Here is a 114015-nt window from a genome sequence, read left to right as displayed (position 1 = left end):
TGGATGCGCCGCCTGGGCACGCTTCCGCTGATGCACCAGCCCGGCGAGCGGTGGCTGTACAACGTCAGCGACGACGTGCTCGGGGTGCTGGTGGCCAGGGTCACCGGCCGGTCCTTCGAGGCGTTCCTGCGCGAGCGCATCTTCGACCCGCTGGGGATGAAGGACACCGGATTCCACGTGCCCGCCCACAAGGCGGACCGGCTGCCGCCGCTGTACGCCCCCGATCCGCAGACCGGGGAGTTCGCCGTGGCGGACCCCGCCGAAGGAGGGCAGCACAGCAAGCCTCCGGCGTTCCAGTCGGGCGGCGGCGGACTCGACTCCACCGTCGACGACTACCACGCGTACTTCCGGATGCTGCTCGACCACGGGAAGCACGGCGGCGAACGGATTCTGTCCAGGCGGGCCGTCGAGCTGATGACCACCAACCGACTCACGCCCGATCAGACGGCCGCCCTGCAGGCCTGGGCGCGCAGCGTCGTGCACCTGTCGCACGGTCAGGGGCAGACCGGCGGCTGGGGTTTCGGGATGATGGTGCGCACCTACCGGGGCGACTACGCGCCCATCGGCCAGTTCGGCTGGGACGGCGGAGCCGGCACCACGGCCTACGCCGACCCGGAGAACCGGCTCGTCGGCATCCTGCTCACCCAGACCGGAATGTCGACTCCGGACTCGGCACGGGCCATGCAGGACTTCTGGACCACCCTCTACCAGGCGATCGACGACTGATCCGGCCTGGTCGGTCGAGTGATCCGGCCTGGTCGGTCGAGATGGATTGGCTGGGCTGTGCGGCAGGGCTGTGCAGGGGCGCGGGGTTGGTCCAGGCTCTGGGTGTCGGGGTGGCGTCCGGGTTGCCTGGGGAGGGGCCTTGAGCACGGGGATGGTTGCGTTGTTGGTGGCCGCGGTGGGGGTGGCGGGGACCCTGCTCGCGCCGCTCACCACCGCGTGGGTCGGCGCGCGAAGTCGGCTTCAGGAGTTCGAGCTTCAGCAGCGGGTCGAGGCGGCGCGGCGGCAGGAGGAGGCCCTGGCCGCCGATCTGGAGCGCAGACGGCAGGCGTACCTCGCGCTGAACAGCAGCGCCAGGCTGTGGCGGATCCTGCTGATGGAGGACGTACGGGCCCTGCGGGCCGGGGGCAGCGGCCACGCGCAGGCGACGGAGGAGGCGCGCAGCGCATTTCACGGCGACTTCGCGCAGGCCCAGATGCTCGTTCCGGACGACGTCCTCGACGCGGCCACGCGCGTGCGCATCGCGCTGGCCGACGCGCGCAAGCGGCTCGATCTCCTCGGGGAGGGCGGGGCAGGCGGTGCGGGGGTGGGTGCGGGTGCGAGTGGTGGGAGTGGTGGGAGTGGTGGGAGTGAGGAGGCGTGGGAGGAGCTGTACGACCGGGTGATGCGCATCTGGGACGTGATCACGACCATGCAGGCGGCCATGCGCAAGGACCTCGGGGTCGGGTCGGGGGTGCCGGTGCCCGCCGAACGGCCCGAGCAGTACCGGCAGCGCGAGCGGGAGTACCGGGAGGGCGAGCGGGAGTACCGGGAGGGCGAGCGGGAGTACCGGGAGGGCGAGCGGGAGTACCGGGAGGGCGGTGCGGGGCACGGCGCCCCCGTAACCCCGACGCCGTGACCCAGGTTCCGTAACCCAGGCTCCGTAACCCCGACGCCGTGACCCCCGTCAGCGGCGGCCGCCAGTGAGGCGGGCCGCCGAGGCGATCGTCGTGCGGGCCTCGTGCTCCGTCAGGCCCGTGTGGCGCGCCGCCTCGGTGAGGGCGTCCGCCAGGGCCTCGCCGATGCCGTTCTCGTACGCGCGGCAGGCCGCCCAGAACAGGCGCGTGTTGCGCTGCCCCTCGTGCGCGGCGAGGACGAAGTGGACCAGGCCCTGACCCTTGTCGGGGTGCTCGGACGGGTGCCCTGAAGGGTTCCCGGAGGCGTGCCGGGCCGTGCCGTGGCCCGGATGCGGGGCGCGCGGGGGTGGTGCGATGAGGCGCAGGAGCGCGCGAGGGCAGGGCGCCGGGGCCAGCTCGGCCGTACCGGGCGCCAGGCGGTACGCGCCGTGGCCGGTGACCGAGCCGGGCCCGACCAGATAGCCGCCCGCGCCCCTGACGTCGATGCCGGGGGCGATGCGGCTCGCGGAGTTGGGGACCACGACGGTGGAAGGGCCGGCCAGCCAGAGGTGGCGGCCGCCGCTCGGGGTCAGCACCGTGACCGTCTCCGGGATCGTGAACAGGTGCTGGAACGCCAGGTGCTGGAGGGCGGCCGAGGCGTCCGTACCGGGCTTGGTGTCGAGGTCGATGCCGATCAGGTGGTGCGGCGGACGGCCGCAGGCGATGCCGTAGCCGGTGGCCCAGGGCGCCGCGGCGAACAGGGCGCGTACCGCCGCGGGATCGGTCGTGGCGTCGTGCACGCCGTGTCCGGGCAGCCCGCACTCGCCCCGGCACAGGGCCGGTTCACGGCTGTCGTGGTGCGGGGAGCGCAGCGCGGGGAGCTTGGTGGGGGACAGCGGAATCACGGGGAGCCCGCGCTCGGCGGCGGAGAGCGCATGGGCGAGGGCCAGGGTGGCGGTGTGCCGGTCGGAGGTGGCCATGCCTCCATGTTCGTACGAATGTTCGAGAAAGGGAAGCGGGAGGGGACGGGGAGGGGCGGAGGTGCGGGAAGGATTGGCGGAAAATGTGCCGTAACGCTTTTCCTCTTGTGGGGTGGGGGTTGGCGGGCGGAAACGGCCGTGAACTGGGGGCTTCCCGGGGATGTTCGGGGGCCGTTCGGGGTTTGGCCTGGGTTACTCATACTTGCGGGGGAATAAGGGACTCCGGGGTGGTTCGCCGGGGATTCGGTGGGCAAATCTGGAGTCGCGACGTCGACAAAACGACCGGGGCGGTCGGCCAACTGCCTTGGAACAAGCCGTACTTCTGGTTCCTGGAGGAATAGACATGGCAAGCATCCGTACCGCCCGCGTCATCGCCGCCGTCTCCGCGCTCCCGCTGGCCGCCGCCCTGTTCACGGGAGTTGCCGCGGCCGACAACGGCGCCTTCGCGGGCAACGGATCGAACGCCGGGGTGGCGACGATCAGCGGCAGCGGCGTCGGCGGGGACAACTTCGGCAACTCGGCCACGACGCAGCAGCAGGCCGTCGGCTCCGGCGCCTCGAACCAGAGCAACACCGCGCAGGTGAACGGCTCTGCCTTCACGGTGATCGATCAGGCCAACGTCAATACCACGGTGAACTTCTCCCAGCTCTGGTAGGACGCGGCCCGACGGGGGTCCGGTTCATGGGGTGACCGGCTGCCTGCGCGACGGTGTTTCGACGCCGACGCGCAGGCAGTTCGCGTATGCGCGGGCGCTCGTCGCCCGTTGTGCGTTGCCGGTGTTCTTGACAGGTCCAGGTATCTGACGGACAGTCAGAAACCCCTGTCAGGTGGTCCCGTACGCACGGAAGGCCGTCCGCTGTGCACCTCGCCCCCACCGAACGGCAGCGTGAGCTGCGCGCCGAACTCCGCTCTTACTTCCGTGAGGTGATGGCCCCGGAGGGCGGGTCGCCAAGCGATCGCGAGGACCCCGCCGCCCAGCGTCGGCTGCTGCGCCGCATCGGCGCGGACGGCATGCTCGGGCTCGGCTGGCCCGTGGAGTACGGCGGCCAGGGGCGCGGGGCCGACGAACAGTTCGTGTTCTTCGACGAGGCGTACCGCGCGGGCGCGCCCGTCTCGATGGTCACGCTCAACACGGTCGGGCCGACGCTGATGAAGTACGGCACCGACGAGCAGAAGCGCGCTTTCCTGCCGAAGATCCTCAGCGGGGACGCCGTCTTCGCCATCGGCTACAGCGAGCCCGACGCGGGGACCGACCTGGCGTCGCTGCGCACCCGCGCGGTGCGCGACGCGGCGGGCCGCTGGGTGGTCAACGGCCAGAAGGTCTTCACCAGCAACGCCCAGCACGCCGACTGGATCTGGCTCGCCTGCCGTACGGACCCCGGGGCGCCGAAGCACCGCGGCATCTCGATCCTGCTCGTGCCGACGGACGCGCCCGGCTTCTCCTGGACCCCGATCGAGACCGTCGGCGGGCAGATCACGACCGCGACGTACTTCGACGACGTCACGGTGCCCGCGGGCAACCTCGTCGGCGAGGAGGACGGCGGCTGGGGCCTGATCACCAACCAGCTGAACCACGAGCGGGTGGCGCTGGCCGCGATCGGCATGCAGGCCGAGGACTTCTACGCGGCGGCCCTCGACCACGCCCGTACACCCGATCCGGTGACGGGGCGGCGTCCGATTGACTCGGCTTGGGTGCGCTCCAGGCTGGCCGAGGCGCATGCGCTGCTGGCGGCAACGCGCCTGCTCAACTGGCGTTTGGTGGGGGCCGTGGGGGCGGGCTCGCTGGCGCCGGGCGACGCGAGCGGCGTGAAGTTCATGGGAACCGAATCGGCGGTCGAGGTGTATCGAATGTGCCAGCAGGTCGTCGGGGACGCGGGGCTGATGCGCGAGGGGCGGTTCGGCGAGCTGGAGCGGATGAACCGCGCGGCACAGATCAACACCTTCGGGGGAGGGGTGAGCGAAGTGCAGAAGGAGATCGTCGCGACGATGCGACTGGGCATGCCGCGCACGTCGCGGCACGGGGGGCGGCCGTGAGCGGGGCCGGGGACCCGGTGGGGTTCCAGGAGCGGCTGAAGACGTTCGAGGGGCGGGCCGCCGCCTCGGCGGGCGTCGGGAAGGACCTGGTCAACGAGGCGATGATCAGGCACTGGTGCGAGGCGATGGGGGACGCCAACCCGGCGTACGCCGGGCCGGACGCGATCGCCCCGCCGACGATGCTCCAGGCGTGGACGATGGGCGGGCTCTCCGGGCACACGGACAGGTCCGGCGCGTACGAGGAGCTGTTCGCGCTGCTCGACGGCGCGGGGTACACCTCGGTGGTCGCGACCGACTGCGAGCAGGAGTACCTGCGCCCGCTGCGCCCCGGGGACCGGATCACCTTCGACGCGGTGATCGAGGGGATATCGGAGCGCAAGACGACGAAGCTGGGGACGGGGCACTTCGTCACGACGCGGATGGACGTGCGCGCGAACGGGGAGCCGGCGGGCACGCACCGCTTCAGGATCCTCAAGTACGCGCCGGTAGGGGCGCGGAGGGGCGGGGGCGCGGAGAGGGACGCGGACGCGGGGAAGAGCGCGGACGCGGAGAAGGGCGCGGCCCGTGCGGTGCGGCCCCGGCCGGTGGTCAACCGGGACAACGCCGGTTTCTGGGAGGGCGTCGCGGAGCACCGGCTGCTGATCCAGAGGTGCGGCGGGTGCGGGACGCCGCGCTTCCCCTGGCTGCCGGGGTGCAACGCGTGCGGTTCCGACGCGTGGGAGGCCGTCGAGGCGAGTGGCGAGGGCACGGTCTTCTCGTACGTGGTGATGCACCACCCGCCCTTCCCCGCCTTCGATCCGCCCTACGCGGTGGGGCTGATCGAGCTGGCGGAGGGCGTGCGGATCGTCAGCAACGTCGTGGGGGTCGAGCCCGAGAAGGTGCGGATCGGGATGGCGGTGCGGCTGGAGTTCCTGCGGGTGGACGGGGAGCTGGAGATACCGGTCTTCCGGGGGAGCGAGGGCTGAGCCATGGACTTCACGCCCACGGACGAGCAGACGGCGGCGCGGGACCTCGCCGCGCGGATCTTCGGCGACCTGTCGACGCCGGAGCGGCTGGCGGCGGCGGGCCGGGAGACGGACGGCGAGCTGTGGAAGGCGCTGGGCGGCTCGGGGCTGGCGGCGGCGGTCGAGGAGCTGGGGCTGCTGGGCCTGGTCCTGCTGCTGGAGGAGCAGGGACGGAGGACGGCGCAGGTGCCGTTCGCGGCGAGCTGTGTGTACGGGGTGCTGGCGGTCGCCGAGCACGGCACGGACGAGCAGCGGGAGCGGCTGCTGCCGGGGCTGCGGGACGGGACGTCCGTCGCCACGGGGGCGTTCCCGGGGCGGAGCGGGGGCGTACGGGGCTGGGGCGTACGGGGCGAGGGCGGTGCGGTCAGGGACGGCTCGGGCAGGGGTGGGTTGAGCGGGGTGGTGGCCTGGGTGCCCTGGCTGCGGGACGCGACCCACGTGCTGGTGCCGGACGAGGACCGGGCGCTGTGGCTCGTACGGACGGACGTACCCGGGGTGTCCGTCGAGCCGGTCGAGCTGACCGCTCCCTGGTCGGCGGGGCGGCTGGTGCTCGACGGGGCGCCCGGGGAGCGTCTCGGAGGCCCGGGGGCGTACGGGGCGGTGCTGGCGGCCGCGCGGATCGCGTTCGCCGGGGTGCAGGCAGGGGTGTGCGCGGGCTCGCTGGACAGGGCCGTGGAACACACCACCGTACGGGAGCAGTTCGGGCGGCCGCTCTCCGCCAAGCAGGCGGTGCTGCTGCGGGCGGCCGAGGCGCACATGGACGTCGAGGCGATACGGGTGACGGGCTACGAGGCGGCGTGGCGCCGCGACCAGGGGCTGCCGTACGCCACGCACGCGCTGACGGCCGCCTGGTGGGCGTCGGAGGCGGGCAAGCGCGTGGTGCACGCGGGACAGCACCTGCACGGAGGTGCGGGCGCGGACGTCGGGCATCCGGTGCACCGGCACTTCCTGTGGGGGCGGCAGCTGGACGCCTACCTGGGGTGCGGGAGCGAAGTGCTGGAGGAACTGGGCGGGTTGCTGGCCGAGGAGGAGGCGGTATGAGGGTCGGCGAGGCGCTTCCCGCGCTGGAGGTCCCGGTGACCAGGACGCTGATCGTGGCGGGCGCCATCGCGTCGCGCGACTACCAGGACGTGCACCACGACGCGGAGCTGGCGCGGGAGAAGGGCTCCCCCGACGTCTTCATGAACATCCTGACGACCAACGGCCTGGTCGGCAGGTACGTCACCGACCACTTCGGTCCCGGCTGGGCGCTGCGGAAGGTGGCGATACGGCTCGGGGCACCCAACTATCCGGGGGACACGATGGTGTTGACCGGCGAGGTGGTCGCGGTGGAGGGCGACGCGGCGGAGGTGCGGGTGGTCGGCGCCAACGGGATCGGCAGGCACGTCACGGGGACGGTCGTCGTCGAGCGGGCGGGAGGGCCGGCGGGAGGGCCCGCGGGAGGGCCGACGGGAGAGTCTGCGGGAACGGGAAGGGGGGCGGAGGCGTGAGCGTACGGAGGCGGGACGCGCTCGGCGGCCGGGCGGCCGTCGTGGGGATCGGCGCGACGGAGTTCTCCAAGGACTCGGGGCGCAGCGAGCTGAAGCTGGCCGTCGAGGCGGTCGGGGCCGCGCTCGACGACGCCGGGCTCGCCCCGGCCGACGTGGACGGCATGGTCACCTTCAGCATGGACACGAGCCCGGAGATCACCGTCGCCCAGGCGGCCGGGATCGGCGAGCTCTCCTTCTTCTCGCGGATCCACTACGGGGGCGGCGCGGCGTGCGCGACCGTGCAGCAGGCGGCGCTCGCCGTCGCCGCGGGAGTCGCCGAAGTCGTCGTCTGCTACCGGGCGTTCAACGAGCGGTCAGGGCGCAGGTTCGGCTCGGGGGTGCAGCGCAGGGAGCCGTCGGCCGAGGGGGTCGCACTGGGCTGGGCGCTGCCGTTCGGACTGCTCACGCCCGCCTCGTGGGTGGCGATGGCGGCCCAGCGGTACCTCCACGCGTACGGCCTGACGCCCGACGCGTTCGGGCACGTGGCCGTCACCGACCGCCGCCACGCGGCCCGCAACCCCGCCGCGTACTTCTACGGCAGGCCGATCACCCTCGCCGACCACGCCGCGTCCCGCTGGATCGTGGAGCCGCTGCGGCTGCTCGACTGCTGCCAGGAGACCGACGGGGGCCAGGCGGTGGTGGTGACCAGCGCCGAGCGCGCCAGGGACCTGGCGAAACCGCCCGCGGTGATCGTCGCGGCGGCGCAGGGCGCGGGGCGCGACCAGGAGGCGATGACCAGCTTCTACCGCGACGACCTGACCGGGCTGCCCGAGACGGGGGTGGTCGCGCGACAGCTGTGGCGGACGTCGGGGCTGGCGCCCGCGGACATCGACGTGGGGATCCTGTACGACCACTTCACGCCGTTCGTCCTGATGCAGCTGGAGGAGTTCGGCTTCTGCGGGAGGGGCGAGGCGGCCGGGTTCGTGGCGGAGGACGCGCTGCCGCTGAACACCCACGGAGGGCAGCTCGGCGAGGCGTACCTGCACGGGATGAACGGGATAGCCGAGGCGGTGCGGCAGGTGCGGGGGACCTCGGTGAACCAGGTGCCGGGGGCGGCGCGGGCGCTGGTCACGGCGGGCACGGGCGTTCCTACGTCAGGGTTGATCCTGGGCGCGGACGGCTGAGGCGTCGGCATGGTGCGCGGACGGGCCGGGGGCGGGCCCTTTCACTCACCGTATGGAACGTCCTGCCCGCGCTGTCCGGGTCGCCCGCACCACACGTGCCTTCCGCGTCGCTTTCGTCGCCGTCCTGGCGGGGGCGCTGCTCGGCACGGCCCCCGGCGCGGCCCCGACCCGTACGGACGCCGCTCCCACCCGTACCGACGCAGCCCGTACGGACGCCGCCCGTACTGGTGCTTCCCGTGCCGGTGCCGCCGCGCCGGGTCCTTCGGCAGGGGCCTCCCTGGGGGCCGGGCCGCCGCGCGTGCACTTCAGGGGCTGGGCCTTCGACACCTGCGAGACCCCGCCACTCGCGACCATGCGGGCCTGGCGCGCGTCCAAGTACCGGGCCGTCGGCGTCTACTACGCGGGCCGCGGCCGGGGCTGCCCCGTGCAGCGGCACCTCGACCGGCGCTGGGTGAAGGCCGTGCACCGGATGGGGTGGCGGATCATCCCGGTCTACGTCGGGTCGCAGTCGCCCTGCGTCTACGCCCGGCACAAGCGCGGCGCCCGCGTCGGCCCCCGCCCCTGGAGCCAGGGCGAGCGGGAGGCGCGGCACGCCGTGCGCGAGGCCCGTGCGCTCGGCCTCGGCCGGGGCAGCGCGCTCTACCTGGACATCGAGGCGTACGAGCACCGCAACGCCCGCTGCGCCACCGAGACCCTGCGCTACGTCCGGGGCTGGAACCGCGAGCTGCGCGCCCTCGGCTTCGAGCCCGGCTACTACAGCAGCGCCGAGTCGGGCGTGCGGCACATGGAGCGGGCCCGCAAGGCGCGGATCGCCGACCTGCCGACGGTGATGTGGTTCGCGCGCTGGCACATCGGCCCCTCGGTGCACCGCGAGCCCGCCCTGCACCCGACGGCCTGGCAGCCGCGCCGCCGCATCCACCAGTACGCGGGCAACGTCGCGGAGAGGCACGGCGGGCGCAGGCTCGTCATCGACCGGAACAGGGTGGACGCCATCGTGGCCCGCGTGGGGCGCTGAACGACGAAAGATGGGGAAGCGGATGAGGGTGACCCTGACATGGTCTCCACCTGTAGGAGGTGAGGCCAGCCCCACCCCTACAACCTGAGGCGGATCCCGCTTCGGGACCTGGGGCCGATCCGCGATGGTACGACCCGCTCCTAGCGTGGACCCATGACCACGCCTGTCTGCACGAGCGCCGCCACGCCGGCCGCGTACGCGACCCGCGCCCAGCGAGCACCGCACGCGTACCCGTCGTTCTCCAGCTACGTGCGCGCTCGGGGCCCGGTCCTGCTGCGCACCGCGCGCTCGCTCACGGCCAACCCGAGCGACGCGGAAGACCTGCTGCAGACGGCGCTGACCAAGACGTACGTCGCCTGGGACCGCATCGAGGACCACCGGGCGCTGGACGGCTACGTCCGCCGGGCCCTGCTCAACACCCGCACCTCGCAGTGGCGCAAGCGCAAGGTCGACGAGTTCTCCTGCGAGGAACTGCCGGAGCCGGACGTCGTGCCCGAGCCCGACCCGGCGGAGCGGCAGGTGCTGCACGACGCGATGTGGCGCGCGGTGATGAAGCTCCCGGACCGCCAGCGGGCCATGGTCGTCCTGCGGTACTACGAGGACCTCAGCGAGGCCCAGACCGCCGAAGTGCTCGGAGTGTCGATAGGCACGGTCAAGAGCGCGGTGTCCCGGGCGCTCGGCAAACTGCGGGAGGACCCGGAGCTGTCGCCCGTACGCTGATTTCTACTCCCGGGTAGTGACATGCCTCCTGGTACGTGCGCAGAATCGAGCACCTTACTGCCGCGTAGCGCCCACCGGGAGGACGCCGTGCTCAGCACCATGCAGGACGTACCACTGACAGTGACCCGCATCCTGCGCCACGGGATGACCGTCCACGGGACGTCGCACGTCACGACGTGGACCGGTGAGGCCGAGCCGGAGCGGCGCTCCTACGCCGAGATCGGCGCCCGCGCCACGCAGCTCGCGAACGCACTCCGCGACGAGCTGGGCGTCGAGGCCGACGAACGGGTCGGCACCCTCATGTGGAACAACAGCGCCCACGTCGAGGCCTACCTCGCGGTCCCCGCCATGGGCGCGGTCCTGCACACGCTCAACCTCCGCCTCCCGGCCGAGCAGCTGATCTGGGTCGTCAACCACGCGGCCGACCGCGTGATCATCGCCAACGGCTCGCTGCTCCCGCTCCTCGCGCCGATCCTGCCCCACCTCCCGACGATCGAGCACGTCGTCGTGGCGGGCCCCGGCGACCGCTCCCTGCTCGACGAGGCCGGGGCCGAGGTCCAGGTGCACGAGTACGAGGCGCTGCTCGCGGACCGGCCCACCACCTTCGACTGGCCCGAGCTGGACGAACGCCGGGCCGCCGCCATGTGCTACACCTCCGGCACCACCGGCGACCCCAAGGGCGTCGTCTACTCGCACCGTTCGATCTATCTGCACTCCATGCAGATCAACATGGCGCAGTCGATGGGCCTCACCGACCGGGACACCAGCCTCGTGGTCGTCCCGCAGTTCCACGTGAACGCCTGGGGCCTGCCGCACGCCGCGTTCATGTCGGGCGTCAACATGCTGATGCCGGACCGCTTCCTCCAGCCCGCGCCGCTCGCCGAGATGGTCGAGCGCGAGAAGCCCACCCACGCGGCGGCCGTCCCCACCATCTGGCAGGGTCTCCTCGCCGAGGTCACCGCCCGCCCCCGGGACATCTCCTCGATGGCCCGCGTCACCATCGGCGGCGCCGCCTGTCCGCCCGCGCTCATGGAGGCGTACGACCGGCTCGGCGTCCGGCTCTGCCACGCCTGGGGCATGACCGAGACCTCCCCGCTCGGCACCATGGCGCACCCGCCCGCCGGGCTGAGTGCCGAGGAGGAGTGGCCCTACCGGATCTCCCAGGGCCGGTTCCCCGCGGGCGTGGAGGCCCGTCTCGTCGGCCCGTCCGGCGAGCACCTCCCCTGGGACGGCGCGTCTGCCGGTGAGCTGGAGGTGCGCGGCCCGTGGATCGCGGCCGCCTACTACGGCGGCTCGGACAGCGAGCCGCTGCGGCCCGAGGACAAGTTCAGCGCGGACGGCTGGCTGAAGACCGGCGACGTCGGCGTGATCAACGTGGAGGGCTTCCTGACCCTCACCGACCGCGCCAAGGACGTCATCAAGTCCGGCGGCGAGTGGATCTCCTCGGTCGAGCTGGAGAACGCGCTGATGGCGCACCCCGAGGTCGCGGAGGCCGCGGTCGTCGCCGTCCCCGACGAGAAGTGGGGTGAGCGCCCGCTGGCGACCGTGGTCCTCAAGGAGGGCGCCACGGCCGACTACACGGCGCTCAGGGACTTCCTCGCCGGGACGATCGCCAAGTGGCAGCTGCCCGAGCGCTGGGCGCTGGTTCCCGCGGTGCCGAAGACGAGCGTCGGCAAGTTCGACAAGAAGGTGATCCGCAGGCAGTACGCGGACGGGGAGCTGGACGTCACCCAGCTCTGACGAGCCGTACGGGGGCGGCCGTTCCACGATGTTTCACGTGAAACGGCCGCCCTCGTGTTTCACGTGAAACATCGTCCCGCGTACGACAGTTGGCGGGCCGTCAGTTGGTGCCGATCTTGGCGAGCAGATCGACGATCCGCGACTGCACCTCGCTGCTGGTCGAGCGTTCGGCCAGGAACAGCACCGTCTCGCCCGAGGTGAGCTTCGGCAGCTCCGCCTGGTTGATGCCCGCGGAGGTGTAGACGACCAGCGGCGTGTGGTTCAACTGCCCGTTCGCGCGCAGCCAGTCGATGATCCCGGCCCGGCGGCGGCGCACCTGGAGCAGGTCCATCACCACGAGGTTCGGCCGCAGCTGCGCGGCGATCGTCACCGCTTCGCTGTCGCTGGCCGCCCGCTCCACCTGCATGCCGCGCCGCTCCAGCGTCGCGGTCAGCGCGAAGGCGATCTCCTCGTGCTCCTCGATCAGCAGGACCCGGGCGGGGTGCTGCTCGCTGTCGCGCGGCGCGAGCGCCTTGAGGAGCACGGCGGGGTCGGCGCCGTACGCCGCCTCCCGCGTCGCCTGCCCGAGGCCCGCCGTCACCAGCACCGGCACGTCGGCGGCCACCGCCGCCTGGCGCAGCGACTGGAGGGCGGTCTTGGTGATCGGCCCGGTCAGCGGATCGACGAAGAGCGCGGCGGGGAACGCGGCGATCTGCGCGTCGACCTCCTCGCGGGAGTTCACGATCACCGGGCGGTAGCCGCGGTCGCTCAGCGCCTGCTGGGTGGAGACGTCGGGCGCGGGCCACACCAGCAGCCTGCGCGGGTTGTCCAGCGGCTCGGGGGGCAGTTCGTCGTCGACGGGCCGCGGCTGCGGCTGGTTGGCCACCTCGACCGCGCCACCGGGGCCGTCGAGCGGCTCGGGGCCCTCGGCGGCGTTCTCGTCGGGTGCGTCTATCGAGTACGCACGCCCTTCGGGAAGCCGTCCCGCCGGGGGCGAGAGCAGCCCGGAGTGCTGCTGGGTCGCCGCGGCGGGCGGCGCGGGCTGCGGCGGTACGGGCTGCGCGGAGTTCGGCGGTACGGCGGGGGCGCCGGGCTCGGGGCGCTCGCTCTCCTGGGGCGTCGAGAGCTTGCGACGACGACCGCCGGGGGCGGCGGCGCCGGGCGGCTGGTTCTGCTGCGGCGCGAGGTGCTGGGCGAAGGGCACGCCCTGGCCCAGCGTGCGCACGCTGAAGGCCCGCCCCTGAGTGGAGTCCGCGGGCATCGGCTCGGCGGGCGGCAGCGGCTGACGGCCGGCCGTCGCCGTGGCGGGATCCACGGGCGGGGCCGTGGGCAGGGGAGCCTGCGCGGCAGCGGGCGGCAGCGGTACGGAACCGGTGTCACCGCTCCGTACGGGCTCCGGCGCCTCCGTGGGCGCGGGCGGCGCGAGCGTGGCACCGGGCGCGGGCTGTGCGTCGGCGGCCCCCGCGGGGCCCGCGTTGCTGTTCGTGATGTTGGCGAGCGCGGACTGGGCCTGCGCGGAAGCCCGAGCCGTCGCCGCGCGCTCGGCCGAACTCTGCACGCCCTGCGCACCGTCCGGTCCCTGACCGCCCTGCGGGCTCTGCCCGGCGTTCGGTGCGTCCGGCGCGTTCGGCGCGGGTGCCGCCTGGGCGCGCCTGCGGCCCGTGGGCAGCGGATGCGGCAGCGGCGGGGTGTGGTCGGCGGTCGGGTCGGTCCGCACCGCGTCGTGGCGCCCCTGCACCGCGTCGGACGGGGCGCGGTCGGCGTCGGCGGGCGGCAGCGCGAACGCGCTCCGCGCACCGCCGTCACCCGTGCCCTGCGCCGCTTCGGTCGGAGCGGACGCCAGCGCCCGCCGGGCCCTGCGCCCCGTCCCCGTGGCCTGCGCGGGCAGCGCACCGCCGGGCAGCGCGGCGGTACCGGCGGCGGGCACCGGGGAGTCGGCGGGCACGCCCTGCGGCGGCACCGTCTCACCGAGCGCGGGGCGCCCGGACCCGTGCTCGGCCGCGGTCACCACGGACCCCTCGGCGGGCCTGCTCGGCGCGGGCAGCGCCAGGGCCTCGCGCTCCGGACCCTGCTCCGCCGGGCTCGGCCTGCCCCGGCGGCGCCCGGTCGGCGGCCGCTCGGTGTCCCGTACGGCCTCGGCCGCGCCCACGGGGTCCAGGAAGGAGTCCGTGGAGTTGGGCGAAGCGGCACGCCTGGCACGCCGCCGTCCGCCGCCCGACGTGCCGTCCTGCTGCGCGGGCAGCGAGGCGACACCCGGGCCGGAGGACGCCCCGCCCAGCGTGTCGTCAGGACCGGCCGCACCCGCACCGGAGTCCGTACCGGCTCCCGGGCCGGCTTCCATTCCCACCGGGTCCGCGGTCACCGCGCCCGCTCCCGCGCCGAGCGGCAGCTCCACCACGTACGCGCTGCCGCTCATGCCGGGCACCTCGTGCGTCTGGAGCACACCGCCGTGCGCCCGCACGATGCCCCGCACGATCGGCTCGTGCACCGGGTCGCCCCCGGCGAACGGCCCGCGCACCTCGATCCGTACGACATCGCCGCGCTGCGCCGACGCCACCACCACGGTCGAGTCGACGTAGCCGCCGCCGGGCACCAGACGGGCCCGGCCGGTCGAGTCGACCCCGGCCACGTCCGCGATGAGGTGGGCGAGCGCGGTCGCGAACCGCACCGAGTCGATCTCGGCCTCTATGGGCGGCGTGTGCACCGCGAACTGCACCCGGCCGGGGCCGATCAGCTCGACCGCGGCGTCGATGCCCGCCGCGACGACCGCGTCGACCAGCACCTTCTCCTTGGCGAGCGCCTCGTGCCCGCTGTCGAGCCGCTGGTAGCCGAGGACGCTGTCCACCAGCGTGCTCATCCGCGCGTATCCGGCGGCCAGGTGGTGCAGCATCTGGTTGGCCTCGGGCCACAGCTGCCCCGCCGGGTCGTCCGCGAGCTTCCGCAGCTCGCCGTAGAGCTCGACCATGGGTCCGCGCAGCGCGTCGCCGAGCACGGCCGTCAGCTGGGTGTGCTGGGCGGTGAGCCGGGCGAGCCGCTCGTCCCGCTCCTCGATCTCGGCGCTGTAGCGCTCGCTGCGGTCGGCCAGTTCGGCGGCGTGCCGCTCGTCCCGCTCGGCGAGCTCGGCCGCGTGCCGCTCGTCCCGCTCGGCCGCCTCGGTCTTCTGCCGCGCGACCAGTTCCTCGTACGGGCGGCGGTCGGTGAACGTCATCACCGCGCCGACCAGTTGGTCCCCGTCCCGGACCGGAGCCGTCGTCAGGTCGACCGGCACCGGCTTGCCGCTCTTGGACCACAGCACCTGCCCGCGCACCCGGTGCTTGCGGCCGGAGCGCAGCGTGTCGGCGAGCGGCGACTCGTCGTACGAGAAGGGCTCGCCGTCGCCGCGCGAGTGCAGCACCAGCGGGTGCAGCTCCTGGCCGCCGAGGTCGCTGGCGCGGTAGCCGAGGATCTGGGCGGCGGCCGGGTTCACGAGGACGACGCGGCCGTCCGTGTCGGTGCCGACGACGCCCTCGGCGGCGGCCCGCAGGATCATCTCGGTCTGCCGCTGCGAGCGGGCCAGCTCGGCCTCGGTGTCGACGGTCCCCGAGAGGTCGCGCACGACCAGCATCAACAGCTCGTCGCCGGTGAAGTGGCCGCCGCCCTGGGAGGCGTAGGCGTCTCGGCCGTCCGCGAGGTTGGCGCTGGTAACCTCGACCGGGTACTCGCTGCGGTCGGTGCGCCGGGCGATCATCCGGGTCGGCTTGGTGCGGCCCCGCTCGTCGGCGTTCTCGGGCCGCCGCATCGATCCGGGGATCAGCCGGGAGTCGAATTCCGGCAGCAGGTCGAGCAGCCCGCGCCCGACGAGGCCGGTGCCCGGGGACTCGAACATCTCCAGGGCGATGGTGTTGGCGTTGACGACCGTGCCGTTGCAGTTGACGAGCAGCAGCCCGTCAGGGAGGGCGTCAAGTATGGCCGCGAGGCGAGCAGCGCCTCGGGATGGCTGCCTGCTCACGACGACGCTTCCTCCCTGGTTACCGCACCTTGCCGACAGTCCGTCCCGGCCCCGATGAACCGCCCCTCGGGCCGTACGGGCCGGACACTGTCACCCAAGGAGTCTAAAGGCAGGAGTTGCGCGCGCGACGGCGGATGAGGGGGAGCTCTCATCGATCCTCTGTGACCAGGGCGTACGCCCCGGTCCCACGCGGGTCGTCCGTCGGGCCGGGGCCGGGGCGCCGTGGAGGATCAGATTCCGTCGGCCGGGAGCAGCGGGGTGAGCTTCTTCCAGCGCGCGATCTCGCATCCGTCGACCCGGCGGAAGTCCGCGTCGACGGGCCGCCCGGCCCAGACGCCCTCGACGTGGGCGGTGGCGGGACCGCCGTACTGCATGGTGCACATCGTGTTCGGCGGGACGGGCGCGAAGGGGTCGGTGCCCCAGACGGTCACCTCGTCCAGCCCGTCGCAGGCGGCCTGCGGGCTGGGGTGGTCGCCGCCCGCGGGGTGGCACAGGAGCTCGTACGTCCCGTTGAGCCCGGGGTCGGCGGCATGGGCGACGGTGACGGTGAGGTGGTCGCCGGGGGGCGGGAAGGACGGCGGGTAGGGGTCGACGGGGGTCTCGTCGACCGGAGGGGTGTCGATCGGGGGCACGTCGGCCGGCAGCAGGTCGGCCGGGACGGTGCCGACGGGCAGGGTGCCGATCGGGGCGGGGCGGGTCAGGACGGGCCCGGGAAGGTCGGGCCGGGACGGATTGGGCCTGACCAGGTCGGTACCGGACAGCCCCGTGTCGGACAGGCCCGTGCGGGACAGCCCCGTGCGGGACAGATCGGCGTCGGACAGGGTGGGCCCGGTCAGGTCGGGGCCCGGGAGCACGGACGCGGCCCGTGCGGGGGCGTTCCCCGGCAGACCCGCGCCGGGCAGGGCGGCGGCGGGCACGGCGGCCGCGCCGATGGCGGCGGCGGTCGCGGTGGTGGCGAGGAGGAGACGGCGCAGCATGGTGGGTACTCCTGGAGGGTGATCGACCGGGGGGCAGGGTGACGCCCCGGGATCTCTAACGCCGCAGAGCCCGAGGCGTTGCGCGCTGCCGCCGCCGCACCGGTGTGCGGACCCGCCCGCGTCCGGGCGGCCGCACTCCCGGCACCCCCGCCGCCCCGCCCGGAGAATGCTTTGCCCTCGCGGCCGCCTGCCTAGTACCGTGGGAGGCGATTGGTGACAGCGCACATGGCTGTGTCATCATCTGCACGCACCACTCGCGTTCGCGCGTGGGGGGTGTACGAGTTGGAGGCGTCGCCTAGTCCGGTCTATGGCGCCGCACTGCTAATGCGGTTTGGGTCTTAAAGCCCATCGAGGGTTCAAATCCCTCCGCCTCCGCTTACGACATCGGAGCCCCGGTCCACACGGACCGGGGCTCCGATGCGTTTGGGGCGAGCGAGTCCACGCGGGACGGCCCGCAGGCCCCCGACCTGGACCTTCTCCGCCCCGCGAGTGAACGGCGGAACCAGGCCCGGACGGCGGCAGAGATGGCGTTTCCGCAGGTCAGAGCCGTTCCGGCTAATGGATTTCGCGTCACGGCGCAGGTCATGTAATGTTGTTCTCGCAACGCCGACGGGGCAGAAAAAACCCCGGAAGCACAAGCACTCGTAGCTTAACGGATAGAGCATCTGACTACGGATCAGAAGGTTGCAGGTTCGAATCCTGCCGAGTGCACAGCAGCCAAGAGGCCCCGGAGAAATCCGGGGCCTCTGGCGTTTTCGTGTGTCTACGCGTTCTCCGTGGTCTTCCCGGCTCTCCCGGTTCTCTCGGTTCTCCCGGCCCTCCCGGCTCTCCGGGGGCGGTGTGCGGGTTCGTGGGCTCAAGGTGGATGGTGTCGGGGGCCGGGGTGGTCCGCGGGGAAGGTGTGGGCGTGGAGTGGTGGTGTGCGGGGGGCGGGTGGATCGACGGGCGGGCCGTGCTGCGGTGGCGCGGGGGGCGGGTGAGTTCCCTCGCCTACGGGAAGCCGCTCGCCTTTCGGGTCGTCGGGGAGCGGCGGTGCGTCGGGGCGCGGGGGAATCCCTGTCCGCACGGCGGGGCGCCGGGGGACGGCGGGCCGCGCGGGGCCGTTGTGGCGGGGCGGGCTTCGCAGGCTCGGTGCCCGGAGTGCGCGCGGCTCGATCGGGCGTTCTCCGTCGCGGCCGACGGAGTGCCCGACGACCCCCGTACGTACCGGGTGTACCTCGCCTGGTTCGGGCCCGGCCTGGTCAAGGTCGGGATCACCGCCGAGGAGCGCGGCGCCGTCCGGCTGCTTGAGCAGGGGGCCGTGGCGTACGGCTGGCTGGGGCGCGGGCCGTTGATGGCCGCGCGGCGCACGGAGGAACTGCTGCGCGCCGCGCTCGGAGTGCCGGACCGCGTCCCGTACGAGAAGAAGCGCGTCGCGCGCGGCGCCCTGCCGCCCTGGCCCGAGCGCGCCGCCGAGCTCGCCGCGCTGCACGGGCGGGCCGTGGCGCTGGACGGCTGGGCGGAGACGCTGGAGCCGCTGGAGTTCGCGGCCGTCGACCACTCGGAGCCGTTCGGCCTGGAGCGGGTGCGGGAGGCCGGGGTGCGGGGCGTCGTGGAGCAGCTGGTGGACGGCGGGGTCGTGGCGGGGCGGGTCGTCGCCGCCGCGGGGCCCGATCTGCACCTGGGGTCGCTCGTCGTCGACACGCGGCTGCTCGTCGGGTGGCAGCTGGTCGCGGACGGCGGGGAGGGCGGGACGACCGTGCCCGTACGGGAGCCCAGGGGCGAGCGGGAGGCGCCCGGGGCCCAGGAGGGGCTTTTCTGACCGGAAGGTCAAGGCTTGGATCCCTTACACCCATGAGGGTGGACAGCCAGTCGATCTTCGGCGGAGGCTGTCCGTCATGAGCATTCGACCTGTTCCCGCCTTCGAACCGCCCTACTACACCGTGGTCTTCACCTCCGTCATGCGGGAGGACGCCGAGGAATTCGAGGAGTACGGGCCGACCGCCGAGCGGATGGCCGAGCTGGTGAAGGAGATCCCCGGCTTCCTCGGCTACGAGTCCGCGCGCGGCGCCAACGGCCTCGGGATCACCGTGGGTTACTTCAAGGACGAGGCGTCCATCGAGGCGTGGCGCCGCGACGTCGAGCACCAGGCGGCGCAGCGGCGGGGCATCAAGCAGTGGTACGGGAGCTACTCGCTGCACGTCGCCAAGGTGGAGCGGAGCCACAGCTTCGAGCACGGGGCGTGACGTGAGCGGGGCCGCGGACGCACGGGGGTTCTGGGCCGCCCTCGGGCTGCCCGGGATCGTCGACGTCCACACGCACTTCATGCCCGAGCGCGTGCTGCGCAAGGTGTGGGCCTACTTCGACTCCGAGGGGCCGCTCGTCGGGCGCTCCTGGCCCATCGCCTACCGGCACGACGAGGACGAACGGGTACGGATCCTCAGGGAGTTCGGGGTCATCGCCTTCACTTCCATGATCTACCCGCACAAGCCCGGCATGGCCGACTGGCTCAACGCGTGGGCGGCCCGGTTCGCGGCCCGGGTGCCCGAGTGCCTGCGCACCGCCACGCTCTACCCGGAGGACGGCGCCGCCGCGTACGTGAAGGCGGCCGTCGCGTCCGGCGCGCGGATCTTCAAGGCGCACCCCCAGGTCGGCGACTACGACCCGGGCGACCCGCTGCTCGACGAGGCCTGGGGCGTGCTGGCCGACGCGGGGGTGCCGGTGGTGGTGCACTGCGGCTCGGGCCCCGTGCCGGGCCGGTTCACCGGGCCCGCGCCCATGGCGCGGCTGCTCGCCCGCCACCCGCGGCTGCGGGTGGTCGTGGCGCACATGGGGATGCCGGAGTACGCGGAGTTCCTGACGCTCGCGGAGCGGTACGAGGGCGTGCTGCTCGACACGACCATGGCGTTCACGGACTTCAGCGAGGAGACGGCGCCCTTCGACCGGCGCGAGCTCGGGCGGCTGAAGGACCTGGGGGAGCGGGTGCTGCTCGGCACCGACTTCCCGAACATCCCCTACCCGTACGCGCACCAACTCCACTGTCTCGAACGGCTGGAGCTGGGCGATGAGTGGTTGCGCGGGGTCTGCCACGGGAACGCGGTGCGGGAGTTCGGACTGGACGACCGGGAGGCCGGACTGGAGGGTCGGGAGGTCGGACCGGAGGGTCGGGAGGTCGGACCGGGCGGCGGGGGACCGTTTTCTCAGGGAATTCACAGGGAGCCGTAAGAGGCGTTTCAGGTGCCCCCGGGACCGTTTCCCCATGCCTACGACGCGTACCGAACTGCACAGGCCCGACGGCAGCCCCGTCCGGGTCCTCGTCGTGGACGACGAGGCGCCGCTCTCCGAGCTGCTGTCCATGGCCCTGCGTTACGAGGGCTGGCAGGTCCGCAGCGCGCGCGACGGCGCGGGGGCCGTCAGGGCCGCGCGGGACTTCAGGCCCGACGCGGTCGTCCTGGACGTGATGCTGCCCGACATGGACGGGCTCTCCGTCCTGGGCAGGCTGCGCGCGGACGACGCCGGGGTGCCGGTGCTGTTCCTCACCGCGAAGGACGCGGTCGAGGACCGCATCGCCGGGCTCACCGCGGGCGGCGACGACTACGTCACCAAGCCGTTCAGCCTGGAGGAGGTCGTCGCACGGCTGCGCGGGCTCATCAGGCGCTCGGGCGGCGCGGGCCCGCGCGCGAGCGGGTCGCGGCTGGCCGTCGGCGACCTGGTGCTCGACGAGGACAGCCACGAGGTCAGCAGGGACGGCCGACACATCCACCTCACCGCGACCGAGTTCGAGCTGCTGCGGTTCCTGATGCGCAATCCGCGCCGGGTGCTGAGCAAGGCGCAGATCCTCGACCGGGTCTGGTCGTACGACTTCGGCGGCCAGGCCAACGTCGTCGAGCTGTACGTGTCGTACCTGCGCAAGAAGATCGACGCGGGCCGCAGCCCCATGATCCACACCCGGCGCGGGGCCGGGTACCTGATCAAACCCGGTGAGTAGGGCCCGTACGGGCGCCCGGGTGCGCGGGACCGGCACGGGCGCAGGCGGGCGGCGGCGGTGGTCGCTGCGCGCCCGGCTGGTGCTCTCCGCCGTGCTGCTGATCGGCATCGTCGCCGGGGTGATCGGCTCGGTCACCGCCATCGCGTACCGGAGCTATCTGTACGGGAAGCTGGACGACCAGCTGCGGGCCGTGGCCGAGCGGGGCCGGCGCCCGCCGGGGCCCGTGCCGCCGGGGTCCGTGCCGCCTGGGCTGCCCGAGCCCCTCGATCCGCTGCGGTTCGTCGGCGGCGGCGGGCAGCCGCTCGCCACCTTCGGCGTGCTGGTGCGCGACGGGCGGGCCGTCACCTCCAAGATCGTGGACGAGACGGGCGACGGTACCTCGCGCGTCGTGCGCACCGCGCTCCCGCTGACCGACGAGCAGCTGCGGGTGGCCGTGACGGCGGTCGGCGACACGTCGGTGCGCGGCATGGACCTGCCGGGGCTCGGCGCCTACCGGGTGACCTCCGTCGAGCTGTTCGAGGGAGGCACCGCCGTCGTGGGCATGCCGGCGGCCGAGGCGCGCGGCGCGCTCTCCACGCTGGTCGTCGTCGAGGTGTGCGTCACCGCCGCCGGGCTGGTGGCCGCCGGGCTCGCGGGCTGGGCGATCATCGGGGTGGCGCTGCGGCCGCTGCGCCGGGTCGCCGCGACGGCCACCAGGGTCGCCGAACTCCCGCTGCACAGCGGCGAGGTGGCCCCGCTGGAGCGCGTCCCCGACACCGAGGCGGACGGCAGGACCGAGGTCGGGCAGGTCGGCGCCGCGCTCAACCGCATGCTGGACCACGTCGGTTCGGCGCTCGCGGCCCGGCAGGAGAGCGAGACCCGGGTGCGCCGCTTCGTCGCGGACGCCAGCCACGAACTGCGCACGCCGCTCGCCTCGATCCGCGGCTACGCCGAACTGACCCGGCGCGGCGACGAGCCCGTGGGCCCCGACACCCGGCACGCCGTCGGGCGGATCGAGTCCGAGGCGATCAGGATGACCGGGCTCGTCGAGGACCTGCTGCTGCTCGCCCGGCTCGACGCGGGGGCAGCAGGCGGGGGTGGGGGCGGAGGCGCAGATGGGGTGCCGGGGGCCGGTGGGGTGGCGTGGGCCGGTGGGGTGGCGGGGGCCGCGCGGCCCCCGCTCTCGTACGAGAGCACCGATCTCTCGCCCCTCGTCGTCGACTCCGTGAGCGACGCCCGCGCGGCGGAACGCGGGCGGGGCGAGGGCCGCCACTGGCGCCTCGACCTGCCGGACGAGCCGGCGACCGTACGCGGCCACCCGCGCCGCCTCCAGCAGATCCTGGTGAACCTGCTGGCCAACGCCCGTACGCACACCCCGCCCGGTACGACCGTCACCACGCGCGTGCGGCGCGAGGGCGGCCTGATCGTCCTGGAGGTCGCCGACGACGGCCCCGGCATCCCGGCCGAGCTGCTGCCGCACGTCTTCGAGCGGTTCGCGCGCGGCGACGCCTCGCGCACGCGCAGGGCGGACGCGGCGCGCAGGGCGGACTCGTGGGGCACCGCCCATTCCACGGGTCTCGGGCTCGCCATCGTGCAGGCGCTGGCCACCGCCCACGGCGGGCGGGCCGAGGCGCGCTCCGAGCCGCGCGGCGGCGCGGTGTTCACCGTACGACTGCCCGCGCATCCCGTTTCACAGCCGACGGACAGGCTCACCACACGGCCGTGACAGGCCGGTTGACGAGTGTCGGCCCCATGCCAACCGAGACCGACGGCGAGGCCGGTACGGGTACCGCGTCGCCCACCCTTCCCAGCCGGGCCCCCGTCCCCGTGACCGCGGCCCCGGCCCCCGTCCTGGACGTCGTCCTCCCCGTCTACAACGAGGAGAAGGACCTGGAGCCCGGCGTGCTGCGGCTCCACGACCACCTCACGCGCACCTTCCCGTACCCCTTCCGCATCACCGTCGCCGACAACGCGTCCACCGACGGCACCCCGGAGATCGCCGCCCGCCTCGCCGCGACGCTCGACGGCGTGCGGTCGGTCCGGCTGGCGGAGAAGGGGCGCGGCCGGGCCCTGCGCGCCGCCTGGTCCGCGTCCGACGCGCCCGTCCTCGCCTACATGGACGTCGACCTCTCGACCGACCTCAACGCCCTGCTCCCGCTGGTCGCCCCGCTGCTCTCCGGCCACTCCGACCTGGCGATCGGCTCCCGGCTCAAGCGCACGTCGCGCGTGGTGCGCGGGCCCAAGCGCGAGTTCGTCTCCCGGGCCTACGCACTGATCCTGCGCTCCTCGCTGGCCGCCGGGTTCAGCGACGCGCAGTGCGGGTTCAAGGCGATCAGGCGGGACGTGGCCGAGCGGCTGCTGCCGCTGGTCGAGGACACCGGCTGGTTCTTCGACACCGAGCTGCTGGTCCTCGCCGAGCGGGCGGGCCTGCGCATCCACGAGGTGCCCGTCGACTGGATCGACGACCCGAACAGCCACGTCCGCATCGTGCGCACCGCGCTGGAGGACCTCAGGGGCGTGTGGCGGGTGGGCCGGGCGCTCGCGGTGGGCGCGCTGCCGCTCGACCGCCTCGCGCGCCCCTTCGGCGACGACCCGCGCGACCGGGTCCTGACCGGAGTGCCGCGCGGACTGGCCCGCCAACTGCTGGGCTTCTGCGCGGTCGGCGCGTTCTCGACGCTGTTCTACCTGCTGCTGTACTCGCTCTTCCGTACGGGTACGGGCGCCCAGGCCGCCAACGCCGCCGCCCTGCTGGTGTCGGCCCTCGCGAACACGGCGGCCAACCGGCGCCTCACCTTCGGGGTGCGGGGCAGGGAGCGCGCGCTGCGCCACCAGGCGCAGGGGCTGCTGGTCTTCGCGATCGGCCTCGCGCTCACCAGCGGCTCGCTCGCCGCGCTGGAACGGGCGTCCGCCGAGCCCGCGCACTCCGTGGAGCTCGCGGTGCTGATCGCGGCGAACCTCGCGGCGACGGTGCTGCGCTTCCTGCTGCTGCGGGCCTGGGTCTTTCCCGACCGCCGCGCGAGCGCCCCCGCGGCGCGCCTCTCAGCCCCCGCGGCCCGCTCCTCCGCCCCCGCGGCCCGCTCCTCCGCCCCCGCGGAGCCGCCCGCGCCCGCCGCGCCCACAGCCCCCGCCGCGCCCTCCGCCACCCACGACGGGACCGACGCCCGATGATCACGCTCACCACCACCGCCGCGGCCCCGGGCCCCGGCCGGGCCGCCCGCCACCGCGTCGCCCGCCGCGTCGCCCGCCGCGCCGCCGCCCTCTGGCGCGGCAGGCCCGACGACGCCCCCTGGGTCAGGCCCGCGCTGCTCGCGCTCCTCGCCGCGACCGGGCTGCTCTACCTCTACGACCTGGGCGCGTCCGGCTACGCCAACTCCTTCTACTCCGCCGCCGCGCAGGCGGGCGGCCAGAGCTGGAAGGCATTCTTCTTCGGCTCGCTCGACCCGGCCAACGCCATCACCGTCGACAAGCCGCCCGCCGCGCTGTGGCCGATGGCCCTGTCCGTACGGCTCTTCGGGCTCGGCTCCTGGCAGATCCTGGTGCCGCAGGCGCTGATGGGCACGGCCACGGTCGCGGTGCTGTACGCGGCGGTACGGCTCCGCTTCTCGGCCGCCGCCGGGCTGCTCGCGGGCGCGGTGCTCGCGCTGACGCCGGTCGCCGCGCTGATGTTCCGCTTCAACAACCCGGACGCGCTGCTCACGCTGCTGCTGACCGCGGCCGTGTACTTCGTGCTGCGGGCGCTCGCCGACGCGCGGACGAAGTGGCTGGTGGGGGCGGGGGCCGTGCTGGGCCTCGCGTTCCTGGCCAAGACGCTCCAGGCGTTCGTGGTGCTGCCGCCGCTGGCGCTGGTGTACGCGGTGTGCGGGCCGACCACGCTGCGCGGGAGGCTCGGCCGGCTCGCGGCGGGCACGGGCGCGATGGTCGTGGCGGGCGGCTGGTGGGTGGCGGCCGTCGAGCTGTGGCCGAAGTCCTCGCGCCCGTACGTCGGCGGCTCGCAGCACAACTCCTTCCTTGAGCTGACCTTCGGCTACAACGGCCTGGGGCGGCTCAACGGCGACGAGACGGGCAGCGTGGGCGGCGGCGGGCGCGGCGGCGCCGGGATGCCCGAGCCGCCCGCCGGGGCCGAGGGCCAGGTCTTCCAGGGCGGTGGCGGTGGCGGTCGCGGTGGCGGCTGGGGCGAGACCGGCGTCGGGCGGATGTTCGACGACAGCGTCGGCGGCCAGATCTCCTGGCTGCTGCCCGCCGCGCTGCTCCTGCTGGTCGCGGGGCTGGTGGTGACCCGCCGCGCGGCGCGCACGGACACCGCGCGCGCCGCGTTCCTGGTGTGGGGCGGCGTGCTGCTGACGACCCTCGCGGTCTTCAGCTTCATGGCCGGGATCTTCCACGAGTACTACACGGTCGCGCTGGCCCCGCCGATCGCGGCGCTGGTCGGCACGGGCGCCACAGTCCTCTGGGAGGAGCGCAGGACGTGGGCGGCCTCGGCCGCTCTGGCGGGCGCGGTCGCGGTGAGCGCGGTGTGGGCGTACGAACTGCTGGGCCGCACCCCGGACTTCGTGCCGTGGCTGCGGTGGGCCGTGCTGGTCGCGGGCGGTGCGGCGGCGCTCGGGCTGCTGTTCGCGGGGCGCGTCGACCGGCGGCTGGCGCTGGGCGCCGCGGGGCTCGGACTGGCGGCGTCGCTGGCGGGACCGGTCGCGTACGTGGCGTACACGGTGGACGAGGGGCACGCGGGGTCGATCGTGACGGCGGGGCCGCGTGCGGCGGGCGGGGGACCCGGGGGGATGCGCGTGGTGCGGTTCACCGGGGACGGCGGTGACGGTGGTGACGGCGGGCCGGGCGGCGGCGGAGGCGCAGGCCGGGGGCAGCGGCCGCCGCAGGGCGGTCCCGGCGGGCAGGGCTTCCCGGGCGGCGGTCCCGGCGGGCAGGGCGGTCGTCCCGGAGGCGTCGGCGCGCCTTCCGGAGCGCGCGGCCCGAGCACGTACACCACGGGCATCGGCGGCCTGGGCGGCCTCCTCGGCGGCGCGGCCGTGGGCGACGGGGCCCGCGCCAGGATCGCGGCGGACGCGGACGCGTACACCTGGGCGGCGGCGACCGTCGGCGCGCAGAACGCCGCGAGCTACCAGCTCGCGACCGGGGAGCCGGTGATGGCGATCGGCGGCTTCAACGGGAGCGACCCGTCCCCGACGCTCGCGCGGTTCAAGGAGTACGTCGCCGAGGGCCGCATCCACTACTTCATCGGCTCGGGCGGCGGCGGCCGCGAGACCGGTCCCCAAGGCGGGCCCGGAGGCCCCGGTGGCGGCACCTCCGGGGCCATCTCCAGCTGGGTCGCCGAGCACTTCACCGCACTCACCGTGGACGGCGCCACGTTCTACGACCTGACGGCCCCGAAGGCGTAGCGGAAAAGTCCTTTACAGCGTACGAGAGTCTCTTCTACGGTGTACGACGCACGTTCCCGTACACCGTAGAAGAGATCTGGAGACCGCAGCATGACGGCGACGACCGCCGAGAAGAACGACCTCACCCCGCAAGGTCACCCGCAGCGCTGGCTGATCCTCGGTGTCATCTGCCTCGCCCAGCTCACCGTGCTGCTCGACAACACCGTCCTGAACGTCGCGATCCCCTCCCTCACCGAGGAACTGGACGCGTCGGGCTCCGACATCCAGTGGATGATCAACGCGTACTCGCTGGTCCAGTCCGGGCTGCTGCTCACCGCGGGCAGCGCGGCCGACCGCTACGGCCGCAAGAAGATGCTGGCCGCCGGACTCGTCCTGTTCGGCGTCGGCTCGCTCGTCGCGGGCCTCGCCGACTCCTCCGCACAGCTCATCGCGGCGCGCGCGGGCATGGGCGTCGGCGGCGCGCTGCTGATGACCACCACGCTCGCGGTCGTCGTGCAGATCTTCTCCGACGAGGAGCGGGTCAAGGCGATCGGCCTCTGGGCGACCGTCAACTCCCTGGGATTCGCCGCCGGTCCGCTGATCGGCGGGGTCATGCTCGACCACTTCTGGTGGGGCGCGATCTTCCTGATCAACATCCCGGTCGCGATCATCGGCCTGGTGGCCGTGCTCTCCCTGGTCCCCGAGTCCAAGAACCCGCAGGGCGACCGCCCCGACCTGCTCGGCGCGCTGCTCTCCACCATCGGCATGGCGGGCGTGGTGTTCGCGATCATCTCCGGTCCCGAGCACGGCTGGCTCTCCGGGCGGGTGCTGGCCTCGGCGGGCGTCGGCGCGGTGGCCCTCGCCGCCTTCGCGCTGTGGGAGCTGAAGATCCCGTACCCGATGCTGGACATGCACTTCTTCCGCAACCAGCGCTTCGTCGGGGCCGTCGCGGGCTCGATCCTCGTCGCCTTCGGCATGGGCGGCTCGCTCTACCTGCTCACCCAGCACCTCCAGTTCGTGCTCGGGTACGGGCCGCTGGACGCGGGGCTGCGCACGGCGCCGCTCGCGCTCACGGTGGTGGCGCTCAACCTCACGGGCGTCGGCGCGCGGATCCTGCCCAAGCTGGGCACGCCCGGCACCATCGCGTCCGGCATGACCCTGCTGTCGGGCGGCCTCGTCGCCATCGCGGTGCTCGGCAGGGACTCGTACTCCGGGATGCTGCTCGGCCTGGTCGTGATGGGCGCGGGCATCGCGGTGGCGATGCCCGCGATGGCCAACGCCATCATGAGCGCGATCCCGCCGGAGAAGGCGGGCGTGGGCGCCGGCGTCAACGGCACCCTCGCGGAGTTCGGCAACGGCCTGGGCGTCGCGGTGCTCGGCGCGGTCCTCAACTCCCGCTTCGCCGCGCTGATCCCGGGCGCGGTGAGCGCGGCCTCGCTGCCCGCCGCGCTGGCCGCCGCGGACTCGCCGGACGCCGAGCGGGAGATCACCGACGCGTTCGCGTCGGGCCTGGAGACCAGTCAGCTGGTGGGCGCCGCCGCGGTGCTCGCGGGCGGACTGCTGGCGGCGATGCTCCTTCGGCGCGCGGAGCGGGCAGACTCACCCGTAGCAGCGGCTTAGCATCGTAGGAGGGGCGTAGCGGAACCTTCGGGTCCGGTACGCCCCTCTCGAAGACCCGAAGGAGCGCGTCATGGTGTCCGCGGCCGACCGCGTGAAGAAGTCCGCACGGATGAGCGTGTGGCTGAGCGGCAAGACGATGCGGGCCCGAAGGCCGTCGGACCCGGGGCACCCGGCGGGCCTCGACCGCGAGCGGATCATCGCCGCGTCCGTGCGGCTGCTCGACGCGGAGGGCCTGGCGAAGTTCTCGATGCGGCGGCTGGCCGCCGAGCTGAACGTCACGGCGATGTCCGTCTACTGGTACGTCGACACCAAGGACGACCTCCTGGAGCTGGCGCTCGACTCGGTCTTCGACGAGCTGGAGGTGCACGACGAGTCGGCGGACTGGCGCGACCGCCTGCGCGCGACGGCGACGGCCTACCGGGGGCTGCTGGTGCGGCACACCTGGATGTCGGCGCTGCTCGGCACGTTCCTGAACATCGGCCCGCACTCGATGCGGTTCTCGATGGCGGTGCAGGACATCGTCCGCGCCTCGGGCCTCTCGCCGCGCGGCCAGATGGGCGGCCTCGCCGCGGTCTTCCAGTTCGTCTACGGGTTCGGCACGATCGAGGGCCACTTCGTGCAGCGGTGCGCGTCGGCGGGGATGACCCAGGACGAGTACTTCCAGGAGGCGATGGGCACGATCGCGGCGAACCCCGAGGCCAGGGAGGTGCTCGCGAAGTCCACGAAGCTGATGGAGGCGAGGGCCGGGGACACGGTCGCCGAGATGCGGGAGCGGGACTTCGAGTTCGCGCTGGACATCCTGGTGGCGGGCATCGAGACGATGACCCGCAGGGAGGCCGGCGAAGCGGCCCGATAATCCGGCGCGCGCCGGGCCGCGGTCCCGTACAGTTCGGGGCACCCGGTGCGCAGGCCACGGCTACTTCACCTCCAAAGTGAGCAACGCGGGTTCGAATCCCGTCGCCGACGAGAGTCGGTGTCGTCCAGCGGCCCAGGACGCTACGTCGCCGTCGCCGCCCTTGACCTCGGGTACTCCAACGCCTCCCCTCCGCAGCAGCGGACGGGAGGCGTTTCCATGCGTGGAGTGCGGTGCGTGATGCGTGGTGTGTATGGGGGAGGCGGGCCGTCCCCTGCCCGCCTCCCCGGTGTCGGGCGCCTCCGCTCGAAAGCGCCCGAGTCCGTGGGTCCCGCGTTACGCGCCCTCGGCGCTCGCGGGAGCCGCGCCCTGCTCCGCGCCCTCCTTCGGCGCCGCGTTCGACTTGAGCGCGACCTCCTTGATGAACAGCGTGACCAGGAAGGCGAGCAGCGCGGCCGGGGCCGAGTAGAGGAAGACGTCGCCGACGGCGTGCCCGTACGCGGCCTCCATGACCGTGCGCAGCGGGGCGGGCAGCTTGTCCAGGTCGGGGATGCCCCCGCCGCCCGTACCGCCGTGGCCGAACGCCGCGCCCTGCGGGCCCAGCTCGGCCAGGCCGTCCTTGACGTAGTGCGTGACCCGGTTCGCCATGACCGCGCCCAGCGCGGAGACGCCGATCGCGCCGCCCAGCGAGCGGAAGAAGGTGACGACGGACGAGGCCGCGCCGAGGTCCTCGGGGGAGACCTGGTTCTGGGTGCAGAGCACGAGGTTCTGCATCATCATGCCGATGCCCAGGCCCATGACGGCCATGTAGATCGCGAGGTGCCAGTACGGGGTGTCGTACCGCATGGTGCCCAGCAGCCCGAGGCCGGCGGTCACCAGCACGCCGCCCGAGACCAGCCACGCCTTCCACCGGCCGGTCTTGGTGATGACCTGGCCCGAGACGGTCGACGAGACGAAGAGGCCCGCGATCATCGGGATGGTCATCACGCCGGACATCGTCGGCGACTTGCCGCGCGCCAGCTGGAAGTACTGGCTGAAGAAGACCGTGCCTGCGAACATCGCGACGCCGACGAAGAGCGAGGCCAGCGAGGCCAGCGTGATGGTGCGGTTGCGGAAGAGCCGCAGCGGGATGATCGGCTCGCTCGCCCTGGACTCGACGTAGACGAAGAGCGCGGCGAGCAGCAGGGAGCCGCCGACCATCGCGTACGTCTGCCAGGAGATCCAGTCGTACTTGTCACCGGCGAAGGTGACCCAGACGAGCAGCAGCGAGACGGCCGCGCTGACCAGGAACGCGCCGGTCCAGTCGACCTTCACGTCGCGCTTGACCACGGGGAGCTTCAGGGTCTTCTGGAGCACGACCAGCGCGATGACCGCGAAGGGCACGCCGACGTAGAAGCACCAGCGCCAGCCGAGCCAGGAGGTGTCGGTGATGACGCCGCCGAGCAGCGGGCCGCCGACGGTGGCGACGGCGAAGGTCGCGCCGAGGTAGCCGGAGTAGCGGCCGCGCTCGCGCGGCGAGATCATCGCGGCCATCACGATCTGCGCGAGGGCGGAGAGGCCGCCGACGCCGACGCCCTGGACGACGCGGCAGGCGATCAGCGTCCCGGCGTTCTGCGAGAGACCGGCGACGACCGAGCCCAGGACGTAGATGACCAGGGCTATCTGGACCAGCAGCTTCTTGCTGAAGAGGTCGGCGAGCTTGCCCCACAGCGGGGTGGTCGCGGTCATCGCGAGCAGCGAGGCCGTCACGACCCAGGTGTAGGCGGACTGGCCGCCGCCGAGGTCGCTGATGATCTCGGGGAGGGCGTTGGAGACGACCGTCGACGACAGGATCGCGACGAACATGCCGAGCAGCAGCCCGGTCAGCGCCTCCATGATCTGCCGGTGAGTCATCGGCGTACCGTCGCCGGAGGAGCCGTGGGGGTGCCCTCCGTGCTCGGCGTGGCCGCCCCGCACACCGGACGGTGTGGTCGTAGCCATGGATTTCCTTCTCTGTTGCTTCGTTGCGCGGGTGTACGGGTTATTCGGGCTGTTCGGGTTGTTCGGGTCGCGTCCGGCAGTCCCCGAAGCTGTCGCGGAGCCGGGCGAGCAGCGCGTTCAGCTGCCCGACCTCGTCGTCGCTCCAGTCGTCCAGCCGGTCGGCGAAGACCTCGGCGGTGCGCCGCCCCAGCTCGTCGAGGAGTTCCTTGCCCTGCGGGGTGATCCGCAGGATCCGGGAGCGCTTGTCGGCCGGGTCGGGGGACCGCTCGATCCACCCGCGCTCGGCGACGTGGGCGACGTGGCGGCTCGTCACCGAGATGTCGACCGCGAGCAGTTCGGCCATCCTGCTCATCCGCATCTCGCCGTAGCGGTCGAGCAGCGTGAGCACGGCGGCCGAGCCGCTCGGGCAGTCGGCGGGCAGGACGCGGGAGAGCCCGCGCTTGACGGCCCCGATGGCGCTGAGCTGCCGGGCCAGCTCCTCGTACTGGCTCCGTGCGGCCATGGGCACCCCCGGGTTGCGGTGGTGCGGCGCGTTCTGTCGCCGCATCTTGTTGCTTAGGGCAACGATAGAAGTTGTTGGTTGCCACAGGCAAACGAAAACGGGCCCGGCGGGGTAAAGGAACCCAAAAGGCTTCGCATGTGCGGAGTCAATGCGGGGCCCGTGGGGCCAGTGGGCCGTACGGGCGGGCCCGGGGTTGGGCGGAACCCGGGTGTTCGCTAGGGTCGGGCCCCATGGCACACAACCCCCACGCCCCGCAGAACCAGGGCCCCGAGGGCCAGTACGACCCCGCGGGCAGCACCCAGATGTTCCGCGCCTTCGTCGACGAGGGAGCGCCCCAGCAGAGCGGGCGGCAGCCCGCCCCGCAGCAGTCGGGCCCGAAGGTGGGGCTGATCGTCGGCGTCGTCGCCGTGCTCGTCGTCCTCGCGGGCGTCGCCTGGCTGGCGCTCGGCTGACGGGTTCTCAGCCGCCGGGTTCTCTGCCGGGAGCGACCCTCACGTCCACTCGACGGTGACGGCGCGCGTCTCCACGTGCATGCCCAGCGGCACCCGCCAGGCCTCCACGCAGACGGTGTACGTCTTCCTCGCCGTACCGCCCGCGGCGATCGGCGCCGGCAGCGGCTGAGCGGTCCGCACGGTCGCCCAGTCGGTGCCGAGCAGCCCGATGACGTGCGTCGCGAACGTCGCCGTGCCCGAACGCACCGGCGTGCCCCCGGCGTTGCGGAAGGTCACCGTGACCTTCTCGCACCAGCGCCGGTCGGCCTCGGCCCGCTCGGGCGCGCCGACCACCTTCAGCAGGGCGGGCGACGGCGGGTCCACGGGCGGGTGCGAAGGCTCCGGGGGCTTCGGGGGCTTCGGGGGCTTCGGCGGGCGGGTCGGGTCGGGCGGGTCCGGCGGGTTCACGGGTGGCCTCGGCCTGCCCGGACCGTTCGCGCCGCCCGGACCGTTCGGGCGTGGAGCGCCGCCGGGCTCCGCGTGTCCTGAGCCTGCACCGGGACCGCCGGTGGGCCGCGTCGCGGGCGGGCGCGGGGCGTCCGACGCCGTACCCGACGCCGTGCCCGCGGGGCCGGGGGCGCCGCTCTTCCCGTTGCCCGCGCTCCCCGGCGTACCGCTCCTGCCGCCCTTGCCGCCGCTGCCGCCCGCCGCGGGCGTCCCGGTCCCGTCCAGCGGCACCAGCAGCACCTCGCCCCGTGGCGCCGTACCGCTCGGGGCGCCGCCCTGTCCCGCAGCGCCGACCGCCGCGTACCCGTCCTCGCCCGAGCCGCCCCCGCAGCCGGTCAGCAGCCCGCTGCCCAGCCCCAGGCACAGCGCGGCCGCCGACGCGGCGGTGAGGCCTCGACGGCGGCCGACGGTGCGTTCCTCGCGTCGCATCGCGCCAGTGTCACTGACGGACCGTCAAGAAGGAACCCCGCTGCGCCTGTTGGCGAAACGCTTCGATCGGTACTGAGCCTGCCGGGACGCACCCCGGGTTCAGTCGGAGATGAGCCCCGCCCGCAGCGTCGCGAGCGTGCGCGTCAGCAGCCGCGAGACGTGCATCTGCGAGATGCCGACCTCCTCGCCGATCTGCGACTGCGTCATGTTCGCGAAGAAGCGCAGCATGATGATCTGGCGCTCGCGCGGCGGGAGTTTGGCCAGCAGCGGCTTGAGGGACTCGCGGTACTCCACGCCCTCCAGCGCCGAGTCCTCGTACCCCAGCCGGTCCGCAAGCGAGCCCTCGCCGCCGTCGTCCTCGGGGGACGGCGAGTCGAGCGACGACGCGGTGTAGGCGTTGCCCACCGCCAGGCCGTCGACGACGTCCTCCTCGGAGACGCCGAGCACCCGCGCCAGCTCCGGCACGGTCGGCGACCTGTCCAGCTGCTGCGCCAGCTCGTCGCTCGCCTTCGTGAGCGCGAGCCGCAGCTCCTGGAGGCGGCGCGGCACCCGCACCGACCAACTGGTGTCCCGGAAGAAGCGCTTGATCTCGCCCACGACCGTCGGCATCGCGAACGTCGGGAACTCCACGCCGCGTTCGCAGTCGAAACGGTCGATCGCCTTGATCAGACCGATCGTTCCGACCTGGACGATGTCCTCCATCGGTTCGTTGCGCGAGCGGAACCTGGCCGCCGCGTAACGCACCAGCGGGAGGTTGAGCTCGATCAGTGTGTCCCGTACGTACGCGCGCTCGGGGCTGTCCTTGTCGAGGGCGGCGAGCCGCAGGAACAGAGAGCGGGACAGAGTGCGGGTGTCGATGGCTTCCGAGCCGGTGCGCACGACGGGTGCTTCTTTGACGAGCACCTTCGAGCTGCCCTGTTCTGCGGACATGCCACCCCCTTGAGGTCGCGGACGGTCGCGGAGGGCCACGACCATCTGAGGAACGCAGCCTCCACCTGAATACCGGAGGCGGGGCCGCGGCAAACGCTCTTCCAGCAGAATGTCACATGTCGGCAACGCGCTGTAGTGACATGTCGACAAGTATGTGGCGAATCCGCGCAGGAAACAGGGGTTGTGGGGGTTTTCGGCCCGGATCGGGGATCACCCGATCAGGTCACGCCTCGATACGATTTGCGGATCTCAGCCGCGCGAAGCTCCGGGCCAGCAAACGCGAAACGTGCATCTGCGAAACGCCCAGCTCCTGGCTGATCTGGGACTGCGTCAGATTGCTGTAGTAACGGAGCATCAGGATCCGCTGCTCGCGCTCGGGCAGCTGCACCAGCAGGTGCCGTACGAGGTCGCGGTGTTCGACCCCGGCGAGCGCCGGGTCCTCGTAGCCGAGGCGGTCGAGCAGGCCCGGCAGCCCGTCGCCCTCCTGGGCGGCCTCCAGGGACGTCGCGTGGTACGACCGGCCCGCCTCGATGCAGGCCAGCACCTCTTCCTCGGAGATCTTCAGGCGCTCGGCGATCTCGGCGGTCGTGGGGGAGCGGCCGTGCAGCGTCGTCAGGTCCTCGGTGGCGCCGTTGACCTGCACCCACAGCTCGTGGAGGCGGCGCGGGACGTGCACGGTCCGCACGTTGTCCCGGAAGTACCGCTTGATCTCGCCGACGACGGTCGGCATCGCGAACGTCGGGAACTGCACGCCCCGGTCGGGGTCGAACCGGTCGATGGCGTTGATCAGGCCGATCGTGCCGACCTGGACGACGTCCTCCATCGGCTCGTTGCGGGAGCGGAACCGGGCGGCGGCGTAGCGGACGAGGGGGAGGTTCGCCTCGATCAGGGCCGCGCGGACCCTGCGGTGCTCGTCGGTGCCCGGGACGAGGCCCTTGAGCTCGCCGAAGAGGACCTGGGTGAGCGCCCTGGTGTCGGCGCCGCGCCGCTGTGCGGCCGTACGCGGCTCGGGGGCGGCCCCGGCGAGGGGTTCGGCGGGCGGCGGGGCGGGCGGCTCGTGCTCGGGCGCCTGGGGAGGCACTTGCTGCGGTGCGGTACTGGCCGGCACGGTCACGCCACCCCTTCACGGTCAACGCTTCACGGTCAACAACGGTCAACTCATCCGTCAAAAGCGGTCATAGCATCACAAGACATGTCCACTGTGTGCAAGCACCGTATAACGCCGTGTTGACGGCAAGTTGGGCGGAACGTGTGCGGGAAGCGCCCCGGAAAGCGGAAAGGCCCCCCGCCACAGGGGCGGGGGGCCGGGCGAGCCGTCGGCTCAGAACTCGTAGTCGGCGATCACCCAAGTGGCGAACTCGCGCCACTGTCCCGCGGCCGCCTGGTGGGCCGGGTGCTCGATGTAGCGCTTCAGCGCATCGCGGTCCGCGACGGCGGAGTTGATGGCGAAGTCGTAGGCGATGGGCCGGTCCGTGATGTTCCAGGCGCACTCCCAGAACTCCAGCTCGGGCACCAGCCCGTCGAGCTCCTGGAAGGCCTTCACGCCGGCGGCGACGCGGGGCTCGTCCCGCTCCACGCCGTCGTTGAGCTTGAAGAGGACCAGATGGCGGATCAAGGGCACTCCTACTTGATGAGTTCGGTCATGAACTCGCCGATGCCGTTGGCGGCGTCCGAGATGCCCTCGAACCCTACTTGGACCAGATCCGCGGCCCTGGCCGGGGAGGTGATGATCGTGTACAGCACGAAGACGACAACTATGTAGAGCGCGATCTTCTTCGTTTGCACCATCAGTCCCTGCCTCCCCGACGTCCCCTGTGCGCGCAGTCGAGTGAGTCTATCCCCGATCACTGATCCGGGCTTTAAGGACCAAGGACCCGCCGATGAGGGCCCTTCGCCGGACCGCACGGGGCGCGTACGGGAGCAGGATGGATGCCAAGCCCGGCGGATCTGGCAGGAATCCCACCGGGCGAGGAACGGACCTCACTGCGGGGTCCACGGCGCGGGCTTCCCCCCCCTGATCGCGGCGTGGACTACGAGGAGCCGTTCTCATCGGGGGGAGCGGCTTGTCCCCCCGATGCCGCTCCCCCCGTCCAAAACGCGAAGCCCCGGCCCACTCCCCCCTGTGGCCGGGGCTTCCGCACGTCCTGAAGGGGCCACAAACGCCTCGGCGGCACGGCGGCAGCACGACAAGGGCCCCGGTGCCGAAGCACCGGGGCCCTTGTATCAAGAGCGGTAGCGGAGGGATTTGAACCCTCGGTGAGTTTCCCCACACTCGCTTTCGAGGCGAGCTCCTTCGGCCGCTCGGACACGCTACCGAGAGAGAGCTTAGCCCAAGGTGGGCCGTGCTCTGAAATCGGTATCGGAAAACGTCCTCAGCGGGTCCTGAAGAAGGCCGTGAGCCGGTCCGAGCACTCCGCCTCCAGCACCCCCGCGATCACCTCGGGGCGGTGGTTCAGCCTGCGGTCCCGTACGAGGTCCCAGAGCGAACCCGCCGCCCCGGCCTTCTCGTCGCGGGCGCCGTAGACGACCCGCCGCACCCGGGACTGCACCAGCGCGCCCGCGCACATCACGCACGGCTCCAGGGTCACGACGAGCGTGCAGCCGGTCAGCCGCCACTCGCCCAGCTTCGCCGCCGCCCTGCGCAGCGCCAGCACCTCCGCGTGCGCCGTCGGGTCGCCGGTCGCCTCGCGTTCGTTGTGCCCCGCGGCCAGGACCGCGCCCGCGGGGTCCAGCAGCAGGGCGCCGACCGGCACGTCGCCGGCCGACGCCGCGTGCGCCGCCTCGTCCAGGGCGAGCCGCATCGCGGCCCGCCAGGGATCTCGTACGGGGTCGTGCTCGTGCTCCACTAGCGCACTGCCTCCAGCAGCTCCGACGCCCCCAGGGTGTCGGCGATGTCGGTCAGCGCGTCGGTGTTGTCGAGGGCGAGCAGGTCCTTCTCGGAGACCCCGAGGTCGGCGAGGACCTCGCGGTCGCCCAGCGGGCCCGCCGGCAGGGCGGAGTGGGCCCCGGGCGCGCTCGCGCCCTCGTCGTCGTCCAGGTCGCCGTCCGGTGCGGCGCCTTCGTCGTCCGGTTCCTCGGTGCCGTCGAGGTCCAGGGCGTCCAGGTCGTCGAGTTCGCTTTCGGGGTCGTCGTCTCCGCCCGTCAGTTCGTTGGTGAGGATCTCTCCGTACGAGGAGCGGGCGGCGGCGAGCGCGTCCGAGACGTAGATGCGCGGATCGTCCTCGCCGTCCACGCGGACGACGCCGAACCAGGCGTCCTCCTGCTCGATGAGGACCAGCACGGTGTCCTCGTCGATCGCGGCCTCACGGGCCAGGTCCGTCAGGTCGGACAGGGTCTCCACGTCGTCGAGCTCCGTGTCGCTCGCTTCCCACCCGTCTTCGGTGCGCGCGAGCAGTGCGGCGAAATACACCGTGACTCTCCCACTGGTCATAGGTGTGTCGGTCCGACGGGAGGACAGCCACATCGGCTGTCTGTACCCCGCCCACTCGGAATCGTGGCAGAAACGAGGCGTTCGCGAGAGGTCTTCCGCGGTTGCGTCGTCCATCAGTTCTGACGCGGGCCTGGTGAGCGGGGTGCCGTACCCGCCCGAACCGCCCTCGGCGCACCGCGCGCACTACCAGCGGAAGGTCCGCATCCGCATGGCCTGGCGCATTCTCGCGGCGCGCGCCCGACGCGGCTGGACGCGCTCGCGCAGCGCCTTGGCCTCGTTCAGCTCCCGGAGGAACTGGGCACGCCGCCTGCGGCGCTCGGCATCGCTCTCCGAGTCGCTCGGCGGCGCCGAGTGCTCGGGCTGTTCCGGGTCTGGCATCGGTGAACCACCCCAGGGCTAGGGTTCCGTCCCGTACGTCCCCCCTGCATACGTCCACTGTCCCCCACCTTCCCTCGGGGCGGCACGTTGATGCCGGCCGGGGATACTGTGGTGACATGCGGATCCACGTCGTCGACCACCCCTTGGTGGCGCACAAGCTCACCACGCTGCGCGACCAGCGCACCGATTCCCCGACCTTCCGGCGCCTCGCCGACGAACTGGTCACCCTGCTCGCCTACGAGGCCACCAGGGACGTGCGCACCGAGCAGGTCGACATCGTGACCCCGGTCACGCCCACCACGGGCGTCCGGCTCTCGCACCCGCGCCCGCTGGTCGTGCCGATCCTGCGCGCCGGGCTCGGCATGCTCGACGGCATGGTGCGGCTGCTGCCGACCGCCGAGGTGGGCTTCCTCGGCATGATCCGCAACGAGGAGACGCTCCAGGCGGAGACGTACGCGACGCGGATGCCCGAGGACCTGTCCGGGCGCCAGGTGTACGTCCTGGACCCGATGCTCGCGACCGGCGGGACGCTGGTGGCGGCGATCCAGGAGCTGATCAAGCGCGGTGCGGACGACGTCACGGCGGTCGTCCTGCTCGCGGCGCCCGAGGGCGTCGAGGTCATGGAGCGCGAGCTGGCGGGGACGCCGGTGACGGTGGTGACGGCTTCGGTCGACGAGCGCCTCAACGAGAACGGGTACATCGTCCCCGGGCTCGGCGACGCGGGCGACCGCATGTACGGCACGGCGGAGTAGCCCTCACCGGGAAGGCGCGGCACGGCTCGCGGCGGTACGGCTCCCGGGGGAGGCGTACCGCCTGCGGCGGGCGGCACCCCACCCCGCCCCTTCCCGGAACCGGGGCAGGGCTTCGGGAACGCCTCCCGCCCCTACTTCTTCGCGCAGCCCGCTCCCGCCGCGCTCTTCGGGTGCGCGAGCGCCACCAGCTCGGCGTCGGCGGCCTTCTTCGGCGTGAGCGCCTTGTACGCCGTACCCAGGATCAGGTCCACGTCCGGCGTCCTGCGCGCGTCCGTCTTCTGCTGCGCGCCCTTCAGCTGCGTGGCGAGCACCGCGAACGGCCCCTTCGCCGCGCTGGGCGCGCCCAGCAGCACTCCGGGCCCGGGGACCTTCTTGTCGTACGCGGCGGGGGCGTTGCCGAAGGTCTTCACGGCGAATCCGCGCTTCTTGAGCTCGTCGGCCACCGACTTGGCGAGCCCCGAGCGCGGCGTCGCGTTGTAGACGTTGACGGAGATCTGCCCGGGTCCGGGCAGGGTCACGGCCTTGGGCTTCGCCACGGGCGCGGCCGCGACCGCCTTGCAGTCCGTGCCGCGTCCCGCCGCCTCCGCCTTCTCGCCGTCGCCCGTGAAGACGTCGATGAGCTGCAGCGTTCCCCAGCCGGCCAGGCCGAGGGCCACCACCGCGGCGACGACCGCGAGCACGATCCTGCGACGGTTGCCGGGGCGCCGCATGCGCGGATATTTGTCACCCGTGATGCGGTACTTTCCGCCCATACCAGGGGGAGTGAGCATGCTCATGGGCGCAGCGTAGTGCCGCCCGATGGCGATTCCTATTAAGTGATCAACGGGTTGTGCCCGTGTGCGGCCCAAATGGCCCTAAAGGCGTAGGGGCCCGAGGGCGCGGGGAGCGGAGCGGGCGTCAGCTCAGTTCGACGGGGCCGAAGGTCGCGGCGTCGAGCTCCAGCACGCGCGCGTGCAGCACCTGCCGCTGCTGGAGCGCGGCGCGCACCGCGCGGTGCAGTCCGTCCTCCAGATACAGATCGCCCTGCCACTTCACGACGTGCGCGAAGAGGTCGCCGTAGAAGGTGGAGTCCTCCGCGAGGAGGGTCTCCAGGTCCAGCTGGCCCTTGGTGGTGACGAGCTGATCGAGGCGGACCGGTCGCGGTGCTACGTCCGCCCACTGGCGGGTGCTTTCCCGGCCGTGGTCGGGGTACGGCCGTCCGTTTCCGATGCGCTTGAAGATCACACGGAAAGCCTACCGGGCAAGCGCCTCCGGGCGCAGCCATGGAGACGTACTGCGATGCTGGGGCAATCTGCCGCAGACCTTGAAAAAAGGGGCCGTCGTGACTCAGCCGCAGCAGTCGCCGCCGCAGCCGTCGCAGGACATCGCCGCCGGGTACGCCTTCGAGGGCCCCGCCCTCGAACTCGGGGCGCTGCTCTGGGACGGCGCCTGCCTCCCCGAGGCGCGGATCCGCGTCCCGCTGGGGATGCTCAACCGGCACGGGCTGGTCGCGGGCGCCACGGGCACGGGCAAGACCAAGACCCTGCAACTGCTGGCCGAGCAGCTGTCCGCGAACGGCGTGCCGGTCTTCCTCGCGGACGTGAAGGGCGACGTCTCGGGCATCTCGGCGCCCGGCGCCGACGGCGAGAAGGTGCGTGAACGCGCAGGTCAGGTGGGTCAGGAGTGGGAAGCGCAGGGCTTTCCCAGCGAGTTCTACGCGCTCGGCGGCCTCGGCCACGGCATCCCGCTGCGGGCGACGGTCACCAGCTTCGGGCCCGTCCTGCTGTCGAAGGTCCTCCAGCTGAACCCGACGCAGGAGCAGTCGCTCGGGCTGATCTTCCACTACGCCGACGGCAAGGGCCTCGAACTGATCGACCTGAAGGACCTGCGGGCCGTGGTCGCCCATCTGGTGTCGGACACCGGGAAGGCCGAACTCAAGGGGATCGGCGGGCTCTCCACGGTCACCGCAGGGGTGATCCTGCGGTCCATCACCGCCTTCGAGCAGCAGGGGGCGGGGGAGTTCTTCGGGGAGCCGGAGTTCGACACGGGCGAGCTGCTGCGGCAGGGCCCGGACGGGCGCGGGATCGTGTCGGTCCTGGAACTGCCCGCCGTACAGGACAAGCCGCAGCTCTTCTCGACGTTCCTGATGTGGCTGCTGGCGGACCTGTTCAACGACCTTCCCGAGGTCGGGGACGTGGAGCGGCCCAAGCTGGTCTTCTTCTTCGACGAGGCGCACCTGCTCTTCAAGGGCGCGTCGAAGCCGTTCCTGGAGTCGATCACCCAGACGGTCCGGCTGATTCGCTCGAAAGGGGTCGGGGTGTTCTTCGTGACGCAGACGCCGAAGGACGTGCCCGCCGATGTGCTCGCCCAGCTCGGCAACCGCGTGCAGCACGCGCTGCGGGCCTTCACGCCCGACGACGCGAAGGCGCTGAAGGCGACCGTGCGGACGTTCCCCAACTCCCCGTACGACCTGGAGGAGGTGCTCACCCGGCTCGGCACGGGCGAGGCGGTGATCACCGTGCTGAGCGAGACGGGCGCGCCCACCCCGGTCGCCGCGACCCGGCTGCGGGCGCCCGTGTCGCTGATGGGGCCGATCGGGGAGGCGGCGCTCGACGGCGCGGTGCGGGCCTCGCCGCTGTACGCGCGCTACGCCGACGCCGTCGACCGGGAGTCGGCGTACGAGAAGCTGACGGCCGAGCAGGCGGCGGCGGAGCAGGCCGCGCTGCGGGCCGCCGCGGAGGCCGCCGACGCGGCGGAGGCGGTGAAGGCCGAGAAGGCGGCGAAGGCCGCGGCTCGGGACAGGCCCGCGCCGGATCCCTCGCTCGCCGAGCAGGTGATGGACAGCGGGATGTTCAAGTCGCTGCTCAGGTCGGCGGGGACGCAGATCGGGCGGGAGATCACCCGGTCCCTCTTCGGTACGGCGCGCCGCAGGCGTTGAGGCCCGCGGCGCGCCGCGCCCGGCCGGGAGCGTCTAGGAACGGACGCCGTCGTGGGCGTGGTCGCCGTGCAGCCCGCCGCCTCCGGTGTCGCCGCCCACGGTGGGCTTGGAGACGACCGGCTTGGTCAGCGAGGACAGGTCGTGGGCGTAGGTGCCCACGGCGTTGGCTATGACGTCGACGTTGACGTCGAACGCCTTCATGTTGATGTTCCCGAGGTCGTCGCACTTGGCGTGGTAGCACTTGTCGTACGCCACCCCGGCCTGCCCGCCGAACTTCTCGGCCTGGGCCGCCGTCATGATGCCCTCGGCGCCGGTGAAGGTGCCGCCGGAGGGTATGCCGACCTCGATGAACGGGCCGTAGTCGGAGCGGCCGCTGAAGTCGGTGCCCTCGTGTGGCTGCTTCCTGGAGTCCAGGAAGGTGTTGATGTCCCGCTCCAGCTGGGCCGAGCCCTCGGGGCCAGGACCCGCGCCCGTGCCGTCGGAGTCGTCGCCGTCGTAGACGAACTGGCCGTAGTTCGGCGAGGCGATCATGTCGAAGTTCAGATAGAGCTTGACGTCCTTGCGCTGTGCCTCGGTGAGCTGCGCGACGTAGTGCTCGGAGCCGAGCAGGCCCAGCTCTTCGGCGGACCACCAGGCGAAGCGGACCTTGTTCGCGGGCTTGGCCTTGGACTTGGCGAGCTCCTGGGCGACTTCGAGGAGACCGGCCGAGCCGGAGCCGTTGTCGTTGATGCCGGGGCCCGCGGTCACCGAGTCGAGGTGGGAGCCGAGCATGACGGTCCGGTCGGACCGGCCGCCCTTGGTCTCGGCGATGACGTTGCGCGTGGTGCGCAGCTCCTGGAGCTGGCGGATCTCCAGGTTGAGCTTCACCTCGCCCTGGGCGGCCTCGGCGACGAGGGCCTCGCCGTCGGCGAGGGTGATGCCGCCGGTCGGGAGCTTTCCGGCCTCGGGGGAGCCGAGGGTGCCGTTGAGCGCCCCGGGGACGTTGTTGTAGATCACCGCGCCGACCGCGCCGGCGGCGGCGGCCGTGGCCTGCTTGAGGGCGAAGTCGCAGCCGCCGCGCTTGATGAGCGCGATCTTGCCGGTGAAGGTGCCCGAGGCGTAGTCGGACGCCTCGCAGCCGGTGGTGGCGTCGGCCGGGACGACCGCGAGGGAGGCGTTGATGCCGCCGGTCGGCGTGGACTTGGTGTACGACATGGCGCGCACGGTCAGGTCGCGCGGGGTGCCCGAGGTGACCCGCAGCTTCTCGGCGAGCGTCTCGATGTAGGTGAACTGGAAGGTCTGGTACGAGACGTCGTACCCGGCCTTCTTCAGCACGCTGTACACGTACGCGGCGGAGGCGTCGTGGCCCAGGGAGCCAGCCGAGCGGTGGCCGCCCGCGGAGTCGGCTATCGCCTGGAACCGCCTCAGGTGCTTGTACGCGTCCTCGGCTTTCGCGCCCTTGACCAGCTGCCGCGCCAGTTTGGCCGCTTCCTTGGCGGGGTCCTTTCCTGCTGCGGTCGGGTGCTGGGCCGACGCGGGGGCCGCTGCGAGCAGGAGCGGGGTGGCCAGTGCGGCGGCTGCGGCGAGAGCTGTGGCTCTGCGGCGAGTTGCGTTCACAGGAGTCCGTCGTCCTTCCGGTGCGAGCGTGCGGGTGAACAGGGTGAGCCGAACGTAGCGACTTGGGTTCCTCCTGTGAATGGATGTGTCGCAAGTAAGGGCTTCCTGTGCTCGACTGGCGGGTATGGGTCATGACCACGGGCCGAGCACGGCGTCCGTCGCGGCGGGCAGCGGGACGCTGAGCGGTTCGTTCCGCAAGCGGCTGGTGCTGACGATCGCCATCAGCGGAACGATCACCGTCATCCAGGTCGTGGGCGGTCTGCTGTCGGGGAGCCTGGCGCTGCTCGCGGACGCGGCGCACAGCCTCACGGACGCGGTCGGGGTGTCACTGGCGCTGGGCGCGGTGACGCTGGCGCAGCGGGCGCCGACGCCCCGGCGGACCTTCGGCTTCTACCGGGTGGAGATCTTCTCCGCCGTGCTGAACGCGCTGCTGCTGCTCGGGATCTTCGTCTGGGTCCTTTGGTCGGCGATCGGGCGCTTCCGGAATCCGGTGGAGGTCGAGGGCGGGCTGATGTTCGCGGTCGCGGTGGGCGGGCTGCTCGCGAACCTGGTGGGGCTGTGGCTGCTGCGGGACGCCAAGGACCAGAGCCTGAATCTGCGCGGGGCGTATCTTGAGGTCCTGGGGGACGCGCTGGGGTCGGTCGCGGTGATCGTGGGCGGGCTGGTGATCCTGTTCACGGGGTGGCAGGCGGCGGACCCGGTCGCCTCGATCGTGATCGGCCTGTTGATCGTGCCCCGGTCGTACGGGCTGCTGCGGGACGCGGTGCACGTCCTGTTGGAGGCGACGCCGCAGGACATGGACCTCGGGGAGGTGCGGGGGCACCTGCTGGCGGAGCGGGGGGTGGTGGACGTGCACGATCTGCACGCGTGGACGGTGACGTCGGGGATGCCGGTCCTGACGGCGCACGTGGTGGTGGACGAGGCGGTCGTGCGGGAGGAGGGGCTGGGGGTGGTCCTGGGGCGGTTGCAGGGGTGTGTGGGGGAGCACTTCGACGTGGCGCACTCCACGGTGCAGGTGGAGCCCGTGGGGCACGTGGAGGGCGCGGTGCACGAGTAGAGGGGCGGGGGTGGGGCGCCGGCTTTTCGCGGGGTCCGGTGCGCGGGGGCTTCGCGGGGTCCCGTCGCGCGGGGTGGGTGCGTGCGGCGTGTGCCGTGCTCCCGTGCTCCCGGGCGGTTCCCCGCGCCGCTGTCGGGGCGCGGGGAAGGCCCGGGGCCCCTGTCAGCCGACGTACTCGCGGAGGTGGTGGGCCGTCAGCGTGTCGCCCCGGTCCACCAACTGCCTCGGCGTTCCCGTGAAGACGATTTCGCCGCCGTCGTGGCCGCCGGACGGGCCGAGGTCTATGAGCCAGTCCGCGTGGGCCATCACGGCCTGGTGGTGCTCGATCACCACCACCGTGTTGCCGTCGTCCACCAGTCGGTCCAACAGCGCCAGGAGTTTGTCGACGTCCGCCATGTGGAGGCCCGTCGTCGGCTCGTCCAGGACGTAGGTGGAGGACTTCTCCGCCATGTGGATCGCGAGCTTGAGGCGCTGGCGCTCGCCGCCGGAGAGGGTGTTGAGGGGCTGGCCGAGGCGGAGGTAGCCGAGGCCCACGTCCCGGAGGCGGCCGAGGACGGTGCGGGCCTGGCCCGTACCGAAGAAGTCGTGCGCCTCGTCCACCGACATGGACAGCACCTCGCTGATGTTCTTGCCGTCCAGCGTGTAGGTGAGGACCTGGGGGGTGTACCGCTTGCCTTCGCAGTCCTCGCAGGGGGTGGCGACGCCGGCCATCATGGCGAGGTCGGTGTAGATGACTCCGGCGCCGTTGCAGTGCGGGCAGGCGCCTTCGGAGTTGGCGCTGAACAGGGCGGGCTTGACCCCGTTGGCCTTGGCGAACGCCTTGCGGATCGGGTCGAGCAGTCCGGTGTACGTGGCCGGGTTCGAGCGCCGGGACCCCCGGATCGGCGACTGGTCGGCCACGACGACGCCCTCCCGGCCGGAGAGGTGGCCGTGGACGAGCGAGGACTTTCCGGAACCGGCCACCCCGGTGACGACGGTGAGCACTCCGGTGGGGACGGACACCGAGACGTTCTTGAGGTTGTGCGCAGTGGCGTTCTCGATCGTGAGGTGGCCCGTGGGGGTGCGCGGGGTCTCGCGGAGCCGGGTGCGGTGGCCCAGGTGGCGCCCGGTGAGCGTGCCGGACGCGCGCAGGCCCGCGACGTCGCCCGCGTAGCAGAGCTCCCCGCCGTTCGAGCCCGCGCCGGGGCCGAGGTCCACCACGTGGTCGGCGATGGCGATGACCTCGGGCTTGTGCTCGACGACCAGGACCGTGTTGCCCTTGTCCCGCAGGCGCAGCAGCAGGTCGTTCATGCGCTGGATGTCGTGCGGGTGCAGGCCGGTGGTCGGCTCGTCGAAGACGTACGTGACGTCGGTGAGGGACGAGCCCAGGTGCCGCACCATCTTCACGCGCTGCGCCTCGCCGCCCGAGAGCGTGCCCGAAGGGCGGTCCAGGGACAGGTACCCGAGGCCGATCTCGACCAGGGAGTCGAGCAGGTCGCGGAGCCCGGCCAGGAGCGGCGCCACCGACGGCTCGTCCAGGTCCCGGACGAACTTCGCCAGGTCGTTGATCTGCATCGAGGAGCACTGGGCGATGTTCAGCCCGTTGATCTTCGAGGAGAGTGCCGCCCTGGTGAGGCGGGTGCCGTCGCAGGTCGGGCAGGCGGTGAAGACCACGGCCCGGTCGACGAAGGCCCGGATGTGCGGCTGCATCGCCTCGCGGTCCTTGACCAGGACGGTCCGCTGGAGCTTGGTGACCAGGCCCTCGTAGGTGAAGCCGTTGCTGCCGACCTTCACCTTGACCGCCGTCTTGCGCAGCAGGTCGTCCCATTCCCGCTCGGTGAAGTCCGCCAGCTTCTTGTCGGGGTCGTAGAAGCCGGACCCGGCCATGACGGACCAGGGCCAGGAGTCCACGCCGTACCCGGGGACCTTGATCGCGCCCTCGTTGATCGACTTGTCCCGGTCGACCAGCTCGGCCACGTCGACGTCCGAGACCTTGCCGGTCCCCTCGCAGGCGGGGCACATCCCTTCGGGGACGTTGAAGCTGAAGGCCCCCGAGGTGCCCACGTGCGGGGTGCCGAGCCGGCTGAAGACGATGCGCAGCATGGCGTACGCGTCGGTGGCCGTGCCCACCGTGGAGCGGGAGTTGGCGCCCATCCGCTCCTGGTCCACGACGATCGCCGCGCTCAGGTTGCGCAGCTCGTCCACGTCGGGGCGCCCCGGGCTCGGCATGAAGCCCTGGACGAAGGCGCTGTACGTCTCGTTGATCAGGCGCTGCGACTCGGCGGCGATCGTGCCGAAGACGAGCGAGGACTTTCCCGAGCCCGAGACGCCGGTGAAGACCGTGAGCCGTCGCTTGGGGAGGTCGAGGGAGACGTCCTTGAGGTTGTTCTCGCGGGCTCCTCGGACCTCGATCAGGTGGTGGCTGTCGGCGGTGATCTTCTGCTGGTCGGCAGGCATGCCGGTCCTCGCTCTCTGCTCTGGGTCGGGCTGTTGGGCGGTGGGCCGGGAGAGTCAGGCGGGTCAGGCAGGTCAGGCAGGTCAGGCGGGTAATGCAGGTAAGGCGGGTCAGGCGGGCGTTACCCAGTCGACCAGTTGGACGGTGACGCCGTTGGGGTCGGTCACCTGGAACAGCCGCTCTCCCCACGGCTCCACCCTCAACTCCATGGTGATCGAGACGCCTTCGGCGCGCAGGTGTTCGTACGCGGCGGGGAGGTCGTCGACCGTGAACGCGACGATCACGCCCGCGGCGCGCTCGTCGCGGAAGCCCTCGGGGAGGACTTCCGTGCCGCGCTTCAGGAATATGACGTTCGGGGCGCCCTCGCGGGCGAGCGAGACGAAGCCGTCCGCCGCCGCGACCTCCTCGAACCCGAAGTGCTTGGCGAGGAACGCGGCCGACGCGGCGGTGTCGTCGACGGTGAGTGAGAGGGCGGTCGAGGTGATCTGCATGCGGGACTCCCAGGGCGAGGCTGAGCAGAGCTGCGGCAAGGCTTTCAGCGTTACTTTGTACAACGTACTCTATACTTCGTACGAAGAAAAGGGGTGAGGGAGAATTGGTTCATGGCTAAGGACCGGAGCGACTCGGGTGACCCCTCCCGCACGTTGGAGCTGCTGTGGCGGGAGGCCGGCGGTGACGGCAGGGCCGGAGGCGGCGGCGGTGGCGGCGGGGGGAGGAGCGGCGCCAGGACCAGGGGCCCCAAGCAGGGGCTGAGCGTCGACGCGGTGGTCGGTGCCGCGATCGCGGTCGCCGACGCCGAGGGGCTGGACGCCGTCACCATGCGGCGGGTGGCCCAGCACCTGGGCGTCACGCCCATGACGCTCTACACGTACGTGCCGGGCAAGGCGGAGCTGCTCGATCTGATGCTCGACGCCGTCTATCTGCGGATGGAGCGCCCGGCGGCGCCCGGCGGCTCGTGGCGCGAGCGGATCTCGGCGATCGCGCACGAGAACCTGGCGCTCTACGTCCGGCACTCCTGGGTCTCGGCGCTTCCCCTGTCGAGGCCGCCGCTCGGGCCCGGTCTGATGGCCAAGTACGAGCACGAGCTGAGCGCCTTCGAGGGCCTCGGCCTCGGTGACGTGCAGCAGGACCTGGCGCTCTCGCACCTGCTCGCGTTCGTCCAGTCGATCGCGCGCACGGCCCATGACGCGGCGGCCGTGGAGCGCGAGACCGCCATGTCCGACGAGCAGTGGTGGACGGCCAACGCCCCGCTGCTCGCCCGGGTCTTCGACCCGGACCGGTACCCGGTCGCCACGCGCGTGGGAAGCGCCGCGGGGGAGGCGTACCAGGCGCTGCACAGCCCGGACCGCGCCTACGAGTTCGGCCTGGCGCTGATCCTGGACGGGCTGGAGCGGCTGATCGAGGGGTGAGGGGGGAGAGGCGAAGGGGGAGGGGCGAGGGGTGAGGGGCGAGGGGTAAGGGGGGCGGCTCGGTCCTCCTCGGTGTCAGCCCTCCTCGGTTCGGCTCTGCTCGGTGGGCGTGTCCGCGTCCGCCCGTCCGTCTCCGGCCCCGTCCAGTCCGCTCATCCCCAGCAACTCGTCGATGCTCGCCCTGATCCGTTCCGGCGTCGCGCCCCGCCCCTGGGTCAGGTGGCACAGCATGCTCGGTACGAAGGGGGCGAGCAGCAGGTCCGCCAGGACCACCGCGTCGGCCTCGGGCTTGATGTGCTTGATCAGCATGGCCGTGTGGGCGTGCTGCGTGATGTACGGGGCGCCCCTGTAGCGCCCCTCGGGCGACGCCGCCTCGGCCGCGTACATCAACTCCCGCTGCTCCAGCACCCGGTCGGCCAGCGCGTGCAGGAAGGCGCGGAGCCGTACGGCGGGCGGCGCGTCGGGGCCGAGCGGGGGCGGGCCGCTCAAGAAGGCTTCCTGGAGCTGTCGTTCGCGCTCGTCCAGCAGCGCGACGAGGAGTTGTCCCACGTCTCCGAAGCGGCGGTAGACCGTGCCCACGCCGATGCCGCTGGCGTGCGCGACCGCGTTCATCGTGAGCGCGTCGGGCCCCTGCTCGCGGACGATCCGGGCCGCCGCGCAGACGATCTTCCGCCGGTTGCGGGCGGCGTCGGCGCGCTCGGGCGGGGCCTCGCCCGCGAGCGGCAGGCCGAGGCCGGGGGAGGCGGGTGCGGGGATCTCACGGCTCATGTCCCGAGCGTAACGGAAAACTATCCGGTTAGCCCTCCGGAAGGTCTTGCCAAACGGATAGCCATCCGTTTAACTCGTGCCAACGGAAACGGATGGCTATCCGCTTCAGCTCCTCGGGTGGGTCCCCCGCTGGGTCCCCCGCCGGAGTTCGCCACCGGAGTCCGCCGCGTTCCCGCACGTCATCCCCGTACGCCATGCCCGCACGTCGCCCGCCCGGAGGCCCAGCCATGTCTGCCAAGATCGCCGTCGTCTACTACTCCTCGACCGGCACCGTCCACCAGCTCGCCCAGGCCATAGCCGAGGGTGCGGAGAAGGCGGGCGCCGAGGTGCGGCTGCGCCGGGTGCCGGAGCTCGCCCCCGACGCGGCCATCGACGCCAACCCCGCCTGGCGCGAGCACGTCGACGCCACGCAGGACGTCGAGACGGCCACATTGGACGATCTGACCTGGGCGGACGCCTATGCGCTCGGTTCGCCGACCCGCTTCGGCAACATCTCGTCGCAGCTGAAGCAGTTCATCGACACCACGGGCGGGCTGTGGCAGCAGGGCGTCATGATCGACAAGCCCGCCACCGCGTTCACCAGCGCCCACAACGCGCACGGCGGCAACGAGTCCACGCTGCTCGCGCTCTACAACACGTTCCACCACTGGGGCTCGGTCATCGTCTCGCCCGGCTTCACCGACCCGGTCGTGTACGGTGCCGGCGGCAACCCGTACGGCACCTCGCACGCGGCGGGCAGCGGCGCGCCCGACGAGAACGTCCTGGCGGCGGCCCGCTACCAGGGCGAGCGCCTGGCGAAGATCACCGCCCGGCTGCTCGGCTGACCGTACGGACGAGTGGGTGGGCGCGCGACCTCGCCGTCGCGCGCCCGTCCGTCGTGTACCCGTCCGTCGCGCCCGGGGCCGTTACGTGCCCGTCCGTTACGTGCCCGCCTGTCGCGCCCCGGCCCGTGGTGTGCCCGTCCGTCACGTGTCCGTCCGTTACGGGCGCCCGGGAACCGTCGACGCGATGAAGCGCCGCAACTCCTCCGCGAGGGCAGAGGGGTTGTCCAGCTGCACCAGCGTCCCCGCGTCCGGGATCTCCACGTACCGTCCGTCCGGCAGCAGTTCCGCCAGCCGCCTGCCCGTACGGTGCGGCATCATCCGGTCCTCCGCGCCCCAGGCCACCAGTGCGGGGCGGTCGAAGGCGGCGAGGTTCTCCGCCGCCTTGAGGTACGTGTCCCTGCTGCCGCCCAGGACGAACTTCCGCAGGTCCCTGCGGATCGCACCGCTGGTGAGCAGTGGCCGGTACCAGCGGCGCACCAGCTCGAAGGGGATCGGCCGCTTCGCCATCCCGCCGAGCGACGAGCCCATCCGTACGAGGAACGGCACCCGGAAGGACTGGAGCAGCAGGAACAGGCCGCCAGGCACCCGGGCCGCCGCGTGCAGGGTCCTGCCCTGGAACCCCGGCGGGTAGTTCTCCAGCGCCTCGCAGGAGGTGAGCACCAGCCGTCCGACACGCTCGTCCCGTACGCCCACGAGGAGCTGGGCCGTACCCGCGTCGTTCTGCACGAGGGTGACGTCGCGCAGGTCGAGCCGGTCCAGGAACTCCGCGAGCAGTACGGCCATTCCCCGTGCCGACAGATCGGCGTCCGGGCGCATGGGGGTGCGGTGGCTGCCGATCGGCAGTACGGGGACGACCACCCGGTAGTCGGGGCGCAGCTCCTCCACCAGGGCGTCCCAGACGGAGCCGTCGAAACCGAGGCCGTGGACGAGGACGACCGTGCCCGCCGAGGTGCCCGAACCATCTGAACGGTCCGGCCCGTCCGGCGCGGACCCCGTCGTGCTGCCGTCGGGCTCCCCGGTGTCGGTGAACTCCACGGTTCCCGCGCTCAGTTCCACCTCGGGCATGATCCTGCCTCTCACTTGATAGACCGATCTAGTGAGAGGCTAGCGAACATGAGGACCACGGGCGACACCAGACAGCGCATCGTCTCGGCGGCCACCGAGCTCTTCCGGCGCCAGGGCTACTCGGCGACCGGGATGAAGCAGATCGTCGCGACGGCCGGGGCGCCGTACGGATCGGCGTACCACTTCTTCCCCGGCGGCAAGGCGCAGCTCGGCGAGGAGGTGGTGCGCACGTCGGGTGCGGCGTACCTGGAGCTCATCGGTGAACTCTTCGTACCGGGCAGGGACTTGGTGGATGCGACGGGCGAGGCGTTCCTCGGGGCGGCCGGGACGCTGCGCGAGCTGGATTTCGCCGACCCGTGCCCGATCGCGACGGTGGCGCTCGAAGTCGCCAGTACGCACGAGGGGTTGCGGCTTGCCACGGCCGAGGTGTTCGACAGCTGGACGGCGGCGCTCGCCGCGTACTACGCGGCGAGCGGCCTCCCGGAGGGCGTGGCGCGGGAGACGGCCGTCTCGGTGATCGCGCTGCTGGAGGGCGCGTTCATGCTGGGCCGCGCTGCCAGGGACACGGGCCCCGTGGAGGCCGCGGCGAAGGCGGCGCGGTGGATCGTGCGGGGCGCGGTGCTGTCGGGGAGTGCGGAGGGTGGTGCGGGGCGCTCCGCGTGACCGTGCGGTTTTCCCCGGGCCGGGGGCCACCCGCAGGATGCCGGTGCGCCGTGCCCCTCGCCCTCGCCCCCGCCTTCGACGCTTCCCCCCTTCCTCTCTTCCCTCCCCCCCTCCTCTCGCGTACGACATACCTCTCTTGCGCACGCTGTTCCGTCGTGCGTACAGTGTGCGCATCGAGGGCACGACGTACGCGCCGAATGAGTGTGAGGGGTTCCCGTGGAAGCGACCGAAGGGCGTCACCCGCGACGCTGGCTGATCCTGATCGTGCTGTGCCTCAGCACGCTGGTGCTGGTCATCGACAACATGGCGCTGACCGTGGCGATCCCGGCGATGGCCGAGGACACCGGGGCGGGCTCGCAGGACATCCAGTGGATCATCGAGTCGTACATCCTGGTCTTCGCCGGGCTGCTGCTCACCGCCGGAAGCCTCTCCGACCGCTTCGGCCGCCGCCAGGTGATGATCGTCGGGCTTGCGGTCTTCGGGGCCGCCTCACTGCTCGGGACGGTCGCGGACAGCCCCGACCAACTGATCCTGGCCCGCGTCCTGATGGGCGTCGGCGGCGCGCTGATCATGCCGAGCACCCTCTCCATCCTCATCACGGTCTTCGACGAGGCCGAGCGCCCCAAGGCGATCGCCGCCTGGTCCACCGTCGCGATGGTCGGTCTGGTCGGCGGCCCCGTCCTCGGCGGCGTGCTGATCGCGAAGTTCTGGTGGGGCGCGGTCTTCCTGATCAACGTTCCGATCGCGGTCCTGGCGATCGTTGCCGCGCTGGTCCTGATGCCCGAGTCCAAGGGCCCCGCCCGCAAGGCCGACCCGCTCGGCATGGTGCTCTCCGTCGTCGGCATGACCGCGCTCGTCTGGACCATCAACGAGCTTCCCAAGGGCGGCCTCTCGCACACCGGAACGGTCGTCTCGCTGGTCGTCGGCGTCGCCGCGCTCGCCGGGTTCGCGGTGTGGGAGCTGCGCACCGGGTCCCCGATGATCCCGGTCGCCCTCTTCCGCAACCGCGTCTTCACCGGTGCCAGCTTCTCCCTGGTCCTGCTGACCTTCGCCAACGGCGGCCTGATGCTGGTCCTCACCCAGTACCTCCAGTTCGTCGCCGGGTACACCCCGACCGAGACCGGCCTCGCCTTCACCCCGCTCGCCGTCGCCAGCCTCGTCTTCAACGGCATCGGAGCCGGGCTCGTCGGCAGGCTCGGCAACCGCGCCGTCGCGGTCACCGGACTCCTGCTCACCGCCGCCGGGTTCGCGCTCCTCTCCGGCCTGGAGGCGGGCGACGGCTGGGGCCTGCTCGCCACCGCGATGGTCGTGATGGGCGCGGGCGGCGGCCTGGCGATGCCCGCCACGATCGGCGCGCTGATGGGCGCGGTGCCCGCCGAGCACGCCGGGGTCGGCTCCGCGCTGAACGACACCATCCAGCAGGCGGGCGCGGCGCTGGGCGTCGCGGTGCTCGGCGCGGTCCTCTCGGGGACGTACGCGTCCGAGATGCCGGACTCCGCCCCGGAGGCCGCGCGGCACTCGATCGCCGACGCCCTCGGGATCGCGGCGGGGTCGGGCGACGGGGCCCTGGCCGCCACCGCCAGGGACGCGTTCACCCAGGGCATGTCGGGCAGCTTCCTGGCCGGTGCGGCCGGGGTGGTGGGCGCCGCCCTCCTCGCACTGCTGCTGCTGAAGGGGCGCAAGGCGGAGGAGCGGGACGCGCAGGAGGGTGCGCGGGTGGATGCACAAGTGGATGCACAGGCTGTGGACACGGCGGCCGCCGACAGGGGAGACAAGGAGCCGAGCCTGGTGTGACCTGAGCGCGCGTACGGAGAGGCGGAGGGACCCGATCGGGTCCCTCCGCCTCTCGCGTGCCGTAAAACGTGTTCCAGCTGTCCGGCTTCCGGCTGTTCCGTCAGTCCGGTCAGTCCCGCACTGTCAGGTGCTCCACCGCGTCCAGCGCCGCGAGTTCCGCCCCTCGGGCGAACGCCTCCTCGAACGCAGCCCCGCCCAGGGCCCGCGTCGCCGCCGCCGCGATCCGGTCCACGTCGCCCCGCTCGGCCGGTGGCAGCGGCGCGCCCGCCCCGAGCCGGGCCGCGTGCGCGGCACCCAGCAGTTCCGCCGCGTGCCCTGCGGTCTCCGGGCGCAGGGCCGCCGCGCCCGCCAGGCCCTCCAGCGAAAGGGCGAGCGCGCGCGGCTCACCGATCGTGCGGGCGATCGCCAGACCCTTTCGATGCTGTTCCACCGCACCCTCGCGATCGCCGTACAGTTCGGCGACGAAGCCCAGTTCGGCGTGGAGCAGATGGTCGCCCACGTCCGACGAGACGTCCGCGTAGCCCTCCCTGATGCGCGAGAGGTGCGTCTGCGCCCCGGCCAGGTCGCCCGAGCGGCGCGCCCCGAGGGCGAGGCCCATCATCGAGTGGACCTCGCCGTACTTGTAGCCCTGCTCGACGGCCAGCAGTCGGGCCTCTTCGTGCAGTTCGCGGGCGCGCTGCCAGTCGTGCGCGAACAGGGCGAGCCTGCCGAGCCCGGAGAGGCGTGCGGAGACCTCCGTCTCCAGGCCGAGTTCGCGGGCGATGGCCAGGCCCTCGCGGTGGCGGCGCTCGGCCTCCGCGTACTCCCCCTTGATCTCCGCGAGCACCGCGAGCGGGGTCACCGTCTGCGACTCGCCCCACCGGTCGCCCAGCTCGGCGAAGAGCGCCGCGCTGCGCAGCCCGTCCCTGCCGATCGCGCCGAGGTCACCGGTGACCAGCGCGTGCATGGCGCGCAGCGCGAGGGCGGCGGCCGTGCCCCAGCGGTCGCCGTCGGCCTCGAACCGGGCGAGCACCCGGGCGTTCGCCTCCTCGCCTGCCGCCCGGTCGCCACCGCTGAACAGGGCGTACGCGTACAGCCACGCGGCCCGCCCGTCCTGCGGCCGGGACCCCTGCCGGGAATCCGGCCGGGACCCCGGCTGTACGGGCTCCGGGCGCGTGCCTGTCAGCAGGGCGAAAGCGTCCCGGAGGGTACGGAGTTCCGTGTTCTCGGGCGCGGCGCCCAGCGTCGCGGACAGCGCCCGGTACGCCTCGTGCAGACGGCCGCGCAGCAGCCACCACCACGACAGCGCCGTCGCGAGCCGTACCGCCTCACCGGACGGTGCCGCGTCGAGCGCGGCGCGGAGGTTCGCGCCGTCCGCGTCGAGCCGGGCGAGCCACTCCCGCTGTCCCGCGCTCCTGAGGTGCGGTTCGGCGCGCTCGGCGAGGTCCAGGTAGTGGCGCAGGTGCCGGTCCCGTACGGCGGCGACGTCGTCCATCTCGTGCAGCCGCTCCACGGCGTACGCGGCGACGGACTCCAGCAGCCGGTAGCGCGGCGCCGCACCGGCCCGGCCCGGGACCACCACCACCAGCGAGCGGTCCACCAGCCGGGCCACCAGGTCCAGCACCTCGTCCGCGGCCACCCCCTCGCCCGCGCAGACCGCCTCGGCGGCCTCCAGCGAGCAGCCGTCGTGGTGCACGGCCAGCCGGCGCAGCACGATGCGCTCGGGCGCGCTCAGCAGCTCCCAGCTCCAGTCGAGCACCGCGCGCAGGGTCTGCTGCCGGGCGGGCGCGCCCCGCTGCCCCGATGCGAGCACCCGGAACCGGTCGCCGATGCGCGCGGCCAACTCGCCCACGCCCAGCGCCCGCACCCGGGTCGCCGCCAGTTCGAGCGCGAGCGGGATCCCGTCGAGCCTGCGCACGATCTCCGCCACGGCGTCCCGCGCGGCGGCGTCGTCGAGCGCGAAGCCGGGGGCGGCGGACGCGGCACGCTCCGCGAACATCCGCTCGGCGTCGGCGGGCAGCAGCGGCTCCACGGGGAGGACGGCCTCGCCCGCGATGCCCAGCGGCTGCCGGCCGGTGGCCAGTACGCGCAGTCCCGGAGCGGCGCGCAGCAGCCGGTCGGCGAGTGCGGCGGCGGCCTCGACGACGTGCTCGCAGTTGTCGAGCACGAGCAGGGCGCGCCGGTCGCACAGGGCGTCGGCGACGCGCTCGGCGGGGGAGGGCAGGGCGAACGCGGCGCCGGGGGAGCGCGTACCGGCAGGGGTGTCGTCGCGCAGCCCGAGGGCGGCGGAGACCGACTCCATGAGGTCGTCGACACCGCCGTACTGTCCGGCGAGTTCGACGAGCCACACCCCGTCGGGCGCGATCGTGTCGGAGGGCGCCGATTCGGCCTGTGCGGCAGCGGCCAGCGCGAGCCGCGTCTTGCCGACCCCGCCGGGCCCGGTGAGCGTGACGAGCCGCCCTGCGGACAGGAGCGAACCGAGCGTACGGAGGGTCTGTTCGCGCCCGACGAGCGAAGTGAGAGGGAGGGGCAGCCGGGACCGGTGGGGACGGACCGACAAGGGCGTGGGGCGGGACGGGGCCACGGGCGCGCCGCCCGGCGCGGTGGACGCGTGGCGCACGCCCAGGGCCGAGTCCTGCCGCAGGATCGCCTCGTGCAGCGCGGCCAGCTCCGGGCCCGGATCCAGGCCGAGTTCGTCGGCCAGCCGGTCGCGCAGCTCGGCGTAGGAGGCGAGCGCCTCGCTCTGCCGCCCGGCCAGGTACAGCGCGCGCAGCTGTACGGCGCGCAGCCGTTCGCGCAGCGGATGGCGTGCCACGAGGTCGGACAGTTCGCCGGTCAGGAGGGTGTGTTCGCCCGCGTCGAGGCGCGCCTCGGCCTGCTCCTCAAGGACGGTGAGCCGTTGCTCCGCGAGGCGGTGCGCGGTCGTGCGGACGAACTCCTCGTCCGCGAAGTCGGCGTACGCGGGTCCGCGCCACAGCTCCAGCGCTTCCGTGAGCAGGGCCGCCCTGGTGCGCGGGTCGGGCTCGCGGCGGGCGCGTTCGGCGAGGGCGCGGAACCGGTCGGCGTCCACCTCGCCGCCCACCTCGCCGCCGGCCGCGCCGAGGCGCAGCCGGTAGCCGGGCGGCTGGTGCACCACCAGGTCGCGGCCGATGGCGCGGCGGAGCTGGGAGACCTTGGCCTGGAGGGCGTTGGCGGGATTGCCCGGGGGCCGCCCGCCCCAGAGGTCGTCGACCAGCCGGTCCACGGAGACCGGCCGCCCCTCGTGCACCAGGAGGTCCGCGAGCAGCGCCCTGACCTTCGCCTCGGGGACCCTGACGGGCTCCCCGTCGTCGTCCCACACCGCCAGTGGACCCAGCACCCCGAACCGCATGCCAGAACCGTACACACGTACCGATCGGCGCACTTCGCCGAGCGCGCTCCCGCCGAGCGTGCTCCCACCAGGCGCGCTCCCACCGGGCGCGCTCCCACCAGGCGCACCGGCCGTCAGCGGACCGTCAGCGGCCCCGAAGGGCCGCCGGGCACCGTCGTACGCATGACAGCGAGCGGCGGCGGGACGCACAAGACGAGCGATGTTCGGGGCCCGTGGCGCGTGCCCGGCAGGACGCGGTACGGCGGCAGCAGCGCCGTCGTCGTCGGCGGCGCCCCGGGACCCGGACTGGCCGTCGCCAAACGGCTCGTGGAGGGCGGCGCCGACGTGCTGCTCACCGGCCGGGACCGGGGCGGCCTCGCGGCGGTGGCGCCGGAGTGCGGCTCCGGTGCGCACGTCGTCGGTTGCGACCCGTCGGATCCCGCGGCGCTCGCGGAACTCGTCCCCGCTGTGGAGCGGAGGCTGGGCCGGATCGACCACCTCTTCGCGTACGCGGGGCCCGGTTCCGACTGTACGGACAGTGCCGAGGCCGCCGTACGGGCCCTGCTGCCGCTGCTGCGGGAGGGCGGCGCGGTGGTTCTGGTCGCCGAGGGCCACACCGCCTTCCGCCCCTCCGTACGGGAGCTGGCCGCCGAACTGTCCGGCCGGAACATCCGGGTGAACGCGGTGCTGACCGGTCACGACGGCGCCCGGACGCGGCGCGGGGGCTCCTTCGACGCGGTGGCGCGCGCCGCCCTGTTCCTCGCGGCCGACGCGGTGTTCACCACGGGCGCGGAACTGCCCGTGGACACGGCACGGGACGCGTAGCGGCGCCCCCTCCCCACGAAGGAAACACGAAGGAAGCCCGGTACCTCCTCCGTACCGCTGTCCCTTCACTTCCCTTTTCCCTTCGCCTCCCCTCCCTTCCCTTCACCTAGTAAGGACCCCACCGCATGTCCGGCACAGCGCAGTTGAAGAACACGGACCCAGTACAAGGGACCCCCGACACCTCTCGGAGACTTCCCCTCCCGGCCCTCCTCGCCCTCGCCACCGCCGTCTTCGTCACCAGCCTGACCGAGACGCTGCCCGCCGGACTGCTGCCCGCCATGAGCGCCGATCTGGGCGTCGGCGAGTCCGCGGCGGGCCAGACGGTCACCGTCTACGCGCTGGGCACCGCGCTCACCGCCCTGCCCCTCACGGCCGCCACCGCCGCCTGGCGCCGCAAGCGCCTCCTGCTGACCGCCATGGCGGGCTTCGCCGCCGCCAACACGGTCACCGCGCTCTCCTCCGACTACACCCTGACCATGGTCGCGAGGTTCGCCGCGGGCGTGGCCGCCGGTCTGGCCTGGGCGCTGCTCGCCGGATACGCCCGCCGCCTCGCGCCCGCGCACCTCCAGGGCCGGGCGCTGGCGGTCGCGATGGCGGGCATACCGGTGGCGCTCTCGCTCGGCGTGCCGGCGGGCACGTTCCTCGGCGACGCGCTCGGCTGGCGGTGGGCGTTCCTGGCGATGACCGCGCTGACCGTCGCCCTGCTGGCGTGGATCGTGGCGGCCGTGCCCGACCGGCCGGGACAGGCACGGGGCGCCCGTACGCCGATGCTGAGCGCCCTGCGCGTCCCCGGCGTCGCCCCGGTCCTCTTCGTCACGCTGGTGTTCGTCCTCGCGCACACCGTGCTGTACGCGTACATCGCCACGTTCCTCGACGACTTGGGGATGGGCGGTTCGACCGACCTCGTCCTGCTGGTGTTCGGCGCCGCGTCCCTGCTGAGCATCTGGATCGTGGGGGCGCACATCAACGGCAAGCTGCGCGTCCTGACCATCGGCAGCGCACTGCTGGTCGCGGTGGCCGCGGGGCTGCTCGCCGTGCTCGCGGACAGCACCGCGCTCGTGTACGCGGCCGCCGTCCTGTGGGGCCTGGGCTGGGGCGGCGTACCGACCCTGCTCCAGACGGCCGCGGGCGACGCGGGCAAGGACGCGGGGGACGCCGTGCAGGCGATGCTCGTGACCCTCTGGAACGTCGCGATGGCCGGGGGCGGGGTCGTCGGGGGCGTGCTCCTGGACCTGGCGGGTTCCGGGTCCTTCCCGTGGGCGGTGCTGGGGCTCATGGCGCCGGTGCTCGTCGTGGTGGTGGCGGCGAGGGCGCGGGCGTTTCCCGCGAAGCGCCCCGTGGGGTGAGGGAGTTGGGGGCGCGCCCCGCCCGAGGGACCCGGTTCCGCCCGGCCGTACGGACGGGAACCGGGCATCGGCCGGGGCGCGTCCCCACTCCTGCGCCGGGCGATCATCCAGGGCCGTACGGCCCTGACACGCCCCGTCCCCGTCCGCCCGGCACCGTCCCCGACCGGAGGAACACCATGGCTCACCCCGGAACGCCCCCACGCCCCGCCCAGCGCCGCGGAGGCTGCCTCCAAGCCCTGGTGGTCCTGGCGGTGGTCCTCGGCCTCGGGTACGGCGCCTCGGTCCTGTTCGGCGACGGCAAGGGATCCAAGGGGTCGTCCGCGAGCAAGGACGGCTCGGGCTCCACCGGCGCGTGGAAGGTCGGGGACTGCGGCGGCCCCGACCCGGACGACGCCCCCGACGGCTTCCGCAAGATCGGGTGCGAGGACTCCACCGCCTCGTTCAAGGCGCTGGAGATCCAGCCCGGGAGCATGCTCCCGGACTCCGTGCAGTGCCCCGCGGGCACGGACCTGATCATCAAGGTCTCGGTGTCGTACGGATCGGGCGACAAGAAGACCGGCGGGGGCATCCCCACCAGCACCGTCTGCGGCCGCAACCTCGCCGCCCCCCACCCCGGTGACGCGGGCGAGGGCGGCGGCCAGTTGGTGGTGGGCGACTGCGTCTCGTCGACCGCGCAGGAAGTGAAGTGCGCGTCGGCGGGCGGCAGCGACTTCAAGGTGCTCGCACTGGCCAAGAGCGAGGCGACGTGCCCGTCAGGGACGACCGAGCCCATGAAGCTGACGATGGCGATCGGCCGCCCGTACGACGTGATCTGCGGCGGCAAGGTCTAGGGGCGGCACGTTCCGAGGGCGGCGAGGTTCGAGCCCCGTCCGCCTCAAGAGCGGGGGCGTTCCAACGGGCTCCCCAGCAGGGCGAGGGCGGCGGCCTCCGGGCTGTCCGCCTCCGCGCTGAACACGTGCACCACCAGCCCTTGTTCGCCCGGCGCGCCGGGGACGTACAGTACCTCGAAGTTCAGTTCGAGCAGTCCGGCGACGGGATGCCGCAGCCGTTTGCGCCCCGCCGCGCACATCGTGATCTCCCCGCTGTCCCAGATCTTCCGGAAGTCGGTGCTGAGCGCGGACAGTTCGGTGATGAGCGCGGCGAGTTCCGTGTCGTCCGGGTAGCGCCCCGACGCGACCCGCAGTTGGCCCACGGCCTCCGCCGCCCGGTCCGCCCAGTCGGGGTGGACGTCGCGCGACGCGGGGTCGAGGAAGAGGAACCTGGCGTTGTTGCGGTCCCGGCGCTCCGGGGCGGCCACGCCGCCGATCAGTTCGGCGCCCGGCGCGTTCCACGCCACCACGTCGAGTCTGTGGTCCGTCACGAACGTGGGGAAGCCGTCCAGGGAGTCCAGCAGCCGCTGCAACTGGGGGCTCACTCTGGCCCGGGGCGCGGCGCTGTGCCGGGCGGCCGCGAGGGTGGCGAGGTGGCGGTGTTCGGCGGCGTCGAGCCCCAGCGCCCGCGCGAGCGCGTCCAGCACTTCGGGAGAGGGCTGGGTGGCCCGGCCCTGCTCCAGCCGTACGTAGTAGTCCACGCTGATTCCGGCGAGCTGGGCCAGCTCTTCGCGGCGCAGCCCGCGCACGCGCCTGCGCCGCCCTCCGACGAGCCCGACGTGCTCGGGGGACACGCGGGCCCTGCGGGCGCGCAGGAAGCCGCCGAGGGCCAGCCGGTTGTCGCCCCCGCCCGCCCCGCCCGCCCCGTGCGCGGCGCCGCCCCCGACGGCGCCGCCCCCGCCCGTGCCCCCGCTGCCCGTGCTGCCGCTTCCGCCGTTCCCGTCCCTGTCGGCCATGCCGCCGTCCCCCGTCACGTCCATGGACCCAAGTAACCCAAGTATGGGCGGCACTTTCGCGAGGGTGGTCCCGCGAGTACCAGGAACGCCGTTCCCCGGACGAACAAGGTGCTGGCTACCGCCCCGCGGCCGGGCCACCGTAGGACCATGTCGAAGAAGAAGATCCTGATAGTCAGCGCCCACCCCGAGCCCCGCTCCCTCAACGCCTCCCTCACCTCCTTCGCGGCCGAACACCTCCGTGCGGCGGGCCACGAGGTGCGCGTCTCCGATCTGTACGCGATGAAGTGGAAGGCGACCGTCGACGCCGACGACTTCCCCGACAGGGACGCGGACGAACGGCTCGCGGTGATGGCCGACTCGGAGCGGGCCACCCTGGACGGCCGGCTGGCGGCGGACATCGCGGCGGAGCAGGAGAAGGTGCTCTGGTCGGACGCGGTGATCCTGCAGTTCCCGATGTGGTGGTTCTCGGCGCCCGCGATCCTCAAGGGCTGGGTCGACCGGGTGTTCACGGCGGGCTTCGCCTACGGCCCCGCCGTTCCGCCGCCGTACAGCCACGGCCCTCTGGCGGGCCGCAGGGCGCTGGTTTCCGTGACGGCGGGGGCCAGGGGGACGGCGTTCTCCGACCGGGGCATCCACGGCCGCCTGTCCGACCTGCTCCACCCCTTGCAGCACGGACTGTTCTGGTTCACGGGCATGGAGCCGCTGGAGCCGTACGCGGTGACCGGGGCGAACGCGCTGACCGACGAGGAGTACGAGGCCGCGAAGCAGGCGTACGCGCACCGCCTGGACGGCCTCTTCACGGACGCCCCCGTCCCGTTCCGCACGCTCACGGGCGGCGACTACGACCACGACATGCGGCTCCTGCCGGACCGGGAGCCCGGGGGCACGACGGGCCTGGACCTCCACGTGCACCCGGGAGCCTGACGCACGGCACCGCGCCCGGTCAGGTTTCGAGAAGCGCCGACCGCCGCACCGCGTCTAGCGTGGCAGTCGTACGGCGAACGGCAGGCCCGCCCCGCCCCGACGGATGGAGACCCGAGGACCATGGCCAAGAGGACGGACGGGCGGTCGCCCGCGGAGCACGCCGCCGACAGCCACGACCTGATCCGGGTGCACGGGGCGCGCGAGAACAACCTCAAGGACGTCAGCGTCGAGATCCCCAAGCGCCGGTTGACCGTGTTCACGGGCGTTTCGGGCTCGGGCAAGAGCTCGCTGGTGTTCAACACGATCGCCGCCGAGTCGCAGCGCCTGATCAACGAGACGTACAGCGCCTTCGTCCAGGGCTTCATGCCGTCGCTGGCGCGGCCCGAGGTCGACGTGCTCGAAGGGCTGACGACGGCGATCGTCGTCGACCAGCAGCGGCTGGGCGCCGACCCGCGCTCCACGGTCGGCACGGTCACCGACGCCAACGCCATGCTCCGCATCCTCTTCAGCCGCCTCGGCGTGCCGCACATCGGCCCGCCCAGCGCGTACTCCTTCAACACCGCCTCGGTCCGCGGCAGCGGCGCGATCTCCGTGGGCGACAAGAAGGCGGTGAAGGCGACCTACAGCCGCACTGGCGGCATGTGCCCGAACTGCGAGGGCCGCGGCACGGTCTCCGACATCGACCTCACCCAGCTGTACGACGACTCCAAGTCGATTGCGGAGGGTGCCTTCACGATCCCCGGCTGGAAGTCGGACAACGTGTGGACGGTCGGGATCTACGCCGAGTCGGGCTTCCTCGACCCGAACAAGCCGATCCGCAGGTTCACCAAGAAGGAGATGCAGGACTTCCTCTACCGGGAGCCCACCAAGGTCAAGGTCAACGGCGTCAACCTCACCTACGAGGGCCTGATCCCCAAGATCCAGAAGTCGTTCCTCGCCAAGGACAAGGAGGGGATGCAGCCGCACATCAGGGCGTTCGTGGAGCGGGCGGTCACCTTCACCTCCTGTCCCGAGTGCGGGGGCACGCGCCTCAGCGAGGGCGCCAGGTCGTCGAAGATCAAGCGGATCAGCATCGCCGACGCCTGCGCGATGGAGATCAGGGACCTGGCCGAGTGGGTGCGCGGCCTCAAGGACGACTCGGTCGCCCCGCTGCTCACGGCGCTGGGCGAGACCCTCGACTCGTTCGTCGAGATCGGCCTCGGGTACCTGTCCCTGGACCGCCCTTCGGGCACGCTCTCGGGCGGCGAGGCGCAGCGCGTGAAGATGGTGCGGCACTTGGGCTCGTCCCTCACCGACGTCACGTACGTCTTCGACGAGCCGACCACCGGCCTGCACCCGCACGACATCAACCGGATGAACGACCTGCTGCTGCGCCTGCGGGACAAGGGCAACACGGTGCTGGTCGTCGAGCACAAGCCGCAGACGATCGCGATCGCCGACCACGTGGTGGACCTGGGACCCGGCGCCGGTACGGCGGGCGGCGAGGTGTGTTTCGAGGGCACCGTGGAAGGGCTGCGGAAGGGCGACACGGTCACCGGCCGCCACCTGGACGACCGGGCCGCCGTCAAGGAGTCCGTACGGAAGCCCACCGGCGCCCTTGAGGTGCGGGGCGCGAGCGCGCACAACCTCAGGGATGTCGACGTGGACGTCCCGCTCGGCGTGCTGACCGTGGTGACCGGTGTGGCGGGCTCGGGGAAGAGCTCCCTGGTGCACGGTTCGATCCCGCCAGGCGAGGGCGTCGTCGTGGTCGACCAGTCGCCGATCCGGGGGTCCCGGCGCTCGAACCCGGCGACGTACACCGGACTGCTCGACCCGATCCGCAAGGCGTTCGCCAAGGCCAACGGGGTCAAGCCCGCCCTGTTCAGCGCCAACTCCGAAGGCGCCTGCCCGCACTGCAACGGCGCCGGAGTCATCTACACCGACCTCGCCATGATGGCCGGCGTCGCCACCCCCTGCGAGGACTGCGAAGGCAAGCGGTACCAGCCGTCGGTCCTCGAATACCACCTCGGCGGGCGCGACATCAGCGAGGTGCTGGCGATGTCGGTGGACGAGGCGGAGGAGTTCTTCGGGTCGGGCGACGCGGCCACGCCCGCGGCCCACCGCATCCTGGCGCGCCTCGCGGACGTCGGCCTCGGCTACCTCCGCCTCGGCCAGCCCCTGACCACCCTCTCCGGCGGCGAGCGCCAGCGCCTCAAGCTGGCGACGCACATGGGCGACAAGGGCGGTGTGTACGTCCTGGACGAGCCGACCACCGGCCTGCACCTCGCCGACGTGGAGCAGCTGCTGGGCCTGCTGGACCGGCTGGTCGACGCGGGCAAGTCGGTGATCGTGGTCGAGCACCACCCCGCGGTCATGGCTCACGCCGACTGGATCATCGACCTGGGGCCAGGCGCGGGCCACGACGGCGGCCAGGTCGTCTTCGAGGGCACCCCGGCCGACCTGGTCGCGGCGCGCGCGACGCTGACGGGCGAGCACCTGGCGGAGTACGTGGGCGCGTGACCGCGTGGCCTGCGGGCGCCGGGCCGTGATCGGCGCGGCGCCCGCAGGCGGCCGGGTGCTTCAGCAGACGGCGTCCATCCGCACCGCGTCCATGCGCACGGCGATGGCCGCCGCCTGGGTGCGGTTGGGGCAGTTCATCTTGGCCAGGATGTTCGCCACGAGCCGCTTCGCGCCGTGCTCCGAGATCCGCAGCCGCCGGGCGATCAGCTTGTTGCTCAGCCCCTCCACCAGCAGCTCCAGCGTCTCGCGCTCGCGCGGGGTGAGGGTGGCGATGCGGTCGCGGTGCCCCAGGGCCGGGCCGGGGGAGCGCCTGATCAGGGCGTGGGAGAAGGCGGACGGCAGCGGAAAGCCCCCGCTCCGCACCTGGGTGAAGGCGAGGGCGAGGGCGGCTGACGTCAGCTCGTGCTTCAGCAGCACCCCGTCGGCGACGAGCCCGCGGATGGAGTCCGGGTCGTCGACCATGCGCTCGTCCAGCAGGAGCAGTACCTTCGCCCCTGCCGCGCCCGCGCGGTTCGCGGTCTCCTTGACCCAGTCCTCCCGGGGGCAGGAAAGTAACAGGATGTCCACGTCGGTGAAGTCGATCGCGGCGGCCGCCTGCGGTTCGTAGGCGCAGTCGCGTACGGACTCGACGTCGGGGACGTCCCCCAAGAGGGTCTGCACCCCCCTGCGCAGCACTTCGCTCCTGGTCATGACGGCGACCCGCTCTGTCGCTGCTGACATGCGGCTTCCCCCTCGTACGTCGGTCATCGCTGATCAGCGGATGGTCGGCGCTGACCGGTCCACGACGGCGGTGGGCCGCTGCCCAGGACGACACGGACAGCAGACACATACAAGCGTCGTCCAGTCTGACGTCGGAGGGGCTCTTGTGCAACCTCGTTCCACTCGGGGCCAATTGGGGTGCTTCAGGCGCGTACGCCGTCCATGCGGCGCGGCAGGGACAGCGGATTGGCGTTCCGCAACTGGGGCGGGAGCAGCGCGTCGGGCACGGACTGGTAGCAGACGGGGCGCAGGAAGCGGGAGACGGCGGAGGCGCCGACGGAGGTGTGCCCGGGGGAGGTCGTCGCGGGGTAGGGGCCGCCGTGGTGCGTGGCCCAGCCGACGGTCACGCCGGTCGTGAAGCCGTTCCAGACGATCCTTCCGCAGGACCGGGCGAGCCGGTCGAGCAGCAGGCCCGACAGTTCCTGCTCGCCCTCGTCGGCGTGCACCGCGCAGGACAGCTGTCCTTCCAACGCCTCCGCGACCTCGATGAGTTCGGCCACGTCCCGGTATTCGGCGATCACGGCGAAGGGGCCGAAGCACTCCTCCATGAGGGGCGCTTCCGGGCGCAGCAGCTCCTTGGCCGCCACGTGCAGCAGACACGCGGCGACCTGCCGCTCGTCGTCGTCCGCCGGTCGGCCGACCGCGGCGGTGCGCACGCCGGGCAGCGCGGACAGCCGCTCGACGCCCTCCCGGAAGGCGGCGCGGATGCCGTCGTTGAGGAGCCAGGAGGGGGCGACCTCGGTCACGGCGGCGGCCGCTTCCGCGCGCAGCTCGTCCCCGTCCGTCCCCGCGGGCACGAGCAGCAGCCCCGGCTTGGTGCACACCTGGCCGTGCCCGAAGGACAGGGACCGTACGAAGTCCCGGGCGATGGACGCGGCCCGGTCCCGTGCGGCGCCCGGCAGCACGAAGACCGGGTTGAGGCTGCTCAGTTCGCCGTGGAAGGGGATCGGTTCGGGGCGCGACGCCGCCAGCTGGTGGAGCCGGCGGCCGCCGACGAGCGAGCCCGTGAAGCCGACGGCCTTGATCCGGGGGTCGAGGACCAGGCTGCGGCCCGCCTCGAACCCCCAGACGATGCCCACGGTGCCGGCGGGCGCGCCCGCAGCGGCCACGGCCCTGGCCACCGCGTCGAACGCCAGCCGACTGGTCGCGGGGTGGGAGGGGTGCGCCTTCACGACGACGGGGCAGCCCGCGGCGAGGGCCGACGCGGTGTCGCCGCCCGCGACCGAGAAGGCGAGCGGGAAGTTGCTGGAGCCGAAGACGGCGACCGGGCCGAGGGGCCGCAGCATGCGCCGCATGTCGGGCAGCCCGGGTCCCGTATCGCCCCCGGCCGTGGCCCGGTCGATCACCGCGTCCGCGTAGGAGCCCTCGCGCAGCACCTCGGCGAAGAAGCGCAACTGTCCGCACGTGCGGACGAGTTCGCCGCGCAGCCGGTCCGCGCCGAGCGCCGTCTCCCGGTCGGCTGCCTCCACCAGGGCGGCGCCGGCGGCCTCCAGCTCGACCGCGACGGCCTCCAGCAGGGCCGCCCGGCCGCCCGGCCCCATGCGGTCGAGGCCCGCGGCGGCGTCGGCCGCGGCCCCGCACACCCGGGCGACCTCCCGGGCCCCGGACTCCTCCGCGACCGACTCCACCGCCAGGCCCGTGCGCTGGTCCATGGAGTACACCTCGCTCATCGCCAAGCTCATCGCCAACTCCTCGTCGTCTCTCGACCGTTGTCCGCGCGGTGCTGGTGTCCGCGCGGCGCCGTTCCCGGCGGGCGCCGCTTTCCGGCGCCGCGTCCGCCGCTTTGCCGCGCCGTCCCACCGGCGCGCCGTCCCACCGGCTGCACCGTCCCACCGGCTGGGCCGTGGGCGCGGACAGCAGCGGTCAGCGTTCCGTGCGCCCGGCGCGCCGGGAAGGGTCGCCCGGTCGCCCGTCCGGGGTGCCCGATCGGGCAGTAGCCGTCCGGGCAGCCCGGACGGGCGACCGAGCAGCCATTCCCGCCGGGTTGGCCGAGTACGGATGCTCGTAGTGCCGCGAACGGCGCCTGGGACGGCGCCGGGATCGGCTTCACGAACGGCTTCACGAACGGGACACGAGGCGGAGGCAGCGGTGGCGGATGCGTACGGCAGCAGACGGGATTTCCTGCGGAACGTGGGTGTCGTGGGCGGCGCCGGGATGCTCTGGGCGACCATGGGCGCGCTCGGTCTCGCCCCCGACGCCCGTGCGGCGCAGCAGGCGTCGGCGTTCGTGCCGCCGCGTGCGGGTGACTTCACCGATGGCCGGAAGGCGCCGCGGATCGTGGTCCTGGGGGCCGGAATCGCCGGTCTGACGGCGGCGTACGAGCTCGGAAAGGCCGGATACGACTGCCGGATCCTGGAGGCCAAGCAGCGCCCCGGCGGGCGGAACTGGACCGTGCGCTCCGGCACGGAGGAGCGGGAGCTGGGCGGGCGCACCCAGCGGGCGGAGTTCTCCGCCGGGCAGTACTTCAACGCGGGCCCCGCCCGCATCGCGCAGCACATGGTCACGCTCGACTACTGTCGCGAACTCGGCGTCCCCATCGAACCGTTCGCCAACCAGAACGGCGACGCCTACGTCTACCTGGACAAGGTCGGCACGCCCCTGCGGCACCGCACGGTGAAGGCCGACGCCCACGGCTACGTGTCGGAGCTGCTGGCCAAGGCGGTCGACCGCAGGGCGCTGGACAAGGAGCTGACCGCCGACGACCGCGAGCGGCTGCTGGCGTTCCTCGGCGACTTCGGCGCCATCGGCAAGCGCGCGGACGACCGGGACTACCGGGGCGGCCCCCGCCGCGGCTACCGCACCCCGCCGGGGGCCGCCGACGCCGCGGGCGAGCTGTACGGCCCGGTGCCCTCGCTGTCGGAGTACTTCGCCCGGGGCAGCGGCCGCTACCTCTCCTTCGAGGTGGACTACGACCAGGCGATGATGATGTTCCAGCCGGTCGGCGGCATGGACCGGATCGTCGACGCGTTCGTCGACCGGGTCGGCGAGCGGCGCATCTCCTACGGGGCGGTGGTCCGCGAGATCCGGGACCTCGACTCCGGCGTCGAGGTGCGGTACGAGGACGCGCGCGGCCGGGAACGGGTCGAGCGGGCCGACTTCTGCGTGGCCGCGCTGCCGCCCAACGTCCTGGCGCGCACGGAGCACAACCTCGGCTCCGCGGTGGCCTCCGCGCTGCGGGTGCCCGCTCCGCTGGCCGTCGGCAAGCTGGGCCTCGAGTACCGGCGCCGCTGGTGGGAGGAGGACCACCGGATCTACGGCGGCATCACCGAGACGGACCTGCCGCTGACGCACGTCTGGTACCCCTCACACGGCTTCCACTCCCGGCGCGGCGTCCTGGTCGGCTACTACCACTACCGCGAGGACGCGCTGGCGTTCGGCAGGCTGACGCCCCGCGAGCGGACCGCGAAGGCCGTCGCCCTGGGCGAGCGCATCCACGGCCCGGCCCACCGCGAGGAGCTCGCCTCGGGCTTCGCGGTCGCCTGGCACCGCATACCGCACATCGAGGGCGGCTGGATCGAATGGCCGGAGGACTCCGGCGCCGCCTACGACCTGCTGAACGAGCCCGCCGGGCGCGTCTACTTCGCGGGCGACTGGCTCACGCACTACATCGGCTGGCAGGCCGGGGCCATCGGCTCCGCCCGGCGCGCCGTGTCGCTGCTGCACGAGCGGTCGGTGCGCACGTGACCGGGACGTCGGCGCCGCGCCGGCTGATGAACAGGACCGGGCGCTGGCTGCGGCGGGTCAACCGCCGCCTGGAGGAGCTGTACCAGTCCATGACGTACCTCTGACCCGGTACGCCGGCCCCTTTCACCTCCCACCCCTTTTTCCGGAAGGACCCCTCTCCATGCTGTCCAGCGACGAAGCGGAGCTGTTCGACGACCGCGGTTACGTCCGGCGCGAGTCGGCGACCGTCCAGGGCGGCCGGCACGTCCGCATGGGCGTCAACCCGCCGCTCATCACGCCCATCTACATGACGGCCGCCTACGAGTTCCCCGACGCCGACATGGCGGCCGGGCTGTTCGGCCTCGAAGGCAACGGGCACGCCTACACCCGCCTGGGCAACCCCACCCTGAACGTGTTCGAGGAGCGCATGGCCCAGATAGACGGCGGCGTCGCCGGTCTGGCCACGGCCTCCGGGCACGCGGCGGTGACGCTGTCGATCCTCAACCTGGTCGAGGCGGGCGACAACATCGTCTCCTCGAACGAGCTGTTCGGCGGCATCTGGAGCCTGCTGGGCGCCACGCTGCGGCGGCTCGGCGTGGACACCAGGTTCGTCAGCCCGGCCGACCCGAAGAACTTCGAGGAGGCGACCGACGACAGGACCCGCCTCTACTTCGGCGAGACCCTGCCCAACCCGCGCCTGCGGATCTTCCCCATCGGGGAGGTCGCCGAGATCGGCGCGCGCTACGGGATCCCGCTGATCATGGACAACACCCTGCAGCCGTTCACCTGCCGCCCCTTCGACCACGGCGCCGCGGTCTCCGTCTACTCGGGCACCAAGTACCTGGGCGGCCACGGCTCGGCGATCGGCGGCGTCATCGTCGACAGCGGCAACTTCGACTGGGACAACTCCCCGCGCCACCCGCAGATGACCCTGCCCGACCCCGCGTACGGGAACGTCGTCTGGGGCGAGGAGTGCCGCAAGCTCCCCGACACCCGGGGCCGCAGCAGCTACCTCTTCAAGGCCCGCGAGACCCTGCTGCGCGACCTCGGCCTGTGCCTGAGCCCCTTCAACGCCTTCCTCATCCTCCAGGGCATCGAGACGCTGCCGCTGCGCATGCCCGCGCACTCGGACAACGCCCTGAAGGTCGCCGAGTTCCTCGTGGGCCACCCCAAGGTCGACCTGGTGCGCCACCCGAGCCTGGCGGAGGGCACCGAGGCCGAGCAGGTCGAGCGCTACCTGGGCGGCGGGTTCGGGCCCATGGTGATGGTCGAGCTGAAGGGCGGACGGAAGGCGGGGGCCCGATTCATCGAGGGGCTCAAGCTCTTCTCGCACGTCACGAACGTCGGCGACGTGCGCTCGCTGGCCACCCACCCCGCCTCCACGACCCACGCCCACCTGCCGGAGAAGGACCTGCTCGGCGCCGGGATCACCCAGGGGTCGGTGCGGCTCGCGGTCGGCCTCGAACACCCCGACGACCTGATCCACGACCTGGAGCAGGCACTGGCCGCGGTGTAGCGCCGCCCGGCCGTACGACTCCACCCGGCCGTACGACTCCACCCGGCCGTACGACTCCGTACGACCGGAAGTACCGCCCGGCCGTACGGAGTCGTACGGCCGTACAGCTCCGCCCGTTCGAACCGCACGCGACAACAGGGGGATCTTGTGGTGCTCAAGGGCTGGCCCGCGCCGACCAGCAGCCGTCTGTCGTTCGTCACGCCCTTCCCGGAAGGCCGTCCGCTACACCTCGCGACGGGCGGGCGATTAGCCCCGGTACAGGTGGCGTACGAGACCTTCGGCCGGCTCAACGAGACGCGCGACAACGTGGTGTTCGTCTGCCACGCGCTGACCGGCGATGCGCATCCGGCGCGCCACGGCGCGGACGACGCGCCGGGCTGGTGGGAGGCGATGGTGGGCCCCGGCCGACCGGTGGACACCCACAAGTACTACGTGGTCTGCGCGAACGTCCTCGGGGGCTGCGCGGGCACCACGGGCCCCTGGGCGGCGGGACCCGACTCCGTGCCCCACGGGGACGCGTTCCCCGAGATCTCCGTGGCCGACATGGTCGCCGTCCACCGCGCCCTGCTCACCACCCTGGGGATCCGCCGGCTGCGGGCCGTCGTCGGCGGGTCCCTGGGCGGGATGCAGACCCTGGAGTGGCTGCTGCGCCACCCGGGGGACGCGGACGGCTTCGCGGTCATCGCGTCCACGGCCCGGCAGAGCGCCGACAACCTCGCCTGGAACGCGATCGCCCGGCACGCCATCCGCAGCAGCGCCGCGGTCGACCCCTCGCGGGAGGACGGCCTGCGCGCGGGCCTGGGCACGGCCCGGATGATCGCCCACCTCACGTACCTCTCCGAGCGGTCCCTCCAGCGCAAGTTCGGCCGCACCGCGCGCAGGAGCGGCACGCGCACCCATCCGTCGCCGGTCGTGCAGGGCGACTTCGCCGTCGAGGGCTACCTGGAACACCAGACGGACAAGTTCCTGCGCCGCTTCGACGCCCGGAGCTATCTGCACCTCATGGACGCCATGGACCGCTTCGACGCGTTCGCGGCCCCCGACCGGCTGCACACCCTGCCCGTACCGCCCGACGTGCTGCTCTACAGCTTCGCGTCCGACCGGCTCTTCGGCCCCGAGCACAGCGAGCACGTCAGGACCGGGCTGGCGGCGCGCGGCCTGGCCGCCCGGCACGAGCGGGACACGACGAGCGACGTCGGACACGACGCGTTCCTGCTGGAGGTCCCGGGCTTCCTGGCCGCCGCGGCCGGGTTCCTGGCGGGACTCGACCGGCGCCCCGCCGCCGTACGCGGCGACCTCGTCCCCAGCTCCGGCTGACGCCCCGGCCGGTCCGCACTCCCCTGCCCGTCCGTACGGCCCCGACCCCACGGAGAGAAGAAGACATGAGTTCCAGCCATCGCATCGGCGTGGCGCAGGGAACCGCGCTGTACGTCGGCGCGGTCCTCGGCGGCGGCGTCCTCGCCCTGCCCGCCCTGACGGCACGCGAGGCGGGCCCGGCCTCCCTGGTGGCCTGGGCCCTGATGGTCGCGTTCTGCGTCCCGATCGCCAGCGCGTTCGCCTCGCTCGGCATGCGCTACCCCGACGGGGGCGGGGTGGCCACCTACGCGGCCAAGGCGTTCGGGCCCCGCACCTCGGCCCCCGTGGGCTGGCTCTTCTACTTCGCCGTCCCCGTCGGCACGGCGAGCGCCGCCATCGTCGGCGGCTCCTACGTCGCCGACGCGCTGGGCGGCGGCTACCTGATGTCGCTCGGCGTCGCCGCGGTCCTGCTGCTCGGCGCCTACATCAGCAACTGGCTGGGCCTGAAGCTCTCCGGCGGGCTGCAACTGCTGCTCGTCGGGCTGCTCGCCGCCCTCATGGTCGTCGCCATCGCGGTCGCCGCGCCCGACTCGCACGGCGACAACTTCACCCCGTTCGCGCCGCACGGCTGGTTCGCCGTCGGCCACGCCGCCACCCTGCTGTTCTTCGCCTTCTCCGGCTGGGAGGCGGTCTCGCACCTGTCGGGCGAGTTCTCCAACCCCCGGCGCCAACTGCCCATCGTCACCGGCCTGACCATCGTCGTCGTGGCCGTCCTCTACCTGGGCGTGGCCACCACGTCGATGGCCGTGCTCGGCTCCGACCCCGAGCGCGGCTCGGTGCCGCTGACCCTCCTGCTGGAACGGGGCATCGGCGACTCCGCCCGCGCCGTCACCGCGGGCGCGGCCGCCCTGCTCACCTTCGCCACCGTCAACGCCTACATCGCGGGCGGCTCCCGGCTCGGCGCCGCCCTCGGCAGGGACGGCGACCTGCCCAGGGCCCTGGGCAAGGGCCACCGCGCGGGCGAGATCCCCAAGCGCAGCCTCGTCGTCCTCGCGTCGCTGACCGCCGTACTGCTGGTGTGCGCGGCCGTCCTGGACATCAGGCTCGACCCGATCATGACCGCGGCCTCGGCCTGCTTCGTCGCGGTGTACGTCGCCGGGCTCTCCGCCGCGGTCAAGCTGCTGCGCGGCAGCCCCTTCGGCCGCCTGGGCGCCGTCGTCTCGCTCGTCGCCGTCCTGGTCGTCTTCTGCTTCTTCGGCTGGTACCTGCTGCTGCCGGTGTCGCTCGCCGTCGGCGCCAAGGTCTTCCAGCGCTTCACGGCGGGGCGCGCGGCACCCGCCGAACCGGAAGCGGCCCCCGCCGCGCAGGAGGACCGGCCGTCCTCCGAGACCGTCGCCGGCTGAGCGCTCCACCGGGCCGACGACCGACCGGCCCGTCGCGCGGACATCCACCGCGCGGACATCCACGAACTCTGGGGGGACCACATGAAACGCACCACGGGGGCGCTCCGCGTCGCGCTCCTCGGGCACGGCACCGTGGGCGCCGAGACGGCCCGCGCCCTCACCGGGCGCGCCGCCGAACTGGCGACCAGGACCGGCGCGCCCGTAGAACTCGCGGGCATCGCCGTACGCAGACCCAGGGAACTGCCGGGCATCGACGGCTCCCTGGTCACCACCGACGCGCACGGCCTCGTCACCCGGGGCGACGTCGACGTCGTCGTCGAGCTCATCGGCGGCATCGAACCGGCCCGCTCCCTGGTCACCGCCGCCATGGAGGCCGGGGCGTCCGTGGTCACCGCGAACAAGGCGCTGATCGCGGCCGACGGCGTCGAACTGCACCGCATCGCCCGCAAACAGGGCGTCGGCCTCGCCTACGAGGCGGCCGTCGCGGGCGCCGTGCCGGTGCTGCGCCCGCTGCGGCAGTCGCTGGCCGGCGACCGGCCGCTGCGGGTGACGGGCATCGTCAACGGCACGACCAACTTCATCCTGGACCGGATGGCGGACTCCGGGGGCACGTTCCAGGGCGCCCTGCACGAGGCCCAGCGCCTCGGCTACGCGGAGGCGGACCCCACGGCCGACGTCAGCGGCGCGGACGCCGCGGCGAAGATGGCGATCCTGGCGCGCATCGCCTTCGACACCGAACTGCCCCTGGAGGAAGTCCGCTTCGAGGGCATCACCCACATCGGTCCGAGCGACGTCGCCCACGCGGACGCCAACGGCTGCGTCATCAAACTGGTCGGGATCTGCGACCGCACGCCGGACGGCGTCAGCGCCCGCGTCCACCCCATGCTCGTCCCCAGGGGACACGCGCTGGCCGGGGTGCGCGGAGCGGACAACGGCATCCTCGTGGAGGCGCTGGCCGCGGGCGAGCTGATGTTCCACGGGGCGGGCGCGGGCGGCCTCGCCACGTCGAGCGCGGTGCTCGGCGACCTCGTCGAGCTGTGCCGCGAACGGGTCGCGGGCCGGGGCGCGGCACAGGCGGAGCTCTCCCGGGTGCTGCCGCACGGCCCCAGGTCGCAGGTGGCCGCCCGCCACCACATCAGCATGTTCGTCACCGACGAACCCGGGGTCCTCTCGCGGATCAGCGCGGTCTTCGCCGACCGGGGGGTCTCCCTGGAGACCGTACGGCAGGAGGGGCTGGGCGCCGAGGCGGAACTGGCGCTCGTCACGCACCCGGCCACGGACGCCGCGATCACCGAAGTGATCGCCGGGCTCGGCGAACTGACCTGCACGCGCGAGGTCATCCGCAGCATCCGCCTCCTGGGGACCCGGAAGGAGCCGGTGGGGTGAGCACCGAACTGCGTGCTCCGGCCACCGAGGCGGATCCGTCCCCGCCGGGGAACCCGGGCAGGGCCGACGGCCGGGGACCGGCCGGGGGCCGCTGGATCGAGCACTGGGAGCCGGGCGACGCCGAGTTCTGGCGGAGCACCGGACGGCGGGTGGCCCGGCGCAACCTGCTCTGGTCGGTGGTCAGCGAACACCTGGGCTTCACCGTCTGGACGCTGTGGAGCGTCGTCACCGTCGAGCTCTCGGACCGGAACTTCACCGCCGACCAGCTCTTCTGGCTGGTCGCCCTGCCGAGCCTGGTCGGCGCCGTGCTGCGCATCCCGTACACCTTCGCGCCCGCCCGCTACGGCGGGCGCAACTGGACGGTCGTCAGCACGCTGCTGCTCCTGGTGCCCGCCGTCCTGCTGGCCGTCGCGGTCGCCGACCCGTCCACGCCGTACTGGTTCTTCCTGCTGTGCGCCGCGACCGCTGGCCTGGGCGGCGGCAACTTCGCCTCCAGCATGGCCAACATCACCCACTTCTACCCCGAGTCCCGGCAGGGCGCGGCCCTCGGCGTCAACGCCGCGGGCGGCAACGTCGGCGTCAGCTCGGTGCAGTTGGCGGTCCCGTTCGTCATCTCGTCCCTGGGGCTCGCCGCGGCCGGTCTCGTCTGGCTCCCCCTGGTGCTCCTGGCCGCGCTCGGCGCCCTGCTGCGCATGGACAACCTGCGGACGGCGGCCACCGCCCCCGTGCGGCCCTTCGAGGCCCTCAAGGCGGGCCAGACCTGGCTGGTCGCGGTCCTCTACATCGGCACGTTCGGTTCGTTCGTCGGCTTCTCGACCGCGCTGCCCCTGCTGCTGACCGTGGAGTTCCCCGGCACGGACGCCGTCCACTACGTCTTCCTGGGCGCGCTCGTCGGCTCGGCGGCGCGCCCGCTGGGCGGCCTGCTGGCCGACCGGTACGGCGGGTCCGCGGTCACCCTGGCCAACTTCCTCTGCATGGCGGCGGGTTCGCTGGGCGCGTGGGCCGCGGTGCGCGGCCACTCGTACGCCGGTTTCCTGCTCGCCTTCCTGGCGCTCTTCCTCACCGCGGGCATCGGCAACGGATCCACGTACCGGATGATCCCCGCCCTGTTCGTCGCGCGCGCCCTGCGCGAGGGCGGGCCCGGCGACGAGCGGGAGCGGCGCGCCAGGGGCCGACGGCTGGCGGCCGCCGCGCTGGGGCTGGTCTCCGCGATCGGCGCCCTGGGCGGGTTCTTCGTCAACCGCGCGCTCGGCGAGTCCATCGGCGCGACGGGCGACTCCGGCGGCGCGCTGCTGGCCTTCACCGCCTACTACGTGCTGTGCGCGGCCGTGACCTGGGTGTGCGGCCGCAGGCTCGGCGGTGCGGAACGGGCGGGTGGTTCGCGGCTCGGCGGTGCGGGACAGGTCGGCGGTTCGCGGCTCGCCGGTGCGGGACGGAGCGGCGATGAGTGAGCCCCTGCCGACGGCCGCCGCAGCGCCGCACGGTACCGCCACGCACTGCCCGTACTGCGCGCTCCAGTGCGGCATGTGGCTGCACACCGACGACACGGGCCGCACCACCGTGGCCCCCCGCGACTTCCCCACCAACCAGGGCGGACTGTGCCGCAAGGGCTGGACCGCGGCCGACCTCCTCGCACGGGGCCGCAGGCTCACGACGCCCCTGGTGCGGCGCACCCCCGGCGGACCGCTCGAAGAGGCCGACTGGGACGAGGCGCTGCGCCGCGTGGCCGACGGGATCCGCGCGATCCAGCGGAGCCACGGCCCCGACGGCGTGGCCGTCTTCGGCGGCGGCGGGCTGACCAACGAGAAGGCGTACCTCCTGGGCAAGTTCGCCCGGGTCGTGCTGCGCACGGCGAACATCGACTACAACGGCCGGTTCTGCATGTCGTCGGCCGCCGCCGCAGGCCTGCGCGCGTTCGGCCTCGACCGGGGCCTGCCCTTCCCGCTCGCCGACGTGGGACGGGCCGACGCGCTGCTCCTGGTCGGCGCCAACCCGGCGGAGACCATGCCGCCGTTCGTCCGCTACCTGGACGCCCAGCAGGCGGCGGGCGGCTCCCTGGTGGTCGTGGACCCGCGGCGCACCGCCACCGCCGCCCGCGCCGACCTGCACCTGCGGCCCGTACCCGGCACGGACCTGGCCCTGGCGGCCGGTCTGCTCCACATCGCCGTGGCCGAGGGCCTGGTCGACGAGGAGTACGTGGCCGGGCGCACCCGGGGCTTCACCGACGTGCGCGAGAGCGTCGCCGCCTACTGGCCCGAGCAGGTCGAACGCCTCACCGGCGTCCCGGTCGCCGACCAGTACCGCGCCGTGCGCCTGCTCGCCGCCGCCCCGCGCGCCCTCGTCCTCACCGGGCGCGGGGGCGAACAGCACCGGAGCGGCACCGACACCGTCAGCGCGTTCATCAACCTGGCCCTGGCGCTCGGCCTGCCCGGCCGGGAGGGCTCCGGATACGGCTGCCTGACCGGGCAGGGCAACGGCCAGGGCGGCCGGGAGCACGGCCAGAAGGCGGACCAGCTGCCGGGCTACCGCCGCATCGACGACCCGGCGGCCCGCGCCCACGTCGCCCGGGTCTGGGGCGTGCCGCCCGACTCCCTGCCGGGCCCCGGCGTCAGCGCGTACGAACTGCTGCGCTCCCTCGGTACGGAGGGCGGGCCGCGCGGCCTGCTGGTGTTCGGCAGCAACCCGGTCGTCTCGGCGCCCAACGCGAACCTGGTCGAGGAGCGGCTGCGCGGCCTGGACCTGCTGGTGGTCGCGGATCCGGTGCTCAGCGAGACCGCCGCACTCGCGGACGTCGTCCTGCCCTCGGCCCAGTGGGCGGAGGAGGACGGCACGACGACCAACCTGGAGGGCCGCGTCATCCGCAGGCGCCGGGCCGTCGCGCCGCCTCCCGGAGTCCGTACGGACCTGTGGACGCTCACCGAGCTGAGCCGCGGGCTCGGCCGGTCCACCGGGTTCTCCGACAGCGCGCGCGAGGTGTTCGACGAACTGCGCAGGGCGTCGGCGGGCGGGCCCGCGGACTACTCGGGCATCACCTACGGGCTCATCGACGCGCAGGACGGGGTGTTCTGGCCGCGGCCCGGGGCGGGGCCGGGGGAGGAGGCGGGTGAGGAGGCGGGTGAGGTGCCGGACGGGTCGTCGGACGCGCCGGGCCCCGGCCTCCAGGGCGTGCCGCCCGGTCCTCAAGGGCCGCCCGCCGAGGGCACCCCCCGGATGTTCCTCGACGCCTTCGCCCACCCCGACGGCCGGGCCCGTTTCGTGGCCGTCGACCACACGCCGTCGGCTGAGACGCCCGACGCGCACTACCCCCTCCACCTGACCACCGGACGGATCATGCAGCACTACCAGAGCGGTGCCCAGACCCGTCGCATCTCCGCACTGACCGACGACGTCGGCGAACCGCACGTGGAGATCCACCCCGACCTGGCCGCCCGGTACGGCGTCGCCGCCGGGGACCGGGTCCGGCTGGTGAGCCGCCGCGGTTCGGCCGAGGCGGCCGCCAGGATCACCGCGGCGGTGCCCCCGGACACCCTGTTCATGCCGTTCCACTGGGGCGGCGCGCAGCGGGTCAACTCGGTGGTGGGCGACGCGCTCGACCCGGTGTCCCGGATGCCGGAGTTCAAGGTCGCCGCCGTACGGCTGGAGCGCCTGGGATGACCCCCACGCATCTGGTCGTCGTCGGCAACGGCATGGCGGGCCACCGGGTGGCGGCCGAGACGCACCGCCGCGACCCGGCCGTGCGGATCACCGTCGTCGGCGGCGAGCCGAGGCACGCGTACAACCGGGTCCTGCTGACCAACCTGCTGGCGGGCCGGGCCACCGAGGAGAGCATCGCGCTGCCCGCGCTCCCCCCTGACGTGTCCGTGCTCACCGGCCGGACGGCCGTGGCCCTGGACGTGTCGGAGCGCGCGGTGACGCTCGACGGCGGGGACGTCCTGCCGTACGACCGGCTGGTCCTGGCCACCGGCAGCACGCCTTTCGTACCGCCGCTGAAGAGGCTCGTCGGCGACGACGGCAGTCTCGTGCCGGGCGTCGTGGCCTTCCGCACCCTCGACGACTGCCGACGCATCGCGCGGCTCGCCGACGCGGGGACGCGCGCCCTCGTCCTGGGCGGCGGCCTGCTCGGCGTCGAGGCGGCGAGGGGGCTCGCGGAGCGCGGCCTGAGCGTTCGGATCCTGCACGCGGCGCCGCACCTGATGGAACGCCAACTCGACGGTACGGCCGGGGCGATGCTGGCCGAGTCGCTGGGCGGGCTGGGCATCGAGGTCCTGACCGGGATCGACGTGGTCGGCGGCGCGCGCGACGAGGAGTCCGCGGGCGTCGGACTCTCTTGCGCGCCGACGGGGACCGCCCCCCACGCGTCCACAGGGACGGACCCCACCGGCGCGACCACCGCCACCGGCCGCACGGGCGCGTCCACTGCCACAGGCCGCACGGGCGCGTCCACCGGCACCGGCCGAACCGGCGCGTCCACCGCCACCGGCCGCACGGGCGCGTCCACCGCCACCGGCCGCACCGGCGCGTCCACTGCCACCGGCCGCACCGGCGCCTTCGCCGCCACCGACCCCACCGGCACATTCGCCACCACCGAACTCGCCGACGCCTTCAACGGCGTCGAACTCGCCGACGGCCGCACCGTCCCGGGCGACCTCCTGGTCGTGGCGTGCGGCACGCGCCCCGACATCGCCCTGGCCAGGAGCGCGGGTCTCGCCACGGGGCGCGGCGTGCGGGTGGACGCGTGGATGCGGACGAGCGATCCGGCCGTGTACGCCGTGGGCGACTGCGCCGAGCACGAGAACACCGTCTCGGGCCTCGTCGCCGCCGCCTGGGACCAGGCCGGGGTCGCGGCGGCGGCGCTGACCGGCGCCGCCGGCTCCCCGCCGTACCGGCCGAGCCGCCCGGTCGCCCGCCTCAAGGCGGCGGGCGTCGACCTCGCGGCGCTCGGCGACCCGACCGCCGGGGCCGGTCCCGACCGCGAGGTCGTCACGTACACCGACACCCGGCGGGCCGTCTACCAGCGGATCGTGCTCAGCGGCGAGCGCGTCACCGGCGCGGTCCTGCTCGGCGACACCTCGACCGCGGGCATCGTCACCCGGCTCTTCGACCGCCAGGAGGCGGTGCCCCGCGACCGCAGGCTGCTGCTCTTCCCCGAACTCGCCGAAGCGGGCGCCGCGACGGGCAACGGCCCCGCGGCGCTCCCGGACGACACGGTCGTCTGCCAGTGCAACGGCGTCACCAAGGGCGCGCTGCTGCGCTGTCGGGCCGGGGGCGCGCGCGACCTGGCAGCCGTCGCCCGCGCGACCGGGGCCACCACGGGCTGCGGCGGCTGCGCGCCGACGGTCGCGGAACTCCTCGCGCTCCCGACGGCAGAAGCACCGAAGAACCCCACAGGGACGACAGAAAGGCAGGAAGAAGAATGACGCTCGTCGTGCAGAAGTACGGCGGCTCCTCGGTGGCCGACGCCGAGTGCGTCCAGCGCGTCGCCCGGCGGGTGGTGGCGGCCAGGGAGGCGGGCCACGACGTCGTCGTGGTGGTGTCCGCCATGGGGGACACCACGGACGAACTCCTCGACCTGGCGGACCGGATCAGCACCGGCCCCGCGGGCCGCGAGCTGGACATGCTGCTCACCGCGGGCGAGCGCGTCTCCATGGCCCTGCTCGCCATGGCCGTCACGGAACTCGGCCACCACGCCACCTCGTTCACCGGTGCGCAGGCGGGCATGATCACGGACGCCGTGCACGGCAGGGCGCGGATCGTCGAGGTGGTGCCGGACCGGATACGGGCGGCGCTCGCGGCCGGGTCCGTCGTCATCGTGGCGGGTTTCCAGGGCGTCTCGCAGGACACGCGGGACGTGACGACCCTGGGGCGCGGCGGCTCCGACACCACGGCGGTCGCGCTGGCCGCGGCCCTCGACGCCGACCTGTGCGAGATCTACACGGACGTCGACGGCGTGTTCACCGCCGACCCGAGGATCGTGCCCGCGGCCCGTGCGCTGTCCGAGGTCGGCTACGACGAGATGCTCGAACTCGCCGCCCACGGCGCCAAGATCCTGCACTCGCGCTGCGTGGAGTACGCCAAGCGCTACCGGGTCCCGCTCCGGGTGCGCTCCTCGTTCGCGGACGACATCGGATCCGCCGCGGCCCACGCGGGCACGCGCATCACGCCCACCAAGGAAGGCACGCCCACCAAGGAAGGAACGACGGCCCCCGCCATGGAAGCCCCGCTGATATCCGGAATCGCGCACGACCGCGGCCGGTCGAAGATCACTGTCGTCGGCGTCCCGGACAAGCCGGGAGCGGCCGCCGTCGTGTTCGGCGCGCTCGCCGACGCCGGATGCGACATCGACATGATCGTGCAGAACGCCTCGACCGAGGCCACGGACTGCACGGACATCTCCTTCACCCTGCCCGCGTCGGGGACGGAGCCCGCCCTGGAGGCCCTGCGGCGCATCCAGCAGGACACCGGCTTCCCGGCGCTGCGCCTCGACGACCGGGTCGGCAAGCTCTCCGTGGTGGGCCTGGGCATGCGCTCCCACCCCGGGGTGTCGGCCACGCTGTTCTCCGCCCTGGCTGACACCGGCGTCAACATCCAGATGATCTCCACGTCGGAGATCCGCACCTCGGTCGTCGTCCACGCCGACGACATCGAGGCCGCGGCCCGCGCGGTCCACACGGCGTTCGGCCTCGACAGCGAACGGCCCGAAGCCGTGGTGCACGGAGGTACGGGCCGATGACCGCCTCGCCCCCGCTGCACCCCTCGCTCCCCGCACCCCTCTGGAACCCCACACCTCACATGCCGCACACCCCCGCCACGCCCCCCACCTCCTCCGCGCCCTCCGCCACGCCCTCCGCACCCCCCGCCTCCTCCGCACCCCCCTCCTCCCCCTCCTCCGTACCGCCCTGCACGTCCCTCGCGTCCGGCACGGTCCGCGAGGCCGCCCTGGCCGCCAGGTCCGCCGCCGACCGCCTCGCTGTCACCACGGGCGCCGAGCGCGACGCGGCGCTGGTCGCGGTGGCCGCGCGGCTGGCCGCCCGCGTCCCGGACGTCATCGCCGCGAACGCGATGGACCTGGCCGCCGCCCGCGCGGCCGGACTGCCGGACGCGGTGCTCGACCGGCTGACGCTGACGGCGGGGCAGGTCGAGGACCTGGCCGCCATGGTCCGCGCGCTGGCGGACCGCCCCGACCCGCTCGGCGAGGTGATCAGCGGGGCGGTGATGCCCAGCGGCCTGGACGTACGGCAGATCCGCACCCCGATCGGCGTGGTCGGCATGGTCTACGAGGGCCGGCCCAACGTCACGGTCGACGCGGGCGTGCTCTGCCTCAAGAGCGGCAACGCGGCGCTGCTGCGCGGCTCGTCGACCGCCCGGCACACCAACGCCGCACTGGTGGAGATCATGCGCGAGGGGGTCGCGGACGCGTCGCTGCCGCCCGACGCGCTCCAGACCGTCCCGGGCGCCACCCGCGACTCCGTACGCGAACTCATGTCCCTCACCGGCCTCGTGGACGTCCTGATCCCCCGGGGCGGCCGCGAACTGATCAGGACCACGGTGCGCGAGTCCGCCGTACCCGTGATCGAGACGGGGGTGGGCAACTGCCACGTCTACGTGGACGAGCACGCCGACCTGGACATGGCACTGGACATCCTGCTCAACGCCAAGACCCAGCGCCCCTCGGTCTGCAACGCCGCCGAGTCCCTCCTCGTGCACGCCGCCGTCGCCCCCGCGTTCCTGCCCCGCGCCCTGGCCGCCCTGGCGGAGCGGAAGGTGACGGTCCACGGCGACGAACGGGTGCGCGCCCACAGCGACGCGGTGGTGCCCGCGACGGACGAGGACTGGGGGCGCGAATACCTGTCCCTGGACATCGCGGCCGCGGTCGTGGACTCGCTGGACGCCGCCGTACGCCACATCCGCCTGCACGGCAGCGGCCACACGGAGGCGATCGTCACCGACTCCCAGACGGCGGCCCACCGCTTCGTCGCGGCACTGGACACCGCGGTGGTGGCGGTCAACGCCTCGACCCGCCTGGCCGACGGCGCGGAACTGGGCCTGGGCACGGAGCTGGGCATCTCCACCCAGAAACTGCACGCCCGCGGCCCCATGGGCCTCACGGCCCTGACCACCACCAAACACGTCCTGACCGGCACGGGCCACGTCCGAGGAGCCGCCCGGAAGTTCCCCGACCTGAGCTGCGAGGCCCTGAACACCCCGACGCCGTAGCCCCGAACCTGTTGACGGAGGGTCAACCCCCGCTTGACCAGGGTCAATTGATCGTTCTTCGCAACTGAACGGACAGTAGTGACCATCCCCACAAATGGCCGATTTCTTAGGGGCTTTTGGGGTGTTCTGCGTCACGATCTCTTCCAAGACAAGCCCTCGTCACAGACGACGGGGCCGTCCGGGCGGACGCCGAGTCCTGCCGCCGCCCGGACGCTCTGTCGACAGGAGTGGATCGGCAGGAGTGGAGGACCCAGGCAAGACGGGTCGCCGTGACGGTCGCGCCACGACCGAACGAGCGGCCCTTGGGGTGAAGCCGCGTCAGCGGCCGGGTAACTTCGTTGGCCCGAATCCGACAGGTCATCCTTCATAGGCGGCTGACGAAGGCAGAGCGAGCCATGACGGCAGCGCAGAACAATCCGCAACTCTCCGGGCCGGGGGACGGGTCTCCGAGAAACAGGAAGACGGAAGCCGTGATCACGATCCTGGTCGCGATCATCGGCGGGTGCTTCGCGGGAATCCTCCGTCGAACGATGGAGGGGGTCTCGTACTACGAGGCCATCAGCACAGGGGCTCTGGCCGCACTCGGGCTGGGCGGCTTCATCTTCGTGGTCCTGACCTACGTCAACAGGTCGTGACCAAGGGCAAACAGGAGGTCGGCCAACCTCCACCACCCGTCGGAGGCGCCAACAGGAAGGTCCCGGCCCCCACGGCGATCCCGTAGGAGACGCGGACAAGGCGGGAGGGCCCCTGGCACCTGGGTCAGGGACCCTCCTCCCCTGGTCGAACCGGATGTCACCACCGGATCGGTGCACCGGGACGGAAACAGAGACGGAAACTGAGATGGAAACTGTGCCGGGGAACGACGAAGGCCCGGACCGTTTGCACGGTCCGGGCCTTCTGCCTGCGGAGGATACGAGATTCGAACTCGTGAGGGGTTGCCCCCAACACGCTTTCCAAGCGTGCGCCCTAGGCCTCTAGGCGAATCCTCCGCCGCAAACAATACAAGACGCCGGGGGGTGCTCGCGAACTCGATCCCGGGCGGGGGGATCCGCTAGGGTGGGGGGCAGCCCCTCACGTGGCGCTATCTGACTGAACTCCCCCAGGGCCGGAAGGCAGCAAGGGTAGGTCGGCTCTGGCGGGTGCGTGGGGGGCGCCTTGCGTTCCTGGGCCGGGTTGTCGGTGGGCCCGGATAACCTCGTAGGTGTGTCGTCCCTTGCGCTGTACCGCCGCTATCGCCCCGAGTCGTTCGCCGAGGTCATCGGGCAGGAGCATGTCACTGCCCCGCTGATGCAGGCCCTGCGGAACAACCGGGTCAATCACGCGTACCTGTTCAGTGGTCCGCGCGGCTGTGGCAAGACCACCAGCGCGCGGATCCTCGCCCGCTGCCTGAACTGCGAGCAAGGTCCCACCCCCACGCCCTGCGGGGAGTGCCAGTCCTGCCGCGACCTCGCGCGGAACGGGCCGGGGTCCATCGACGTGATCGAGATCGACGCCGCTTCGCACGGTGGTGTGGACGACGCCCGTGACCTGCGCGAGAAGGCGTTCTTCGGGCCCGCGAGCAGCCGCTACAAGATCTACATCATCGACGAGGCCCACATGGTCACGTCGGCGGGCTTCAACGCGCTGCTCAAGGTGGTCGAGGAGCCGCCGGAGCACCTGAAGTTCATCTTCGCGACGACGGAGCCCGAGAAGGTCATCGGGACCATCAGGTCGCGCACGCACCACTACCCCTTCCGGCTCGTGCCCCCCGGGACCCTGCGGGACTACCTCGGCGAGGTGTGCGGCAGGGAGAGCGCCTCCGTCGAGGAGGGCGTGCTGCCGCTGGTCGTGCGGGCCGGTGCCGGTTCCGTGCGCGACTCCATGTCCGTCATGGACCAGCTGCTCGCCGGCGCGGACGACGAGGGCGTGACGTACGCCATGGCGACCGCCCTCCTCGGCTACACCGACGGGTCGTTGCTCGACTCGATGGTGGACGCCTTCGCCGCGGGGGACGGCGCCGCCGCCTTCGAGGTCGTCGAGCAGGTCATGGAGGGCGGCAACGACCCCCGGCGGTTCGTCGCCGACCTGCTGGAGCGGCTGCGCGACCTGGTGATCCTCGCCGCCGTGCCCGACGCGGGCGAGAAGGGGCTCATCGACGCCCCGGCCGACGTCGTGGAGCGCATGCAGGCCCAGGCGTCGGTGTTCGGCGCCGCCGAGCTCAGCCGCGCCGCCGACCTGGTCAACACCGGGCTCACGGAGATGCGCGGCGCCACGTCGCCGCGGCTCCAGGTGGAGCTGATCTGCGCGCGCGTGCTGCTGCCCGCCGCCTTCGACGACGAGCGCTCGCTCCAGGCCCGGCTCGACCGGCTGGAGCGCGGCGGAGTGACCTTCTCGGGTACGCCGGGCGGCGGCGGCGCGCCCGCCGTGGGGTACGTCCCCGGGCCCGACGCCCACGGGCACGCGCCCGCGCCGATGGCCCAGGCCCCGATGGCCCCGCCCGCCCCGGCCCCGGTGGCCGGCCCCGTGCAGGCCGCTCCGGCCCCCGCACCCGTACAAGCTCCGGCGCAGGCTCCCGCCCAGGCGCCCGCCCCCGCCCAGGCGCCCCCGCCCGCCCAGCCCGCCGCCGCGCGCCCCGGCGCCTGGCCCGGCAGCGGCGGCGGCAGCGGAGCCGGTGTCGGCGGGGGTGCCGGTGCCGGTGGCGGACAGCCCGGCGGCTGGCCCACCGCCTCCGCGCCCGGCCAGGGCCGCCCCGCCCCCGCCGCGCAGAACCCCGCGCAGAACCCCGCGGCGCAGGCCCCGGGCCACGCCCCCGGCCAAGCTCCCGCCGCGCCCGCCCCCGGCGGCGGCGACCCGGCGCAGGGCGCCGCGACCGTGCGCAACCTCTGGCCGAGCATCCTGGACGCGGTCAAGAACCGCCGCCGCTTCACCTGGATCCTGCTCAGCCAGAACGCCCAGGTCACCGGCTTCGACGGCACGACCCTCCAGATCGGCTTCCTCAACGCGGGCGCCCGCGACAACTTCGCGAGCAGCGGCAGCGAGGACGTCCTCAAGCAGGCGCTCGCCGAGCAGTTCAACTACCACTGGAAGGTCGAGGCGATCGTCGACCCGTCGGGCGGCGGCCAGCCGGTCCAGGGCGGCATGGGAGCCCCGGGAGGCATGGGAGGCATGCAGGCGCGCCCGCCCATGCCGCCGCCCTCCGCCCCGGCCCCCGCGCCGATGCCCGCCCCGGCCCCCGTACCGCAGACCGCCCCCGCCCCGTCGCACGCGCAGCCGCCGCAGCAGTCCGCGCCCCAGGGCCCGCCCGCGCAGGCCCCCGCCCGGACGCCGGAGTACGCGCCCCCGCCGGTCGCGCCCGAGGACGACATCCCCGAGGAGGACGACCCGGACCTCGTCGACTCGGCGCTCTCGGGCCACGACCTGATCGTGCGGGAGCTGGGCGCTTCGGTGGTGGAGGAATATACGAACGAGTAGGGGAGGGGCGGTCGGAGGCCCGTACGAAGGCAGCGCGGCGCGGCGGCTAGGCTGGCTGCCGTGAACGTCCTTGTCATCGGCGGCGGCGCCCGCGAACACGCCCTGTGCCGCTCTCTCTCGCTCGACCCCGGCGTCACCGCCCTGCACTGCGCGCCCGGCAACGCCGGGATCGCGGAGGTCGCCCAGCTCCACCCGGTCGACCAGCTGGACGGCGAGGCCGTGGCCCGCCTCGCCACCGAACTCGGCGCGGGCCTCGTGGTCGTCGGCCCCGAGGCGCCGCTGGTCGCCGGCGTCGCCGACGCCGTGCGCGCGGCCGGCATCCCCTGCTTCGGCCCCTCCCGCGAGGCGGCGCTGCTGGAGGGTTCCAAGGCGTTCGCGAAGGACGTCATGGCGGCGGCGGGCGTGCCCACCGCGCGCTCCTACGTCTGTACGACCCCGGAGGAGATCGACGAGGCCCTGGACGCCTTCGGCGCTCCGTACGTCGTGAAGGACGACGGTCTCGCGGCGGGCAAGGGCGTCGTGGTCACCGAGGACGTCGAGGCGGCCCGTACCCACGCGCTGGCCTGCGACCGCGTCGTGATCGAGGAGTTCCTGGACGGCCCCGAGGTCTCCCTCTTCGCGATCACCGACGGCGTGACGGTCCTCCCGCTCACGCCCGCCCAGGACTTCAAGCGCGCGCTCGACGGCGACGAGGGCCCCAACACCGGCGGCATGGGCGCGTACTCCCCGCTCCCGTGGGCCGACCCCAAGCTGGTCGACGAGGTCCTGGCGACCGTGCTCCAGCCGACCGTCGACGAACTGCGCCGCCGCGGCACGCCCTTCTCGGGACTGCTGTACGCGGGCCTGGCGATCACCTCGCGCGGCGTACGGGTCATCGAGTTCAACGCCCGCTTCGGCGACCCCGAGACGCAGGTCGTGCTGGCCCGCCTCAAGACGCCGCTGGCCGGTGTCCTGCTGAACGCCGCGAACGGCACGCTGGACTCCGAGCCGCCGCTGAACTGGCGCGACGACGCGGCCGTCACCGTCGTCGTCGCCTCGCACAACTACCCGGGCACCCCCCGCACCGGCGACCCGATCACGGGCCTGGACGAGATCGCGGCCCAGGACGCCCCCGAGGCGTACGTCCTGCACGCCGGTACGAAGCGCGAGGGCGACGCGGTCGTCAGCGCGGGCGGCCGGGTGCTGTCGGTGACCGCGACGGGTGCGGACCTGGCGCAGGCGCGGGAGCGCGCGTACGCCGCGGTCGCCCGCATCGGTCTCGACGGCTCGCAGCACCGTACGGACATCGCGCGCGAGGCCGCGGAGGGCTGAGCCCCGCCGCTGTGGGGAGCCGCCCCGAGAGAGCCGCCCGAGGGAGCCGCCCGGGGAGCGGTCCCGGGGCGGCCGCAGTCTAGGGCCGATCGTCATCACCTCTGCCCAAAGCCATTCCATCGGGTGACGACTGCCCCATCTGGATGACGCCCGCCGCAGCCCCAACTAGGGTGCGGCGCAGGCGTTCCGGCACTTGGCCCACCGGCATTGCGATGTCGGTGGAGGGTGCCACAGTGGGGGAGTGAACAGATCCGTCACGGAAGCATCAGGGGCAGAGGGGGTGACGTCCGGCCGTGTCCAGTACCGATGCGGGTGAGGAGCGGGGCGCGCGGGCCGCACACGCCCGCGCCCTCGCCGTGCTGCGGGTGCGCAGCAGGGCACTGGCCGTGGCGCTGCTGCCCGCGGCCGTCGCCGTGGTGCTGCTGTTCGCCGCCGCCAAGGGTTTCGTCGGCGGCGCGGGCTGGGACGCGGCGCGCTGGGCCGTGACGGGCTGCGCGGTGGCGGTGCTGCTGCTGGCGGCGGCCGTCGCCGCGGTGGTGGCCCGTGCCAGACCTGCGGTCAGCCCGACCGTCCCGCTCGACGAGGCCGCCGCGCCCGACCTCTACCGGATGGTCCGCGAGCTGGCCGAGCGCCTCGACGTGCCGGCGCCGTCGGCGGTGGCGCTCACCCCCGACTGCGACAGCTGGCTGGAGGACCGCAGCCACCCCGCCACGAAGGCCGTGAACGCCACGAAGGCCGGGAGCAACGCGAAGGCCGGTAGCGCCACGAAGCCCGGGAGCAACGCGAAGTCAGGGAACGGCACGGGCGCCGGGACCGCGGCGCGTGCCGACGGGCCGGGCACCGCGATATCCGGGGCCCCCGGCAGGGCGTCGCGCCGCCGTACCCCCGCGCCCGTCCTCGTCATCGGCTCCCCGTTCCTCTGGTGGATGCGCGTCGGCGAGCTGCGCGCGGTCCTCGCGCCCGTCGTCGCGGGCACGGGCCCGTCGGCCCACCCGGACATAGCGGCGGCCCGCCGTTTCGTACGGGGCCTGGACGCCGCCGCCGCGATCGCCTCGCGCCCCGGGCTCGACCCCGTACGCAGGGCCGCGTACGGCACGGTCGCCCGGTGCGCCCGCGTCCTGCTGCGGGGCGTCAGGGGCCACGCCACCGAGATGGAGCGCGGGGTCGCCGCGGCCGCGTCCGAGCGCGCCCAGGCCGTCGACTACGGCCTGCGGATCGTCGCCCAGGAGCAGGTCGGCCTCGCCTACGCGGGCTGGGACCGGCTGCTCACCCGGGTCGCGCTGCCCGCCTGGCGGATGGGCCGCTGGCCCTCCAGGCTCGACGCGGGCGTCGTCTCCGCCCTCACCGAACTCTCCCGCCGCGACCGCCTCGCCGAGGGCTTCGCCTCCCGGCTCGGCGAGCGGCCCGCCTGCGACCTCCTCGAAGAGCCCGGCGCGGCGGACGAGGCGGCGTCGCTCCTCGCGGCCAGGCTCTTCCACGGCGGCCCCGCCGAGACGGGCCCCGACTGGTCCCCGGTCGACTGGCAGGAGTACCCGGAAGAGGTCGTCGACCGGAAGTGGCGCACGGAGGCGGCGCGCCTCCAGCGGGTCCTGGACGCGGCGGGCGTCAGCGACCCGACCCTCGACCGGGTCCTGGACCACCTCGAAGGCGGCGAGCGCTGCGATCCGCTGGCGGCGGGGCTCGGCGCGGAGCTGGCCAGGGAGGAGGCGGCCCGCGAGGCGGCGGCCCCCGCGGTGCCCGAGGCGGCCGCGCTGAACCTCTGGGGCCCCGATCCGCTGCCGCTGTTCCCGCTCCAGCCGCCGCGCACGGGGCGCGACCTGCTGGCCGACCACGTCACGGCGATGGTCTGCTGCGCGGCCGTCGACACCGCGGGGGCGGCGCCCGGCCTGGACTGGCTGGACGGTCCCGCGTTGCTGGTGGAGGGGGAGCGCAGGGCGGATCTCGGCGGGCGGGTGCTGAGCCTGGTCGAGGACGGGGACGGGGAGCCGCTGCGGGAGTGGATCGCGGCGGTCGGGGTGCGTCCGGAGAAGCCGGTGCGGCTGGTCTGAGGGCGCGGCGCCCCACGGGGTGCCCCCGGACCGGCCGAGACACCCCGCCTGACCTGTGCTTTCGCCGCTCTCCGCCGGAACCTCCCGCTCCGTTCACGTCAATTCGCGACGAACGGTGACGGACCGCGTGCGTTATGTGATGTGCTGGGGATCGGCGCTGACAGGCGGGAGCGCGACCCACGCGCGCCCGGGATCCAGGGAGGGGAGCGACATGGGGCCGGAACAGATCCGAAGGTGGGAGTCCGGAGCCCTGGCGCACGCCGTCACGGACCCGTTCGGACAGGGCCCCGTCCCCTGGCTGCGCGGCAGCGAGCACTACTTCGACAACACGGGGCAGGTCGTCCCCTGGTACGCGGCCCCCGAGGGGCGCGTCCCGGCCCAGGGCAAGCCCACCGGGCCCCGCACGTCCGACGACGTGCACCGCCAGATCAAGGGCTTCGCGTCCAGCAGCGCCGTGGCGCCCGGCGAGGCGATCGACTTCCACGTCACGGTCGACCCGCCCCAGGAGTTCTCCGTCGACATCTACCGCATCGGCCACTACGGCGGCGACGGCGCCCGCAAGATCACCACCAGCCCCCGGCTCGCCGGGATCGTGCAGCCGCCCCCGCTCGCCGCCGACCGCACGGTCTCCTGCCACCACTGGTGGCTCTCCTGGCGGTACCAGATCCCCGGTTACGCCTCCATAGGCGCGTACGTCGCCGTGCTGACCACCGCCGACGGGTACCGCTCGCACATCCCCTTCACGGTCCGCGACAACCACCCGGCCGACCTGCTCCTCGTCCTCCCGGACGTGACCTGGCAGGCGTACAACCTCTACCCCGAGGACGGGCGCACGGGCGCCAGCCTCTACCACGCGTGGGACGAGGAGGGCCGGCTGCTCGGCGAGCAGGACGCCGCCGTGACGGTCTCCTTCGACCGCCCGTACGCGGGCGCGGGCCTGCCGCTGCACGTCGGGCACGCCTACGACTTCATCCGCTGGGCCGAGCGGTACGGCTACGACCTGGCGTACGCCGACACCCGCGACCTGCACGCGGGCCGCGTCGACCCCTCGCGCTACCGGGGGCTGGTCTTCCCCGGCCACGACGAGTACTGGTCCGTGCCGATGCGCCGCACGACCGAGCTGGCCCGGGACCAGGGGACCTCGCTGGTCTTCCTCTCCGCCAACACCATGTACTGGCAGGTGGAGCTGTCCGCCTCGCCGTCCGGCGTGCCCGACCGGCTCCTCACCTGCCGCAAGCGGCGCGGCCCCGGCAGGCCCGCGCTGTGGCGCGAGGTCGACCGGCCCGAGCAGCAGCTCCTCGGCATCCAGTACGCGGGACGGGTGCCCGACCCCTCCCCGCTGGTCGTGCGGAACGCGGACCACTGGCTGTGGGAGGCGACGGGCGGCGCCGAGGGGGACGAGCTGCCGGGGCTGGTGGCGGGGGAGGCGGACCGGTACTTCCCGCGGACGGCCCTGCCGGAGCACCAGGGGCGGATCCTGCTCGCCCACTCGCCCTACCGGGACGGGGAGGGGGCGCGGCGGCACCAGGAGACGTCGCTGTACCGGGCGCCGTCCGGCGCGCTCGTCTTCGCGTCCGGCACGTTCGCGTGGTCGCCCGCGCTGGACCGCCCCGGGCACGTGGACGCGCGCGTCCAGCGGGCCACGGCGAACCTGCTGGACCGCATCTGCAAGCGCGACTGACCCCGTCGGCGGCGGGACGGGGGTCTGGTCCGGGGCCCCCGGGGCACCCGGTACTCCGCCCGTACGGGAGAATCGGTACCGCTCCTGGATCAACCTACGCGGAGGCACCGTGTCCGGATTCGTAGAAAAGCCCGAGCCGCTTCAGGTTCCGGGCCTCACCCACCTCCACACCGGCAAGGTGCGCGACCTCTACCAGAACGCCGCAGGTGACCTGGTGATGGTCGCCAGCGACCGGATGTCGGCGTACGACTGGGTGCTGCCGACCGAGATCCCCGACAAGGGCCGGGTCCTCACCCAGCTCTCGCTCTGGTGGTTCGACCAGCTCGCCGACCTGGTCCCCAACCACGTGATCTCGACGGAGCTGCCGCCCGGCGCCCCCGCCGACTGGGCGGGCCGCACCCTGGTCTGCAAGTCGCTGCGGATGGTCCCGGTCGAGTGCGTCGCGCGCGGCTACCTCACCGGCTCGGGCCTGGTCGAGTACGACGAGTCCCGCACGGTCTGCGGCCTCGCGCTCCCCGAGGGCCTGACCGACGGCTCCGAGCTGCCCGCGCCGATCTTCACGCCCGCCACGAAGGCGGCCGTCGGCGAGCACGACGAGAACGTCTCGTACGAGGAAGTGGCCCGCCAGGTCGGCGCCGAGACCGCCGCGCAGCTGCGCCAGGCGACCCTCGCCGTCTACTCCAGGGCCCGCGACATCGCCAAGGACCGGGGGATCGTCCTCGCGGACACCAAGTTCGAGTTCGGCTACGAGGGCGAGCGGCTGATCATCGCGGACGAGGTGCTGACCCCGGACTCCTCGCGCTTCTGGCCCGCCGCGTCCTGGCAGCCGGGCCGCGCCCAGCCCTCGTACGACAAGCAGTTCGTGCGGGACTGGCTGACGTCCCCCGCGTCCGGCTGGGACCGCAAGGGCGAGCTGCCGCCGCCCGCGCTGCCGCAGGAGGTCGTGGACGCGACCCGGGCGAAGTACGTCGAGGCGTACGAGCTGCTCACCGGCCTCACCTGGAGCTGAGTGCCGCTGCCCCGCCGGGCGCCGACCGAGGCGCCCGGCGGGGCGCGCGTACGCACGAAGAAGCCCCCGGTTCAGGAGAACCGGGGGCTTTCTGCCGAGCGGACGACGAGATTCGAACTCGCGACCCTCACCTTGGCAAGGTGATGCTCTACCAACTGAGCCACGTCCGCATGCGCCGTAGCGCGGAACCCACTATACCCAACCTCGCTCGCGCGCGAGACGCACCGCCGCATGACGGTTCTCGGCGCCCAGTTTCGTCACGGCCGACGACAGGTAGTTCCGTACGGTCCCGGGGGACAGCGCGGCCCTCTGCGCGATCTCCGCGATGGGCGCCCCGTCCGCCGCGAACTCCAGCACGTCGGCCTCGCGCGCGGTCAGCGGCGAGTCGCCCGCGGAGATCGCGTCGGCGGCCAATTCCGGGTCCACGTAGCGGTTTCCCGCCCGTACGGTCCGGATGATCTCGGCGAGCCGCTGGGCGCTCACGGTCTTCGGGACGAACGCCCGCACCCCCGCCTCCAGCGCCCGCTTGAGGTGCCCGGGGAGGCCGTGACTGGTCACGATCATGGTCTGGCAGCCGGGCAGGTCGGACCGGATCGCTGTGGCGACCTTCACACCGTCCGCCCCCGGCATCTGGAGGTCGAGGACCGCGACGTCGGGCCGGTGCGCCAGCGCCATCGCGATGGCCTCGGGCCCGGACGCGGCCTCGGCGACCACCACCAGGTCGTCCTCCAGTGCGAGGAGCGCGGCCAGCGCGCCCCTGATCAGGTGCTCGTCGTCGGCGAGCAGCACGCGGACGGGGGCGGACCCCGAAGGGGCGGGGGCGGACCCCGAAGGGCCGGGGGCTCCTGTGGGCTCGGCTTCTGCGGGCACGGCTTCTCCGATCACGGCTTTGGTCACTGCTTCTCCAGTACCAGCGGTACCGACGCGGTCAGCAGCCATCTTCCGTCCTCGGTGCGGGCCGCCTCCAGGCTGCCGTCCAGTGCGGCGAGGCGCTCGCGCAGTCCGGCGAGGCCGGAGCCGGGGGGCGCCGTGGGCGCATCGGGCGCCCCGTCGTTCTCGACGGCGAGCACCGCCCGCCCGTCGGCGGCGGTCAGCCGGATCGCGCACCACTTGGCGTTGCCGTGCCGCAGCACGTTCGTGGCGGCCTCGCGCACCACCCAGCCGAGCGCCGACTGGACGGGTTCGGGCAGGGCGAAGCCCTTGCCCCCGTCGGGGTCCCCTTCGACGCCGTCGCGGCTGACCCGGCTGTCGATCCCGGCGGCCTTCAGCACGCCCTGCGCGCCCGCGAGTTCGCCCGCGAGGTCCGCGTCGCGGTAGCCGCGCACGACTTCCCGCACCTCGCGCTGGGAGTCCTGGGCGATGCGCTGGACCTCGGCCATCTGGTCGGCGGCCTCGGGCCTGCCGCGCTGTGCGAGCTGCACGGCGAGCTCGCTCTTGAGGGCGATCACGGCGAGGTTGCGGCCCAGCACGTCGTGCATGTCGCGGCCGAAGCGCAGCCGCTCCTCGGCGACCGCGAGCCGCGCCTCGATGTCCCGCGACCGGTCGAGCTCCCAGATCACCGTCAGGAACCAGCCGGTCGTGCGGACGGTCAGCAGGGTGAAGCCGGCGACGAAGAGCACGGAGGCCGCGCCGCCCGCCGCGTATTCGCCGCCCTTGGCCAGCCAGCCGGCCCCGGCGACCAGGAGCCCGGCCAGCGCGGTGCAGGCCAGCAGCCTGCGGACGGAACCGAAGAGGTACGTCGCCCAGCTCGCGTACCCGAGGACGTAGGGGAGCATCATGCCGAAGTCGGAGCCGCCCACGCCGTCCATGCGCAGGAGGGCGAACAGCAGGCCCAGGGAGGCCGCGCAGAGCACCAGGACGAGGGTCACCCACTGGCGCGGGACGGGGGCGCCCTTCAGGTAGTGCGTCAGTCCGTGGCGCAGGCAGACCGTGGTGGCCGCGGTCTGGGCGAGGACCAGCGCCCCGAGTCCCTGGGCGAGCGGGACGGCCCTTTCGTCGTCGACGGTCCCGGCCAGGGACCCGATGATGCCGAGGGCGAAGAGCACGGGCAGCACGTAGAGCGTGATCCGCATGTACAGGTCGAGCTTGGCCGCGTGGCTCCGGCCGCTCCAGAAGGTCTTCACGCCCGCACCCCGTGCATCTGCCGTTCCCCCGTGTTCCCGTGTGCCTATCGCCTGGGCTCCCAGCGGAACCACTTCTGTACGGCGAAGACCGACACTACGGTCCAGGCCAGGGCGACGGCGACGGCGCCCAGGACGTCGTACGTGCTCAGCGTGCCGGTCCAGCCGCCGCGGACGAGCTGCACCGCGGGCGAGAGCGGCAGCAGTTCGCAGACGGACGCCATCTTCTCGGGCATCAGCTCCAGCGGTACGACCATCCCGGAGCCGATCATCGAGACGAGCAGCATCGGGGTGATCGTCAGCTGGGCGCCCTCGGCGGACTTGGTGAACGCGGCGGTGACGGCGGCGAGTCCGGTGGCCAGCACGAGGCCGAAGAGTGCACCGAGCACCACGAGCAGGATGCTGCTCGGCGCCTCGACGTCGAGGACCAGCGCGCCCGCGACGGCGAGGACGAGGCACTGCACGACGCCCGCGACGAGCGTGGCGGACGCGGTGCCGCCGAGGATCTCCAGGTCGCCGGGTTCGCCGGTGCGCAGCCGCTTGAGCACGAGCTGGTCGCGGCGCACGACGTAGACGGTGACCAGCGCCGAGTACACCCCGAAGAGGAAGACGAAGCCGAGCATGGACGGCATCAGCATCGTGCCGAGGGTCAGTCCGGCGTCTTCCAGGTCGAGGTCGGAGATGAGCGACTGCATGGCGAAGGTCATGGCCAGCGGCAGCACCAGCGCGGTGACCAGCACCGCCTTGTGGCGTACGAGCAGGATCATCTCGGCCCTGGTCAGTGCTGCCAGGCGCCCCATCACGGCCGTGCTCATCGCGCCGCCACCTCTTCCTTCGCGTTCTGGTTCCGACCGTTCTTCGCTTCGCGCGCGATGTGCAGGAAGGCCTCTTCGAGGGAGGCGGACCGCATGTCGAGGCCGCGCAGTTCGACGCCCGCCGTCCCGGCCCAGTCGAGCAGCGCGGCGGCGGACCGCTGGAGCCGGTCGGTGTGCAGCCGCACGGTGCGGCCGTTGAGTTCGTGGCCCGTGACGCCGAGCGCGCCGAGCGGCGGGAGGTCCCCGAGGTGGTAGCCGTCGGGGAGGGTGAAGGAGATCCGGGAGGGGTGCGCGGCGACGACCTCCTCGACGCGGCCCTCGGCGGCGATCCGCCCCTCGTGCATGATCGCCAGCCGGTCGGCCAGCGTCTCGGCCTCCTCCAGGTAGTGCGTGGTGAGCAGCACGGTGGTGCCGGCCTCGCGCAGCTCCCGCACCAGCTCCCAGGTCTCCTGGCGGCCCTCGGCGTCGAGTCCCGTGGTCGGCTCGTCGAGGAAGAGCACCTCGGGGTCGGCGAGCAGGGCCATCGCCAGGTCGAGGCGGCGGCGCTCGCCGCCGGAGAGCTGCTTGACGCGGACCTTGCCGCGGCCGCCGAGCCCGACCCGCTCCAGCACGTCGCCGACGGGCCGCGCGCCGCTGGTGCACCCGGCCCACATGCGGGCCGTCTCCAGCACGGTCAGTTCGGAGGGGAAGCCGCCCTCCTGGAGCATCACACCGATCCGCGGGCGGACCGCGGCGCGCTCGGCGTACGGGTCGTGGCCCAGGACCCGCACGGTGCCGCCGGTCGGCGCGGCCAGCCCCTCCAGCAGTTCCATGGTGGAGGTCTTGCCGGCGCCGTTGGTGCCGAGCAGGGCGAAGAGCTCGCCGCGTGCCACGGAGAAGGAGAGGGAACGTACGGCCTCGAAGCCTCCGGCGTAGGTGCGCCGGAGCCCCTCGACATCGATGACGTACTGGTCGGTGTTCATGCTTCGAGTCTTCCGCCGGGCGGAGACCGGTATCAGTGCGGCCTGTCATCGGCGTCCATGACAAATGTCATCGGCGGGTGCCGGGCGCACGACGAAGGCCCCGGTCTGATGACCGGGGCCTTCGCTTCCTGAGCGGACGACGAGATTCGAACTCGCGACCCTCACCTTGGCAAGGTGATGCTCTACCAACTGAGCCACGTCCGCATTGCTGCCGCTCAGCTCTCACTGGGCGGTGCGTTCACCACTCTACCCGAACCACCGGAGTGGTCTGGAGAGCGATGCAGAGCGGGTGACAGGAATTGCACACTGCGCCTTCCCCCTGGAAGGGGGATGTTCTGCTACTGAACTACACCCGCACGCTCCGTGGGTTTCGGCCTTTCGGCCTTGCCCCTCGGCGTGGTCCAAACTCTAGCCCACGTCAGGGGGTGCTTTGCAACTCGGTTCGGGGCGGGCGCTTCTGACGGGGCGGTGGGGCGGGGTGGGGCGGGCCCGCGGCCCGGCGGGAGCGGCCGTGCCGGACGGGGCCGTCCGGCACGGCCGCTCCCCGGCTAGACCGCCGCGTTGAACGCCTCGTAGACCTTCTTCGGGATCCGGCCCCTGGCCGGCACCTCCATGTCGCGGGAGCGGGCCCACGCGCGGACCGCCGCCGGGTCCGGGTCCACGGACGTGTGCCGGTAGGTCTTGCCCGACTTCGACTGCTTTCGGCCCGCCGCCACGTACGGCGCCAGGGACTTGCGCAGTTTCTTTGCATTGGCTTGATTGAGGTCGATCTCGTACGACTTCCCGTCGAGGGCGAACGAAACCGTTTCCGCCGCTTCCCCGCCGTCGATGTCGTCGGAGAGCGTCACCACTACGCGCTGCGCCACGGATATCGGTCCTTTCCTGCGCCTGCACCGCGCCAGGAACTTGCCTGACGTGCGGTGACGACGGCCTTCCGGCTTCTTCGGGGCAATGCTGCTTTCTGCGGTAATCCTTTGTACAGCGGCAGGCATCACAATGTGAAGCCCAGCCAATTACGTCAGCGTGTCAGCCCGCAATCTCATGCGCCAGTTTTTTCCCTGGATTTTCCCCGGGCGTTCTCGGGTCCGATATCTGGACGTGATCTGCCGGAACCGATATCTACCCGCGTAGAATTTTCGGCCGGGTAGGCTGAGGGAACCGCCCTCGCAACACCACACCGGGAGTGCCCGTGGCTCGCGTCGTAGTCGACGTCATGCTCAAGCCCGAGATCCTCGACCCCCAGGGACAGGCGGTGCAGCGCGCACTGCCCCGCCTCGGGTTCGACGGAATCGCGGACGTACGTCAGGGGAAGCGTTTCGAACTCGATGTGCAAGGACCGGTCGACGACGCCGCCCTCGCCCGCATCCACGAGATGGCCGAGACCTTCCTCGCCAACACCGTCATCGAGGACTTCACCGTGAAGGTGGAGGAGGAGAAGTGACCGCCCGTATCGGCGTCGTCACCTTCCCCGGCACGCTCGACGACCGCGACACCCTGCGGGCCGTGCGCATCGCGGGGGCCGAGCCGGTCCCGCTCTGGCACAAGGACAAGGACCTCAAGCAGGTCGACGCGGTCGTCCTGCCGGGCGGCTTCTCCTACGGCGACTACCTCAGGGCCGGCGCCATCTCGCGCTTCTCGCCCGTGGCGGAGAGCGTCATCGAGCAGGCGAAGGCCGGCATGCCGGTCCTCGGGATCTGCAACGGCTTCCAGTTCCTCACCGAGGCCCACCTGCTGCCCGGCGCGATGCTGCGCAACAACCACCTGCACTTCATCTGCCGCGAGCAGAAGCTGCGCGTGGAGAACGCGGAGACGGCCTGGACCGCGGACTACGCGGCGGGCCAGGAGATCCACATCCCGCTGAAGAACATGGACGGGCGGTACGTCGCCGACGAGCGCACGCTCGACGAGCTGGAGGCCGAGGGCCGCGTCGCCTTCCGCTACCTCGACTTCAACCCCAACGGTTCGCTGCGCGACATCGCCGGCATCACCAACGCGGCGGGCAACGTCGTGGGCCTGATGCCGCACCCGGAGCACGCCGTGGAGCCGCTGATCGGCACCGGCAAGACGGACGGGCTCGGTTTCTTCACCTCGATCCTGAAGAAGTTGGTCAACGCATGACGCTGGACACGGTCAAGCACGCCGCGGAGACCCCCGAGGTCGAGCAGCCCTGGAAGGAGCTCGGCCTCAAGGAGGACGAGTACGCCCGCATCCGGGAGATCCTGGGCCGCCGTCCCACCGGCGCCGAGCTCGCCATGTACTCCGTCATGTGGTCCGAGCACTGCTCGTACAAGAGCAGCAAGGTCCACCTGAAGCAGTTCGGCGAGAAGGTCCCGGAGAACGACGCGATGCTCGTCGGCATCGGCGAGAACGCCGGTGTGGTCGACGTCGGCCAGGGGTACGCGGTGACCTTCAAGGTCGAGTCGCACAACCACCCCTCGTACATCGAGCCCTACCAGGGCGCCGCCACCGGCATCGGCGGCATCGTCCGCGACATCCTCGCGATGGGCGCCCGCCCGGTCGCCGTCGTGGACCCGCTGCGCTTCGGCGCGGCCGAGCACCCCGACACCAAGCGCGTCCTGCCGGGCGTCGTCGCGGGCATCGGCGGCTACGGCAACTGCCTGGGCCTGCCGAACATCGGCGGCGAGGTCGTCTTCGACGAGTGCTACCAGGGCAACCCGCTGGTCAACGCCGGCTGCATCGGCGTGATGAAGCACGAGGACATCCACCTCGCGAAGGCGTCGGGCACGGGCAACAAGGTCATCCTGTACGGCGCCCGCACCGGCGGCGACGGCATCGGCGGCGTCTCGGTCCTCGCGTCCGAGACCTTCGAGTCGACCGGCCCGGCCAAGCGCCCCGCCGTCCAGGTCGGCGACCCCTTCCAGGAGAAGCTCCTCATCGAGTGCACCCTGGAGATCTTCCGGGAGAAGCTGGTCGCCGGCATCCAGGACCTCGGCGGCGCCGGGCTCTCCTGCGCCACCTCCGAGCTGGCCTCGGCCGGTTCCGGCGGCATGCGCGTCGAGCTGGACACCGTGCCGCTGCGCGACGCGACCCTCTCGCCCGAGGAAATCCTCATGAGCGAGTCGCAGGAGCGCATGTGCGCGGTCGTCGAGCCGCAGCACGTCGAGCGCTTCCTGGAGATCTGCGACAAGTGGGACGTCATCGCCACCGTCATCGGTGAGGTGACCGAGGGCTCCCAGCTGGAGATCTTCTGGCACGGCGAGCAGATCGTGGACGTGCCGCCGCGCACCGTCGCCCACGAGGGCCCGGTCTACCAGCGCCCCTACGCCCGCCCCGAGTGGCAGGACGCCCTCCAGGCCGACGACGCGGGCAAGCTGCCCCGCCCGGCCACGTCGGACGAGCTGCGCGCACAGGTCCTGGCCGTCGTCGCCTCGCCCAACCAGGCGTCGAAGTCCTGGATCACCTCGCAGTACGACCACTTCGTGCAGGGCAACACCGTCCTGGCGATGCCCGAGGACGCGGGCATGGTCCGCATCGACGAGGAGACCAACCTCGGCGTGGCCATGGCGACCGACGGCAACGGCCGGTACGCCAAGCTCGACCCGTACACCGGTGCGCAGCTCGCGTTGGCCGAGGCGTACCGCAACGTCGCCGCGACCGGTGCCAAGCCGCTCGCCATCTCCGACTGCCTCAACTTCGGCTCCCCCGAGGACCCGGACGTCATGTGGCAGTTCGCCGAGGCCACCCGCGGCCTCGCGGACGGCTGTCTGGCGCTCGGCACCCCGGTGACCGGCGGCAACGTCTCGCTCTACAACCAGACGGGCGAGGTGGCCATCCACCCGACGCCGGTCGTCGCCGTGCTCGGCGTGATCGACGACGTGAACCGCCGCACCCCCGTCGCCTTCGCGGAAGAGGGCCAGCTCCTCTACCTGCTGGGCGACACAGACGAGGAGTTCGGCGGCTCGGCCTGGTCCCAGGTCGTCCACCAGCACCTCGGCGGCCTGCCGCCCAAGGTCGACCTGGACCGGGAGAAGCTGCTCGGCGAGATCCTGATCTCGGGCTCCCGCGACGGCATGATCGACGCGGCGCACGACCTGTCCGACGGCGGTCTGGTCCAGGCCGTGGTCGAGTCCTGCCTCAAGGGCGGCAAGGGCGCGCGCCTCGTCGTCCCGGACGGGCTCGACGCGTTCACGTTCCTGTTCAGCGAGTCGGCGGGGCGCGCGGTCGTCTCCGTGCCGCGCTCCGAGGAGCTGCGCTTCACCGACATGTGCGGCGCTCGGGGCCTGCCCGTGACCCGCGTCGGCGTCGTCGACGGCGACGCGGTCGAGGTCCAGGGCGAGTTCACGCTCCCGCTGGCCGAGCTGCGCACGGCGCACGAGGAGACCCTGCCCGGCCTCTTCGGCTGAGCCGCGATCCGGCCCGAGCCGCGATCCACTGGCCCCCGCCCGGACCACCAGGTCCGGGCGGGGGCTTTTCCGCACCCCACTTGTTCGTCATTACGTAATTACGTATTCTCAACCCATGGATCTTGAAGATCGCGTCGCCGACCTGGAGCGCAGGCTCGCGGCGCTGGAGGGTGCCGGGCCGGGCCCCCGGGCGGGGGACGGCGACTTCTGGGCGCTGGAAGGGCTCAAGGAGCAGTTCGCCCGGCTCGGGGTCGCCGACGGGGGCGTCACCTACACCGGGGCCGTACGGCTGCCCGGGACGGGCGAGCGGTACGAGTGGCAGTACGGCGAGACCACCGACGACCTCCTGGACACCGACTGGTCCCGGGCGGCCGACGCCTTCGCGGCGCTCGGCAACGCGGTGCGGCTGCGGCTGCTGCGCGAGGTCCTGTCCGGCCGCCGCACCGCCGCCGAACTGGGCGAGCTGGACGGCTTCGGCACTTCCGGGCAGATCTACCACCACCTGCGCCAACTCACCGCCGCGGGCTGGCTGCACGCCGAGGGCCGGGGGAAGTACACGGTCCCCGCCGGCCGGGTCGTCCCGCTGCTCGTGATGCTCTCCGCCGCCCGGCCCGCCTGACGGGCCTTCGCCGTACGAACGTGTCGCACGAAGGGGAGGAACGATGTCCGGACGACTGCTCGTCGCCCTGCTCCACCGCCTGCTGTGGGTGGTGTTCGCCTGCTACGCCTTCAGCCAGCCCTCGCTGGGCACCCCGTACTGGATCACCCTGGCGCTGATGGCCGCGTCCCTCGGCTGCTGGCTGGGGCTGCGGCTGACCAGGGACCGCGAGATCAGGCTCAAGCCGCGCGAACCCGTCGAGGTCGAGCCGCCGGTCGGCGGGCGCTGGTCGGCGCTGAACAGCCCGGCGGACAAGGTGCCAAGCCACGGCACGCACGCGCTGGGACAGTCGTACGCCATCGACATCACGGCCGAGGGGGAGCCCGGGGCGGAGGGGGGCCGCCCGGCACCCGTACTGCTGTGGCCGTTCGGCCGCCGCCCCGAGGCGTACCCGGCCTTCGGCGCCCCGCTGCTCGCCGCGGCCGACGCGACGGTCGTCACCGCCGACGACGCCCAGCGCGACCACCTCACCCGCACCTCGCTGCCCGGCGTCCTCTACCTGCTGGTCGCCGAGTCCGTCATCCGCTCGGTCGGGGGCGCGCGCCGGGTCACGGGCAACCACCTGGTCCTGGACCTCGGTGACGGGGTGTACGCGATGTACGCCCACCTGAAGCGGGGCTCCCTGAAGGTGCGCCCGGGCGACCGGGTCACGGCCGGGCAGACCCTCGCGGCCTGCGGGAACTCCGGCAACTCCAGCGAGCCGCACCTGCACTTCCAGCTGATGGACGCCCCGGACCCGAAGGTCGCGCGCGGCGTCCCGTTCCACTGGCGCGGCATCGGGGTCCCGGCCGACCGGGAAATTTTCGAGGCCGTCGTCGGCAGCGAGCGCTAGCCTCCGACGTATGCCACCTGCCAGCAAGAAGCGCGCCCGCAGCTACGACTCCGCCAAGACCCGCGCCGCCGTCCTGGCCCAGCTCGGCCACGTCAGGGACGCGGTCCGCACGCTCACGCCCGAGCAGCTCGCGCTGCCGACCAGGCTCGGCGACTGGACCGTGCGCGAACTGGCCGCGCACATCGTGCTCGTCGCGGGCACGGTCCCCAGGTACCTCGCCCTGCCCGAGCCGCCGAAGCTGGAGGTCCCGCTGCTCGACTGGCCGTTCGCGACGGTGGCCTACCAGGGCGCGGTCGACGACGACACCCGCGAGATCGCCGAGGCCAGCCCCGACCTGCTCGGGCTGTACGACCGGCTGTTCGCCGACGTCGAGGCGGCGCTGGCGACGGCCGACGACGACCGGCTGGTCCCGGCCCGGATGGGCACCATGCGGCTGGGCGACTTCGTCGTCACGCGCACGGTCGAGATGATCGTCCACACCGACGACCTGAACGCGGCGACCGGCCTCGACGTCCCGTACGACCGGCAGGCGCTCGCGGCCTGCGCGCGGCTGCTCGCGGACGCGCTCGCGACGAAGGCGCCGGGCGGCGCGGTCGAGGTGCGGGTGCCGCCGTTCGCGGTGGTGCAGTGCGTGGAGGGGCCCAGGCACACGCGCGGGACCCCGCCGAACGTGGTGGAGACGGACCCGCTGACCTGGATCAGGCTCGCCACGGGGCGCACGGGATGGGCCGCGGAGGTGGCCGCGGCGAAGGTGGCCGCGAGTGGCGAGCGGGCCGATCTGGCGCCGCTGTTGCCCCTGCTCGGCTAGGGAACCGGCCCGGGGTGGGGCACGTCACACCGGCATGCGGACTCGACGTGCAGCAGTGACGGTACTGGCGCTCCTCACCCTCGCGGCCTGCGGTACGGACTCGGGCTCGGGCTCGGTGTCCGACGGGGGCGGGGGCGCGGGCGGGGACGGCGGCGGGAGCGGCGGCAAGGGCTCCCCGCCGCCCGGGGGCGGGACGGACGTCCCGCTGAGCGGCGGCACCTGGCAGGTCGAATCGATCACGACCGGGGGCGAGAAGGTCCCCGGGGTGCCGGGCAGGACCCTCTTCTCGCTCAGCGCCGAGAAGGGGACGGCGGGCGGGACGGCGTGCAACGCCTACGGCGGGATGTTCCGCTTCGAGGACGGCGGCATCGTGGTGGACGAGGCCGCCCACACCGAGATCGCCTGCGAGGACCCGGTGATGCGCGCGGAGCGGGCGCTGCACGAGGTGTTCCACGGCAGGATCGCGGTACGGGGCACGGAGAGCGCGGCCACCCTGACCGGGGCCGGGGGCGGCACCATCGCGCTGACCAGGACCGCGACCCCCAGGCGGCTGCCGCCCGCCCCGCTCGTCGGCACCAGGTGGACCGTGGTGGGCCTGGCCTCGGGCCCCGAGATCGACGCCGTGCCGCCCGGCAACGGCGCCTCGCACCTCACCATCGGTGCGGACGGCACGGCGACCGGGCGCCTGGGCTGCAACACCTTCCGTACGACCGCGAAGGCCGACGGCTCGTCGGTGACCTTCGGACGGCTCGCCCTCACGCGCATGATGTGTGCCGGAGAGGCGGGGAAGACGGAGCGCGCCCTCCAGGAGGTGCTGAAGGGGAAGACCGCCTTCCGCCTCCAGGAGGGCCAGCTCTCCCTCACCGCCGAGAGCGGCAAGGGCCTGACGGCCGCGCGGACGAAGTCCGCGTAACGGTCCGTCAGTTCGACGGGTACGGCAGCAGCTGCGCGTCCGTGCGCTCCCACGCGGACCGCAGCCCGGCCAGCACGCCCGGGTGCAGGGCCGCCTTGTCGGCCTGCTCCCGCTCGTCCTCGTCGAGCCGGAAGAGCTGGTCGCGGCCGCTTCTGCCCCGGTAGTACTTCCAGTCGCCCCGGCGCAGCGCGCGCTCCCCGCGCACCCGCCAGAACAGGTCGCGCTCACCGACCTCCTCGCCGCGCAGCAGGTATCCGGCGAGGCTGGTGCCGTCCAGCGGGTACGCGGGGTGCGGCCGCGCCCCGGCCAGTTCGAGCAGGGTCGCGGTCCAGTCGGGCGAGAACACCGGCTCGTGGCTGACCTGCCCGCCGTCGATCCGGGCGGGCCAGCGCAGCACGGCCGGCACGCGGATGCCGCCCTCCTGGAGCGAGCCCTTGTTGCCGCTCAGCGGCCAGTTGTAGGAGAAGCGCTCGCCGCCGTTGTCGCTGGCGAAGAAGACGAGGGTGTTCCGCTCCTGCCCGGAGCGCTTCAGGGCGCGCAGCACCTCGCCCACGGAGCGGTCGAGGTCCTCGACCATCTCCTTGTACTTGGCCAGCGAACCGCCGTCGCGGTGCTGGAGCGCACCGGGCTCGCGCGCCTTGATGCGCCGGACGATCTCGGCGCTCTGCGCCTCGTCGCCGTCGGCTGTCCACGGCCAGTGCGGGGTGGTGAAGTTGAGGTTGAGCAGCCACGGCTTGTCGTGGTGGTCGCGCCCGACGTACTCGCTCGCCCGCTCGGTCAGGATCCGCGTGTAGTACCGCAGGTCCTTGTACTCGGCGTCCCCCTCGTACAGGTCGTACTCCCCGGCCAGGCCCAGCTTGGAGTAGTACTCCAGCGCGCCCCCGAAGTTCCCGAAGAACTCGTCCCAGCCGGAGCGGGTGGGGCTGTAGTCGGGGAGGTAGCCGCAGTGCCACTTGCCGATGAGCGCGGTGGAGTAGCCCGCGCCCTTCAGGAGCGAGGCGAGGGTGGGGTGGGTCGGTTCGAGCCCCACCGACCTGTCCGCGATGGGCTCGGCGAGACCGCCCTTCGTGCGGCCCGGGTAGCGGCCGGTGTAGAGGCTGAAGCGGGTGGGGGAGCAGGTGGCGGAGCCGGAGTACGCGTCGGTGAAGCGGACGCCCTGGCGGGCGAGGCGGTCGAGGTGCGGGGTGCGGATGTGGGGCGAGCCGTACGAGGAGAGGTCGGCCCAGCCGAGGTCGTCGCCCAGGATGAAGAGGATGTTGGGGCGGCGGGAACGGGGCTTTCCGGGGGCGGCCCGGAAGGGGCGCTCCCCGCTTTCGGGGGCGGCGGCACCGGCGGTGCCGGAGGAGGCGACGGCGGCGGCGGTCACGGCGGTGGCCGTGACGGCACCGGAGAAGGCGCGCCGCGAGAGGGCAGGGTCCTGCGAGGACATGGGGGCTCCTGGTGTACGTGTCGTACGTGCTGTACGCGGCGAAGGGGGCGCCGCTCATGAGGGCGCGATGGTGCCCTGCGGGCCGCGAGCCCCGTAGGGGCGCGGGGAACTGCGCGAGGGTGGGGCAGACGCCGCACGCGCCCACTCCGCTTGAGCGGGCTCGCCCCAGGCGAAAGGCGCCCGCCCCGGGCCACGGGGCATCCACGGGGGAACGGAGGCCCACCCCCCGTACCCCGGGCTCAGCTCAGCGACAGATCGCGCTCGCGCATCGGACCAGGTCGACGTGGCGGCGCTCCACAAGCGTGACCGCATGATCACCGAGGGGCTGCATGGCCATGGAGCCTCACGCAGCCCCCGTACCCCTGTCAACGCCCCGTCCCAGGATCCGGACGCGTCCCTGGACACCCAGGACGGGACGAATCCCCCCGGCGCCCGGCCGCCCCCCGCCCCGCCGAATGTGAAACGCGACACGGGCGCCCCGCCCCGCTCCGCCCCGGCCCGCCGGGGGACGCCGCCCCCGCCCGCCGCCCCCGCCCGGGGCCCCGCGGCGAGGCGCCGCACGCCCTCCGGGGCGCCTGGGCAAGGGCGGGACGCGCCCCGTACGCACCCCGCGAGCCCGTACGCAGAGCGACACCCCGCAGCGCACAGCGACGACACCCGCCCTCGGCCGCACGCCCGACGCGCCCCCGCACCCCGCGCCCCGCCGTCCCCAATTCGGACCAGTGGTCGATCTCGCCTACACTCGGTCCCGTGCCACGTGGTGACGGACGACTCAACCACGACCTGCTCCCCGGCGAGAAGGGCCCCCAGGACGCTTGCGGCGTCTTCGGTGTCTGGGCTCCGGGTGAAGAGGTCGCGAAGCTCACTTACTTCGGGCTCTACGCCCTCCAACATCGAGGCCAGGAATCCGCGGGTATCGCGGTCAGCAACGGCTCTCAGATCCTCGTCTTCAAGGACATGGGACTGGTTTCCCAGGTCTTCGACGAGACCTCGCTCGGCTCCCTCCAAGGTCATATCGCGGTCGGTCACGCCCGCTACTCGACCACCGGGGCCTCCGTCTGGGAGAACGCCCAGCCGACGTTCCGCGCCACCGCGCACGGTTCGATCGCGCTCGGCCACAACGGCAACCTGGTCAACACGGCGCAGCTCGCCGAGATGGTCGCCGAACTCCCCAAGGAGAACGGCCGGGCCACCCAGGTGGCAGCCACCAACGACACCGATCTGGTCACCGCGCTCCTCGCGGGCCAGACGGACGACGACGGCAAGCCCCTGACCGTGGAGGAATCCGCGGCCAAGGTCCTTCCCGACGTCCGCGGCGCCTTCTCGCTCGTCTTCATGGACGAGCACACCCTCTACGCCGCCCGCGACCCGCAGGGCATCCGCCCGCTGGTGCTGGGCCGCCTGGAGCGCGGCTGGGTGGTGGCCTCGGAGTCCGCCGCCCTCGACATCTGCGGCGCCTCCTACGTCCGCGAGGTCGAGCCCGGCGAGCTGATCGCGATCGACGAGAACGGCATCCGCACCTCTCGATTCGCGGAAGCGAAGCCCAAGGGCTGTGTCTTCGAGTACGTCTACCTGGCCCGTCCCGACACGGACATCGCCGGCCGCAACGTCTACCTCTCGCGCGTCGAGATGGGGCGGAAACTCGCCAAGGAAGCTCCGGTCGAGGCCGACCTGGTCATAGCGACGCCCGAATCCGGCACCCCTGCCGCGATCGGGTACGCGGAGGCCTCGGGCATTCCGTTCGGCGCGGGACTCGTCAAGAACGCCTACGTCGGCCGGACCTTCATCCAGCCTTCCCAGACGATCCGCCAGCTGGGCATCCGGCTGAAGCTGAACCCGCTCAAGGAAGTCATCAAGGGCAAGAGGCTGGTGGTCGTCGACGACTCGATCGTCCGCGGCAACACCCAGCGCGCCCTGGTCAAGATGCTCCGCGAGGCCGGCGCGGCCGAGATCCACATCCGGATCTCCTCCCCGCCCGTGAAGTGGCCCTGCTTCTTCGGCATCGACTTCGCGACCCGCGCCGAGCTGATCGCCAACGGCATGTCGATCGAGGAGATCGGCAAGTCCCTGGGCGCCGACTCCCTCTCGTACATCTCCATCGAGGGCATGATCGAGGCGACCACGATCGCCAAGCCGAACCTCTGCCGCGCCTGCTTCGACGGCGAGTACCCGATGGAGCTGCCCGACCCGGAGCTCCTCGGCAAGCAGCTGCTGGAGACCGAGCTGGCCGCGGGCCCCGCGAACACCGCGGCCGCCGACGCGCTGCGCCGCCCGTAGCGCGCCCGTAGAACCCCTGCAGTACGACACGAAAGTTCTCAACCCATGTCTGAGACCACTGGTGCCAGCTACGCAGCCGCGGGCGTCGACATCGAGGCCGGCGACCGCGCCGTCGAGCTGATGAAGGAGTGGGTGAAGAAGACGCAGCGCCCCGAGACCACCGGTCTCGGCGGCCTCGGCGGCTTCGCCGGCCTCTTCGACGCCTCGGCCCTCAAGCGCTACGAGCGCCCGCTGCTCGCCTCCGCGACCGACGGCGTCGGCACGAAGGTCGACATCGCCCGGCAGATGGGCGTGTACGACACCATCGGCCACGACCTCGTCGGCATGGTCGTCGACGACCTGGTCGTCTGCGGTGCCGAGCCGCTGTTCATGACCGACTACATCTGCGTCGGCAAGGTCCACCCCGAGCGGGTCGCCGCGATCGTCAAGGGCATCGCCGAGGGCTGCGTGCTCGCGGGCTGCGCCCTGGTCGGCGGCGAGACCGCCGAGCACCCCGGCCTGCTCGGCGCGGACGACTTCGACGTCGCCGGCGCCGGTACGGGCGTCGTGGAGGCCGACCTGGTCCTGGGTGCCGACCGCATCCGCAAGGGCGACGTGATCATCGCCATGGAGTCCTCGGGCCTTCACTCCAACGGGTACTCGCTGGTCCGCCACGTCGTCTTCGACCGCGCCGGCTGGGCGCTGGACCGGGAGGTCCCGGAGCTCGGCCGCACGCTCGGCGAGGAGCTGCTGGAGCCCACCAAGATCTACTCGCTGGACTGCCTGGCGCTGACGCGCACCACCGAGGTGCACGCTTTCAGCCACGTCACCGGAGGCGGTCTTGCGAACAACCTGGCGCGCGTGATCCCCGATCACCTGCACGCCACCGTGGACCGCGCCACCTGGACCCCCGACCCGATCTTCGACGTGGTCGGCAAGGCGGGCCGGGTCGAGCTCCTGGAGCTGGAGAAGACGCTCAACATGGGCGTCGGCATGATCGCGGTCGTCCCCGCCGAGTCCGTGGACGCGGCCCTGGCCACGCTCGCCGACCGGGGCGTGGACTCCTGGGTCGCGGGCGAGATCACCGACCGCGGCGACCACGCCACGGGCGCGGCCCTGACCGGCACGTACGCGGGCTGACCCGACCGCCTGGACAGCACAGAACCCGGTCCGGGGATTCCCGGACCGGGTCAGTGGTCGATCGGTTCTTCAGTGCGAGGTCAAGCGCCGCGGCGCTGCGACGAAGGACCGGACTCCTCGGAGTCGTCGTCATCGTCGTCGTTGTAGAGATCCGCGTACTGCGCGTACGGGTCGTCTTCCTCGTCGTCGTCCTCGAACGGCTCGCCATTCGGCGGCTGACTCGAAGTCGAAGCGCCCAGCTCGTTGGCCAGGCGCGAGAGGTCAGTCCCGCCGCTGCTGTACTTCAGCTGGCGGGCGACCTTCGTCTGCTTGGCCTTTGCCCGGCCGCGCCCCATGGCTCGACCCCCTCGGTGACGGGGCTCGACGGCCCCAGAGTCTTGACACGCGTTCATGATTCGGAACGGGCTCTCCGTAGAGGGACCGGTCCGTAGGGCTTCAACGGTACCTGCTTCTGCGGCCATACGGTACGCCGCCCGCATGACACGCCTCGGCGCGGGACCAGTGAGGAGCCCCGTCCTCGCTGGTCAACCGCGATTTTAACCTCTTCTTGGCGCCCGACCCGCCGCGCGGCGTGAGCCTCGTCTCTCCGCGGCCCGCGCACGGCGCGGCCGGGCACCCCCGAGGGTCAGACGCCGCGCGCCTCCGCCATCCTCTGCTCGGCGATCCTGTCGGCGGCGGCGGCCGGAGGAATGCCGTCCTCATTTGCACGAGCGAAGATCGCGAGGGTGGTGTCGAAGATCTTCGCGGCCTTCGCCCTGCACCGCTCGAAGTCGAAGCCGTGCAGCTCGTCGGCGACCTGGATGACACCGCCCGCGTTGACCACGTAGTCGGGCGCGTAGAGGATGCCGCGGTCGGCGAGGTCCTTCTCCACGCCCGGGTGCGCGAGCTGGTTGTTGGCCGCGCCGCAGACCGCCTTCGCCGTCAGCACGGGCACGGACGCGTCGTTCAGCGCGCCGCCGAGCGCGCACGGCGCGTAGACGTCGAGCCCCTCCACCCGGATCAGGGCCTCGGTGTCCGCCACGACGGCGACCTCCGGGTGCGCGTCGGTGATCCGGCGCACGGACTCCTCGCGCACGTCCGTGATCACGACCTCGGCGCCGTCGTTCAACAGGTGCGCCACCAGGTGGTGCCCGACCTTGCCGACGCCCGCGATCCCGACCTTGCGGCCGCGCAGCGAGGGGTCGCCCCACAGCTGCTGGGCGCAGGCGCGCATGCCCTGGAAGACGCCGAACGCGGTGAGCACCGACGAGTCGCCCGCGCCGCCGTTCTCGGGGGAGCGCCCGGTGGTCCAGCGGCACTCGCGGGCGACGACGTCCATGTCCGCGACGTACGTGCCGACGTCACAGGCCGTCACGTACCGCCCGCCGAGCGAGGCCACGAACCGGCCGTAGGCCAGCAGCAGTTCCTCGGACTTGATCTGGTCGGGGTCGCCGATGATGACGGCCTTGCCGCCGCCGTGGTCGAGCCCGGCCATGGCGTTCTTGTACGACATCCCGCGCGCCAGGTTCAGCGCGTCGGCGACGGCCTCGGCCTCGCTCGCGTACGGGTAGAAGCGGGTGCCGCCCAGGGCGGGGCCCAGGGCGGTGGAGTGCAGGGCGATGACGGCCTTCAGTCCGGAGGCGCGGTCCTGGCAGAGCACGACTTGCTCGTGGCCTCCCTGTTCCGACTGGAACAGGGTGTGCAGGACGCCGTCGAATGCATCGGTCACTGTGGTGACTCCCCAAGTGCGAAGCGGCGGTTGGGGTCCTTCCTGAGGGTGGGGAAGGACCGGTTCGGCAGCAGGGTAAGTGCTACGCGCCCGTAGATCAGGCGCAGTGCCCAGGATCACCCCCCGGGGGAGTGCGGGCGTGGCACGATCGCCTCATGTCGGTGGTGTCCTCGGTGATCGTCCCGTACGCGTCCTACCTCCGTGTCTACGAGCCCCTGGCCGCCTTCCCGGAGCCGGAGCGCGGCCACTGGGCGCGCTACGCCCGCCGCGCCCGCACGCCCACGGCCCAGGACGAACTGCGGCGCTCGCTGGCCGACCTGGCGGCGACGCCGCCGGTGCCGGTGCGGGTGCACGAGAGCGCGGACGCGTTCGTGGCCGAGGTGGACGGCGTGCTGTGCGTCTGCCCGTGGCGGACCAGGCTGCGCGGCTGGCTGGCGCTGGAGGGGCTGGGCGGGATGTTCCCTGCCCCGGTGCTGGACGCGGTGCTGCCGCCGGTGGTGCGCGAGCAGGCGGTGGCGGACCACGGGCGGTGGCTGCGGCGGAACCCGGACGCGCGGCCGTGGATCCGCGGCGAGGTGTGGCAGGTGCCGGTGCGCTGGTTCACGCTCTTCGACGACGAGGAGCGGGAGTACGTGCCGAAGTCGTCCGACGGCGCCGCGCTGATGCGCTACCGGACGCCGATGGTGCAGGCCAGGCGGCGCCTCGCGCGCTCGCTCAAGGCGCTGCGCGAGTCGATCGACGAGGGGCCGCTGACGGAGGGTCTGGTGGACGTGGGGCGCTGGCTGGAGGACTTCCACCCGCGTTCGCTCGTGGAGCTGGACTACGGGGGCCTGGTGCACCTGCTGTCCGAGGAGCAGTTGGCCGACGACCGCTCGGCGGCCGACGTGGCCGAGGGCATCGCGGCGCTGCGGGCCGGCGACGGGGACGCGGCGGGGGAGGCGTACGGCAGGCTGGCGGACCGCTGGCGCGCGGTGCGGGACCTCCAGTTCGCGAACTGAGGTCCGCCGGGGCCCTGATGGCGGCCTCTATGGTCACTCCGGGACCCTTGGGCCCCAGCAGTCTGGGACCTACGTCCCGATCCGGGCCTTTGTGTCAAGCGTGACGGATGGCACTAACTTCGCCCTTGCATCCTTCCCCACCCCTCATGCCAAAATAGGACAAGGAGTCCGGGGAGGGTTCCTTCCGTCCAACTGGGGGCGGAATTCTCGGTAATGCACTCTATGGGGGGTCTGACGACTCCTGATCGCTCTGTGACTGATCGTCACTGTGGCGTGACTGTCCGCTATGGCATGGTCCATCGGCTTCGTCGCTGATGAACACCTGGGAGGGCAATTCCATCGGTTTGGCCGACGTGGCTGGACGGATGGTGTAGTTGTAGTGCCGAGGACAAGCCGTTCGTCCTATAACCGACTCGGCCCGCGTCCGCCATTTCGGGCAACGCGGGTCAAGGTGCAGAATTTAGAGGAAAGAACCGAGAAGGTTCGGTTCTCCCGAGGAGGCCGCTCATGACCGCTCGCACCCCTGATGCCGAGCCGCTGCTGACCCCGGCTGAGGTTGCCACGATGTTCCGCGTGGACCCGAAGGCGGTCACCCGCTGGGCCAAGGCTGGCAAGCTCACGTCCATCCGCACGCTCGGTGGACACCGCCGGTACCGCGAGGCAGAGGTCCGCGCACTGCTTGCGGGTATTCCGCAGCAGCGCAGCGAGGCCTGAACACCCCAGTAAAACTGGCAAAAACGGGCATTCCCGGGGCCCCCACCCCGGAAGTGACCACCCATAGCTCCACATGACGGACGTCTGCCCCAACGGACTGCCGCCATCGATCGCGCTGGACTCCGCCGGGTCCAGCGCGATTTTTTCATGCTCCCGAACGGTCGGCCGGGGGGCGCCGGGGGCCTTCGGGCCCCTTTCGGGGGCTCGGGGAGCGTCCGGGGCGCTCGGCGGCGCGTGTGGCGCACGACCGGCGCAGGGCCGCTGGGGTGCGCTTTCGATCCCACCGGGGAGGTGGTTCGGGGCCTTGGGGAAGGTCTCGTACGGGTGGTGCAATTGCACATATTAAATTGGCTAGTTGTAGGCAGGGTGTAAGTTCATTCGTCCCTAAAACTCGTACGGTGACTCCCGTCACACCGCAGGGCCCTTGCCTGTTCCGAGCCTGCCACTCAACGGAAGCCCGGTGCTCAGTCGTTGGTCACCGGGGCGGAGGACTTTGGTCCCGCCGGCTCTTCTCCGCGCCGTCCGCGTCGCCCCCGCGGGGCTCTGCCGGACCTGTCGCCCTGTCCGGCTCCCGCTCCATGGCGAGGCGCAGGAGGCGGCTGCAGACGGGACAGTGGCGGGTGAGGTGCCGATAGCCGGAGGCGGCCGACAGATGGGCGCGCAGCAGCGCGCGTGTCTCGTGCCTCGCCGTCGACGCCGCCATGCGCCACCTCCCGTCGTGGGAACCCCCGTCCCTAGAAGCTTGGGTACCGGTGGCAGGTGACGCCGTCAAGACGCGGGAAGCACGAAGGGCCGCACCGAACGGTGCGGCCCTTCGTCTACTGCGGTCCTGACGGGATTTGAACCCGCGGCCTCCACCTTGACAGGGTGGCGAGCACTCCAAACTGCTCCACAGGACCTTGCTTCGCTCCGCCGTTCTGCGCGGCGTTGCGAACCAGACTGTACAGCAGGTCAGAGGCTCAGGTCGAACTCACGCAGAGCGATGTCCGCGTCACGGCGCCGCGGCGTCGATCGCCTTCACGATCCGCTTGTCGGACACCGGGTACGCGGTGCCCAGCGCGTGCGCGAAATAGCTGACCCGCAGCTCCTCGATCATCCAGCGGATGTCCAGGACCTGCTGCGGGACGGGCCGCCCCTGCGGCAGCTGCTCCAGCAGCCAGGCGTACTCGTCCTGCATCTCGTGGACCTTCTCCATGCGCGTGGTGTCCCGCTGCGCGCCGGACGGCATCTGCTGGAGGCGGCGGTCCACGGCGACCAGGTAGCGCATCAGGTCCGGCAGGCGGCGCAGCCCGGTCTTCGTGACGAAACCGGCCGGTACGAGGGCGTTCAGCTGCGTCTGCACGTCCTGGACGTTGTTGATCAGCGCCAGGCTGTTCGTCGCCTTCAGCCGGCGCTCGCACGCCTGCCACGCCGCCAGCACCTGCTGCACCTGGCCCACGGTCCGTACGGTCGTGTCCACGAGGTCGGCCCGCACCTTGTCGTACAGCTTCCGGAACGACTCCTCGCCCCAGGCCGGACCTCCGTGGTCGGCGATCAGCTTGTCGGCCGCCGCCGTGGCGCAGTCGTCGAACAGCGCCTGGATCGAGCCGTGCGGATTGCTGGAGAGCGCCAGCTTCTGCTGGTTGGTGAGCTTGTCCGAGGCGAACTTCGCGGGGTTCACCGGGATGTTCAGCAGGATCAGGCGGCGCGTGCCCCGCCACATGGCCTGCGCCTGCTCGGCCTCGGTGTCGAAGAGGCGCACGGCGACGGTGGCGCCCTGGTCGACGAGGGCCGGGTACGCCTTGACCGGGTGGCCCGCCCGCTTGGTCTCGAAGACCTTCGTCAGCGGGCCGACGGTCCAGTCCGTGAGGCCCGAACGCTCGATGGACTCGCCCGAGGGCCCCGCGGTCGCCGCCGCGGCCTTGGAGAGGGCCTGACGGGCCTTGGGGCGCAGCTTCAGGCGCAGCGCCTCCAGGTCCTTGTCCTCGGCGAGCTTCTTGCGGCGCTCGTCGACGATCCGGAAGGTGATCTTCAGGTGGTCCGGGACCCGGGACAGGTCGAAGTCGTCGGCCGAGACCGGGACGCCGACCATCCGCTGGAGCTCGCGCGCGAGCGTGACCGGCAGCGGCTCCTGCAACGGCACCGCGCGCTCCAGGAACTTCGCCGCGTAGTTCGGCGCCGGGACGTAGTGGCGGCGGATCGGCTTGGGCAGCGAGCGGATCAGCTCGACCACGACCTCCTCGCGCAGGCCGGGGATCTGCCAGTCGAAGCCCTCGTCCGTGACCTGGTTGAGGACCTGGAGCGGGACGTGGACGGTGACGCCGTCCGCGTCGGCACCCGGCTCGAACTGGTACGTCACCTTGAACTTCAGCCGGCCCTGGCGCCAGGAGTCCGGGTAGTCGTCCTTGGTGACCTGCCCGGCCTTCTCGTTGATGAGCATCTCGCGCTCGAAGTCGAGCAGCTCGGGCTCTTCCCCGCGCTTGTGCTTCCACCAGGAGTCGAAGTGGGCGCCGGACACCACGTGCTCGGGGACCCGCTGGTCGTAGAAGTCGAAGAGGGTCTCGTCGTCGACGAGGATGTCGCGGCGCCGCGCGCGGTGCTCCAGCTCCTCGACCTCGGTGAGCAGCTTGCGGTTGTCCGCGAAGAACTTGTGGTGCGTGCGCCAGTCGCCCTCGACCAGGGCGTTGCGGATGAACAGGTCGCGGGAGACCTCGGGGTCGATGCGGCCGTAGTTCACCTTGCGGTCGGTGACGATCGGGACGCCGTACAGCGTGACCTTCTCGAACGCCATGACGGCCGCCTGGTCCTTCTCCCAGTGCGGCTCGCTGTACGTGCGCTTGAGCAGGTGCCCGGCGAGCGGCTCGATCCACTCCGGCTCGATCTTGGCGTTGACCCTGGCCCACAGGCGCGAGGTCTCCACCAGCTCGGCGGACATGATGAAGCGCGGCTGCTTCTTGAAGAGCGCCGAGCCGGGGAAGACCGCGAACTTGGCGGACCTGGCGCCCAGGTACTCGCCCTTGGCACCGTCCTTGACGTCCTTCAGCCCGACGTGGGACAGCAGCCCCGCCAGCAGCGAGACGTGCACGGACTGCTCCGGCGCGTCCTCCTCGTTGACGTGGATGCCCATGGTCTTGGCGACCGAGCGCAGCTGCGCGTAGATGTCCTGCCACTCGCGGATGCGCAGGAAGTTCAGGTACTCCTGCTTGCACATCCGGCGGAAGGAGCTGGAACCCCGCTCCTTCTGCTGCTCGCGGACGTACCGCCACAGGTTGAGGAACGCGGAGAAGTCGCTCGCCTCGTCCTTGAACCTGGCGTGCTGCTGGTCGGCCTGCGTCTGCTTCTCCGCGGGCCGCTCGCGCGGGTCCTGGATGGAGAGCGCGGCGGCGATCACCATCACTTCCCGTACGCAGCCGTTCTTGTCGGCCTCGACGACCATGCGCGCGAGCCGCGGGTCGACCGGCAGCTGGGAGAGCTTGCGGCCGAGCTGCGTGAGC

The 114015-nt window shown here is 72.8% G+C and carries 94 protein-coding genes, 8 tRNA genes, 1 other RNA gene, 1 pseudogene and 1 riboswitch (2 of these 105 running past the window's edge); of the genes and pseudogenes, 63 read left to right on the top strand and 41 right to left on the bottom strand.

What is annotated here, in order from left to right; all coding sequences use genetic code 11:
- Both ACIBNE_RS12095 and ACIBNE_RS12090 read left to right on the top strand, forming a co-directional pair.
- Positions 1 to 726 (top strand): annotated as a pseudogene (locus ACIBNE_RS12095) (serine hydrolase domain-containing protein); its annotated part reaches 93 nt to the left of the window's first position; the annotation flags it as partial.
- 139 nt (positions 727 to 865) lie between these two features.
- Positions 866 to 1621 carry a hypothetical protein gene (locus tag ACIBNE_RS12090; protein WP_399271416.1) on the top strand — a complete coding sequence of 252 codons (756 nt, stop codon included), beginning with the start codon at positions 866 to 868 and terminating at the stop codon, positions 1619 to 1621.
- 48 nt (positions 1622 to 1669) lie between these two features.
- On the opposite strand, the gene ACIBNE_RS12085 is transcribed toward ACIBNE_RS12090, so the two are convergent.
- The gene (locus ACIBNE_RS12085; protein ID WP_399271415.1) at positions 1670 to 2578 is read right to left on the bottom strand and encodes a bifunctional DNA primase/polymerase; all 909 of its coding nucleotides are present in this window, start codon (positions 2576 to 2578) and stop codon (positions 1670 to 1672) included.
- 343 nt (positions 2579 to 2921) lie between these two features.
- Here ACIBNE_RS12085 and ACIBNE_RS12080 point away from each other — a divergent pair, with 343 nt between their 5' ends.
- From ACIBNE_RS12080 to ACIBNE_RS12040, 9 genes are all read left to right on the top strand, one after another.
- On the top strand, positions 2922 to 3233 hold the full coding sequence (locus tag ACIBNE_RS12080) for a hypothetical protein (protein ID WP_399271414.1): 312 nt from the start codon (positions 2922 to 2924) through the stop codon (positions 3231 to 3233).
- A 203-nt stretch (positions 3234 to 3436) separates the two neighbouring features.
- The gene (locus tag ACIBNE_RS12075) at positions 3437 to 4612 is read left to right on the top strand and encodes an acyl-CoA dehydrogenase family protein (protein WP_399271413.1); all 1176 of its coding nucleotides are present in this window, start codon (positions 3437 to 3439) and stop codon (positions 4610 to 4612) included.
- Complete coding sequence (locus tag ACIBNE_RS12070) at positions 4609 to 5577, top strand: bifunctional MaoC family dehydratase N-terminal/OB-fold nucleic acid binding domain-containing protein (RefSeq protein ID WP_399271412.1); 969 nt, start codon at positions 4609 to 4611, stop codon at positions 5575 to 5577. The genes ACIBNE_RS12075 and ACIBNE_RS12070 overlap by 4 nt, the downstream gene beginning before the upstream one ends.
- A gap of 3 nt (positions 5578 to 5580) precedes the next feature.
- Positions 5581 to 6657: an acyl-CoA dehydrogenase family protein gene (locus ACIBNE_RS12065; protein WP_399271411.1), complete on the top strand. Its 1077-nt coding sequence runs from the start codon at positions 5581 to 5583 to the stop codon at positions 6655 to 6657.
- Positions 6654 to 7106, top strand: coding sequence for a MaoC family dehydratase (locus ACIBNE_RS12060; protein ID WP_399271410.1), 453 nt, complete (start codon positions 6654 to 6656; stop codon positions 7104 to 7106). Before ACIBNE_RS12065 ends, ACIBNE_RS12060 begins: the two co-directional genes overlap by 4 nt.
- Complete coding sequence (locus ACIBNE_RS12055; RefSeq protein WP_399271409.1) at positions 7103 to 8269, top strand: lipid-transfer protein; 1167 nt, start codon at positions 7103 to 7105, stop codon at positions 8267 to 8269. The genes ACIBNE_RS12060 and ACIBNE_RS12055 overlap by 4 nt, the downstream gene beginning before the upstream one ends.
- A 52-nt stretch (positions 8270 to 8321) precedes the next feature.
- Positions 8322 to 9284: a glycoside hydrolase domain-containing protein gene (locus tag ACIBNE_RS12050; RefSeq protein WP_399271408.1), complete on the top strand. Its 963-nt coding sequence runs from the start codon at positions 8322 to 8324 to the stop codon at positions 9282 to 9284.
- A 153-nt stretch (positions 9285 to 9437) separates the two neighbouring features.
- The gene (locus tag ACIBNE_RS12045) at positions 9438 to 10004 is read left to right on the top strand and encodes a SigE family RNA polymerase sigma factor (RefSeq protein ID WP_399271407.1); all 567 of its coding nucleotides are present in this window, start codon (positions 9438 to 9440) and stop codon (positions 10002 to 10004) included.
- Between the two features lie 87 nt (positions 10005 to 10091).
- Positions 10092 to 11744 (top strand): long-chain fatty acid--CoA ligase, encoded by a 1653-nt coding sequence (locus ACIBNE_RS12040; RefSeq protein WP_399271406.1) that lies wholly within the window; start codon positions 10092 to 10094, stop codon positions 11742 to 11744.
- A 100-nt stretch (positions 11745 to 11844) separates the two neighbouring features.
- Here ACIBNE_RS12040 and ACIBNE_RS12035 read toward each other — a convergent pair whose 3' ends face one another.
- On the bottom strand, positions 11845 to 15711 hold the full coding sequence (locus tag ACIBNE_RS12035) for a PAS domain-containing protein (RefSeq protein ID WP_399271405.1): 3867 nt from the start codon (positions 15709 to 15711) through the stop codon (positions 11845 to 11847).
- Positions 15712 to 15941: 230 nt separating this feature from the next.
- On the bottom strand, positions 15942 to 16688 hold the full coding sequence (locus ACIBNE_RS12030; RefSeq protein WP_399271404.1) for an SSI family serine proteinase inhibitor: 747 nt from the start codon (positions 16686 to 16688) through the stop codon (positions 15942 to 15944).
- A 284-nt stretch (positions 16689 to 16972) separates the two neighbouring features.
- Here ACIBNE_RS12030 and ACIBNE_RS12025 point away from each other — a divergent pair.
- From ACIBNE_RS12025 to ACIBNE_RS11975, 11 genes are all read left to right on the top strand, one after another.
- A tRNA-Ser gene (locus tag ACIBNE_RS12025) sits at positions 16973 to 17063 on the top strand.
- 263 nt (positions 17064 to 17326) lie between these two features.
- Positions 17327 to 17399, top strand: a tRNA-Arg gene (locus ACIBNE_RS12020).
- A gap of 154 nt (positions 17400 to 17553) precedes the next feature.
- Positions 17554 to 18489, top strand: a complete 936-nt coding sequence (locus ACIBNE_RS12015; protein WP_399271403.1) for a DUF2797 domain-containing protein — start codon at positions 17554 to 17556, stop codon at positions 18487 to 18489.
- Between the two features lie 76 nt (positions 18490 to 18565).
- Positions 18566 to 18913, top strand: coding sequence for an antibiotic biosynthesis monooxygenase family protein (locus ACIBNE_RS12010; protein ID WP_399271402.1), 348 nt, complete (start codon positions 18566 to 18568; stop codon positions 18911 to 18913).
- A gap of 1 nt (position 18914) precedes the next feature.
- Positions 18915 to 19892 carry an amidohydrolase family protein gene (locus tag ACIBNE_RS12005; RefSeq protein WP_399271401.1) on the top strand — a complete coding sequence of 326 codons (978 nt, stop codon included), beginning with the start codon at positions 18915 to 18917 and terminating at the stop codon, positions 19890 to 19892.
- Between the two features lie 34 nt (positions 19893 to 19926).
- Entirely contained in the window at positions 19927 to 20655 is a 729-nt protein-coding gene (locus ACIBNE_RS12000) for a response regulator transcription factor (RefSeq protein WP_399271400.1), read from the top strand.
- Complete coding sequence (locus tag ACIBNE_RS11995) at positions 20648 to 22360, top strand: ATP-binding protein (protein ID WP_399271399.1); 1713 nt, start codon at positions 20648 to 20650, stop codon at positions 22358 to 22360. Before ACIBNE_RS12000 ends, ACIBNE_RS11995 begins: the two co-directional genes overlap by 8 nt.
- A 26-nt stretch (positions 22361 to 22386) precedes the next feature.
- Positions 22387 to 23802: a glycosyltransferase gene (locus ACIBNE_RS11990; protein WP_399271398.1), complete on the top strand. Its 1416-nt coding sequence runs from the start codon at positions 22387 to 22389 to the stop codon at positions 23800 to 23802.
- On the top strand, positions 23799 to 26024 hold the full coding sequence (locus tag ACIBNE_RS11985; protein WP_399271397.1) for a glycosyltransferase family 39 protein: 2226 nt from the start codon (positions 23799 to 23801) through the stop codon (positions 26022 to 26024). The genes ACIBNE_RS11990 and ACIBNE_RS11985 overlap by 4 nt, the downstream gene beginning before the upstream one ends.
- Positions 26025 to 26114: 90 nt before the next feature.
- Positions 26115 to 27623 (top strand): MFS transporter, encoded by a 1509-nt coding sequence (locus ACIBNE_RS11980; RefSeq protein ID WP_399271396.1) that lies wholly within the window; start codon positions 26115 to 26117, stop codon positions 27621 to 27623.
- A 70-nt stretch (positions 27624 to 27693) separates the two neighbouring features.
- Positions 27694 to 28479 carry a TetR/AcrR family transcriptional regulator gene (locus tag ACIBNE_RS11975; RefSeq protein ID WP_399271395.1) on the top strand — a complete coding sequence of 262 codons (786 nt, stop codon included), beginning with the start codon at positions 27694 to 27696 and terminating at the stop codon, positions 28477 to 28479.
- Positions 28480 to 28812: 333 nt separating this feature from the next.
- Here the strand turns inward: ACIBNE_RS11975 and ACIBNE_RS11970 are convergent, their stop codons facing one another.
- Positions 28813 to 30456, bottom strand: coding sequence for an MDR family MFS transporter (locus ACIBNE_RS11970; protein WP_399271394.1), 1644 nt, complete (start codon positions 30454 to 30456; stop codon positions 28813 to 28815).
- Between the two features lie 40 nt (positions 30457 to 30496).
- Positions 30497 to 30958: a MarR family winged helix-turn-helix transcriptional regulator gene (locus ACIBNE_RS11965; RefSeq protein ID WP_399271393.1), complete on the bottom strand. Its 462-nt coding sequence runs from the start codon at positions 30956 to 30958 to the stop codon at positions 30497 to 30499.
- 230 nt (positions 30959 to 31188) lie between these two features.
- Between ACIBNE_RS11965 and ACIBNE_RS11960 the strand changes: the two genes are divergently transcribed.
- Positions 31189 to 31410: a hypothetical protein gene (locus ACIBNE_RS11960; protein WP_399271392.1), complete on the top strand. Its 222-nt coding sequence runs from the start codon at positions 31189 to 31191 to the stop codon at positions 31408 to 31410.
- Positions 31411 to 31449: 39 nt separating this feature from the next.
- Here the strand turns inward: ACIBNE_RS11960 and ACIBNE_RS11955 are convergent, their stop codons facing one another.
- The 9 genes from ACIBNE_RS11955 to ACIBNE_RS11915 all read right to left on the bottom strand — a co-directional run bounded on the left by ACIBNE_RS11955 (position 31450) and on the right by ACIBNE_RS11915 (position 37063).
- Positions 31450 to 32325: a hypothetical protein gene (locus tag ACIBNE_RS11955; protein ID WP_399271391.1), complete on the bottom strand. Its 876-nt coding sequence runs from the start codon at positions 32323 to 32325 to the stop codon at positions 31450 to 31452.
- 99 nt (positions 32326 to 32424) lie between these two features.
- The gene (locus tag ACIBNE_RS11950; protein WP_399271390.1) at positions 32425 to 33255 is read right to left on the bottom strand and encodes an RNA polymerase sigma factor SigF; all 831 of its coding nucleotides are present in this window, start codon (positions 33253 to 33255) and stop codon (positions 32425 to 32427) included.
- Positions 33256 to 33478: 223 nt separating this feature from the next.
- Positions 33479 to 34363 (bottom strand): RNA polymerase sigma factor SigF, encoded by an 885-nt coding sequence (locus ACIBNE_RS11945; protein WP_399271389.1) that lies wholly within the window; start codon positions 34361 to 34363, stop codon positions 33479 to 33481.
- A 213-nt stretch (positions 34364 to 34576) separates the two neighbouring features.
- The gene (locus ACIBNE_RS11940; protein WP_399271388.1) at positions 34577 to 34870 is read right to left on the bottom strand and encodes a Dabb family protein; all 294 of its coding nucleotides are present in this window, start codon (positions 34868 to 34870) and stop codon (positions 34577 to 34579) included.
- Between the two features lie 8 nt (positions 34871 to 34878).
- Positions 34879 to 35043, bottom strand: a complete 165-nt coding sequence (locus tag ACIBNE_RS11935; protein WP_399271387.1) for a hypothetical protein — start codon at positions 35041 to 35043, stop codon at positions 34879 to 34881.
- A gap of 442 nt (positions 35044 to 35485) precedes the next feature.
- Positions 35486 to 35570: transfer RNA gene (locus ACIBNE_RS11930), tRNA-Ser, on the bottom strand.
- 57 nt (positions 35571 to 35627) lie between these two features.
- Complete coding sequence (gene tadA, locus ACIBNE_RS11925; protein ID WP_399271657.1) at positions 35628 to 36056, bottom strand: tRNA adenosine(34) deaminase TadA; 429 nt, start codon at positions 36054 to 36056, stop codon at positions 35628 to 35630.
- Between the two features lie 44 nt (positions 36057 to 36100).
- On the bottom strand, positions 36101 to 36664 hold the full coding sequence (locus ACIBNE_RS11920; RefSeq protein ID WP_399271386.1) for a hypothetical protein: 564 nt from the start codon (positions 36662 to 36664) through the stop codon (positions 36101 to 36103).
- Between the two features lie 204 nt (positions 36665 to 36868).
- Positions 36869 to 37063, bottom strand: a complete 195-nt coding sequence (locus tag ACIBNE_RS11915; RefSeq protein WP_399271385.1) for a hypothetical protein — start codon at positions 37061 to 37063, stop codon at positions 36869 to 36871.
- Positions 37064 to 37179: 116 nt separating this feature from the next.
- Between ACIBNE_RS11915 and upp the strand changes: the two genes are divergently transcribed.
- Positions 37180 to 37815, top strand: a complete 636-nt coding sequence (gene upp / locus ACIBNE_RS11910; RefSeq protein ID WP_399271384.1) for a uracil phosphoribosyltransferase — start codon at positions 37180 to 37182, stop codon at positions 37813 to 37815.
- A 131-nt stretch (positions 37816 to 37946) separates the two neighbouring features.
- On the opposite strand, the gene ACIBNE_RS11905 is transcribed toward upp, so the two are convergent.
- Both ACIBNE_RS11905 and ACIBNE_RS11900 read right to left on the bottom strand, forming a co-directional pair.
- Positions 37947 to 38591 (bottom strand): LytR C-terminal domain-containing protein, encoded by a 645-nt coding sequence (locus ACIBNE_RS11905; RefSeq protein WP_399271383.1) that lies wholly within the window; start codon positions 38589 to 38591, stop codon positions 37947 to 37949.
- 121 nt (positions 38592 to 38712) lie between these two features.
- A complete protein-coding gene (locus tag ACIBNE_RS11900) occupies positions 38713 to 39039 on the bottom strand; it encodes a type II toxin-antitoxin system VapB family antitoxin (protein ID WP_399271382.1) in 327 nt (108 codons plus the stop codon).
- Positions 39040 to 39136: 97 nt separating this feature from the next.
- On the opposite strand from ACIBNE_RS11900, the gene ACIBNE_RS11895 reads away from it, so the two are divergent.
- Complete coding sequence (locus tag ACIBNE_RS11895; RefSeq protein ID WP_399271381.1) at positions 39137 to 40732, top strand: helicase HerA-like domain-containing protein; 1596 nt, start codon at positions 39137 to 39139, stop codon at positions 40730 to 40732.
- Positions 40733 to 40765: 33 nt separating this feature from the next.
- Here ACIBNE_RS11895 and ACIBNE_RS11890 read toward each other — a convergent pair whose 3' ends face one another.
- Positions 40766 to 42328: a M28 family metallopeptidase gene (locus ACIBNE_RS11890; protein WP_399271379.1), complete on the bottom strand. Its 1563-nt coding sequence runs from the start codon at positions 42326 to 42328 to the stop codon at positions 40766 to 40768.
- Between the two features lie 124 nt (positions 42329 to 42452).
- Between ACIBNE_RS11890 and ACIBNE_RS11885 the strand changes: the two genes are divergently transcribed.
- Positions 42453 to 43385, top strand: a complete 933-nt coding sequence (locus ACIBNE_RS11885; protein ID WP_399271378.1) for a cation diffusion facilitator family transporter — start codon at positions 42453 to 42455, stop codon at positions 43383 to 43385.
- Between the two features lie 162 nt (positions 43386 to 43547).
- Here ACIBNE_RS11885 and ACIBNE_RS11880 read toward each other — a convergent pair whose 3' ends face one another.
- Both ACIBNE_RS11880 and ACIBNE_RS11875 read right to left on the bottom strand, forming a co-directional pair.
- Entirely contained in the window at positions 43548 to 45821 is a 2274-nt protein-coding gene (locus ACIBNE_RS11880; RefSeq protein WP_399271377.1) for an ATP-binding cassette domain-containing protein, read from the bottom strand.
- A gap of 108 nt (positions 45822 to 45929) precedes the next feature.
- The gene (locus ACIBNE_RS11875) at positions 45930 to 46310 is read right to left on the bottom strand and encodes a VOC family protein (protein ID WP_399271376.1); all 381 of its coding nucleotides are present in this window, start codon (positions 46308 to 46310) and stop codon (positions 45930 to 45932) included.
- A gap of 111 nt (positions 46311 to 46421) precedes the next feature.
- Here ACIBNE_RS11875 and ACIBNE_RS11870 point away from each other — a divergent pair, with 111 nt between their 5' ends.
- The gene (locus ACIBNE_RS11870; protein ID WP_399271375.1) at positions 46422 to 47228 is read left to right on the top strand and encodes a TetR/AcrR family transcriptional regulator; all 807 of its coding nucleotides are present in this window, start codon (positions 46422 to 46424) and stop codon (positions 47226 to 47228) included.
- A 75-nt stretch (positions 47229 to 47303) separates the two neighbouring features.
- Here the strand turns inward: ACIBNE_RS11870 and ACIBNE_RS11865 are convergent, their stop codons facing one another.
- The gene (locus ACIBNE_RS11865; protein WP_399271374.1) at positions 47304 to 47996 is read right to left on the bottom strand and encodes a TetR/AcrR family transcriptional regulator; all 693 of its coding nucleotides are present in this window, start codon (positions 47994 to 47996) and stop codon (positions 47304 to 47306) included.
- A 227-nt stretch (positions 47997 to 48223) separates the two neighbouring features.
- Here ACIBNE_RS11865 and wrbA point away from each other — a divergent pair, with 227 nt between their 5' ends.
- Positions 48224 to 48820 carry an NAD(P)H:quinone oxidoreductase gene (gene wrbA, locus ACIBNE_RS11860; protein ID WP_399271373.1) on the top strand — a complete coding sequence of 199 codons (597 nt, stop codon included), beginning with the start codon at positions 48224 to 48226 and terminating at the stop codon, positions 48818 to 48820.
- A 156-nt stretch (positions 48821 to 48976) separates the two neighbouring features.
- On the opposite strand, the gene ACIBNE_RS11855 is transcribed toward wrbA, so the two are convergent.
- A complete protein-coding gene (locus ACIBNE_RS11855) occupies positions 48977 to 49885 on the bottom strand; it encodes an alpha/beta fold hydrolase (protein WP_399271372.1) in 909 nt (302 codons plus the stop codon).
- Between the two features lie 48 nt (positions 49886 to 49933).
- On the opposite strand from ACIBNE_RS11855, the gene ACIBNE_RS11850 reads away from it, so the two are divergent.
- Positions 49934 to 50548, top strand: coding sequence for a TetR/AcrR family transcriptional regulator (locus ACIBNE_RS11850; protein WP_399271371.1), 615 nt, complete (start codon positions 49934 to 49936; stop codon positions 50546 to 50548).
- A gap of 216 nt (positions 50549 to 50764) precedes the next feature.
- On the top strand, positions 50765 to 52342 hold the full coding sequence (locus ACIBNE_RS11845) for an MFS transporter (protein WP_399271370.1): 1578 nt from the start codon (positions 50765 to 50767) through the stop codon (positions 52340 to 52342).
- A 109-nt stretch (positions 52343 to 52451) separates the two neighbouring features.
- On the opposite strand, the gene ACIBNE_RS11840 is transcribed toward ACIBNE_RS11845, so the two are convergent.
- On the bottom strand, positions 52452 to 55691 hold the full coding sequence (locus ACIBNE_RS11840) for a BTAD domain-containing putative transcriptional regulator (RefSeq protein ID WP_399271369.1): 3240 nt from the start codon (positions 55689 to 55691) through the stop codon (positions 52452 to 52454).
- A gap of 162 nt (positions 55692 to 55853) precedes the next feature.
- On the opposite strand from ACIBNE_RS11840, the gene ACIBNE_RS11835 reads away from it, so the two are divergent.
- The 3 genes from ACIBNE_RS11835 to ACIBNE_RS11825 all read left to right on the top strand — a co-directional run bounded on the left by ACIBNE_RS11835 (position 55854) and on the right by ACIBNE_RS11825 (position 58671).
- On the top strand, positions 55854 to 56495 hold the full coding sequence (locus tag ACIBNE_RS11835; protein WP_399271368.1) for an SDR family NAD(P)-dependent oxidoreductase: 642 nt from the start codon (positions 55854 to 55856) through the stop codon (positions 56493 to 56495).
- 125 nt (positions 56496 to 56620) lie between these two features.
- Positions 56621 to 57841: an MFS transporter gene (locus ACIBNE_RS11830; protein WP_399271367.1), complete on the top strand. Its 1221-nt coding sequence runs from the start codon at positions 56621 to 56623 to the stop codon at positions 57839 to 57841.
- A 176-nt stretch (positions 57842 to 58017) separates the two neighbouring features.
- Positions 58018 to 58671, top strand: a complete 654-nt coding sequence (locus ACIBNE_RS11825; RefSeq protein WP_399271366.1) for a hypothetical protein — start codon at positions 58018 to 58020, stop codon at positions 58669 to 58671.
- A gap of 44 nt (positions 58672 to 58715) precedes the next feature.
- On the opposite strand, the gene ACIBNE_RS11820 is transcribed toward ACIBNE_RS11825, so the two are convergent.
- A complete protein-coding gene (locus ACIBNE_RS11820; protein WP_399271365.1) occupies positions 58716 to 59690 on the bottom strand; it encodes a helix-turn-helix domain-containing protein in 975 nt (324 codons plus the stop codon).
- 123 nt (positions 59691 to 59813) lie between these two features.
- Between ACIBNE_RS11820 and ACIBNE_RS11815 the strand changes: the two genes are divergently transcribed.
- Complete coding sequence (locus ACIBNE_RS11815) at positions 59814 to 60590, top strand: NAD(P)H-dependent oxidoreductase (RefSeq protein WP_399271364.1); 777 nt, start codon at positions 59814 to 59816, stop codon at positions 60588 to 60590.
- Between the two features lie 120 nt (positions 60591 to 60710).
- Positions 60711 to 63089: an ATP-binding cassette domain-containing protein gene (locus ACIBNE_RS11810; RefSeq protein ID WP_399271363.1), complete on the top strand. Its 2379-nt coding sequence runs from the start codon at positions 60711 to 60713 to the stop codon at positions 63087 to 63089.
- Positions 63090 to 63149: 60 nt separating this feature from the next.
- Here the strand turns inward: ACIBNE_RS11810 and ACIBNE_RS11805 are convergent, their stop codons facing one another.
- Entirely contained in the window at positions 63150 to 63809 is a 660-nt protein-coding gene (locus ACIBNE_RS11805; protein WP_399271362.1) for a LuxR C-terminal-related transcriptional regulator, read from the bottom strand.
- Positions 63810 to 63991: 182 nt separating this feature from the next.
- Positions 63992 to 65524, bottom strand: a complete 1533-nt coding sequence (locus tag ACIBNE_RS11800; protein ID WP_399271656.1) for an aldehyde dehydrogenase (NADP(+)) — start codon at positions 65522 to 65524, stop codon at positions 63992 to 63994.
- Positions 65525 to 66002: 478 nt separating this feature from the next.
- Here ACIBNE_RS11800 and ACIBNE_RS11795 point away from each other — a divergent pair, with 478 nt between their 5' ends.
- From ACIBNE_RS11795 to ACIBNE_RS11745, 11 genes are all read left to right on the top strand, one after another.
- The gene (locus tag ACIBNE_RS11795) at positions 66003 to 67532 is read left to right on the top strand and encodes a flavin monoamine oxidase family protein (protein ID WP_399271655.1); all 1530 of its coding nucleotides are present in this window, start codon (positions 66003 to 66005) and stop codon (positions 67530 to 67532) included.
- Positions 67533 to 67692: 160 nt separating this feature from the next.
- A complete protein-coding gene (locus ACIBNE_RS11790) occupies positions 67693 to 69027 on the top strand; it encodes an O-acetylhomoserine aminocarboxypropyltransferase/cysteine synthase family protein (protein WP_399271361.1) in 1335 nt (444 codons plus the stop codon).
- Between the two features lie 147 nt (positions 69028 to 69174).
- On the top strand, positions 69175 to 70344 hold the full coding sequence (locus tag ACIBNE_RS11785; protein ID WP_399271360.1) for a homoserine O-acetyltransferase: 1170 nt from the start codon (positions 69175 to 69177) through the stop codon (positions 70342 to 70344).
- Between the two features lie 65 nt (positions 70345 to 70409).
- Positions 70410 to 71726, top strand: coding sequence for an APC family permease (locus ACIBNE_RS11780; RefSeq protein ID WP_399271359.1), 1317 nt, complete (start codon positions 70410 to 70412; stop codon positions 71724 to 71726).
- Positions 71727 to 71807: 81 nt separating this feature from the next.
- The gene (locus ACIBNE_RS11775) at positions 71808 to 73112 is read left to right on the top strand and encodes a homoserine dehydrogenase (RefSeq protein WP_399271358.1); all 1305 of its coding nucleotides are present in this window, start codon (positions 71808 to 71810) and stop codon (positions 73110 to 73112) included.
- The gene (locus ACIBNE_RS11770; protein ID WP_399271357.1) at positions 73109 to 74563 is read left to right on the top strand and encodes an MFS transporter; all 1455 of its coding nucleotides are present in this window, start codon (positions 73109 to 73111) and stop codon (positions 74561 to 74563) included. The genes ACIBNE_RS11775 and ACIBNE_RS11770 overlap by 4 nt, the downstream gene beginning before the upstream one ends.
- On the top strand, positions 74556 to 76766 hold the full coding sequence (locus tag ACIBNE_RS11765) for a molybdopterin oxidoreductase family protein (RefSeq protein WP_399271356.1): 2211 nt from the start codon (positions 74556 to 74558) through the stop codon (positions 76764 to 76766). Before ACIBNE_RS11770 ends, ACIBNE_RS11765 begins: the two co-directional genes overlap by 8 nt.
- Positions 76763 to 78529: an FAD-dependent oxidoreductase gene (locus tag ACIBNE_RS11760; RefSeq protein ID WP_399271355.1), complete on the top strand. Its 1767-nt coding sequence runs from the start codon at positions 76763 to 76765 to the stop codon at positions 78527 to 78529. The genes ACIBNE_RS11765 and ACIBNE_RS11760 overlap by 4 nt, the downstream gene beginning before the upstream one ends.
- Positions 78526 to 79842, top strand: coding sequence for an aspartate kinase (locus tag ACIBNE_RS11755; protein ID WP_399271354.1), 1317 nt, complete (start codon positions 78526 to 78528; stop codon positions 79840 to 79842). The genes ACIBNE_RS11760 and ACIBNE_RS11755 overlap by 4 nt, the downstream gene beginning before the upstream one ends.
- On the top strand, positions 79839 to 81326 hold the full coding sequence (locus ACIBNE_RS11750; protein ID WP_399271353.1) for a glutamate-5-semialdehyde dehydrogenase: 1488 nt from the start codon (positions 79839 to 79841) through the stop codon (positions 81324 to 81326). The genes ACIBNE_RS11755 and ACIBNE_RS11750 overlap by 4 nt, the downstream gene beginning before the upstream one ends.
- A gap of 177 nt (positions 81327 to 81503) precedes the next feature.
- Positions 81504 to 81714, top strand: a riboswitch (cyclic di-AMP (ydaO/yuaA leader).
- An 82-nt stretch (positions 81715 to 81796) separates the two neighbouring features.
- On the top strand, positions 81797 to 81961 hold the full coding sequence (locus ACIBNE_RS11745) for a hypothetical protein (RefSeq protein WP_399271352.1): 165 nt from the start codon (positions 81797 to 81799) through the stop codon (positions 81959 to 81961).
- Positions 81962 to 82230: 269 nt separating this feature from the next.
- Here the strand turns inward: ACIBNE_RS11745 and ACIBNE_RS11740 are convergent.
- Positions 82231 to 82315, bottom strand: a tRNA-Ser gene (locus ACIBNE_RS11740).
- A gap of 74 nt (positions 82316 to 82389) precedes the next feature.
- Here ACIBNE_RS11740 and ffs point away from each other — a divergent pair.
- From ffs to ACIBNE_RS11710, 6 genes are all read left to right on the top strand, one after another.
- An RNA gene (gene ffs, locus ACIBNE_RS11735) (signal recognition particle sRNA small type) lies at positions 82390 to 82484 on the top strand.
- 45 nt (positions 82485 to 82529) lie between these two features.
- Positions 82530 to 84776, top strand: a complete 2247-nt coding sequence (locus ACIBNE_RS11730) for a DNA polymerase III subunit gamma and tau (RefSeq protein ID WP_399271351.1) — start codon at positions 82530 to 82532, stop codon at positions 84774 to 84776.
- Between the two features lie 60 nt (positions 84777 to 84836).
- Positions 84837 to 86087 (top strand): phosphoribosylamine--glycine ligase, encoded by a 1251-nt coding sequence (purD, locus tag ACIBNE_RS11725; protein WP_399271350.1) that lies wholly within the window; start codon positions 84837 to 84839, stop codon positions 86085 to 86087.
- 293 nt (positions 86088 to 86380) lie between these two features.
- Complete coding sequence (locus tag ACIBNE_RS11720; RefSeq protein WP_399271349.1) at positions 86381 to 88135, top strand: hypothetical protein; 1755 nt, start codon at positions 86381 to 86383, stop codon at positions 88133 to 88135.
- A 211-nt stretch (positions 88136 to 88346) separates the two neighbouring features.
- Positions 88347 to 89816, top strand: a complete 1470-nt coding sequence (locus ACIBNE_RS11715) for a N,N-dimethylformamidase beta subunit family domain-containing protein (protein WP_399271348.1) — start codon at positions 88347 to 88349, stop codon at positions 89814 to 89816.
- A gap of 109 nt (positions 89817 to 89925) precedes the next feature.
- Positions 89926 to 90825: a phosphoribosylaminoimidazolesuccinocarboxamide synthase gene (locus tag ACIBNE_RS11710; RefSeq protein ID WP_399271347.1), complete on the top strand. Its 900-nt coding sequence runs from the start codon at positions 89926 to 89928 to the stop codon at positions 90823 to 90825.
- Between the two features lie 97 nt (positions 90826 to 90922).
- Here the strand turns inward: ACIBNE_RS11710 and ACIBNE_RS11705 are convergent.
- The 8 genes from ACIBNE_RS11705 to ACIBNE_RS11670 all read right to left on the bottom strand — a co-directional run bounded on the left by ACIBNE_RS11705 (position 90923) and on the right by ACIBNE_RS11670 (position 95588).
- A tRNA-Gly gene (locus ACIBNE_RS11705) sits at positions 90923 to 90995 on the bottom strand.
- Between the two features lie 22 nt (positions 90996 to 91017).
- Positions 91018 to 91614 (bottom strand): response regulator, encoded by a 597-nt coding sequence (locus tag ACIBNE_RS11700; protein ID WP_399271654.1) that lies wholly within the window; start codon positions 91612 to 91614, stop codon positions 91018 to 91020.
- A gap of 104 nt (positions 91615 to 91718) precedes the next feature.
- A complete protein-coding gene (locus ACIBNE_RS11695) occupies positions 91719 to 92948 on the bottom strand; it encodes a sensor histidine kinase (RefSeq protein WP_399271346.1) in 1230 nt (409 codons plus the stop codon).
- A gap of 44 nt (positions 92949 to 92992) precedes the next feature.
- Positions 92993 to 93760, bottom strand: a complete 768-nt coding sequence (locus ACIBNE_RS11690; RefSeq protein ID WP_399271345.1) for an ABC transporter permease — start codon at positions 93758 to 93760, stop codon at positions 92993 to 92995.
- Positions 93757 to 94722 carry an ABC transporter ATP-binding protein gene (locus ACIBNE_RS11685; protein ID WP_399271344.1) on the bottom strand — a complete coding sequence of 322 codons (966 nt, stop codon included), beginning with the start codon at positions 94720 to 94722 and terminating at the stop codon, positions 93757 to 93759. Before ACIBNE_RS11685 ends, ACIBNE_RS11690 begins: the two co-directional genes overlap by 4 nt.
- Positions 94723 to 94853: 131 nt before the next feature.
- A tRNA-Gly gene (locus tag ACIBNE_RS11680) sits at positions 94854 to 94926 on the bottom strand.
- Between the two features lie 80 nt (positions 94927 to 95006).
- Positions 95007 to 95078, bottom strand: a tRNA-Gly gene (locus tag ACIBNE_RS11675).
- A 192-nt stretch (positions 95079 to 95270) separates the two neighbouring features.
- Positions 95271 to 95588 (bottom strand): Lsr2 family protein, encoded by a 318-nt coding sequence (locus ACIBNE_RS11670; RefSeq protein WP_399271343.1) that lies wholly within the window; start codon positions 95586 to 95588, stop codon positions 95271 to 95273.
- A 323-nt stretch (positions 95589 to 95911) separates the two neighbouring features.
- Here ACIBNE_RS11670 and purS point away from each other — a divergent pair, with 323 nt between their 5' ends.
- The 7 genes from purS (at position 95912) to ACIBNE_RS11635 (ending at position 102297) form a co-directional block, all read left to right on the top strand.
- Positions 95912 to 96163 carry a phosphoribosylformylglycinamidine synthase subunit PurS gene (gene purS / locus ACIBNE_RS11665; RefSeq protein ID WP_399271342.1) on the top strand — a complete coding sequence of 84 codons (252 nt, stop codon included), beginning with the start codon at positions 95912 to 95914 and terminating at the stop codon, positions 96161 to 96163.
- The gene (gene purQ, locus ACIBNE_RS11660) at positions 96160 to 96840 is read left to right on the top strand and encodes a phosphoribosylformylglycinamidine synthase subunit PurQ (protein ID WP_399271341.1); all 681 of its coding nucleotides are present in this window, start codon (positions 96160 to 96162) and stop codon (positions 96838 to 96840) included. The genes purS and purQ overlap by 4 nt, the downstream gene beginning before the upstream one ends.
- On the top strand, positions 96837 to 99086 hold the full coding sequence (purL, locus tag ACIBNE_RS11655; protein ID WP_399271340.1) for a phosphoribosylformylglycinamidine synthase subunit PurL: 2250 nt from the start codon (positions 96837 to 96839) through the stop codon (positions 99084 to 99086). Before purQ ends, purL begins: the two co-directional genes overlap by 4 nt.
- Before the next feature lie 115 nt (positions 99087 to 99201).
- On the top strand, positions 99202 to 99705 hold the full coding sequence (locus ACIBNE_RS11650; protein WP_399271339.1) for an ArsR/SmtB family transcription factor: 504 nt from the start codon (positions 99202 to 99204) through the stop codon (positions 99703 to 99705).
- Positions 99706 to 99748: 43 nt separating this feature from the next.
- Complete coding sequence (locus ACIBNE_RS11645; protein WP_399271338.1) at positions 99749 to 100576, top strand: M23 family metallopeptidase; 828 nt, start codon at positions 99749 to 99751, stop codon at positions 100574 to 100576.
- A gap of 10 nt (positions 100577 to 100586) precedes the next feature.
- A complete protein-coding gene (locus tag ACIBNE_RS11640) occupies positions 100587 to 101384 on the top strand; it encodes a sterol carrier family protein (protein ID WP_399271337.1) in 798 nt (265 codons plus the stop codon).
- A gap of 55 nt (positions 101385 to 101439) precedes the next feature.
- Complete coding sequence (locus tag ACIBNE_RS11635; RefSeq protein ID WP_399271336.1) at positions 101440 to 102297, top strand: META domain-containing protein; 858 nt, start codon at positions 101440 to 101442, stop codon at positions 102295 to 102297.
- Positions 102298 to 102304: 7 nt separating this feature from the next.
- Here the strand turns inward: ACIBNE_RS11635 and ACIBNE_RS11630 are convergent, their stop codons facing one another.
- Both ACIBNE_RS11630 and ACIBNE_RS11625 read right to left on the bottom strand, forming a co-directional pair.
- Entirely contained in the window at positions 102305 to 103726 is a 1422-nt protein-coding gene (locus tag ACIBNE_RS11630) for a sulfatase (RefSeq protein WP_399271335.1), read from the bottom strand.
- A 244-nt stretch (positions 103727 to 103970) separates the two neighbouring features.
- On the bottom strand, positions 103971 to 104057 hold the full coding sequence (locus ACIBNE_RS11625) for a putative leader peptide (protein WP_399271653.1): 87 nt from the start codon (positions 104055 to 104057) through the stop codon (positions 103971 to 103973).
- A 419-nt stretch (positions 104058 to 104476) separates the two neighbouring features.
- On the opposite strand from ACIBNE_RS11625, the gene purF reads away from it, so the two are divergent.
- Positions 104477 to 106003, top strand: a complete 1527-nt coding sequence (gene purF / locus ACIBNE_RS11620) for an amidophosphoribosyltransferase (RefSeq protein ID WP_399271334.1) — start codon at positions 104477 to 104479, stop codon at positions 106001 to 106003.
- Between the two features lie 45 nt (positions 106004 to 106048).
- Positions 106049 to 107122, top strand: a complete 1074-nt coding sequence (gene purM, locus ACIBNE_RS11615) for a phosphoribosylformylglycinamidine cyclo-ligase (protein WP_399271333.1) — start codon at positions 106049 to 106051, stop codon at positions 107120 to 107122.
- 80 nt (positions 107123 to 107202) lie between these two features.
- Here the strand turns inward: purM and ACIBNE_RS11610 are convergent, their stop codons facing one another.
- Both ACIBNE_RS11610 and ACIBNE_RS11605 read right to left on the bottom strand, forming a co-directional pair.
- Complete coding sequence (locus ACIBNE_RS11610) at positions 107203 to 107457, bottom strand: DUF3073 domain-containing protein (protein WP_399271332.1); 255 nt, start codon at positions 107455 to 107457, stop codon at positions 107203 to 107205.
- A gap of 290 nt (positions 107458 to 107747) precedes the next feature.
- A complete protein-coding gene (locus ACIBNE_RS11605; protein WP_399271331.1) occupies positions 107748 to 108830 on the bottom strand; it encodes a Leu/Phe/Val dehydrogenase in 1083 nt (360 codons plus the stop codon).
- Between the two features lie 155 nt (positions 108831 to 108985).
- Here ACIBNE_RS11605 and ACIBNE_RS11600 point away from each other — a divergent pair, with 155 nt between their 5' ends.
- The gene (locus ACIBNE_RS11600; RefSeq protein ID WP_399271330.1) at positions 108986 to 109828 is read left to right on the top strand and encodes a hypothetical protein; all 843 of its coding nucleotides are present in this window, start codon (positions 108986 to 108988) and stop codon (positions 109826 to 109828) included.
- A 507-nt stretch (positions 109829 to 110335) separates the two neighbouring features.
- Positions 110336 to 110542, top strand: coding sequence for a developmental transcriptional regulator BldC (gene bldC / locus ACIBNE_RS11595; protein WP_086732921.1), 207 nt, complete (start codon positions 110336 to 110338; stop codon positions 110540 to 110542).
- Between the two features lie 475 nt (positions 110543 to 111017).
- On the opposite strand, the gene ACIBNE_RS11590 is transcribed toward bldC, so the two are convergent.
- From ACIBNE_RS11590 to hrpA, 3 genes are all read right to left on the bottom strand, one after another.
- Complete coding sequence (locus ACIBNE_RS11590; protein WP_399271329.1) at positions 111018 to 111245, bottom strand: DUF6274 family protein; 228 nt, start codon at positions 111243 to 111245, stop codon at positions 111018 to 111020.
- 121 nt (positions 111246 to 111366) lie between these two features.
- Positions 111367 to 111441, bottom strand: a tRNA-Asp gene (locus tag ACIBNE_RS11585).
- Between the two features lie 92 nt (positions 111442 to 111533).
- Positions 111534 to 114015, bottom strand: partial view of an ATP-dependent RNA helicase HrpA gene (gene hrpA / locus ACIBNE_RS11580; protein WP_399271328.1) — the 3' portion only. It continues 1445 nt past the right edge of the window; 2482 of the gene's 3927 nt are visible here — the last part of the coding sequence; the start codon falls outside the window, past its right edge; its stop codon occupies positions 111534 to 111536.

The organism is Streptomyces sp. NPDC050504, assembly GCF_044458065.1.
Lineage (GTDB): Bacteria > Actinomycetota > Actinomycetes > Streptomycetales > Streptomycetaceae > Streptomyces.
The sequence above is the reverse complement of the archived record's forward strand: the minus strand, read 5'-3'. Positions and strand labels throughout refer to the sequence as shown.

What these genes read in the sequence shown, in the direction of transcription:
- ACIBNE_RS12085 (WP_399271415.1), bottom strand. Translation starts at nt 2,578, where the DNA reads ATGGCCACCTCCGACCGGCACACCGCCACCCTGGCCCTCGCCCATGCG.
- ACIBNE_RS12080 (WP_399271414.1), top strand. Translation starts at nt 2,922, where the DNA reads ATGGCAAGCATCCGTACCGCCCGCGTCATCGCCGCCGTCTCCGCGCTC.
- ACIBNE_RS12065 (WP_399271411.1), top strand. Translation starts at nt 5,581, where the DNA reads ATGGACTTCACGCCCACGGACGAGCAGACGGCGGCGCGGGACCTCGCC.
- ACIBNE_RS12060 (WP_399271410.1), top strand. Translation starts at nt 6,654, where the DNA reads ATGAGGGTCGGCGAGGCGCTTCCCGCGCTGGAGGTCCCGGTGACCAGG.
- ACIBNE_RS12050 (WP_399271408.1), top strand. Translation starts at nt 8,322, where the DNA reads ATGGAACGTCCTGCCCGCGCTGTCCGGGTCGCCCGCACCACACGTGCC.
- ACIBNE_RS12045 (WP_399271407.1), top strand. Translation starts at nt 9,438, where the DNA reads ATGACCACGCCTGTCTGCACGAGCGCCGCCACGCCGGCCGCGTACGCG.
- ACIBNE_RS12030 (WP_399271404.1), bottom strand. Translation starts at nt 16,688, where the DNA reads ATGCTGCGCCGTCTCCTCCTCGCCACCACCGCGACCGCCGCCGCCATC.
- ACIBNE_RS12015 (WP_399271403.1), top strand. Translation starts at nt 17,554, where the DNA reads ATGGTGTCGGGGGCCGGGGTGGTCCGCGGGGAAGGTGTGGGCGTGGAG.
- ACIBNE_RS12010 (WP_399271402.1), top strand. Translation starts at nt 18,566, where the DNA reads ATGAGCATTCGACCTGTTCCCGCCTTCGAACCGCCCTACTACACCGTG.
- ACIBNE_RS12000 (WP_399271400.1), top strand. Translation starts at nt 19,927, where the DNA reads ATGCCTACGACGCGTACCGAACTGCACAGGCCCGACGGCAGCCCCGTC.
- ACIBNE_RS11990 (WP_399271398.1), top strand. Translation starts at nt 22,387, where the DNA reads ATGCCAACCGAGACCGACGGCGAGGCCGGTACGGGTACCGCGTCGCCC.
- ACIBNE_RS11985 (WP_399271397.1), top strand. Translation starts at nt 23,799, where the DNA reads ATGATCACGCTCACCACCACCGCCGCGGCCCCGGGCCCCGGCCGGGCC.
- ACIBNE_RS11980 (WP_399271396.1), top strand. Translation starts at nt 26,115, where the DNA reads ATGACGGCGACGACCGCCGAGAAGAACGACCTCACCCCGCAAGGTCAC.
- ACIBNE_RS11975 (WP_399271395.1), top strand. Translation starts at nt 27,694, where the DNA reads ATGGTGTCCGCGGCCGACCGCGTGAAGAAGTCCGCACGGATGAGCGTG.
- ACIBNE_RS11970 (WP_399271394.1), bottom strand. Translation starts at nt 30,456, where the DNA reads ATGGCTACGACCACACCGTCCGGTGTGCGGGGCGGCCACGCCGAGCAC.
- ACIBNE_RS11965 (WP_399271393.1), bottom strand. Translation starts at nt 30,958, where the DNA reads ATGGCCGCACGGAGCCAGTACGAGGAGCTGGCCCGGCAGCTCAGCGCC.
- ACIBNE_RS11960 (WP_399271392.1), top strand. Translation starts at nt 31,189, where the DNA reads ATGGCACACAACCCCCACGCCCCGCAGAACCAGGGCCCCGAGGGCCAG.
- ACIBNE_RS11955 (WP_399271391.1), bottom strand. Translation starts at nt 32,325, where the DNA reads ATGCGACGCGAGGAACGCACCGTCGGCCGCCGTCGAGGCCTCACCGCC.
- ACIBNE_RS11950 (WP_399271390.1), bottom strand. Translation starts at nt 33,255, where the DNA reads ATGTCCGCAGAACAGGGCAGCTCGAAGGTGCTCGTCAAAGAAGCACCC.
- ACIBNE_RS11935 (WP_399271387.1), bottom strand. Translation starts at nt 35,043, where the DNA reads ATGGTGCAAACGAAGAAGATCGCGCTCTACATAGTTGTCGTCTTCGTG.
- tadA (WP_399271657.1), bottom strand. Translation starts at nt 36,056, where the DNA reads ATGCGGCTCGCCCTGGACGAGGCGGCGCACGCGGCGTCGGCCGGCGAC.
- ACIBNE_RS11915 (WP_399271385.1), bottom strand. Translation starts at nt 37,063, where the DNA reads ATGCCAGACCCGGAACAGCCCGAGCACTCGGCGCCGCCGAGCGACTCG.
- upp (WP_399271384.1), top strand. Translation starts at nt 37,180, where the DNA reads ATGCGGATCCACGTCGTCGACCACCCCTTGGTGGCGCACAAGCTCACC.
- ACIBNE_RS11905 (WP_399271383.1), bottom strand. Translation starts at nt 38,591, where the DNA reads ATGAGCATGCTCACTCCCCCTGGTATGGGCGGAAAGTACCGCATCACG.
- ACIBNE_RS11885 (WP_399271378.1), top strand. Translation starts at nt 42,453, where the DNA reads ATGGGTCATGACCACGGGCCGAGCACGGCGTCCGTCGCGGCGGGCAGC.
- ACIBNE_RS11880 (WP_399271377.1), bottom strand. Translation starts at nt 45,821, where the DNA reads ATGCCTGCCGACCAGCAGAAGATCACCGCCGACAGCCACCACCTGATC.
- ACIBNE_RS11875 (WP_399271376.1), bottom strand. Translation starts at nt 46,310, where the DNA reads ATGCAGATCACCTCGACCGCCCTCTCACTCACCGTCGACGACACCGCC.
- ACIBNE_RS11870 (WP_399271375.1), top strand. Translation starts at nt 46,422, where the DNA reads ATGGCTAAGGACCGGAGCGACTCGGGTGACCCCTCCCGCACGTTGGAG.
- ACIBNE_RS11865 (WP_399271374.1), bottom strand. Translation starts at nt 47,996, where the DNA reads ATGAGCCGTGAGATCCCCGCACCCGCCTCCCCCGGCCTCGGCCTGCCG.
- wrbA (WP_399271373.1), top strand. Translation starts at nt 48,224, where the DNA reads ATGTCTGCCAAGATCGCCGTCGTCTACTACTCCTCGACCGGCACCGTC.
- ACIBNE_RS11855 (WP_399271372.1), bottom strand. Translation starts at nt 49,885, where the DNA reads ATGCCCGAGGTGGAACTGAGCGCGGGAACCGTGGAGTTCACCGACACC.
- ACIBNE_RS11850 (WP_399271371.1), top strand. Translation starts at nt 49,934, where the DNA reads ATGAGGACCACGGGCGACACCAGACAGCGCATCGTCTCGGCGGCCACC.
- ACIBNE_RS11840 (WP_399271369.1), bottom strand. Translation starts at nt 55,691, where the DNA reads ATGCGGTTCGGGGTGCTGGGTCCACTGGCGGTGTGGGACGACGACGGG.
- ACIBNE_RS11835 (WP_399271368.1), top strand. Translation starts at nt 55,854, where the DNA reads ATGACAGCGAGCGGCGGCGGGACGCACAAGACGAGCGATGTTCGGGGC.
- ACIBNE_RS11830 (WP_399271367.1), top strand. Translation starts at nt 56,621, where the DNA reads ATGTCCGGCACAGCGCAGTTGAAGAACACGGACCCAGTACAAGGGACC.
- ACIBNE_RS11825 (WP_399271366.1), top strand. Translation starts at nt 58,018, where the DNA reads ATGGCTCACCCCGGAACGCCCCCACGCCCCGCCCAGCGCCGCGGAGGC.
- ACIBNE_RS11820 (WP_399271365.1), bottom strand. Translation starts at nt 59,690, where the DNA reads ATGGACGTGACGGGGGACGGCGGCATGGCCGACAGGGACGGGAACGGC.
- ACIBNE_RS11815 (WP_399271364.1), top strand. Translation starts at nt 59,814, where the DNA reads ATGTCGAAGAAGAAGATCCTGATAGTCAGCGCCCACCCCGAGCCCCGC.
- ACIBNE_RS11810 (WP_399271363.1), top strand. Translation starts at nt 60,711, where the DNA reads ATGGCCAAGAGGACGGACGGGCGGTCGCCCGCGGAGCACGCCGCCGAC.
- ACIBNE_RS11805 (WP_399271362.1), bottom strand. Translation starts at nt 63,809, where the DNA reads ATGTCAGCAGCGACAGAGCGGGTCGCCGTCATGACCAGGAGCGAAGTG.
- ACIBNE_RS11795 (WP_399271655.1), top strand. Translation starts at nt 66,003, where the DNA reads ATGCTCTGGGCGACCATGGGCGCGCTCGGTCTCGCCCCCGACGCCCGT.
- ACIBNE_RS11790 (WP_399271361.1), top strand. Translation starts at nt 67,693, where the DNA reads ATGCTGTCCAGCGACGAAGCGGAGCTGTTCGACGACCGCGGTTACGTC.
- ACIBNE_RS11780 (WP_399271359.1), top strand. Translation starts at nt 70,410, where the DNA reads ATGAGTTCCAGCCATCGCATCGGCGTGGCGCAGGGAACCGCGCTGTAC.
- ACIBNE_RS11775 (WP_399271358.1), top strand. Translation starts at nt 71,808, where the DNA reads ATGAAACGCACCACGGGGGCGCTCCGCGTCGCGCTCCTCGGGCACGGC.
- ACIBNE_RS11765 (WP_399271356.1), top strand. Translation starts at nt 74,556, where the DNA reads ATGAGTGAGCCCCTGCCGACGGCCGCCGCAGCGCCGCACGGTACCGCC.
- ACIBNE_RS11760 (WP_399271355.1), top strand. Translation starts at nt 76,763, where the DNA reads ATGACCCCCACGCATCTGGTCGTCGTCGGCAACGGCATGGCGGGCCAC.
- ACIBNE_RS11755 (WP_399271354.1), top strand. Translation starts at nt 78,526, where the DNA reads ATGACGCTCGTCGTGCAGAAGTACGGCGGCTCCTCGGTGGCCGACGCC.
- ACIBNE_RS11750 (WP_399271353.1), top strand. Translation starts at nt 79,839, where the DNA reads ATGACCGCCTCGCCCCCGCTGCACCCCTCGCTCCCCGCACCCCTCTGG.
- ACIBNE_RS11715 (WP_399271348.1), top strand. Translation starts at nt 88,347, where the DNA reads ATGGGGCCGGAACAGATCCGAAGGTGGGAGTCCGGAGCCCTGGCGCAC.
- ACIBNE_RS11690 (WP_399271345.1), bottom strand. Translation starts at nt 93,760, where the DNA reads ATGAGCACGGCCGTGATGGGGCGCCTGGCAGCACTGACCAGGGCCGAG.
- ACIBNE_RS11685 (WP_399271344.1), bottom strand. Translation starts at nt 94,722, where the DNA reads ATGAACACCGACCAGTACGTCATCGATGTCGAGGGGCTCCGGCGCACC.
- purL (WP_399271340.1), top strand. Translation starts at nt 96,837, where the DNA reads ATGACGCTGGACACGGTCAAGCACGCCGCGGAGACCCCCGAGGTCGAG.
- ACIBNE_RS11650 (WP_399271339.1), top strand. Translation starts at nt 99,202, where the DNA reads ATGGATCTTGAAGATCGCGTCGCCGACCTGGAGCGCAGGCTCGCGGCG.
- ACIBNE_RS11645 (WP_399271338.1), top strand. Translation starts at nt 99,749, where the DNA reads ATGTCCGGACGACTGCTCGTCGCCCTGCTCCACCGCCTGCTGTGGGTG.
- ACIBNE_RS11640 (WP_399271337.1), top strand. Translation starts at nt 100,587, where the DNA reads ATGCCACCTGCCAGCAAGAAGCGCGCCCGCAGCTACGACTCCGCCAAG.
- ACIBNE_RS11630 (WP_399271335.1), bottom strand. Translation starts at nt 103,726, where the DNA reads ATGTCCTCGCAGGACCCTGCCCTCTCGCGGCGCGCCTTCTCCGGTGCC.
- ACIBNE_RS11625 (WP_399271653.1), bottom strand. Translation starts at nt 104,057, where the DNA reads ATGCAGCCCCTCGGTGATCATGCGGTCACGCTTGTGGAGCGCCGCCAC.
- purM (WP_399271333.1), top strand. Translation starts at nt 106,049, where the DNA reads ATGTCTGAGACCACTGGTGCCAGCTACGCAGCCGCGGGCGTCGACATC.
- ACIBNE_RS11610 (WP_399271332.1), bottom strand. Translation starts at nt 107,457, where the DNA reads ATGGGGCGCGGCCGGGCAAAGGCCAAGCAGACGAAGGTCGCCCGCCAG.
- ACIBNE_RS11600 (WP_399271330.1), top strand. Translation starts at nt 108,986, where the DNA reads ATGTCGGTGGTGTCCTCGGTGATCGTCCCGTACGCGTCCTACCTCCGT.
- bldC (WP_086732921.1), top strand. Translation starts at nt 110,336, where the DNA reads ATGACCGCTCGCACCCCTGATGCCGAGCCGCTGCTGACCCCGGCTGAG.
- ACIBNE_RS11590 (WP_399271329.1), bottom strand. Translation starts at nt 111,245, where the DNA reads ATGGCGGCGTCGACGGCGAGGCACGAGACACGCGCGCTGCTGCGCGCC.